Here is a 115343-nt window from a genome sequence, read left to right as displayed (position 1 = left end):
ATGGCCGCATTTTTCTCCGCCATGTCCCTCTCTGCCGGCGGGGCTGCCAGGTTCATCACCGGCAGGACTTTCCGCAGGTGGTCGTGGTGCGTCCGCACGCCGTATTCGAGGTCCGACAGATAGAAGCCGGCGAAGGCGTCAGAGGTCATGGCCTCGTTCGACCAGATGGTCAGTTGCACGTCCTCGGCCTGCGTGTCGCGGTCGATGCGGGCGGCGAGATAGCGGGCGGCGGCCTGTTCGCGGCTTTCGTCGCGGTAGCGGTACACGCCGCCGCGCAGCAGGGTGCGGCCGACGGAGATCGGGAATTCCTGGTAGAACTGCAGGCTTTCCGGCGTGACGGCGATCACGGCGTTGGGGAAGATGCCGAAGTAAATCCAGGCCTTGCGCAGATGGTCCGGCAGGGTCTTGTTCTCGGGTGCGATCTTGACGTAGCGCCCGACGCTCCATCTGCGCCCGGCATGGGGATTGTAGGTGGCGAACGAGCGGCAGAGTCCGTCGACGAAGGGCTCGTCGTAATAGGTCGAGCCGTAGAGATCCTGCAGCGCGGGATGGGCCATCGCCACGTGGTAGCCCTCATTGTCCACGTCGCGCACAGACTTCCAGTTGACCGGCGTTTCCTGCGTGTGGATTTCGCCGGCGGGCACCATCTCGGCGGGGCGGTAGTGCGACAGTTCCGCCTCGAACGGGCGCATGATTTCGGCCACGGACGCTTGCGGGCCGGTGGCGAAGCGAATGAAGACGAAGCCCTGCCAGACCTCGCATTCGATCGTCTTCAGCGCGAATTCGTGCTTGTCCATGGGCGGGAAGGAGCGGGGCCGTGCGGCCCCGCGCAGCGTGCCGTCGAGATTGTAGACCCAGCCGTGAAACGGGCAGACGAGGGCGTTGCGGCAGGTGCCGCTCCTGTCTGCAACGAGACGCGAGCCGCGGTGGCGACAGATATTGTGGAACGCTTTGATCTCTCCGTCCTGATCGCGAAGGATCAGGGCGCGCTCGCCGATCACGTCCAGCGTGATGTAGTTGCCGGGTTCGGCGACGTCGGAGACGTGGCAGGCGATCTGCCAGTGCTCCCGGAAAACATGCTGCTTTTCCAGCTCCAGCAGAGCGGCGCTGTGGTAGCACCATCCCGGCAGGCCGCTGCGTTCCCAGTCGTTCGGAATGGAGATGTCACGGATCACTTCATTCATCTTCTTCCCCATATTTTGCTGAACGTTCATTCAATTATAACATATTTTCATAAAGAAAGGAATAGGTTGCGATAGCTCGTGTTCTGATGGTGGCTCTCGGTCACTGTTGCCGGCAACTGCCGCGGAGTCCCCTCGAGCGGCAAAACAGGCGTTGACGCGGTGCGTCCGTTCGTCGTCGCTAGGCCTGCCGGACGGCCTTTCAACCGCTGGTCATGCCTGAAGAGTGGGCGCCGGAAGCGGGGTGGCCAGGAGTGGGGCAGGCATCGAGCTGAAATTGTTCAGCGTCTCAGCGGTTTAATTCCGGATAGTACTGGTCGAAGCCCGGCCGGAGCTTCTCGCCGATCATACAATCGCTGTCGCCGGCCGCAGCGAAGACGTTGGGCGGGGGCAGGCGGCCGCTGACCTCGAGCACCAGCTTGCGGCGAATGGCGATCGCAAAGTCCTCCGGCTCCTGCACCGAGACGACGAAGGCGCCGGGGCCGCCGATGACGCAGTCGGCATAATAGCGGTCCAGAGGACCGTACCCGGCGGAAGGGCGGATCATGATGGCAAGACCGTTGACCACGATGCCGAGCGCCGTCGCCGCGTCGCGGGCCGGCGCCACGGGCGCGCCGTAATTGTTGGGTCCGTCACCGGAAACGTCGATCACCCGCCGGGCGCCGGCATATCCGTTGCCTTCGAAAAGCGTGGAACCATAGGCGAGCGCGGCCGACAGGGAGGTGCCGCGCATCGATGCGAATGGGCGCTCCTTGATCATCTGGGCAAAGCGCCGTGCGTCCTCGGCCGTTTCGATCAGCGTCCAGGGCATTCGCGAACTCGCGCTGATGGTACCGCCCCATTCGTAGTAGCTGAGCGCGATGCGGCCGTTATAGCCCTCGCGGATCGCGGCAAGGAACTCGGGGTGGGTGAGGGCGGAGACATAGCCGGCGCGCTGGACCTGCGCCTCCTCCAGATCCATCGAGCCGGAAACATCGACGGCAAGAACAAGTTCCAGATCGACGACTGCCCCGCTTTCGGCGGCGACGGTAGACGTCTCGCCATGGGCGGTCACGCTGATGAACATGGCGAGTGCGGCAAGCAGCATCCTGCATTTCCCTCCTGCGGAAACGTCCGCTGCCGTTCGGGACGGAAATGCGGAACAGGGCGGCGATGCGCGGCGCGGTTCAGGCGCCAACCGTGCAAGCGAAGACTGTAGCACAGGCATTTGCCGGGGCCGATCAGCAATTGCGTTCAACTGTCGGTGATCACGCGGACGAGAGCTGGTATAGCTGTCGCCGGGTTGCATGCTTGCGCCCTGCCAGCAGATTCGGAGGATCCCGTGGCCGCCTATACCTTGCTTCTCCTCGTCGCCACGGTCGGTGCGGGCCTGAATGCCGGCCTGTTCTTCATCTTTTCGGTGTGCATCATGGCGGCGCTGGCGCGACTGCCGGCGGGCGAAGGCATCGCGGCGATGAACGCGATCAACGTGGTGATCCAGAACCCGCTGTTTTTTGCCGCCTTCATGGGTACGGCCTTGCTCGCGGTGGCAATCGTCGTCCTTGCCTTGCTGAACGGAACTGCCGGCAGCGCTCTTGCGATCGGTGCTGCTGTGCTCTTCCTGGTCGGCACGCTCGGCGTCACCATCGTCTTCAATGTGCCGATGAACGACGCGCTCGCCGCGGTGAACCCGGCGAGCCCGGAAGGCGAGGCCCTGTGGAAAACCTATCTGGGCAGCTGGACGGCGTGGAACCACGTCCGCACGGTCACCTCGATCGGGTCGCTTGTCCTCTTCGTCCTCGCCTACGCCAGGGCGACGTGAGCGAGGGACGTTCTCAGAGCTTCAAGGCCCAAACCGTTGCCTGCACCACGCTTTGCGCGCCTGCACTGAAGCGGGCGGCGCGGATCGGCTCGAAGCCGTCGATGCGCTTCGTCCCGACCCAACGGCCGCGGTCGGCGAAGACCTCGATCGAGCCGTAGTCGAGGAAGACGCGCACCCGCCGCGGATTGGCGCCGTGGGCGACGTAGAGCGGCGACGCCGGCCCGCCGTCGCGCTCATAGCGGATGCCGAGGCCGTGCTGGTCGCGAAAGACGGCGATCGCCGCCCCGGGGTGATCGAGCTCCAGCTCGAAAGTCGCCCCGGCCTCGTCCAGATCGAACAGGATCTCGACGGAGCCGTTGTCGAACGAAACCGTCTCGCCGGCCGAAAGCCGCGTGCGGTCGAGAATGCGGCTGCGCAGGCTTTCGGCCGCGCCGATCGGCGGCGTCAGCAGCATGCCGTCGGAGAGATGCATCGCGCGTGGCAACGTCATGGCCGTGGGGAAGTCGATATCCGGATGTGCGTCGGCCCAGTTGGCCAGCCAGCCAATCCCCACCACGCGGTCGCCGTCGAGGAAGGCCTGGAAGGCGTAGTTGTCGGTGCCGAAATCGAGCTCCTGCCCGAATTCCTTGGAGAAGCTGCGGCCGTCGAACCAGCCGACATCGGCCATCGTCAGGTTCTGCCGGCCGGTCTCCTCGTCCTTGCTGTTCATCAGCCCGTAGACGAGCACCCAGCGGGTCGAACGGCTGGTCGCCGGGCCGTCGAGCGGCAACAGGCAGGGGCATTCGATCGCGGTGGTGCGGTAGCGCTCCTCGACCAGAAGCTTGCCGACATAGGTCCAGCCGGTCGCCGCCGCCCGGTCCTCGGTTTCGTAGAGCAGGATGACGCCGCCATCGTCGCTCTGGCTGCCGAGCAGCATTTTCCATAGCCCGTCCGGTCCACGGAACACGTACGGATCGCGAAAGTCCGGCGTCAGGCCCTCACCGGTCGGGCGACCGGCAAGGACCACCTCGGCCTGTCCGGCGGTGATCAGGTCGGAGGAGGTGGCAGTGAGCTGGATCTGCTGCTCGGGTTGTCGGTCGGCGACCTGCTCGGTGAAGAAGACGCGGATGCCGGGGCCGTCGACCAGCGGGATGGTGGTGCCGGAGAAGGCGCCGCCGCGCTTGTCGGGGCGCACCGTCAGGTCCTCGGAGGGAAAGAGGAAGATCGGCAGGTGGCGCCAGCGCAGGTAGTCGGAGGAGACCGCGTGGCCCCAGTGCATCGTGTTCCAGCGAAGGCCATGCGAATAGTGCTGGTAGAAGAGGTGGGGGCGGCCGTCGAAGCGGCCGAAGCCGTTCGGATCGTTCATCCAGCCGAAAGGCGGGCGGAAGTGGTAGCCGCCTGGAAGCTCCGGCGGCGCGTTGCCGCGGTTGGTGTGGACGACCGTGATGCCGGTCTCCAGCACGTCAGCCGCGGTGAACCAGTAGATCACCGACACCGACGTCGTCGCCGTGTCGAAGCTCAGTTCGACGTGACCACCGCCGAAGACCTGATAGATGCGCAGGCCGTATTCCTCGGCATTGGCGATCGACACTTCGGCGAACTTGCCGCGGGCGTTGGCGAAGGAGACGGAGCCCAAGCTGTTGTGCCCCGTCGCCTTCAGCCAGATGTGGAAGGTGGCATTGACCGGCAGGTCGACCGCAAGGGTGCGGATGGTGTCGGCCGCCACCGTCAGTCGTTCGTTCATTCCATTCCCTTTCGTCCTTTATACAGGGACAGACATAGAAGCGATGGGCGAAAGGAAAAGCCCGGACCCTTGGCAAAGCCAGAATCGGGGCAGGGCAGGGCGAAGCGGCTATGGCACTATGCCGGGACGAAGCGATAGGCGGCGCCCTTGCGCTCGGCGAAGCCAACGCCGGGATAGGCCCAGTGATAGCCGAGAAGCTTGGTCTTCTTGTTCGCCGCCTCGTCGATCAGCGCCTTGCGGGTCGCAAGCGCTGTCTCGGCCTGGGTGTCGAAGCCGAAATGCCAGTCGGGGTGCTCGAAGAAGATGACGTTGCTGGTGGCGGCGTCGCCCGTCACGATCAGGCCGTCGCCGCCGTCGAGATGCAGCGAGATGTGGCCCGGCGTGTGGCCGGGGGTATCGAGGACCGTCATGCCGGGCACGACCTCGTCGCCGGGTTTCACCAGCCGCAGCCGGTCCCGGACGGCGAGGAGGTCGCGCCTTGCGCCGCGGGCGAAGCCGTGCAGCGCCTCCGGCTGGCTCTTCTCGAAGTCCCGGTCGGTCCAGAATTCCCATTCGGCAGCGCTGACCACATAGTCGGCGTTCGGATAGAGCAGCCTGCCGTCCGGGCCGAGTGTCGCACCGGAATGGTCGGGATGGGCATGGGTGAACACGACCTTGGTGATCGCGTCGGGATCGACGCCTGCGGCCCTCAGGTTTCCGGCGAACTTACCGGCGCTGTCCTGGAAGCTGGTGCCGGAGCCGATGTCGACGAGGATGAGTTCATCGCCCGCGCGGATCAGCGGGATGTTGACCTGCACCGGGGCGCCGGCGGCGTCGCCGCCGAGACGCTTCAGGATCGGCAGGCGTTCCTCGGTGGTGGCGTCGGGAAGCAGGACCTCTGCCGGCAGGGTGAGAAAGCCGTCGCTGAAGACGGTGACGTCGAAGTGGCCGTGGTCGAAGCGATGGGCCTCGGCGGCAAATGCCCCCTTCGGAAGCAGGCCGTTTGCGGCGAGTGCGGCGCCGCCGGCCATAAGCTGGCGGCGGGTGAAGGCGGATGCGGAGCGGTCGAGGGTGTGGTTCATCGGCGTCGTCCTTCGTCTGGGGGTAAGCCCGGCACCGCCCCCATGGGAGCGATACCGGTTTGTGAGAGCGATGCGCTTGGCGCCCGTGCCGGTCAGGACTTCGCGAACTCCAGCAGGTCGGCGTTCAACTGGTCCTTGTGGGTATCGGTGATCCCGTGCGGGGCGCCCGGATAGACCTTCAGGATGGCATGGGGCACGAGCTTCTTGGAGGCCCGGGCGGCTGCGTCGATCGGGACGATCTGGTCGTCGTCACCATGGATGATGATCGTCGGCACGTCGAACTTCTTCAGGTCCTCGGTGAAGTCGGTCTGCGAGAAGGCGACGATGCTGTCGTAGGTGTTCTTGTGGCCGCCCATCATACCCTGCAGCCAGAAGCTGTCGATCATGCCCTGCGAGGCGGTTGCACCCGGCCGGTTGAAGCCGAAGAATGGACCCGAAGCGATGTCCTTGTAGAGCTGCGAGCGGTCCTTCAGGCTCGCCGCCTGGATGCCGTCGAAGACCTCCTTCGGCAGGCCGCCGGGGTTCTTGTCGGTCTTTACCATCAGCGGCGGCACGGCGGAGATAAGACCGGCCTTCTTGACGCGGCCGGTGCCGTGGCGGCCGATATAGCGGGTGATCTCGCCGCCGCCGGTGGAAAAGCCGGCGATGAATATGTCGTTCAGATCCAGCTGCTCGATCAGGTCGGCGAGGTCGTCGGCATAGTGGTCCATGTCGTTGCCGTCCCAGGGCTGGCTGGAGCGGCCATGGCCGCGGCGGTCATGGGTGATGACGCGGAAACCGTTGTTGGCGAGGTGGAAAGCCTGGGCCTCCCAGCTGTCGGACGACAGCGGCCAGCCATGCGAAAGGACGACGACGGGGCCGTCCTTCGGACCCCAGTCCTTGTAGTAGATTTCGACGCCGTCGCGGGTGATGATCCTGCTTGCCATGGTCGTTGCTCCTTCTGACTTCGTTTGGGGGGCGGCAGCGTCAGCTGCCTTTGCGGGGGATTGGACTGCGCCGACTGCGGCGGCGGTTGCGGCTGCGCCGAATGCCCCTGCCAGGATGTTGCGGCGGGAGAGCGTTGCGGTCGCGGTGGTTGCTATTGCCTTTGCCATGACTGTGTTCCTTTCCGAGCAGGTGGTTGTTTTGTTTCAACTCTTGGCTTCCGTTCCGAAGCTGTGATTGAATAGATACAGCCGCCTGCCGGATCTCTCGACCGGCAAAGCTGACAACGATGGAGGCAGAATTGACAAAGGGGACGGCCGTGGAGCCTGTCGAGATCGGGATCGTCGTTCACGAGGAGGCGCTGATGTCGGCCGTCTACGGACTGACCGACATGTTCAACGTCGCCAATCTGCAAAGCCGCGAGCAGCACGGCATGAACGCGCCGCAGATCCGCACCAGCCACTGGAAGCTGGGTTCCGACGGGTCGGTGCGGCGCGGCTTCGACAGCCATTCCGAACTGGAAATCCGGTCGCTGTCGGCTCTTATCCTGCCGCCGACCCTGTCTGTCGAGCTGCAGCTGAAGCGCGATCTTTCGGAAATTTCACAATGGCTCCGGCAGAGGCATTCCGAGGGAACCGTGGTCAGTTCCGTTTGCGGTGGCGCCTATCTTCTGGCCGAATCCGGCCTGGTCGAGGGCAGGGCGCTGACGACGCACTGGTCGCATGCCGAGCAGATCGCCCGCCGCTTCCCGCAGGTCAATGTCGACACCGACAAGCTGATGATCGACGAGGGCGACATCATCACGACCGGCGGCATGATGGCCTGGATCAATCTGGGGCTGAAGCTTGTCGATCGCTTCATGGGATCGACGGTGATGCTGGAGACGGCCCGGTTCATGGTCGTCGATCCCGGCGCGCGCGAACAGAGCTACTACAGCGTCTTCGCACCGCGCATGGACCATGGAGACCAGGTCATCCTGAAAATCCAGCACTGGCTGCACGGGGCAAACACCAAGGGCATCACCCTGCAGATGATGGCCGATCGCGCCGGGCTCGGGGAGCGCACCTTCCTGCGCCGCTTCCAGAAAGCCACCGGAATCAATCCGACCGAATACTGCCAGCGCCTCAGGATCGCCAAGTCGCGGGAACTCCTCGAGCGCTCCTATCTCTCAATCGAGCAGGTGGCCTGGCAGAGCGGTTACGACGACAGCAATGCCTATCGGAAGATCTTCCGCAAGATCCTCGGGATTTCGCCAAGCGAGTACCGGATGCGGTTTTCGATCGCCGGCGGGCAGCGGCAACCGTCGCTTGCGGATGCGGCCCCGGCCTGAACGCGCTGGAACGGCGCCGCGTATCGCGTGGAAAAAGGCTTCACGCGATACGCTTTACGACATTGTTTTTGCACATGTCGCTGTCACGAAACCGCTGAACACTTTTGCGCGGCGTGCTTCAATGCGGCAGTTGCGAGGCCGCCGACATCAGTTCCTCGGCTCGCGGGATCGCGAACATGTTCGATCCGTCGCCATCGACCTCGGTGAACGACCAGCGCACGATTCCGTTGCGGTCGAGCAGGAATTCTCCGACCAACTGGCCGCCAGTGCGCTCCTCCGTCTTCTCGTCGGCCGGCGTTTTCTCGTAGCCGTCCAGCGTATTGAGGTAGGTCGAGGCGTCGAACGGGTTCATCGGCTCGGGCAACTCGCCCGGCATCTCCATCCGCATCGACATCACGGTCGGGATCGAGACCTTGTAGGGCCAGGCATCCTCATGTTCGGTGAACTGCAGGTTCGGCAGGCCGAAGGCGCGGTGGGCGATGCTGTCGGGATCCGAGGCGGCAATCACGCCCGGCAGCGGATGGTAGCGGAAATAGAGCCGCGCCCGCTCGATCGGCGTGTTGACGACCGTGAGGCTGTCGATGCCCTTTTCGTGCAGCGACGAGGCCAGTTCGGCGGAGGCTGCGATATGGCGGCGGCAGAAGGGGCATTGCAGCCCACGGAAAAGGCCGATCAGCACACCTGACTGGCCGCGAAAATCGTCGATCGAAACCTTGCCGCCGTGGTTGATCGCATCCAGCACCACGTTCGGTGCGCGATCGCCGGGGCGAAGGGGGCGTTCCATTGCATGCTCTGCCATTGGTTGCTCCTCCGACTGAAGCGCCTTACGTCGGGGCCGGACGCGCGGCGCTTCTCGTTTGCTTTTCGCTTGCCGCGTCCGCGGACCGAAGACCGCAGACGCGGCTAGTCGAGAAACGGCAGGACGATGAGGGCATCAGGGTCGAGGCCGTGTCTGGCACAGACCTGCTGCGCCAGTTCAAAATACTCCTCCGCCTTCTCCAGTTCATTCAGTTCGAGGCAGAGCGTCGCCAGACCATCATAGCACGGAAACAGCAGCTGCGCCTCCGCGCTGTCACGAACGAGGTCGAGTGCTTCCAGGAAATTCTCGCGCGCGGCGTCGATTGCGCCATGGCATTGGCGGATCTGGCCGAGCACAAGCAGGGGGACCGGCAGGTGGTCGCGCTGGCCGAGCGCGCGGTCGATCGCGATCGCTTCCTCCACGGCCGGAAGCCCTTCGGCCATGCAACGGTCGGTAAAGGTGCAGAATGCGACGGCGAGGTTGGTGAGCAGGCGTGCCTGGTGCCCGAGATCGCCGATCTGCCTGGCCATGTCGTAGCCGCGCCGGCAGACCTCGATCGCCCGGGCCGGATCGATCATCGTGTAGAGGGCGCCGAGATTGGTGTATCCGCGGCAGGCGGTATTGAGGTGGTTTGCGCCAAGCGCGATCTCGACGCTGCGCTCGACCATCTGCAGCGCTTCCCGGGGCTGGCCGAGACGGGCCAACGATACGCCTTTTGTGTTGAAGGCGCGGGCGATCGCGAGCGCGATATCGGCCTTCTCCGCCTCGTTCGGCCGTGGTGGGAGGTGATTGGCACATTCCAGCGCCCTGTCTGCCCAAAGGGCGGCCCGCCGGTAGTCGCCGGCGCGGAAGGCGAGGTGTCCCTGGCGCTGCATCAGGTGGGCGAGCTCGATCGGTGCATCGACGCCTTCCAGCAGGTTCTGGGCCTCGTCGAAACAGGTAGTTGCCCGCTCGCGGTCACCGGCTTCGAAGGCAAGCTGGCCGAGCTTGCGCAGGATGCGCGCGGCCGCGGTCACGTCGCCGCCTTCGCGCGCGGCTGCAAGCAAGTCCTCGTAGAGATGACGGGCCTCCTCGCCGCGGCCCACCGGCTGGCAGAGGTCGGCGTAGCGCTCCCCCGGAACCTGCCAGGCATCGCCGCCAGCCGCCTCGGCGGCCGAGAGCGCGCGCACATAGAGGCGCATGGCGTCGGCATTCGCATAGGCCTTGCGTGCGAGGTCGCCGGCGGCCGTGAAGTATTGCGCGCCCTTATCCTTTTCCGCCGAAGCGGCAAAATGGTAGCCGAGCTCGATCAGTTGCTCCGGATGTTCGGGCACGCCGCCCTGGCGGCGCTCCAGCAGGGTGCCGATGGCGCCATGCAGTTCGGTTCGTCGCCGCAGCAGCAGATTGTCATAGAAGACCTCGTGCAGCAGCATCTGGCGGAAGGCGTAACGCGGGGCCGCCTGCGAAGGGATATCCGCCAGTTCCTCGATGATGTCGGCCTCGCCGAGGCATTGGAGGTTCGCCTCGATGTCGTCGACACCCGTGGGAAGCGCCTTCAGCAGAGCCACGTCGAAGCGGTGGCCGATGACGGAGGCGACCTGCGCCAGGCGCCGCGCATCGGCCGGCAGCCGGTCGAGGCGGGCGAGCATCATGGCCTGGATGCCGAGCGGCATCTCGGTCTCCGCGGCTGCGGTCCTCGCCTCCCAGCCCGCCGCTGCACGATGCAGAACCCCGGTCTCGATCAGCGTGCGCAGGATTTCCTCGATGAAGAATGGATTGCCCTCGGCCCTCTCGACGATGCGGCGGCGCAGTGCTTCCGGTAGGACGCAGCCGTCCAGCGCGCCGTCGAGGAGGGCGGCGGTCTCGGTGACCGACAGCGGGCTCAGCCGCAGCGTCGTCTGGCTGGCGCGGGCGGAACTCAGCACCTCGGTCTCGAAGCCGGGACGATGGGTGACGAGCAGCATCAGCCGGCGGCTCTCGATCCGGTCCATGATGAACCGCAGGGCATCGATGGAGACGCTGTCGGCCCAATGCAGGTCTTCGATCACCACCAGCAGCGGCGATTGCTCCATGCGGCGATCAAACAGGGTGCGCATGGCATGGAAGATCTGTCGCCGGAGCTGGTCCGGCTCCAGGAAACGCAGCGCGCCGTCGGGATCGCCGAAGCCCAGCACGAAGAGGAAGAGGGGCTGCAGCCTGTCGATCTCGTTCTCGGCAAGGCCGAGATCGGTCAATCCGGCAACGAGCAACTCGCGGGACCGCTCGAGATTGTCCCCGGGCGCTATCCGGTAGGCCTGCCTTAGGCTTGCCGCCAGCGTGCCGTAGGAGGGTTCTCCGAGCGACGAGCAGGCGATCTGGCGGATGGTGATGTCCGGCTGCGCGGCCCGGATACGGTCGAGGAAGGCTTCCACCAGTCGGGTCTTCCCGATGCCGGCATCGCCGATCACGCGCACCAGTTGCGTGGCGCCGCCGCGGACCTGCTCCAGGCATCGCAAGAGGGTCGCAAGGTCTCCATCGCGGCCGATCATGGCGGTGTCGATGCCGAAGCTCGCAAGGCCGCGGGCGGGCGGCGGCGCGTCGAGCGAGGCTTCAAGCCGGAAGACCGGCGTCTCTCCGGCCTTGCCGCGCAGCGGCAGGGTGCCGAGAGCGGTGAAATCGAAGGCGTGCTGGGTCAGCCGGCGCGTGACCGCGCCCACCAGTATCTCGCCTGACCCGGCCATGGCCTGCAGGCGCTGGGCGGTGTTCACGGTGTCGCCGGTCACCGAGTAGGACTTGCTGCCGCCGACGCCGACGCCACCGGCAACGACGGGTCCGGTATTGACGCCGATATGCAGTGCCAGCGGCTGGCCGAGACGCGCCTCCCAGCGCTCCTCGATGCGGGCCATCCGCACGCGCATGTCCAGTGCCGCCCGCAATGCGCGCTCCGGATCCCGCTCATGCGCGACGGGGGCGCCGAACAGGGCCAGCAGCGCATCGCCGACGAACTTGTCGACATAGCCACCCTCGGCGGCGACGGCGGCGCTCAATTCCTCGAAAACCTCGTTCTGCAGGGCCTGCAGCATTTCAGGATCGATCCGTTCCCCCAGCGTCGTGTAGCCGCAGAGATCCGCAAAGAGTGCAGTGACGATGCGGCGGTCGGATTCGGTCTCCCGAGCCGCCGCCGGCGACCTTGATTGCGGATGCGAAGCCGAAGATGCGCCGGCCGACTGCGGCTTGGCCGTACTCGCCACGCCGGCCGGAGGCACAAGGCTCGTTCCGCATTTGGGACAGAACGCGAAGTCGGGTGGCGAAACCTGGCCGCAGGAAGGGCACGTCTTCTGCTGCGGTGTTCCGCATCTGGGGCAGAAGGCAAAACCGTCCTCGACCTGGAAGCCGCATGCCGCGCAGTTCATGGCGTACGCCTCGTCGCAATCGGAACCCGCGATTTGACGCACGTGATCCGAAGGCTGCGAATCATGCGCCTGCGGGCACGCAGTTGCAACGGCGGGGACGTGCGCTGCGGCGAAGCGTGCGTCGGGACGCTGTCAGGCTGCCAGCAACGCCTGCAGAAGGGTGATAATGCGGCGATGCTGGTGCGCATGGCGGGTGCGGACGTTGACGGCGGCGTAGACGGTCTGCGGGATCGGGTCGACATCCTGCACGCGGCTGACCGCCCCGCTGCGGGCAAGGCGGAGCGCATCGGGCGCCAGCACATAGGCCGAACCGCCGAGCTTCGCCATCAGTGCCATGATCGCCGTCGTTTCGCCGCTTGCGATCGGCGCGGTCGACAGGTGGGGAAGAGCCTGGCGATGCAGGCGATCGAAGGCGGGAGAATAGACGGCCTGGATATAGTCTTCCGGCTTCACGTCTCCGATCCGCGTCACCTTGTTGCTTACCATTTCGTAGCGCACGTCGCCGATGGGCTCGTAGTGCAGCTCCGGTAGATGGTGCGGCGTGTAGAGGATCGCGAGATCCAGGTCGCCCGCCGCGAGATCGCGGTTCATCTGTTTGGAATAGTCCACTTCCAGATAGATCGATGTGCCGGGAAGGTCCTTTCGGACCGCCGCCAGCCAGTCGCCGGCATAGTGGGCGGCGAGGTCGTGTTGCAGGCCAATGCGCATCGAGCGCTCGTAGGCGCCAGCGGACTCCACCGCGCGTGCGGCCTCGTGCCACTGGTGCTGGATTGCCTTGGCGTGGTCGTGGAAGCGCAGGCCCGCCGCCGTCGGCTGGGTGCCGCCCTTGTTGCGGGCAAACAGCGGCCGCCCCAGCACCGCCTCCAGCGCCTTCATCCGGTGGGAGACGGTGGATTGCGTCAGGTTCAGCCGCTCGGCGGTGCGATTGAAGCTGCGGGTCTCCATCAGGTCCAGATAGGTCTCGATGAGCTCGATCTGCATGGGCGGGCTCTGGTTACCGGCGTTGCCCCTCATCCCGCTGCCGCGACCTTCTCCCCGCAGGCGGGGACAAGGGGAGCGCCGCACCCGCTCTGGCTCAACCGTCAGATGGGGCAAGGCGTTACGTCGCGTGTCGTTCTCCCCGCTCACGGGGAGAAGGTGCCGGCAGGCGGATGAGGGGCAACCTCCACGGATAGGAATGAATTCGACACGCCGACACTAATCGAAATCCTCGATCAATAAAGCGGATTTTCGCAGCTTGCCGGGAGTCGAATTGGTTGCCACAAATCGCTGGCAATCAAGGGGAAGAGAATGTCGAACTTGCCGTCACATGCACGCGTCGTGATCATCGGGGGAGGGGCGGTCGGAGCGTCTGCGCTCTATCATCTGGCGAAGGCCGGATGGACCGACTGCGTGCTTCTGGAGAAGAACGAGCTGACGGCCGGCTCGACCTGGCATGCGGCCGGCAACGTGCCGACATTCTCTTCCTCCTGGTCGATCATGAACATGCAGCGCTATTCGGCCTCGCTCTACCGCGAGCTCGGCGATCTGGTCGATTATCCGATGAACTACCACGTGACCGGCTCGATCCGGCTCGGCCATTCCAGGGAGCGGCTGCAGGAGTTCAAGCGCGTCGTCGGCATGGGCCGTTACCAGGGCATGGACCTCGACATTCTAACCCCCGACCAGATCAAGAGCCGTTATCCGTTCGTGGAAACTCACGAGCTGACCGGCGCGCTCTACGACCCCTATGACGGCGACATAGACCCGGCGCAGCTGACCCAGGCGCTGGCGAAGGGCGCGCGCGACCTGGGCGCCAAGATCTTCCGCTTCTGTCCGGCGACTGGCGCCCGGCGCGAGAACGACGAATGGGTGATCACGACGGCGCAGGGCGAGATCCGCTGCGAATACGTCGTCAACGCCGCCGGCTATTATGCCCGCGAGGTCGGCAAATGGTTCGGCCGCGACGTGCCGATGATGGTGATGAGCCACCAGTACATCCTATTCGAGGAGATCCCGGAGCTTGCCGCCTGGTCAAAGGAAGTCGGCCACAAGCTACCGCTGCTCCGCGACGTCGACAGCTCCTATTATCTCCGCCAGGAAAAGACCGGGATGAACCTCGGTCCCTACGAGAAGAACTGCAAGGCGCACTGGACGACGCCGGGCGATCCGATGCCGGACGACTTCTCGTTCCAGCTGTTCCCGGACGACCTCGACCGGCTCGAATGGTACCTGAACGACGCCTGCGAGCGCGTGCCGATCCTCGGCACTGCCGGCCTGTCGCGGATGATCAACGGGCCGATCCCCTATGCGCCGGACGGCAACCCGCTGATCGGGCCGATGCCGGGCGTGCCGAACGCTTTCGAGGCCTGCGTCTTCACCTTCGGCATCTGCCAGGCGGGCGGGGCCGGCAAGGTGCTGGCCGAATGGATCACCGAAGGCGAGACGGAGTGGGACATGTGGTCCTGCGATCCGCGCCGCTTCACAAGCTTCGCCTCGGAGCAGGACTACTGCATCGACAAGGGTATGGAAATCTACGGCCACGAATATGCGATGCATTTTCCGAAGCACGCATGGCCGGCAGGACGCAACCGCAAGCTCTCGCCGATCCACGACCGGATCGCGGCGCTGGGCGCCCAGTTCAAGCCGTTCAACGGCTGGGAGCGGGCCAACTGGTATGCGAAACCCGGCGACGACACCTCCGAGGAGGCGACCCAGACCTGGAACCGGGAGGGGCCGTGGCGGCCGCGGATCGAGGCGGAATGCCGCGCCGTCACCGAAGCTGCCGGCATCCTCGACCTGCCCGGCTTCTCGCGCTACCGGGTGAAGGGCGAGGGGGCGACGGCGTGGCTTTCCTCGCTGATCACCGGGCGGGTACCAAAACCAGGCCGCATCGGCCTTGCCTACTTTGCCGACGATAAGGGCCGCATTGTCACGGAAATGTCAGTGATGATGCTGGACGAGGACTTCTTCTTCCTGATCACCGCCGCAACCGCCCAGTGGCACGATCTTGAATGGCTGCAGAAGCATTTGCCGAAGGACGCGGCATTCACGATCGATGACGTCACGGAGAATTTCTCCTGCCAGATCCTCTCCGGCCCGAATTCGCGGGCGATCCTGGCCGAGGTTTCCGATGCCGACCTTGCCAAGGGCTGGCTGACGCATCTGAGCTGCCAGATCGCCGGGCGCTGGTGCCAGCTGGTGCGCGTCTCGTTTGCCGGTGAACTCGGCTGGGAGATCCATACCAAGGTCGAGGACACCGCCGCCATCTTCGATGTCATCTGGCAAGCCGGCCAGAAGCACGGGCTCAAGCCCTTCGGCATGGAGGCGCTCGACAGCCTGCGCATCGAGAAGGGTTACCGCGCCTGGAAGGGCGATCTTTCCACCGACTATACCGTCCTGCAGGGCGGGCTTGAGCGCTTCGTCGACTGGTCCAAGCCCGATTTCAAGGGCAAGGCGGCGCTGGAGCGGGAGAAGCAGCAGGGCGTTTCCAAGCGCTTCGTGTTGCTGACCGTCGACGCCGGCGACTGCGACGCACCGTACATGTCGACGCTCTGGCACGACGGCAAGGTGGTAGGAGAGACGACCTCCGGCAACTGGGGCTATCGCACCGGCAAGTCGATTGCACTCGGCATGCTGCACGCCGATCTGGCAGAGCCCGGCACCGAGGTCGAGGTCGAGATCTACGGCGACCGCTTCAAGGCCATCGTCCAGCCGGACGGGCCGCTCTTCGATCCCAACAATGAAAGACTGCGCGCATGAGCAAGCCCATTCCCAACAAAGCCCGCGCGGTCATCATCGGCGGCGGCGTCTCCGGCTGCTCGGTCGCCTATCACCTGGCAAAGCTCGGCTGGACCGATGTGGTGCTTTTGGAGCGCAAGCAGCTCACCTGCGGCACGACTTGGCATGCGGCGGGCCTGATCGGCCAGTTGCGCGCCTCGCAGAACATGACGCGGCTGGCGAAATATTCCGCCGACCTCTACGTAAAGTTGGAAGCTGAAACCGGTATCGGCACCGGCATGCGCCAGTGCGGCTCGATGACCGTGGCGCTGACGGAGGAGCGCAAGGAGGAGATCTACCGCCAGGCGTCGCTCGCCCGCGCCTTCGATATCGACGTGCGCGAGATCTCGGTCGACGAGGTCAAGGCGCTGTACCCGCACCTCAATACGGCGGATGTGAAAGCCGCAGTACACCTGCCGCTCGACGGCCAGTGCGACCCGGCCAACATCGCGATGGCGCTCGCCAAGGGCGCGCGGCAGAACGGTGCCACGGTCATCGAGGGCGTGAAGGTCACCTCCGTGCTCACCAAGGATGGCCGGGTGACGGGCGTCACCTGCGAGCAGAACGGCGAGAGCTTCACGATCGAGACAGACAACGTCGTCAACGCCGCCGGCATGTGGGGGCGGACGCTCGCCGACATGTCAGGCGTGACGCTGCCGCTGCACGCCTGCGAGCACTTCTACATCGTCACCGAGCCGATCCCGAACCTTGAGCGGCTTCCGGTGCTGCGCGTGCCGGACGAATGCACCTACTACAAGGAGGATGCCGGCAAGATGCTGATCGGCGCCTTCGAGCTGAAGGCCAAGCCCTGGGGCATGGACGGCATCTCGGAAGATTTCTGCTTCGACCAGCTGCCGGAAGATTTCGACCACTTCCAGCCTATCCTCGAAAACGCGATCAACCGCATGCCGATGCTGGAAACCGCCGGCATCCACACCTTCTTCAACGGCCCGGAGAGCTTTACGCCAGACGACCGCTACTATCTCGGCGAGGCGCCGCAACTGAAGGGCTACTGGGTCGCGGCCGGCTACAATTCGATCGGCATCGTCTCCTCAGGCGGCGCCGGCATGGCGCTGGCGCAGTGGATGAACGACGGCGAGCCGCCGTTCGATCTCTGGGAAGTCGATATTCGCCGGGCGCAGCCGTTCCAGAAGAACCGCGCCTACCTGAAGGATCGCGTTTCGGAGACCCTCGGCCTCCTTTATGCCGATCACTTCCCCTATCGCCAGATGGCGACCGCGCGCGGCGTGCGCCGCTCGCCGATCCACGAACACCTGAAGGCCCGTGGCGCCGTGTTCGGCGAGGTCGCAGGCTGGGAGCGTGCCAACTGGTTCGCCAAGGAAGGCCAGGAGCGGGAATACAAATATAGCTGGAAGCGGCAGAACTGGTTTGAGAACCAGAAGGAAGAGCACATGGCCGTGCGCGAGGGCGTCGGCCTGTTCGACATGACCTCGTTCGGCAAGATCCGCGTGGAGGGGCGCGATGCACTCGCCTTCCTGCAAAAGCTCTGCGCCAACCAGATGGACGTGGCTCCCGGCAAGATCGTCTATACCCAGATGCTGAACGCGCGCGGCGGCATCGAGAGCGACCTGACGGTGACGCGGCTTTCGGAAACGGCGTTCCTGCTGGTCGTGCCCGGCGCGACGCTGCAGCGCGACCTCGCCTGGCTGCGCAAGCATCTGCAGGACGAGTTCGTCGTCGTCACCGACGTGACGGCATCGGAAAGCGTGCTCTGCGTGATGGGGCCGAAGGCGCGCGAGTTGATGGTCAAGGTCAGCCCGAACGACTTCTCCAACAGCGCCCATCCGTTTGCCACCGCGCGCGAGATCGAGATCGGCATGGGCATCGCCCGCGCCCACCGCGTCACCTATGTCGGCGAGCTCGGCTGGGAGCTCTACGTCTCGACCGACCAAACGGCGCATGTGTTCGAGGCGCTGGAAGAGGCAGGTGCGGATGTCGGGCTGAAGCTTTGCGGCCTGCATACGCTCGACAGCTGCCGCATAGAGAAGGCGTTCCGCCATTTCGGCCACGACATCACCGACGAGGACCACGTGCTGGAGGCCGGACTCGGCTTTGCGGTCAGGGTCAACAAGGGCGACTTCATCGGCCGCGAGGCGGTGCTGCGCCGGCAGGACAAAGGGCTGGGGCGGCGGATGGTGCAGTTCAAGCTCGCCGATCCCGAGCCGCTCCTGTTCCACAACGAGGCGCTGGTGCGCGACGGAAAGATCGTCTCGACGATCACCTCGGGCAACTACGGCCACTTCCTCGGCGGCGCGATCGGCATGGGGTACGTGCCCTGTGAGGGCGAGAGCGAAGAGCAGGTGCTGGCGTCGCGCTACGAGATCGAGGTTGCCGGGGTCCGCGTAAAGGCGGAGGCCTCGCTCGCGCCGATGTATGACCCGAAGGCGTCGCGGGTGCGCATGTAGGCGGCCAGAAGCACACAGGCAGACGCAGACGGCAGCAGCATACAGGCGTTCACGACAGTAGACTGGCATTCAAGACGGCAGACGGAAGTTTCGGATTGTGGTTGCCGCCCGCACGCGGCCTGGCTGGAGGGTTCAGATGAGCTTGCAGGATCTCGCCTGGCTGGCGATGGCGGCCTATGCCGTCCACATCATGGAGGAACATACGTTCGACTGGCGGAACTGGGCGCGGGGCGTCATCGGGCTACCGGTCGAATGGGCCGACTTCTACGTCACGAACGCGGTAGTGATCGCGATCGGCATCGCGCAGGCGCAACTGGCGCCGACCGTGCCGCTGATCCCACTGACCTTCGCAGCACTGATGCTGATCAATGCGGTGTTCTTCCACATCCTGCCGGTGATCCGCACGAAAGGGCGTTTCTCGCCCGGACTTGTCACCGCGGTGGTGCTGTTCCTGCCGCTCGGGACGGCGATCTTCATGAAGGCGGCGGAAGAGGGACACCTCGATTTTGCAACGGGCCTCTGCGCGTTCATCGGCGGGGCGCTGCTGATGGCCTATCCGGTGGTGATGCTGCACCTGAAGGCAAAACCCTATTTCCAGCAGGCCGAAAAATGACTGTGCCTTTTCTTCCTCCGTTTCATCTCTCTTTCCATGGAGCTTTCAGGTGATCGTTTCCGATCTCAAGGACCTCAATACGCCCTCCGGCGACCGGATCGACCGCCTTGTGGCGGAGCACCGGCCGGGCCATGGCCTGGCGCGCGCCTTCTACCATGACCAGGACATCTACGAGCGCGATCTCGAGCGGGTGTTTCGTCGGCACTGGCACTGTGTCGCCCATGAGAGCGTGATTGCGAACGCCAACGACTTCGAGGTGTTCCGCATGGCCAACGAGCAGGTGATCCTGACGCGGCACGCCGATGGCTCGATCCATGCCCTGCTCAACGTCTGCCGCCATCGCGGCGCCGAGGTCTGTTCCAAAGACAAGGGCAATGCCCGTGTGTTCGTCTGTCCCTATCATGCCTGGACTTATGCCAATGACGGGTCGTTGCGCGCTGCGCGGCTGATGCCGAAGGAGTTCAAACGCGAAGATCATGGCTTGAGGAAGCTCCATGTCCGTGTGGTCGAGGGGCTCGTCTTCATCTCGTTTGCACCGGTACCTCTCGACTTCACCGAGGTCGAGCACCTGCTGCATGCAACCTGCGGCCAGTACGGCTGGGCGAGCGCCAAGATCGCCCACCGGGAGAGTTATGCGATCAACGCCAACTGGAAACTCGCGGTCGAGAACTACGTCGAATGCTACCACTGCGGCCCGGCGCATCCCGAATATTCGCAGACGCATGCTCTGGAGCAGCCGCTGCACATGATCGAGGCGATGAACCAGGCGATGGAGCAGCGCACCTGTGCGCTCGGTATCGAGGTGGGTTCGGGCAACCACTGGCAGACGTCCGGGGACGGCAAGGAGGCGATCCACGCCTTCCGCTATGCGCTCTATGAAGGCGTCAAGAGCGGCAGCGAGGACGGCGCGGCGGTGGCGCCACTGATGGGCCGCTTCACCGATTTCGACGGCGGGGTCACCTCGATCCATCTCGGCGGCACGACCTTCCTCGTCTGCTACCCTGATCACGGCATGATCTACCGCTTCATCCCGAAGACGGCCGAGTCCTGCGAGATGGAACTGATCTGGCTCGTCGACGGCAAGGCCGAGGAGGGGACAGACTACAATCTCGATCGTCTCACCTGGCTGTGGAAGGTCACCACCGACGAAGACAAGGCGATCATCGAGCACACCGCACGCGGCGTTCGCTCGCACTACTTCGAGTCCGGACCGATCGCGCCGATGGAACACAACGAGCTTCGCTATATCGACTGGTACCTGGACGAGATCAGCCGGGCGTGAGGGGGCGGTCCGAGTGGCCGTTCCCATTGCAGATGCGGATTCCGCGAGGGCGTTCGTCGCGGGCGCAGCGGTAGGTTGCGATGAATACGGGGCCGCTGCCCCACCTCCGTCACCCCGGACTAGATCCGAGGGCCAGCCACGCTGCGTCGACGGCGTGAGAAGGTGCACTTCCCGCGCGCAAGGACTTGCGCGCTGGATGCCGGGTCGAGCCCGGCATGACGGGGTGGAGAGGTGTGGCGCCAAGGTGCTGGGCGATGGGACATGGGGATGCGGGCCGTGTCGGTCGTGCCGGCATCCGTCCATCTCCGTCACCCCGGACGAGATCCGGGGTCCAGCCACGCCGCGTCGGCGGCGTGAGAGAGTGCACTTCCCGCGCGCAAGGACTTGCGCGCGCTGGATGCCGGATCGGGTTCGGCATGACGGTGCTTGTGGGCTCGGTCGCGGCAAGCAGCGCTGCAGGTGCGAGCGAGAACATGCCGCCTTGCCGGCGTTTCTGGAGGACGTCGGATTGATGGGAATGGAGTCGATTCAAGGGACTAGGCAGCCGAGTTGAAGTTCTGGATCTGCTTTCGCGTGCAATGCCCGCGCAAAGCTGCAGCAGGTGGAGGGCGCAATGAGCATAGCTGACGCAACCCAGACGTCCCGACGCGCCGGCGGCCGCGCCGCGCGCGTCGCCATGCGGGCGGCACCGCTGGCGGAGAACGTCCGCCCCGTTCGCCCGGGCCTGCCGGGCGGACAATACAAGCCGTTGACGGAGGCGGCTGTGCGCCGCATCCACGAAGCGGCACTCGACGCGCTGGAGAACATCGGCCTTGCCAATGCGCCGAAGTCCGGCATCGAGATCATGACCGGCGCCGGCGCGATCCTCGGCGAAGACGGTCGCATCCGCTTTCCCCGCGCGCTGGTTGAGGACATGCTGGCGCTCGCCGCCCGTGACATCACGCTCTACGGCCGGGACCCGAAATACGACCTCGAACTGACCGGCACGCGCGTCTATTACGGCACGGCGGGGGCGGCGGTGCACATCGTCGACGTCGAGAAGCGGGAATATCGCGAATCGACTGCGAAGGATCTCTACAACGCGGCCCAGCTCGTTCATCATCTCGACAACGTCCACTTCTTCCAGCGGGCGATGGTTTGCCGCGACGTGGCCGACAATTTCCTGATGGACATCAACACGCTCTACGGATGCTGCGCGGGTACCTCCAAACATGTCGGCACGAGCTTCTCGGATCCGTCGCATGTCGCCGGCTGCTTCGACCTGATCCACATGATGGCCGGCGGCGAGGAAAAGTGGCGGGCGCGGCCGTTCGTGTCGAACTCCAACTGCTTCGTCGTACCGCCGATGAAGTTCGCCGAGGAGAGCTGCATCACCATGGAAGCCTGCATCCGCGCGGGCATGCCGATCCTGCTGCTCTCGGCGGGGCAGGCGGGCGCGACGGCGCCGGCGCCGCTGGCGACCGCGATCGTGCAGGCGATGGCCGAATGCCTGGCGGGAGTGGTCTATGTCAACGCCATGGCGCCCGGCCATCCCGCGATCTTCGGCACCTGGCCGTTCGTCTCCGACCTTCGCACCGGGGCGATGTCGGGCGGCTCCGGCGAGCAGGCGTTGCTCACGGCCGGCTGCGCGCAGATGCACCAGTTCTATGGCCTGCCCGGCGGGGCCGCCGCCGGCATTGCCGATTCCAAGCTGCCGGACATGCAGGCCGGCTGGGAACAGGCGATCTCGAACGTCATGGCGGGGCTTTCCGGGCTCAACATGGTCTACGAGGCGGTCGGCATGCATGCCTCGCTGCTGGGTTTCTGCCTGGAAAGCCTGGTGCTCGGCGACGACCTGCTCGGCCAGGTGCAGCGCTGCATCCGCGGCATCGACGTTACCGAGGACACCGTGTCGCTGGAGACGATGCGCTCCGTCTGCCTCGGCGGACCGGGGCACTATCTGGGCGATCCGCAGACGCTTTCCTTGATGCAGACCGAATACATCTACCCGGCCGTCGCGGACCGGACAAGCCCCAAGGAGTGGGCGGAAATCGGCAGGCCTGACCTCGTGGCCAAGGCGATCGAGCGGAAGAACCGGATCCTTGCCGAAGCGGGAGGGCCGCTGTTCGACCGCGAGATCGACCGGGCGATACGGGAGAAGTTTCGCATCTACTTCTGAGCAGGGCAGGTGGGCCGGGACGTTGGAGCCCGGTCGCGGCGCCTTATTGGGCCGGGATCGAACGCGGCAGCGCGCGCACGTCGCTGACGGCCCATGTCCACTTTGGCTCGGTGATCTGCAGCAGGTCGCTGCCGGTGAAGACGGCGAAGGTGGTGAAGGGCTGGCTCTCACCCGGGAGCACGCGTGCCACGACGAGGCCGGCGTCCGTCCCGACCGGCGTGCAGGCGCCACCGGGGCAATTCTCAAGCGTAATGCTCAGGCGCAGCGACTGCAGCGTGGCGGTGCTGTTGTTGGTGATCACGCCGGTGACACGATAGCTCGTGACCGGCTGGCCGACGGCGAATTTCATATCGGAGAGCATGATATCCTCAGGCGCGACCGCATTGCGCGGGACGACCGGTTCGGGCGTAACGCTGCGGCTGTCCGTCAGCCATATAAGCGCTGCACTCGCCAGCCCGATCGCGACCGTGATGGTGAGGACAGGCTCGACCCAGCTCTGGAAACGCTTGAAGCGCAAGGCAAGATAGAGAACGGCGACGGCGACGACTGCGAATGCCCAGATCATCAAGATCCTCCCGACCCTTCATATAGCCTGCTGCGACCAAAGCCAAAAGACCGTTGCAACCACGCAATTGGGGATGGCAAGGGTCGGCGGAACGGAAATCGCAGGCGAAGCGGGGCTTTCGGGGATGGGCTCTCGCATTCGTGATGGGGCTGTGTTCGGGTTTCGATGCATTCCGACGAGATTGCTTCGCGGAGGCAGACGGCGGGGGTTGAGGAGACCGTCGGCTCTCGGAAGGATGTGCTGCCAGGCAGGGCGGTTGCCCCTCACCCTAGCTCTCCCCGCGGGCGGGGAGAGGGGACGAGGTCGCAGATGCGGCAATGGTTTCGCTCTCGCGGAGTGCAGTGACGATGCCACGTGTGCCCGGGCGACCCCGTCGCCCACGCCCTCACTCCTTCAGGCTGATCCAGTAGGCGCCCTCAAAGGGCACGGCGGCAAAGCGGGCGTTGATCTCTTCGAGGCTCTTTTGCGGATCGATGTCGGCAAAGAGATCGGGGCGCAGCCAGTGGGCGAAGGCCTCGGCGGCGAGGATGTTCAGGGGGACGGCGTTGAAGAAGTTCCAGAGCCCGTAGACGCGGCCGTTCCGTATAGCCGAAAGGTCGGCCAGCACCGGTCGTTCGGTCGCCCTTTTCAGCGTCTGTCGCGCTTCGTCTGCGGGAACGCCCGGACCGACGGAGAAGGCGCTGTACGTGCCGCCTGGCGAGGCGGTGGCGATATAGGCCTGCGGATCGGCGGCGATGATGTATTCGATGCTGACCATGCCGCCCTGGCGGGGGAGGTCGGCTGCGATGTTCCTGCTGCCGGTAATGCCGATGAACTCCCCCAGGCCTCCGGTACCATAGGCATAGCAGCAGGTCTGGTCGTTGGGGAAGGCATCCATCAAGACGGTCGGGCCGGGTTCGGGATGGGCGGCGACACGGTCGCGGATCAGCTTCACCCTGTCCTCGTAGAAGCGGGCAAAAGCTTCCGCCTGCTCGTCGCGCTCCAAAATCCGCCCGAGGAGACGCATGTTGTCGGGGGTGTTCTTCAGGGCATCGCTGTTGAAATCGACGACGACGACGGGGACGTCGATCTGTTCGAGATACTGGATCGCCTGCTTCCCCAGCTCGGTATTGGCCTGCCAGTTGGCGAGGATCGCCAGATCCGCGTTCAGCGACAGTATGGCCTCGAAGGAAAAATTGCCGGTGCCGTCGCCGATCAGGGGCACATCGTCGATCTCAGGGAACTTCCGGCGGAAGCTCTCGTAGATGGCGGGATTGTCGCCCTTCATGTCGCCGGCCCAGCCGGCAAGCAGGCTGACCGGATCGGGATGGATCAGGGAAAGCGCGATCAGGTTGAAGCCGCTGCCGAGCAGAACCGCCTTCGGCTTCTCGGGGATCGTCACCTCGCGTCCCAGCGCGTCGGTCACCGTCAGCGGCCAGCGCTCGTCCGCCAGGCAGGCATGCAACGGCAGCAGCACGAGGAAGAGGAAGAGGGTGGCAGTTCGCAGCACGTCAATGCTTCCTTTGGGCAGGCAGGGCACACAGTTCGCCGCAGCTTGGAATACCGGGCAGCATGTAGCGCAGACAGCATACCTTGCGACGGCAATGGATCTGCTCACCGTCCATCTCGTGGCGCAGGCAACCCTTGAAGGGGTTGGGCGAGCCATCCGGCAGGCAGGCCTCTTCGAACAATTCACGAGCGGGCCAGGGATCCGGGCCGGCGGCGGGATCGGTGGAGGTGCTGTTCAGTGCGTAGTCGAGGTAGACGGCCGCATTGTTCCAGCCAAGCTTGGGCGCGATGCCGGCGTGCTGCTTCAAACGGGCGATGACTTCGCCCAGATGCCCGGTCACCAGAGGCATGGCGATCTCCGTCGGCGCGCCGCTCTCGCACCAGTCGCCGACACGCGGCAGACCAAACGCCCTGGGCAGGCCGTCGTCCCCAAGCGCGATCGTCATCTCGTCGATGCCGATCGGAAGCGCGAGTTCGGCGCGGCGGGCGACGATGTATGGGATCGACAGCGCCGAAAAGTAATAGAGTGACCAGAACGACGCGGCGGCTCGACGGTCCACACCGTGCGCCTTCGAATAGGTCTCGAGCCCGTCCGCAAACGCGCCGCCCTCGAAGAACTGGCGGACGGGGATGCCGTCTGCCAGCTCGGAAGACAGCATCATCTTCTCGCCGCACCAGGCATGCTCACCGGCAAAGACCGCCCTCAGGCCTTGCGGCCCGAAGACGGTCTCGTCAGTCCTGGGAGGGACAGCGCTCAATGGATCACCACGTGTACTTGAGAGAGCCGATCACCGTGCGGCCCTGGTCCTTGTAGCAGAAGCCTGCCGAGCAGACCGGATCGCGGCGGTCGAAGATGTTGGTGGCGTTGACCTGCAGTGCCAGGCCTTCCATCTTCTTGTCCAGGGCGCCGAAGTCATAGCGCAGGGCTGCGTCGAACAGGACGCGGGAGCCATTCTCCATCGTGTTCTCGTCGTTTCCGTAGCTGGAGCCGATGAAGCGGGCGCCACCGCCGACGCCGAGGCCGTCGAGCGCGGTGTCTTCCGGCATGGTGTAGAAGGCCCACAGGGCTGCCTGGTGGCGCGGAACGGAGGAGACGTCGTTGTCGATCGTCGCTTCCGGGCCTTCGATGATCTTCATTGCCGTGTAGGTGTAGGAGGCGGTCAGCGACAGGCCGTTGTCCAGGCTGGTATTGGCCTCGAGCTCGAGGCCGCGCGAGCGAAGCTTGCCGCGCTGGACCTGGACGTTGGCCGGGCCGGTCGGCAGGTCGACGACCGTGTAGTAGAGACCGTTTTCCTGGTCGATGTTGAACAGGGCTGCTGAAAGCATGGTGTTGCTGTTCGGCAGCAGATACTTGACGCCGACTTCTTCCTGTTCGCTTTCGGTCGGCTTGAACGGCGCGTCGGTTTCCTGGTTGAAGCCTGCGTTCGGCGCAAAGGCGGTCGAATAGCTGGCGTAGGGTGCCAGGCCGAAGTCGAATTCGTAGGTCAGGCCCACGCGCTTGGAGAAGGCACGGTCGCTCTGGTCGAGCGTGGTGACGGTGCCGCCCAGAAGATCGGTCGAGTCCGTGTCGGTCGAAACCCAGTCATAGCGACCGCCGAGCGTCAGGGTCCAGGCGTTGTAGCGGATCTGGTCTTGAAAGTAAGTGCCGACCTGCCACTGGTCCTGATCGACGCGCTCGCTGAACGGGATCGGATCGACGGGGTCGCCGCGGTCCGGATCGTTGGTGTCGAGCGGCGGCGAAACGCCGTAGCCGCCCAGCGACCGGTAGCGCAGCTTCATCAGGTCGACACCTGTCAGCAGCGTATGGCTGAAGGCTCCGGTCTCGAACTCGGAGACGAGCTGGTTGTCGATGACGATGGCCGACAGGCGCTCGTCGAAGGTGCCGGCGCTGCGATCGATCAGCGTCGGATCGACGGCATTCGGGGCATAGGCGAAGGCCCAGTCGGCGTCGATGTTCAGCGTCGAGGCGCGGACGTTCTGGCGGAAGGTGAAGGTCTCGTTGAAGCGATGCTCGAATTCATAGCCGATGCGGCCCTGGTTCTGTACCGAATCGTTGAAGGCGGGGTTGCCGGAGAAGAAGTCCGTGACCTTGCCGGCCGTGGAGTCGTAGTAGTAGGCCGCCGTGCCGCCGGTCTTGGTGCGGGAGTATTCGCCCAGAACCGTCAGGCGGGTGTCGTCGTCGGGCTGCCAGGTAAAGGCCGGGGCGATGTAGATCCGGTCGTCGGGGACGCCGACCTGCTCCGTATCGGAATTGCGCGCCAGCCCGGTGAGGCGATAGTAGAACGGATCGGTGTCGTTCACGGCACCCGAAAAGTCGAACTGGCCCTGGAAACGATCGTGGCTGCCGTACTGAAGCTGTACCTCGCGCAGGGTTTCTTCCGTCGGACGCTTGGTGACAAGATTGAAAAGGCCGCCGGCACCGGTCGCGCCGTAGAGGGCGGACGAGGGACCGCGCAGGATCGAGACACCCTCAAGGCCGTATGGCTCGGTCTTGAAGACCGAGGAACTGGCGCCGGGCTGGCGCAGGTTGTCGCGGAAGACGCCCGTGTAGAGGACATCGAAGCCGCGGACGGAAAAAGAATCAAAGCGCGGATCGAAGCCGTAGGCATTGACGCGTACACCCGGGGTGTAGGCGACCGTGTCGATGAGGTTCTGCGGGTTGCGGTCCTCCAACTGGGCCTTGGTCACCGACGACACCGACTGTGGGGTCTGGAGGAAGGGTGTATCGACCTTCGCGCCGGTCGCGCTGCTCTTGCCGACGTAGCCATCCGCCGTGATCACGCCGCCGCTGCCGCCGTCGATAACGATCTCCTCCAGCGTGGTGGTGCCCTCGGTTGATGCCGCGGCAGCCTGATCCTGCGCACGCGCCGAAAGGGACAGGGTCAGGAGGGAGGTTCCGGCAAGCGCAAGGACAAGCGTGCGGCGCATCGGCGAGGAGGTCAGTGGCATCGGCAAAATCTCATGATGTTACTAAGTCGATAAGATGACTGTTCTGATCATGTTATGGCGATGTGCAAGGTTTATATGACTGAAAATGTCATGTTTGTGGCGATGTTGCCGATGCGCAACAAAAAAGCGACCGCCAAGGTAGTGGCGGTCTTTCTTTTTTCAGCTTTAAGGAGAGATACGGGGAATCGCTAAAGTGCAGCGCTGCCTGCCATGAAGGCGAGCACGACGAAAATCAGGAACAGAATCAGCGCGATCGCAAACAGCACCTTGGCGACGGTGGCCGCCGCCGAGGAAACGCCGCGAAAGCCGAGGAAACCGGCAACCAGCGAAATCACGAGAAAGATCAGGGCCCATTTCAGCATTGCAGTGTCCTCTCTTGAACCGCAGAGGGATACGCTTGAGAGTGGAAATTGTTCCGCGAGCCATGGAAACGGAGTACCCGGCGAGCCTTGCCCGCCGGGTGAGCGGGCCTTTTCAACCGTGGTTGATCATCACGTGACGGACCGCGGTGTAGTCTTCCAGTGCATAGACGGACATGTCCTTGCCGTAGCCGGACTGCTTGACGCCGCCATGCGGCATCTCGTTGCACAGCATGAAGTGGGTGTTGATCCAAGTGCAGCCGTACTGCAGGCGGGCGGCAGCGCGCATTGCCTTGGAGATGTCCTTCGTCCAGACAGACGAGGCGAGGCCGTAGTCGCTGTCGTTGGCCCAGCCGATCGCCTGCTCCTCACCCTCGAAGCGGGTGACGGAGACGACCGGGCCGAAGACCTCGCGGCGGACGATCTCATCCTCCTGGGTTGCGCCGGCGACGACGGTCGGCTGGAAGAAGAAACCCCTGTCGCTGCCGGGCGCGCCACCGGTGGTGATCTCGATGTGCTTCACGTCGGCTGCGCGCTCTACGAAACTCGCGACGCGATCGCGCTGGCGCTTGGAGATCAGCGGGCCGATCTCGTTTTCGGTGTCGTCGGGCTGATTGTAGCGGATGGTCGCGACGGCGGCGGATAGCTCGGCGACGAACTTGTCGTAGATGCCCTTCTCTGCGTAGATCCGGCAGGCGGCGGTGCAGTCCTGGCCGGCATTGTAATAGCCGAATGCGCGGATGCCGTTTACCACCGCTTCGAGATCGGCGTCGCCATAGACGATGACCGGTGCCTTGCCGCCGAGCTCCAGATGGGTGCGCTTGACGGTCTTCGAGGCTGCGGCCAGCACCTTCTTGCCGGTTGCGACGTCGCCGGTGATCGAGACCATGTTGATCTTCGGGTGATTGATCAGGGCGTTGCCCACGGTCTCGCCGCGGCCGAGCACGATGTTGACGACGCCCGCGGGCAGGATGTCGGCCAGAAGCTTCGCCATTTTCAGCGCCGTCAGCGGCGTCTGCTCCGACGGCTTGAAGACGACGGTATTGCCGCCTGCGATCGCCGGCGCCAGCTTCCACGCCATCATCATCATCGGATAGTTCCATGGCGCGATCGAGCCGACGATGCCGATGGGGTCGCGCCGGATCATCGAAGTGTGGCCGGGCAGGTATTCGCCCGCAACCGTCGCCGTCATCGAGCGAACGGCGCCGGCGAAGAAGCGCCAGCAGTCGATGATCGCCGGGATCTCGTCGTTGCGGACGGCGTTGATAGGCTTGCCGCAGTTCAGCGCTTCAAGCGCCGCGAAGCCGTCGGCATCGCGTTCGATCGCGTCGGCGATCTTCAGAAGGTAGGCGGAGCGCTCGCCGGGCGTCGTCATCGACCAGCCGCGGAAGGCCTTCTCGGCGGCATCGACAGCGGCGTCGATCTGGGCGTGCGAGGCTTCGGGCAGCTCGGCGACCGTCTCGCCCGTCTTGGGGTTGAGAATGTGCTCCTCGCTCTCCGTGCCGGCTTCGAAGCGTGCGCCGATCAGCATCTCAGTGTCCATCAGGAATCTCCCTTAGTCCAATTCGTTGTTCTATTTGCCGCCGCCGGCGACCTGGTCGCCTTCGCGGGTGAGGTAGTAGGCTGCGAGAATGGGCAGCAGGGTGACGAGCACCACGAACATGGCGACGACGTTGGTCACCGGGCGCTGGCGCGGCCGCACCAGTTCCTCCAGCATCCAGATCGGCAGCGTCTGCTGCTGGCCGGCGGTAAAGGTGGTGACGATCACTTCGTCGAATGACAGCGCGAAGGCCAGCATGCCGCCGGCGAGAAGTGCCGTGCCGATATTGGGCAGGATGACATGGCGGAAGGTCTGGAAACCATCGGCGCCGAGGTCCATCGAGGCCTCGATCAGCGAGCCGGAGACGCGGCGGAAGCGCGCCACCGCATTGTTGTAGACAACCACGACGCAGAAGGTGGCGTGGCCGAGTATGATCGTCCAGAACGAGAACGGGATCTCGGCAACGGAGAAGGCGGAGCGTAACGCGATGCCGGTGATGATGCCCGGCAGCGCGATCGGCAGGATGACCAGCAGCGAAATCGTCTCCCGGCCGAAGAAGCGCGTCTGGCTGACGGCCGCCGCACACAGCGTACCGAGCACCAGCGCGATCGCGGTGGCGATCGAGGCGACGCGGACGGAGAGGCCCAGCGCCTGCCAGACGTCGGGCCGGTTCCAGGCGACCGAGAGCCATTGCAGCGTGTAGCCGGGCGGCGGAAACTGGTAGCTCTTCTCTTCCGTGGTGAACGCGTAGAGGAAGATCAAAAGGATCGGCAGGTGCAGGAAGAGCAGGCCGGCGCCGGCTGCGATCTTCAGGCCGAGGGGGGCGGAGGTGGAGCGGTCAGAGCGCATCGAAGGCCCCCTGTTTCTTGGCCATCCAGAGATAGAGGCCCATGATGACGATCGGCACCACGGTGAAGGCGGCGGCGAGCGGGATGTTGCCGGCGGTGCCCTGCTGGGCATAGACCGCCTGGCCGATAAAGAGACGCGACGAACCGATGATCTGCGGGATGATGTAGTCGCCGAGCGTCAGCGAGAAGGTGAAGATGGAGCCGGCGATGATGCCGGGCAGCGCCAGGGGAAACAGCACGTAGCGGAAGGTCTGCGCGGGATGGCCGCCGAGATCGGCGGAAGCCTCGATCAGGTTGCCCGGCACGCGTTCGAGGGCTGCCTGGATCGGCAGGATCATGAAGGGCATCCAGACATAGACGAAGACGATGAAGGTGCCGGTGTAGCTGATCGACAACGAGTTTCCGCCGACGATCGGAAGCGACAGCCATCCATCGAGCAGCCATGTCAGATGCAGCTTGGCGAAGATCCAGGTGAGGATGCCTTCCTTGGCGAGGATCAGCTTCCAGGCGTAGATCTTGACGAGGTAGCTCGACCACAGCGGCAGCATGACGCCGAGGTAGAACAGCGCCTTCCATTTGCCGCGGGCGTAGCGGGCGGCGTAGTAGGCGATCGGGAAGGCGATCAGGGCGGATGCAAGCGTCACCAGCGCCGCCATGACGACGGTGCGCAGGATGATGTCAAAGTTCGACGGGATCAGCAACTGGCGGTAGGTGTCCAGCGTGAACTCGTAGTTGATCAGCCCCGAATACTCGTCGATCGAGAAAAAGCTCTGCAGCAGCAGCGCGAACAGCGAGCCGAGATAGACGATGCCGAGCCAAAGAAGCGGGGGGGCAAGCATCAGAAAAAGCAGGATCTTCGGATTTCGCCAGAAGAAATCCGACAAGCGGCTGAGCGTGCCGGGGCGGCTTTCAAGGATGCTGTTGTCCGTGATCGCGCTCATGCCGCATCATCCATCAGGTGCAGGTCTTCGGCAGCAAAGGAGAGGGTGACGCCGCTGCCCTGCTCGGGCACGGCAATCGAGGCCGGGACCATGGCGGCGATCCGCGTGCCTTCGTCGGCTTCGATCGTCAGCCTGTTCGAGGCGCCGAGGAAATTCGTGGCCACGAGCCTGCCGGTCACATTCTTGCGCCCGCCCGTGCCTTCGCCGAGCGACAGCGCCTCGGGGCGCAGGCTGGCGTAGCGGGCGGGGTAGCCGAGCCTCTTGACGAAGATCGGCGAGAGAACGTTGGAGGAACCGACGAAATCGGCGACGAAGCGGGTCTGCGGCCGCTTGTAGACCTCCTCGGGAGTGCCGAGCTGCTGGATCTTTCCGTCGTTGAACACGGCGATGCGGTCGGCCATCGACAGCGCCTCGCCCTGGTCGTGGGTGACGAAGACGAAGGTGATGCCGAGCGACTTCTGCAGCGTCTTCAGTTCCTCCTGCATCTGCTCGCGCAGCTTCAGGTCGAGCGCGCCGAGCGGTTCGTCGAGAAGGAGGACGCGCGGACGGTTGACGAGGGCGCGGGCGAGCGCGACGCGCTGGCGCTGGCCGCCGGAGAGCTGGCCGGGCCGACGCGTGCCGTAGCCCGGCAGCTTGACCATGGCGAGTGCCGCCTCGGCCGCCTTCAATCTTTCCTCCCTCGCCACGCCCTTGACCATCAGGCCGTAGGCGACGTTTTCAAGGATCGAGAGATGCGGAAAAAGAGCGTAGTCCTGGAATACGGTGTTGACGTTGCGCCGGTAGGGCGGCACGCCTTCGGCCGTCTCGCCGAAGATCTCGATGTGCCCGTCCGTCGGCTGCTCGAAGCCGGCCATCAGCCTCAGACAGGTCGTCTTGCCGGAACCCGACGGCCCCAGCATGGCGAAGAACTCGCCCTCGGTGATGGCAAGGTCGACGCCGTCGACGGCGCGCACGGCGCCGAAATGGCGGGATACCTTGTCGAACAGGACGGCGGTGGTCATGGGCGTCGAACTCCGGGTAGCAACAGTTTGTGCGGCACGATGCGGCAGTCCTCGGTGAATGACCGGGATCGGAGCGGCACATGGAAACGGTCTCCCTCCCCCTCGTGGGGAGGGTTGGGGAGGGGACTTGGTCTTTGCGGACCCCTCCCGGCCCTGTCGGGCCACCCTCCCCACAAGGGGGAGGGATAAAACGGCCTCAACGCCCGCCGATCACGCCGATGTAGTCGGAGACCCAGCGGTGATAGGGCACACATTCGCCCTGGCTCTCGCACTTGGACACCGGCGTCTTCCAGAACCTGATCTTTTCGAAGTTGTCGAAGCCGTTGGTGGTGCAGCCCTCGTCGGTCAGCAACGCGTTGCCCTTGCAGGCGGTGGGAACGGAGGGGACGGCGCCGAACCAGGCGGCGGCATCGCCTTGCACCTTAGGCGAGAGCGAATGTTCCATCCACATGTAGGCGCAGTTCGGGTGCTCGCTTTCGGCATGCAGCATGGTCGTGTCCGACCAGCCGGTGACACCTTCCTCGGGGAAGGTCGAGGCGATCGGCTGCTTCTCCGCCTTCAGGAGGTTGACCTGGAAGGGCCAGGAGCCGGAGGCGACGACGCCCTCGTTCTTGAAGTCGTCGATCTGGATCATGGCGTCGTGCCAGTAGCGGCCGACCAGGGTGCGCTGGACGCGCAGAAGGTCGAGGGCCGCCTTGTACTGCTCTTCGTTGAGCTCGTAGGGATCCTTGATGCCGAGTTCGGGCTTGTGGTGCATGAGGTAGTTGGCGGCGTCGGCGACATGGATCGGGCCATCATAGGCCTGCACGCGGCCCTTGTTCGACTTGCCGTCCGGCAGCGTCGTCTCCTCGAAGACGACGTTCCAGCTCTTCGGCGCTTCGCCCTTGAAGGCCTCGGTGTTGTACATCAGGACGTTGGGACCCCAGAGGTAGGGGGTGCCGTAGTGGACGCCGTTCACCGTGTTCCACGGCGCACTCTGCAGCCGCTCGTCCACCGTCTTCCAGCTCGGGATCAGGTCGGTGTTGATCGGCTGGACGCGCTTGCCGGCAATCAGGCGCCGCGAGGCGTCGCCGGAAGCGGTGACGAGGTCGAAGCCGCCCTCGTTCATCAGCGCCACCATTTCGTCGGAGGTCGCCGCTGTCTTCACCGAAACCTTGCAGCCGGTCTTCTTCTCGAAGTCGGTGACCCAGTCGTAGTTCTTGTCTGTCTCGCCGCGCTCGATATAGCCGGCCCAGGCGACGATCGAAACCTCGCCTTCGCCCGCGCCGAGTTCCTTCAGCGGCTCCTGTGCCACGGCGGCGGTGGCGAATGAGAGCGACAGGGTCAGCGCGGTGCAGGAATGCAAAAATCGCTTCATGATAATCTCCCGGTTTGTCCGCTTGATGCGCGGTCTTGTTCCCGGAAAGAAGCGTGCCCCGTTTCTGCCGCTTTCGCAAATTCATTAATCAGAATGGCGATATCGGAAATTCCGAAATCGAGTGGAAGCGCTACGAAACGCATGTGGATACAGGACCGCTCAGCGCGGTCGAGCACTCTCGCCCGGCCCCAGCCTGGCATTCCAGCCAACCGGGAACTGCAGCACCCGAGGCGACGTACACGACCAGGCGGGTGTTTCAGCGTCCGCGGCCGCTGCGAAGCGCCTCGGCGATCCCCACGAAATCGCGGGCCGACTGCGGCAGGCTGGAGCCCTTGCGCCAGACCATGCCGACCTGCACCACCGGCAGCGCCCCGGAGACGTCGCGGCTTTCGATGCGGTCGCCTTCCAGCGACCAGGGGCGGTAGACGAGGTCGGGCAACAGCGCAATGCCGGCTCCGGTCGCCACCAGGCTGCGCACCGCTTCGACCGAGCGGGTGCGGAAGGCCACATGCGGGCGGGCGCCGAGGGCGGAGAGCAACTTGCCGGTGTTTTCCTCGATTTCGTCCACCGTGAGCATGATCAGCGGTTCCTTGGTGATGTCCCCGACCGAGATGATCTCGGCGGAGACCAACGGATGGCCAAGCGGCAGCCAGAGACGATAGGGTGAGGTCTCGATGATCTCCGCCTGAAGCGCCATGCGGTCGCGGAGGTTGGAGATGACCATGACGGCGACGTCGAGTTCGCCGCCGATCAAAAGGTGTTCGAGATATGAGCCGTTGTCCTCGATGGCGCTGACCTCGACACCGGGAAAGGCGCGGCGATAGCGGGCCAGAAGATCGGAGAGCACGTAGCCCGCGACAAGTGAGGTGACGCCGAGATTGAGCTGCCGCTTTTCGGTCGAGGGATTGTCGGAAAAGGAACGGCGCGCATCGGAGACGCTGGCGAGGATCTTGGTCGCATGCCGGAGGAACTGGTGGCCGTTGTGGGTGGTCGTCAGGCCGCGCGGGTGGCGCTCGAACAATTCGACGCCGAGGTCGCTTTCCAGCTCCTTCACCGCCTCGGTGATCGAGGACTGCGAGATCGACAGGATCTGGGCGGCGCGGGTCACCGATCCCTGTTCTGCGACGGCGACGAAATATTGCAACTGACGAAGGGTAAAGGCCATGGCCGGCAGTTAATATGGGGCCTTGACGACAGGCAAGGGGCCGCCGCATTCCTGCTGTCGCGATCGGGGCCGCCGCGTGTCCTATCCTGCGATCGCCGCGATCCGCCATCCGGCGTGCATGAAAGAAGAGAGAAGATGACTGTACCCGCAAAACCTGTCCCCACCGAGGCCGGCATTCTCGCCTTCCACAAGCGCTGCGAGGATTTCTATCCCGCCGATGCCGTCGATGCGTCGATCGCCCAGCAGCGGCAATGGTACGATGCGCTTTGCGCCGAGTTCGACCAGCCGTCGCCGGCCGGCATGATCCGCGAGGAGGCGCTGGTGCTCGGCCGCATCCCCACACGGCGCTACCGTCCGGCGCGGGTGACGACCGAGACGCGGCTCTGTTACGTCCACGGCGGCGGTTTCGTCGTCGGATCGCTACAGAGCCACGACGCGATCTGCGCGGAGATTGCCGAAGCGGCCGGTGCCGAGCTGATCTCGGTCGACTACCGGCTGGCGCCGGAGCATGTGTGGCCCGCCGCGTTCGAGGACTGCTTCGAGGTGCTGAAATATCTGCTGCGCGGCAAGGGGCCGGTCGTGCTGATCGGCGACAGCGCCGGGGGCAATCTCGTCGCCGGCCTCGTGCTGAAGGCGCGCGACGAACAGCTTTCGGGCATCGCCGGCCAGGCGCTGGTCTATCCGGGACTCGGCGGCGATACGTCGGCCGGCTCCTATGTGGAGATGGCCGAGGCACCGGGGCTTTCGACCGCTGACGTGCTCTACTATCGCGACATCTATCAGGCGCCGCAGGCCAATCCCTACGCATTTCCGCTCGCCCATGTGGATCTCTCAGGCCTGCCGCCGACCTTCATCACCGGGGCGTTCTTCGATCCGCTGCGCGACGATGCGCGCCAGTATGCGGCCCGGCTTGCGCTGGCCGGCGTGGAGGTCCGCTTCCGCGAGGAGCCGCAGATGATCCATGCCTGGCTGAGGGCGCGCCACATGAGCGAAGGTGCGGCGACAGGTTTTGCGGCGCTGTGCAGCGCCGTTGCCGACTTCGCCGGGCGGGAGGGGACGTGAGCGGCCTTACCGATCTGGACAGACTCGTCTGCGAGATGCGGCCGACGCTGAAAGACGGACTGTTCGTCTTTTGCAGCCTGCCGTTCGCAGAGGCGGAACGGTTGCGCCATCTCGACGCGCTCGGGACGTTTAGGGAGGAAGAGGGGATGACGCTGATCCTGCCTGTCGCGGTGGCGGCAGGCGAGGGGATTGCGTGCAGCGCGCCGATGCGGCTGATCACGCTCAGCGTGCACTCCTCGCTCGAGGCCGTCGGCCTGACAGCCGCCATCGCCACCGCCCTTTCGCGCCAGGGTATCAGCGCAAACGTTGTTGCCGCCTTCCACCATGACCACGTGTTCGTGCCTGCGGCGGACGGCGAGCGGGCGCTTCAGGTCCTCACAGCGCTCTCCGGGAGTGGCGCATAGCGGTAGCTTGCCGCGCGCCCGCGACCGGCGTTTTCAGCGCTCGCCCCAGTGACGGCGGAGCAGATAGGATTCGAGCCTGTCCAGGTACTCCTTCCAGCCGTCCCGGAAGGCTTCCGCTTCTGCAGGGTGCGCCATCGGCGACTGGCGGACCGTCAGTCGCGTCGTTCCATTGACGGCCTGAAAGGCCACGGCGACTTCGCTCTCCTCGCCTTCATCGTTCTGTAGCGCGAACGAAATGGAGCTGTTCTCGACGATGTCGCGGTAGAGCGCCGACATCACCGTGTCTTCCCCGAACGGCGAGCGGATCACGGCCGACCACGTTCCGCCGGGGCGGAAATCCATGACGATCGAGTGCGTGGTGAAGTCGTGCGGTCCCCACCAGAGCGCCAACAGTTCCGGCGCCGTCCACAAGCGGTAGACGACCGGAACGGGGGCGTCGAAGCGGCGCTCGACGGAAAGGGCGGTATCCGCGGACGCGATGGCGCGCTGCAGGATCGTCATCGTTTGCTCCTCGCGCAGCATCGCAGGCCGGGACGTCCGATCCCCGCGTCATGCTGCGCAGATAAAAATGTCGCTATACGTCCGCCGCGGTCAGGCGCGGCGCCCGGAAAATTCCAGGCCGTGGCGCGGTGTCCTTTCGGCGATCTGCTCGCCGAAGGCAAGGCCCGGCCTGCGAAGGCTTCAGATAATCATTCCCTAGTCTGTTTCCAGCCCGTCTTGCGGAATAGTTTTAGCCGTCCTTGCGGGTCTCGCGCCACCGGCAACACTTCCAGGTTTATCTCGCCTCCTCCAAAGACGCATCGATCCCATCTGGCATGCGAATCGCTGCCGAGGCGAAGCTGATCTCGAAAAGTGGCGAGCCGGCGGCGGCAGGCCCGTATTCATGTACGCTGCCGAACACGAATTCGTGCGCGTTGCATGCCTGCCCGTGATCGAGATAGCCGTATCAGTAGGCCTGCTCGGCCTGCATGCGCAACAGGTCGCGCCGCGGCGGACGGCTGTAGATGCGCGCATGGTCGCGGCTGAATTGCGAAGGGCTGTCGTAGCCGACGCGGAACCCGGCCTCGGCGGCGCTCAGTCCTTCTGCGACCATCAGCCGTCGCGCCTCGTGCATGCGCAGGCGGGTGCGGAACTGCAGCGGGCTCATCGCGGTCGCGGTGCGGAAGTGCTCGTGGAATGAGGAGGGGCTCATGCCGGCGATGCGGGCGAGGTCCTCGATCCGGGTCGGCGCGGCATAGTTGTCGCAGAGATAGGCCACCGCCCGGCCGATCTGGCCGAGATGGCTCTCGCCGCTTGCGATCTGGCGCAGGATCGTCCCCTGCGGGCCGGTCATCAGCCGATAGTGGATCTCACGGACGACCAGCGGCGCCAGGACGGCGATATCCTGCGGCGCATCGAGCAGCCGGACGAGTCGCGCGGCGGCATCGATCAGTTCCGGCGTGGCGGCCAGGATGCCGGCGGCCCCAGGGCGTTCGGGGGGCGGGGGAGCATCGCCGGATCGGGAATCCTGCAAAAGCAGATCGGCCATCGTCCCGCGATCGAGGCTGAGCTTCAGGCAGAGATAGGGTTCGTCGGCGCTCGCCTCGATCACGGCACCGATGATCGGCAGGTCGATGCCGACAACCAGACATCCGCCGGTCTCATAGACCATCTCGCGGCTGCCGATGCGCGCCCGCTTGCGGCCGGAGGCGACGAGGCAGAACGATGGGTCGTAGAGCGTATGCACCGGATCGGACACGGCCTGCGAGCGGATCAGCGTCAGGGCGGGCACGGCCGTGTCGAAGAAGCCTTCGTCAGGCGCGTGCCGCGCGATCAGCTGTTTCAATTCCGTCAAGTTCGTCAAGTTCGTCATGGACGCAGCTTCGCGCAATCAGGGACGTATGCCAATGGGACCTGCAGGCCTTTCGGAGGATCGTGCAAGAACTGCGGAACTCCATGCTACCGCGCGGACATGCGTTGACGCCATCCTTGCCTTGCCCGGCTGAAACGGCCGCGGCTCGCGATGAAAGGATGAAACGATGACCAGCATATCCGAGAAGGTGATCCTGATCACCGGCGCCAGCAGCGGCATCGGCGCTGCGCTTGCACGGGAGCTCGGCAAGGCCGGCGCGAAACTGATGATCGGCGCCCGCCGCACCGAGCGCCTGTCCGACCTGAAGGAAGAGGTCGAGGCCGCCGGCGGCACGATCGCCATGCGGGCGCTCGACGTGACGGTCCGGCAGGACGTGGAACGTTTCGCACGCGCCGCGCTCGACGCCTACGGCCGCATCGACGTGATCGTCAACAATGCGGGCGTGATGCCGCTGTCGCCGATGAGCTCGCTGAAGGTCGAGGAATGGGACCGGATGATCGACGTCAACATCCGCGGCGTGCTGCACGGGATCGCGGCGGTGCTGCCGACGATGAACGCGCAGGGCCACGGCCAGATCATCAACGTCTCCTCGATCGGCGGCCTGTACGTCGTTCCCACGGCAGCCGTCTACTGCGCCACGAAATATGCGGTGCGGTCGATTTCGGATGGTCTCCGGCAGGAGAATGACAAGATCCGTGTCACCTGCGTCTATCCGGGCGTGGTCGAATCCGAGCTGGCCGACACGATCACCGACCCTGCCGCCGCCGAGGCGATGGTCGCTTATCGCAGCATTGCGCTGAAGCCGGAGGCGATCGCAGCCGCAATCCGTCACGTGATCGAACAGCCGGCCGACGTCGATACCAGCGAGATCGTCGTCCGTCCGACCGCAAGCACCTGAGGAGGCCTGTCATGCGTTTCGATACCGGAATTTTCGCCGCTCTGCTTCTCTGCGCCATGCCGCTCGCCGCTGCCGCCGATACCACCGAGGAGCGCCTCATTCGTGGCGACGCCGTCGTTCGCAGCCTGAACAACGGCGTTCCGCAGCAAACGCTGGAGCGGATGCGGGAAGAGTTTCCATTCCTCGCGGAGGCGACCGAGGCCTATGCGCTCGGCGACGTCTGGTCGCGGCCCGGCCTCGACAACCGCACGCGCCAGCTGGCTGCGGTCGCCGCCTTTGCGGCGCTCGGCGAGCGGGTGTTCATGAAGGTCCATGCCGGCTACGCGCTGAACATCGGCGTGAGCGAGGAGGAACTGAAGGAGGTCGTCTACATGGTGACGGTGCCGGCCGGATTCCCGAAGGCGATCGCCGCGTCGCAGACGCTTTCCGAGCTCTTTTCCCAACGCCGCGAGGCGCAGCAGTGAGGAGGCAGGGATGAACGGCCTACAGATTTTCACGGCGGGCGTGATCGCCGTTTCTGCAACGCTTGCATCAGTCCAGAAAGGTCATGCCCAGATGAATACCGCTTCCGATGCCCACCACAGCCATCCCTATGCAGGGATGTGGATCACCGAGGACGGCCACGTCCGCCACGAGTTGCTGCCGAATGGCCGCTACGTCGAGGCGCGCGGCAGCCGCGAGGGCGCCTACAAGGGGCGCTATGAGGTGACCGGCGACCATATCGAATACTGGGACGACACCGGTTTCACCGCCGACGGCGACTTCATCGACGATGTGCTCCACCACGGCGGCATGATCCTCTACCGTGACGGGCAGAAGCCGCTGCGATAGGGCCGGCAGGCCGCACGGGCGCCGCAAGCTGGTGCCGCCCCGGCAGGGGCGGCGACCATGTCACATGAAATCGCGAGCGATCTTCTTTTCGAAGGTCTTCTGGAAGACTTCGTCCTCGCCTTCGAAGGCGCGGATGCTGGCGGAGATCAGCCAGTCGGTCTGCGTGCACGCGATCGTTGCCGTCGAGATGGTGCGGACGAACCAGCCGGGGCGCTGCATGTCGCAGGTCCAGGTGGAAGTGCCCGTCGCCGAGAGCGGGTCGCCATCGGCAATCGACCAGAGCTCGTCGCGCACCTGCCGCGTTGCAAGCCCCGTGCCGGGGTGTTCCGACAGGCCGGTGTCCTCGTAGATCGTGTACTCGCACAGGCCGTTGGTGAGATCGCGCTCGACGCTGCGGGCGGTCTCGCCCGGTTCCAGTTCGTTGTACTTCGGCAGCGGGTCCTTGTTGGCCGGTTCCGGCAGCGAAATGGCCTCGTGGCGCCCAAGCTTCGGCAGCGCCAGACCGAGGCTGGCGAGATCGATCGTCAGGCCGGGGTCGGTCGGCGGCGGCAGGATCGTCGGCCAGTAGGAGGTGGACAGCGACAGGCGGATGCGGTGGCCGGCCGGGAAACGGTAGCCCATCGCGTCGAGCACGAGACGGACCTCGGTCTTCTCGCCCTTCTTCATCGGCTTCGGCTCGGCATTGCCGTCGCGATGGGCGAGGTTGAGCACGCCGAAGGAGACGCGAGTGGCGGTGCCGTCCGGATGGATATCGACGATGCGCGCGCAAAGGTTTGCGATGTCAGCCTCGCAGGAGAGCTGGAGGTCCAGCACCGGCTGGCCGAGATAGTCGCGGGCCTCGGTCAGCGGCGCCGTCTCCAGCACCAGCGAACCGGCATCGTCGAGGCGCTGGTCGAGCGCCATCTCGGCATCCGGCTTCAGCGTGAACCATTCGCCGGACATGGTGCCGGTGTCGAGCGGCGAGCGCAGGTAGTGGTCGTGGTTCGAGGCACCGGCGATCGGCATGCCGGGCGCAAGCGTGCCGTATTGCTCGACATAGAAGCACTCCATGTCCGGTGCGCTCCATTCCTTCTTGGCGATCCAGGTGCCGGGATCGAACTCGCGCCGCAAAGACGGCTTCGGCCCGTCCTGGATATAGGCGCGCACCTGCGGCCAGTTCTCCGCGCCGTTTTCCTCGCCGCGCAGCCAGCGGTTCCACCAGGCGATGGCTTCGGCGTGGAAATCCATGCGCGGCTTCGGCCAGGCGAAGTGCGGATATTTGTGGACCCACGGGCCGATCAGCGCCTTGGCCTTGGAGCCGAGACCCTCGACGGCCTTCAGCGGTGTATTGCGGTAGCCGTCGGCCCAGCCGGCGATGACGAGCGCCGGGACGTCGAAGCCGTTGAAGTCCTCGCAGATCGAGCCGTGCTTCCAGAATTCGTCGCGGCGCTGGTGCTGCAGCCACTCCTCCATGAAAAAGGGCTCGTTTTCCAGCCGCTCCAGCCACATCTCCTTCCAGCGGTCGCCGACGATCTCCGGATCGGGCGAGCGGGACTGGTAGGCGAGCATGGTCGCCGCCCAGGAGAGCTGGGCGGAGAGATGCGTGCCGTTCTTGTAGTGGATGTCGTCGTTATAGCGGTCGACGGTGGAGGCGATCGAGATCACCGCCTTCAGCGCCGGCGGCTTGAGGGCGGCCACCTGCAGGCAGTTGAAACCGCCCCAGGAGATGCCCATCATACCGACCGCGCCGTTCGACCAGGCTTGCGCGGCGATCCAGGCGATCAGCTCGCAGGCGTTGGCAAGCTCCAGCGGCGTGTATTCGCCGTCGATGACGCCGTCGGACTCGCCCGAGCCGCGGATATCGACGCGCACGCCGGCGATGCCAGCGCTAGCGAACACCGGATAGGTGGATTCGTCGCGCGCACAGGTCCCGTCGCGTTTCCTGTAGGGCAGGAATTCGAGCACGGCGGGCACCGGGTCACGCTCGGCGCCATCAGGCATCCAGATGCGCGCGGCGAGCCGCGTGCCGTCCGCAAGCGTGATCCACTCGTTCTCGATCACGGTAAAATTTCGTTCGGTCATTGTCATTTTCCGATCCGTCTTTCGCCTTATGCCGCGATCCAGGCGCGGCTGCCGATGTAGCCGTTCGACATGTCGTTGCCGATGTCGTCGATGATGCCCTTCACGGACGTCGAGGCGGCCATGACGTAGTCGTTGAACACCGGCAGGATCAGGCCGCCCTCGTCGCGGACCATCAGCGCCATGGTGCGGTAGAGGTCCTTGCGCTTGGCTTCATCCAGTTCCGAGCGGGCCTGCAGCAGGAGCTTGTCGAAGTCCTCGCGCTTGAATCGGGTGTCGTTCCACTCCGCCGTCGAGAGGTAGGAGGTGGAGTAGCGCGAATCCTGCGTCGGACGACCGCCCCAGTAGGAGGCGCAGAAGGGCTGGACGTTCCAGACGTTGGTCCAGTAACCGTCCTCCGGCTCGCGGCGGACCTCGATCTCGATGCCGGCCTTCTTGGCACTTTCCTGGAAGATGACGGCGGCATCGACTGCGCCGGCGAAGGCGGCGTCGGACGTGCGCAGCAGGACCGGACGGTCATGGCCGGACTTCTTGAAGTGGAAGGCTGCCTTGTCGGGATCGTAGGCGCGCTGCTCGATGTCGTCGGGGGCGAGTGCATAGTTGGCGTTGACCGGGTAGTCGTTGCCGAGCGTGCCGTAGCCGCCGAGAACGCGGTCGAGGATCGCCTGGCGGTCGATCGCGTACTTCAGCGCCAGCCGCAGGTCGTTGTTGTCGAAGGGGGCGGTGTCGCAGTGCATCAGGAACGAGTAGAACCCCTTGCCGGCGCTGCGGATGATCTCGACGCGCGGCGCGCGCTTCAGGAGCGGCACGGTCTTCGGATCGATGTTGTTGATGAAGTGGACCTGTCCGGACGAAAGCGCGGCGATGCGTGCCGTCGCGTCGTTCATCACGATGATCTCGACGGAATCGACGAAGCCTCGATCGGAGCGCCAGTCGGCGGCATTCTTTTCGAAGGTGGCGCGTACGCCTGCCTCGTAGCTTGAAAGCTTGTAGGGGCCGGTGCCGACGGCGGCCGCCGGATTGTCGACGCCGCCGTTCGGCTGGATGATCAGGTGATAGTCGGTCAGAAGCAGCGGCAGGTCGGCATTGCCTTCGCTGAGCGTGATGACAAGGTCGCCAGCCTTTTCCTCGATCGTCTTGATCGACTTCATCAGGCCGAGTGCGCCGGACTTGGCGCCTTCGTCGGAATGGCGCTTCAGGGTGGCGACCACGTCGGCGACCGTCATTTTCTTGCCGTCGTGGAAGGAGACGTCGTCACGGATCTTGAAGGTCCATACCGAGGCGTCCGCGGACGGCTCCCAGGACGCCGCGATCGACGGCAGGGCGCCGCCGGTCTTGGGATCGGTCTCCACCAGCGTGTCGCCCCAAAGACGGCCGATGACGAAGAGCACGGAGGCGCTGTAGGTCGCCGGGTCGAGCACATCGGTGGCGGCGCCACCCTTGAGGCCGAGCTTCAGATGGCCCCCCCGCGTCGGCTCCTGCGCATGCGCGCCCGTGGCCACCAGCGTGCCGCCAAGGCCGGCGGCGATGCCGAGCGCGGCGGTGCCGGCAAGGAAGCTGCGGCGATTGATCTCGGTCGGGACGATCAGTCCGTCGGGGCGCCTGGTGAAGTCGGTCATGCTGAAGTTCCCTTAACTGGATGTTTCAACGGGGGAACCTATCGCTTCATATGCGCTACACAATTTCGCGACTTGATGCTAGATTACGCTAGTTTACGCTGTTGCGGCCATACTCTCGGAGGTGCGTCTTGCCAGATCCCGACCCGTTCCCGCAAAACCTGCGCTTCGCCTGCTCGACACGGCGGTCGATCTCGCAGATCTGCCGCGAAATCGGGCTGAACCGGCAGCAATTCAACCGCTATATCAGCGGCGAGGCGCGGCCTTCGCCGCACAATACCGGACGCATCGCCGCCTTCTTCGGCATAACCCCGCAGGACCTTGACCTCGCGCCCAAACTGTTTGCGGCGCGGCTGACGCGCCCTGATCGCGACCGATCGTCGGCACGCGGGCTGCTCGACGGCTTTCCCGGGGACCTCGCAGCACTCCGCCGGCATGTCGGATACTACCAGACCTATCATATTTCGCCTTCCTGGCCGGGGCTGGTTGTCTGCTCCTGCGCGCGCATTTATGAGGATGACGGGGCGATCCGGGTGAAGTCGATCGAGCGCATCCACGACGCGGTAAACGAGATCCACCAGTTTTCGAAATATGTCGGGCTGGTCACCTTCTGGCGCAACCGCATCTTCATCGCCGAGCGCAGCGTCGGCCAGCAGCCGATGCTGTCCCAGACGATCCTGATGCCATTCGAGGTGCACCAGCGCGTGTACTTGCGCGGTACGACCATGGGGGTCTCCTGGCGCAAGGAAAACCTGCCCTATGCCTCACGGATGATCTGGCGTCATATCGGCCAGGAGCCGGACCTCCGCCAGATGCTGTCACGCTGCGGCGTGCTGCCCTTCACGTCCAGGCAGTTGCCCGCCACCGTCAGGAGCTTCCTCGACACCCCCGATGCCGAAGTGCTGACGGTGCCGACGGATTATTGAGGCCATGCCCGCCTGAGCGGCCATCCGGCGACTGACCATGACGATGGCGAGGGAGCAAGCGGACGCTGCTTGAGGATCCGGCGCTATTCTGCAGCAAGGAGGCGTGCGAAAGTTGCGACATCCACATTGCCGCCGCTGAGGATGACGCCGACCCGCTTGCCGCTGCAGGGGACAATGCCGTTGAGCACCGCTGCCGCGGCCAGGCAGCCGGTCGGCTCCACGACGATCTTCATCCGCTCGGCGAAGAAGCGCATCGTCTCGACCAGTTGCGCATCGGAGACGGTGAATATGCCTTCCACCTTGTCCTGCAGGATCGGGAAGTTGTGATAGCCGACATGGGTGGACAGGGCGCCGTCGGCGATCGATTTCGGCACCGGGATATGCAGGACCTCGCCCTTTGCGAGCGACTGCCGGCCGTCGTCGCCAGCTTCCGGCTCGACGCCGTAGACGGCGCAATCGGGGGAAAGCGCGCAGGCTGCAAGTGCAGAGCCTCCGAGCAGACCGCCGCCGCCGAGCGGAACCACCAGCACATCGAGCGGGCCGACGTCCTCGATCAGTTCGAGTGCCGCCGTGCCCTGGCCGGCGATGACGTCTGGATGATCATAGGGCGGGATCAGGCTGGCACCGGTTTCAGCCGCGATCCGGCGGCCGATCGCCTCGCGATCTTCCGTGTAGCGGTCGTAGAAGACGATCGTCGCACCGTAGCCGCGGGTTGCCTGCGCCTTGATGGCGGGCGCGTCGTGCGGCATCACGATGGTGGCGGGCACGCCCAGCAGGTGTGCGGCATGCGCGATCGCCTGTGCATGGTTACCGGACGAATAGGCGACGACGCCATTCCTTCTGATGTCCGGGGCAATCGCCGAGATCGCGTTGTAGGCGCCGCGAAACTTGAAGGCGCCGACGCGTTGCAGGTTCTCCGCCTTGAAGAACAGGGTCGCGCCGGCTTGCTCGTCGGCGGTTCTCGAGGTGAGGACCGGGGTGCGGTGCGCCTTGCCGGCGATACGCGCTTGCGCGGCGAGCACGTCATCGAAGGTGGGGATGCGCAAGGACCGCTGGCCGGTGGCGTCGTTCATGGGATTCTCCGCAACGTGACAGGATGCGGAGTGTGCCGGGACGCCGGCGTGGCGGCAAGTGGCGGGGGCGAAAACCCGCGGCACGCGCCTGCCCGACTGCGGCCGAGGTCGGAAGTGGAACCGCGCAAGAGCAGCACGGTCTGGCAGGTCTGCTGGATCGCCGGCATCCCTCGCAAGTGGAGGCAGCCGCGGCGACCCTCTTCCTCCGTCATCCCGGCCGCCGAGCCGGAATCCAGCCGCGCAGCGTCTGCGGCTCAAAGGAAACTTTTTGCGCGCAAGGACTTGCGCGCTGGATGCCGGATCAAGTCCGGCATGACGGATGGTAGAGCGTTGGCGCCTGGAGCCCTCACCCTTGTGTGAGGGGGCCTCCCATGGGCGCCCGCCTTGCCGCCGGTGGCCACCACCTTCTCCAGATCGGGGATGACCTGCATGCGGGCGATGTTCTCGTCAGTGATCCGGAAGCTCAGTTCCCCGCGCTCTCCATCCGCCGTGTCTTCAGCACCTTTTCCAGCCAGCCGATCTCCATTTCGGGGACGGACTTCAGCAGCAGGTCGGTATAGTCGTCGAAGGGCGGCGAGAGCACCATCGACTTCGGTCCGAACCGCACCAGCCGGCCGCGGTGCATCACCGCTACCGAGTCGGCGATCGCGCGGACGATGGCGATGTCGTGGGTGATGAACATGTAGGAGACCTGTGTCTCATCCTGCAACTTCAGAAGAAGCTTGAGGATACCCTCGGCCACCAGCGGGTCGAGGGCCGAGGTCGGCTCGTCGCAGAGGATCAGATCGGGCCGGGCGGCGAGCGCACGCGCAATCGCCACGCGCTGCTTCTGCCCGCCGGAGAGCTCCGCCGGGAAGCGGTCGAGGAAGCCTTCGCCCATCTCGATCTGGTCGAGAAGCTCGCGCACGCGCTCCGTCTTCTGCTTGCCGTGCAGGCCGAAGTAGAAGGTCAGCGGCCGGCCGATGATGTTGCGCACCGTCTGGCGCGGGTTCATCGCGGTATCGGCCATCTGGTAGATCATCTGGATGCGGCGGAGTTCTTCGTTCTTCCGGCCCTTCAGCGCGCGCGGCAGTGGCTTGCCGTCGAAACTGACGGTGCCTTCCTGCGGGGGCAGCAGGCCGGTGATCACACGCGCCAGCGTCGACTTGCCGGAGCCGCTCTCGCCGACGACGGCCAGCGTCTGGCCCTTCGGCAGGTGCAGCGAGACATTCTGCAGCACCTTGAAGCCGTTGGAATAACCGGCGGTGACGTTGTCGACCTTGAGCAGCGTGTCCGACTGGTCTTGTGCCTCTTCACGGGCGGTGCCGCGCACGTTGACAAGCGCGCGGGTATAGTCCTGCTTCGGCGCCTCGATGATCTGTTTGACCGAGCCGTATTCCACCATCTTGCCGTGGCGCAGCACCAGGATGTCGTCGGTGATCTGGGCCACGACGGCGAGGTCATGGGTAATGTAGATCGCCGCCGTATGTGTCTCCTCGATCGCGTGCTTGATCGCGGCAAGCACGTCGATCTGGGTGGTGACGTCGAGCGCCGTCGTCGGCTCGTCGAAGACGATCAGCTCCGGATTGGGGCAGAGCGCCATCGCGGTCATCGCCCGCTGCAACTGGCCGCCGGAGACCTGGTGCGGGTAGCGTTCGCCGAAGGTCTCGGGATTGGGCAAGCCGAGCACCCGGAAGAGATAGAGCGCACGCTTTTCGGCCTCCGCGCGGCTCATGATGCCGTGCTTCAGCGTCGCCTCGATCACCTGCTCGCCGAGCCGATGGGCGGGGTTGAAGGCGGCCGCGGCAGATTGCGCGACATAGCAGACCTTGGCGCCGCGCACCTTGCGGATGCCGGCATGGTCGAGTTGCAAGAGGTCCTGGCCGTTCAGCCTGACCTCGCCGCCGGTGATGCGCACGCCGCCGCGGCCATAGGCGAGCGCGGTGAGGCCGATGGTGGACTTGCCGGCGCCGGATTCGCCGATCAGGCCCAGCACCTTGCCCTTCTGCACGTCGAAGTTCACGCCTTCGACGAGGGTGACCGTCTTCGGCGGTTCGCCCGGCGGGTAGCTGGTCGCCTCGATCTTGAGATTGCGGACGGAGAGCAGGCCAGTCTTTGACGGTTCAGTCCTTGTCAGCTCAGGCATCGCCGCGTCCTCCCTTCAGGCTCGAGGTGCGTTTCATCAGCCAGTCGACGACGAGGTTGACGCAGATGGTGAGGATGGCGATCGCCGCACCCGGAACGAGCGCTGCGGAGATGCCGAAGATGATGCCGTCCTTGTTGTCCTTGACCATGCCGCCCCAGTCGGCGGCGGGCGGCTGGATGCCGAGGCCGAGGAAGGAGAGGGTGGAGAGGAACAGGATCGAGAAGGCGAAGCGCAGGCCGAATTCGGCGAGCAGCGGGGACAGCGTATTCGGCAGGATCTCGCGGAAGATGATCCAGCCCGTGCCTTCGCCGCGCAGGCGTGCCGCCTCGACGAACTCCATCACCGCCACATCGAGCGCCACGGCGCGGCCGATGCGGTAGACGCGGGTACTGTCGAGCACCGCCATGACCAGGATCAGGATCCAGAGCTGCTGCGGCAGGACGGCGAGGACGACGAGCGCGAAGATCAGCGTCGGGATCGCCATCATCAGGTCGTTGAACCGCGAGAACAACTGGTCGATGAGCCCGCCGGTGACGGCGGCGATGAAGGAAAGCAGCATGCCGAGGCTGAAGGACAGGATGGTCGCGGCGAGCGCCACGAAGATCGTGGTGCGGGCGCCGTAAATCAGCCGTGACAGGAGATCGCGGCCGAGATTGTCGGTGCCGAGCAGGAACTCGCCGCCCATCGGCGACCAGATGTCGCCGACGATCTCGCTCTCGCCATGTGGCGCGAGCCAGGGTGCGAAGATGGCGCAGATCAGCGCGATCGCGATACCCGCGATGCCGACCCATGCGCTGAGCGGAATGGAGCGCAGTCTCATCGCGGATGCCTCAGTCTCGGGTTGGCGACAATGGCGAGGATGTCGGCCACCATGTTCAGGAAGATGTAGAAGGCGGCGAAGATCAGGCCGCAGGCCTGCACCACCGGCATGTCACGCACCGTCACCGCATCGACCATGTACTGGCCCATGCCGGGATAGACGAACACGACCTCGACCACGACGACGCCGACGACGAGATAGGCGAGGTTCAGGGCGACCACGTTGATGACCGGGGCGACGGCGTTGGGGGCCGCGTGCCTCGCGATGATGCGAAGGCCGCTGAGCCCCTTGAGCTCGGCCGTCTCGACATAGGCCGACGACATGACATTGAGGATCGCGGCACGCGTCATGCGCATCATGTGGGCCAGCACCACCAGGACGAGGGTGGCGGTCGGAAGCGCGATCGCCGAGAGGCGCTCGGTCAGGCCCATGCTGTCGTAGACGGTGGCGGGGAAGGTGGCGACACCCATCTGAACGGCGAAGAACAGGATCAGCAGGTAGCCGACGAAGAATTCCGGCAGCGAGATCGCCGCCAGCGAAATGACGTTGATGACCTTGTCGACCATCCTGTCGCGGAATTGCACGGCGAGCATGCCAAGGCCGATCGCAAGCGGGATCGAGATGATCGCTGCAAAGAAGGCGAGGAATAGAGAGTTGCCGAGGCGCCTGCCGATCTGTTCGCCGACCGAGTTGCGGGACGCCCACGAATTTCCGAAGTCGCCCTGCAATGCGCCGCCGAGCCACTGGAAGTAGCGCGTCGTGGCGGGCTGGTCGAGACCGAGATCCTTGCGGATGTTGGCGACGGCCTGAGGGGTGGCCGACTGGCCGAGATAGGTGGTGGCGAAGTCGCCCGGCAGGGCCTCGACGCCGCCGAAGATCATGATCGAGACGGCAAAGAGAAGGCCCACGCTGAGCGCCAGCCGCTGGAGGATGAGTGCCGCAAGCGGGCTTTTTCTAACGAATTTGCCCCAGGGCGAAAGCGCGCCCTGGTCATTTGATGTCGCTGTATTCAAAGATTGATTTCCCGTGGACGCATCCGTTCCCGCGGCGAGGGAGAGTTGCGGGTCGGAACCCGCAACTCCTGCCATCGTCGCAGCCGGATCGCGCGTCGATCCGCCGCCCGTCATCAGCCTTCAAGCCAGACGCGGGTTGCGACATAGCCGTTGGACATGTCGTTGCCGATGTCGTGCACGTAGCCCTTGACCTGCTTGGTGGACGCGTTGACGAAGTCGTTGAACATCGGAAGGATCACGCCGCCTTCGTCACGCACCATCATGGCCATGGTGCGGTACATATCCTTGCGCTTGGCCTCGTCCAGTTCGGAGCGGGCTTCCAGCAGGATCTTGTCGAAGTCCTCGCGCTTGAAGCGCGTGTCGTTCCAGTCGGCGGTCGACAGGTAGGCCGTCGAATACATCTGGTCCTGGGTCGGGCGGCCGCCCCAGTAGGAGGTGGAGAAGGGCTGCACGTTCCAGACGTTGGACCAGTAGCCGTCGCCCGGTTCGCGCTTGACCTCGATTTCGATGCCGGCCTTCTTGGCGCTTTCCTGATAGAGGACCGCAGCATCCACCGCGCCCGGGAAGGCGACGTCGGAGGTGCGCAGCAGCACCGGGCCGCTGTGGCCGGACTTCTTGTAGTGGAAGGCGGCCTTGTCGGGGTCGTAGGCGCGTTGCTCGATGCCTTCGGGGAAGAGGGCATAGGTCTCGTTGATCGGGAAGTCGTTGCCGACCTTGCCATAGCCGCCGAGGATCTTCTGGACCATCGTCTCGCGGTCCATGGAATATTTCAGTGCCATGCGCAGGTCGTTGTTGTCGAAGGGCGCGGTGTCGCAGTGCATGATGAACACGTAGTGGCCGCGGCCCGAGGTGTTCAGGATCTCGACGGTCGGCGCGCGTTTCAGCAGGTCCACGGTCTTCGGATCGACACGGTTGATGTAGTGGACCTGGCCGGACGAGAGCGCGGCGATACGCGCGGTCGCGTCGTTCATCGCGATCATCTCGATCGTGTCGACATAGCCGCGGTCGGTGCGCCAGTCGTCAGCATTCTTCTCGAAGGTGGCGCGCACGCCAGGCTCGAAGCTCGTGACCTTGTAGGGGCCGGTGCCGATCATCGCGTTCGGATCGTCGAGGCCGCCATTCGGCTGGATGACGAGATGGTAGTCGGTCAGGAGCAGCGGCAGGTCGGCATTGCCTTCGGTGAGCACGAGGACGAGGTTGCCGCCGTCGGCCTTAATCTCCTTGATCGATTTCATCACGCCAAGCGCGCCGGACTCAGACTTCTCGTCGGTGTGGCGCTGCAGGGTCTTGACGACGTCGTCGACCGTCAGTTCCTTGCCGTCGTGAAACTTGACGCCCTGGCGGATCTTGAAGGTCCAGGTGGCGGCGTCGGCAGACGGTTCCCACGATTCAGCGAGTGCCGGAACCGGCTGACCGGTCAGAGGCTCGGATTCGACGAGCATGTCGCCCCAGTTGCGGCCCATGACGAAGGTGAACTGCGAGAGCGACTTTGCGGGGTCCTTGCTGTCGGTGGCGGCAGCGCCTTCGAGGCCGAGTTTGAGATGGCCGCCGCGCTTGGGTTCCTGGGCCTTCGCTGCGGTGTCGAACATCGTTCCGGCGGCGGCGAGCGTCACGCCGAAGGCGGCGGCGCGGCCCATGAATTCGCGGCGGTTCATCTTGCCCAGCATGACCTGGCGAGCGAGATAGTTCGTAAAGTCCGTCATTCCCCTGTTCCCTTCGTTCGGCCGGTTCCGGCCTTCTTCTGCTTGGTAGAATTTCTGGTCTGCCGCCGAAGATTTTTCGCGTGGCGGCTGTGCGGGGGGCGCTGATCCGGCGCCTTGTCGGTATTCAACTCTCCTTTGGTTTCCTTTGCGGCTCCCACCGCTTGCTGATTGATAAGATTACTGAATTTGTCGCGAATGTAACGTCCTAAATTTCCTTCGCTGTGCATAAATGCACCTTATGCAAATGCCCGCGGCGGGCGCGAGCATGGTATTTCAGGGCATAGCGATGTGGAAAAAAAACCGCTCAGCGGCCCTTCCACACCGGATCTCGCTTCTCGGCGAACGCGCGCGCGCCCTCAAGCTGGTCCTCGCTCGAATAGAGGACGTCCACCGTCGGAAACTGGCGGCGAGTGATCCTGTTCATCGTCGTCTGGAACGTCTCGCCCTCGGCGGCGCGCACCACTTCCTTGATCGCAGCATAAACCAGTGGCGGCCCGCTCTCCAGAAGTCTCGCCAGTTCCCAGGCCCGGTCGAGCAGCTTGTCGGCCGGCAGGATCTCGTTGACGAAGCCCCAGCGGTGCGCTTCTGCGGCGTCCAGCCAGCGGCCGGTCAAAAGCATGTCCATGGCGATGTGATAGGGGATGCGCTTCGGCAGCTTGATCGAGGCGGCGTCGGCAACGGTGCCGGAGCGGATCTCGGGAAGGGCGAAGGTGGCGTGCTCGGCGGCGAGGATCAGGTCGGTGGAGAGCGCGATCTCGAGACCCCCACCGCAACAGATGCCGTTGACCGCGGCGATGATCGGCTTGTTGAGGTCACGCAGTTCCTGCATGCCGCCGAAGCCGCCGATGCCGTAGTCGCCGTCGACCGCGTCGCCCGCGGCCGCCGCCTTCAGGTCCCAGCCCGGGCAGAAGAATTTTTCGCCCGCACCCGTGACGATCGCGACGCGCAAGGTGTCGTCATCGCGGAAGTCGCGGAAGATCTCTCCCATGATGCGGCTCGTCACCAGATCGATCGCGTTGGCTTTCGGGCGATCGATCGTGACTTCCAGGATGCCGCCTTCGCGGCGCTTTCGGATTGGTCCGGTCATGGGCTTACTTCCTCAGACGGATCAGGGCGTCTGCCGCGACGACACCGTCGCCCTTGGCAAGCACCATGATAGGATTGATATCGAGTTCATCGACAATTGAAGCGTTTGAAACGACATAGGATGCCGCCGATGCGACGGCTGCGACGAGTGCGTCGACGTCGCCGGGCGGGCCGCCGCGATAGCCTTGGAGCAGTTTTGCGACCTTGAGGCCGCAAATCGCCGCGCGGATCGCCGTTTCATCGGTCGGCAGCGTCAGAATCGCCGAATCTTCCAGCAATTCCACGAGGATTCCGCCTGCTCCGACCGTCAGCACCGGACCGGCGACCGGATCGCGCATCGCTCCGACGATGACCTCGGCGACAGGGCGGCCGACCATCTTTTCGACGAGGTAGCCGGAGGCTACGCCGGCCATGGCCGAGGCCGCTTCCAGCACCGCTTCGCGGGTCTGCAGGTTGAGCTTCACCGCGCCGGCCTCGGTCTTGTGGGCGACGCCGAGCCCCTTGAGGACAACCGGGTAGCCGAGAGCGTCCGCGGCGTCGGCCGCCTGTCCGGCGGTCTCGGCGACGCGGCCCTCCGGCACGGGCAGGCCGAACGCGGCGAGCGCCTCTTTAGCTTCGTGCTCGGTCAGCGTTATCGGCTCGCCGTCTGCCGCAGCCACGTTCAGGAGCGGCGCGGGGAGGGGTTTTTCCCAGATCGCGCCGATGGTCGCTGCGGCTTCCGCCGCGGCCAGTGCCTCCTCGATGCCATAGAAGGGCGCGACGCCGTTTTCCATCAGCATCAGGGCCGTCTCTTCGGGCAGGTTCTCGCCCATGCTGGCGACGATGCCGGCGCGGGCGCCTGCGGCCCGCGAAGCGTCGATGACGGCATGGCAGGTCGTCACCCAGTCGCTCGCATCGCAGCGGTCGAGGCGCGGAAAATCCAGTACGATCAGGTTGAGAGCATAGCCGCCGCGCATCATCGCGGTGAAGGCCTCGGTCTGCTTCTCGCGGTTGCCCCAGACGAAGGTGTGGTAGTCGAGCGGGTTTGCGATCGTCACCATCTGGCCGAGACTTTCGCGCAAGGGCAGGCGCTGCTCCTCGCGGAGCGCCCGGTAGACGACCTTGCGCTTCACCCCCGCGTCGGCCATCAGCGAGGCCTCGCCGCCGGAGCAGCTCATCGACGAGATGTCGAAGCTGTCAAGCGGGCCGTGCAGGTGCAGGAGCTTGAGCGTCTCGAGGAGTTCCGGCAGCGTCTCGACCCGGCCGATGCCGAGGCGGGAAAGGAGGGCGGATGAGACCGCGTCGTTGCCGGCGAGCGAGGCGGTGTGGGAGACGGTGGCGAGTTGCGCCTGTTCCGACTTGCCGACCTTCAGCGTCACCACCGGCTTCTTCAGTTCGCGGGCGCGGCTTGCAAGCCGCTCCAGCGCCTCGATGCTGTCGAAGCCCTCGATGTGCAGGCCGACGGCGGTGACCCGCGGGTCCTCGAGGACGGCGCAGGCGAGGTCGCAAAGGCCCGTCTGCGCCTGGTTGCCCGCCGTCAGGATATAGGCGAGCGGCAGCCCGCGCTGCTGCATGGAGATGTTGCAGGCGATGTTGGAAGACTGGGTCAGCACGGCGACGCCACGCTCGATCCTGACCATGCCGTGCTGGTCGGGCCACATCAGCGCGCCGTCCAGCATGTTGATGAAGCCGTAGCAGTTTGGCCCCAGGATCGGCATGTCGCCGGCGGCGGCGACGAGTGCGTTCTGCAGGTCGTCGCCGTCGGCAAGCTCGGTCACCGCCTCGCGGAAGCCCGAGGCGTAGCAGACCGCGCCACCGGCGCCGCGAGCGGCAAGGTCGCGGATGATCTCGATCGTCAGGTTGCGGTTGACGCCGACGAAGGAGGCATCTGGGGCTTGCGGGAGCTCGGCGACGGAGCGGTAGCAGCGGCGGCCGTGGATCTCGGCCTTCGTCGGATGGACCGGCCAGATTTCGCCGGCAAAGCCCATCTTGTCGCACTGTTCGATGACGCGACCCGCCTCCTTGCCGCCGAAGACGGCGATGGAGCGGGGCCGGATGAGGCGGTCGAGGGAGCGGGTCATGATCAGGTCACGCTCCCAGCGGTCGCAGGAGGTCGCGGCTGATGATGTGGCGCTGGATCTCCGAGGTGCCGTCCCAGATGCGCTCGACGCGGGCGTCGCGCCAGAAGCGGGCGAGCGGCAGGTCGTCCATCAGGCCCATGCCGCCGTAGATCTGGATCGCCTCGTCGGTGACGCGGGCGAGCATTTCCGTAGCATAGACCTTGGCAGAGGCGATCTCGCGGTTCGACGGCAGGCCCTGATCGAGGCGCCAGGCGCCCGAAAGGGTCAGAAGATCGGCGGCATCGATTTCGGTGATCATGTCGGCGAGCTTGAAGGAAACGCCCTGGTTGGCGCCGATCGGCTTGCCGAACTGCTTGCGCTCGGCGGCATAGGAGAGCGCATAGTCGAAGACGCGGCGGGCCCGGCCGACCGAAGTGGCGGCGACCGTCAGGCGCGTCGCATAGAGCCAGTCGTTGGCCAGCTCGAAGCCGCGATGGACCTCGCCCAGGATCTGCGAGGATGGCAGGCGGCAGTCGTCGAAGGTGAGGATGCAGTTCTTGTAGCCGCGATGCGAGACCGAGTTGTAGCCGTCGCGGATCTCGAAGCCGGGCGTGCCGCGGTCGACGAGGAAGCTCGTGATCAGCTTCTTCGGGCCGCGCGGCGTCTGTTCCTCGCCGGTGGCGATGAAGACGATGACGAAGTCCGCAATATTGGCGTGGCTGATGAAGTGCTTGGTGCCATTGACGATCCAGTCGTCGCCGTCCTTCTTCGCAAAGCATTTCATGCCGCGGACGTCGGAACCGGCGTCCGGCTCGGTCATGGCCAGCGCATCGAACTTGTCGCCGCGCACGGCGGGCAGCAGATACTTCTCGCGCTGCTCGTCGTTGCAGCCCATCAGGATGCCGGAGGGGCGGCCGAAAAACACCGTCAGCGCCATCGAGCCGCGGCCGAGCTCGCGCTCGACCAGGGTGAAGGACGTGTGGTCGAGCCCGGCGCCGCCGACTTCTTCCGGGAAATTGCAGCCGAAGAAGCCGATCTCCTTGCACTTTCGGGCGATTTCCTGGCCCAGTTCGGGCGGAACGAAGCCGGTCCGCTCGACTTCGTTTTCATGCGGGTAGATCTCGGTCTCGACGAAGCTGCGGACCGTGTCGACGATCATCTGCTGTTCGTCCGTCAGTGCGAAGTTCATTGTGTTCTCCCTCGTGTTTTAAGGGCGGCGCGTGTTGGCCTGCCCCTCATCCGCCTGCCGGCACCTTCTCCCCGCAGGCGGGGAGAAGGCAATTGCGGCGGCGCCTCGTTCTCTGCTGCCCGGTCCACTGCTTGCTATGTTGCCCGGTCCAATGCTCGGCGCGAATGATTGTCGCGGCGGCCGTCCGCGGGCAGTCTGCCAGTTCCTTCTCCAACTTTTGCACCGGTCGCCTCGTTCTCCCGCGAAGCGACGGGTCGTTTGCGGCTTGTCCCTTCTCCCCGTTCACGGGGAGAAGGTGCCGGCAGGCGGATGAGGGGCAGCGGCCCGTCGAGCCCGTCCCTGCCGTTGCGCTGCTAGCGCTTCTGCCCCACGTGCCGTCCCGCACCCTCAGGCACCGGCAGGCGGGCATGCGCTTCGGTCAGCGCCTTCACCTTGTCCAGCACCTGCGCCGGGGCGGCGACGGCCTTGCCGGCCTTGCTGTCCACGTGCAGCATCATCTGCTCGGCGGTGGCGACGGGCTCGTTGGTCTGCGCATTGTAGATCGTCGAGAAGAACTGCAGGCGCTTATCGTCCGAGGACAGGATCTGGCAGGTGGTGTAGAGCGCGTCGCCGAGCTTGGCCTCACCGAGATGGCGGATGTGGGTCTCGACGGTGTAGTAGCTGTGGCCGTCGCGGACATACTCCAGATCGACGCCAATCAGGCGCAGCACGCCGTCGGAGGTGTCGCCGAACACCTGCAGGTAGCGGTGCTCGGTCATGTGGCCGTTGTAGTCGACCCAGGCGGCGCTGACCTTGGTGTCCAGGATCTTCAGCGGCTTGACCTCGCCGAGGTCGACTTCCGGCTTCTTGGCGTTCGCCCAGAGATAGTCCTCGAACTCGGTCAGAAGCTTGCCGGCACCCCAGCCGCGGCCATCGTCGCCGGCCTTCAGCGCATGCATGATGCCGACGAGGTTCTGGTCGCGGATGCGCTCCAGCTCGCGGATGCCGCGGGCGCCGGACTGCGCGTCGGACTGGTTGGCGATCTTGTCGACCAGTTCGTCGGTCAGGTCGACGACGTCGGTGAGCTTGGTCCAGGGCCAGGACAGGCAGGGGCCGAACTGGGCGATGAAGTGGCGCATGCCGGCCTCCCCGCCGGCGATGCGGTAGGTCTCGAACATGCCCATCTGCGCCCAGCGCATGCCGAACGAATAGCGGATCACGTCGTCGAGGGTCTCGGTGTCGCAGATGTCGTCCTTGATCAGCCACAGGCCTTCGCGCCAGACGGCTTCCAGCAGCCGGTCGCCGACGAAGGCCTCGATCTCCTTGTTGATGATCACGCCCTTCATGCCGATCGTCGCAAGCTTGGCCTTCGCGTCCTCCAGCGTCGCGCGCGCCGTCTTCTCGCCGCCGACGAGTTCGGCAAGCGGCAGCAGGTAGACGGGGTTGTAGGGATGGGCGACGAACATGCGCTCGGGATGCTTCATGTCGCGCTGCAGGTCGGTCGGCATGATGCCTGACGTCGATGAGCCGATCAGCGCCGTGGGGTCGGCGGCCGCATCGATCTGGGTGATCACGCCGCGTTTGAGGTCGACGCGCTCGGGAACGCTTTCCTGAATCCAGTCAGCGCCTTGGACGGCTTCTTCAACGCTCTTCACGAAGGTTATCTTGCCCTTCGGAGGAAGCGGCGCCATGGTCAGCATGCCATAGGCGCGCTCGGCGTTGGCCATCACTTCGCCGATGATGCGCTCGGCCTCGGGGTGCGGGTCGAAAATGGCGACGTCGATGCCGGCGAGCACGAAGCGGGCCGCCCAGGCCCCGCCGATGACGCCGCCGCCGATGCAGGCTGCCTTGTTGATCTTGGTCATATGGTCGTTCCCGTCAAATTGGTTGGTGTCCTGCGGCCCCCTCATCCGGGCCCTTCGGGCCACCTTCTCCCCGAGGGGAGAAGAGGGAGGTAGCCGCAGCCTTCGAGGCTATTTCAACTGCCTGTGTGGATGCTGCGTAGGACGCGCCGGGCACCGTCTTCTCCCCAGCGGGGAGAAGGTGGCCCGAAGGGCCCGGATGAGGGGGACTTACGCCACCCTCCGTCCGTATCCTCACCGCTTCGTCAGCTTCAGCTTTTCGCGCACCTCGGCCGGGCCGATGATGCGGGCGCCCATGCTTTCGACGACGTTGACCGCCTTCTCCACGAGCTGTGCATTGGTCGCAAGCTGGCCCTTGCCGATGTACAGGTTGTCTTCCAGCCCGACGCGGACGTTGCCGCCGGCGAGAACGGCCGCGGCCGGATAGGCCATCGCGTTGCGGCCGATCGAAAAGGCCGAGAAGGTCCAGTTGGACGGCACGTTGTTGACCATAGCCATGTAGGTGTTGAGGTCGTCGGGCGCGCCCCACGGGATTCCCATGCAGAGCTGGATCAGCACCGGATCCTCGATCAGGCCTTCCTCGACCAACTGCTTGGCGAACCAGAGATGGCCGGTGTCGAAGGCCTCGATCTCGGGGCGGACGCCGAGGTCGGTCATCTGCTTTGCCATCGCGCGCAGCATCGACGGCGTGTTGGTCATCACGTAGTCGCCGAGCGAGAAGTTCATCGTGCCGCAATCGAGCGTGCAGATTTCCGGGAGGCATTCGGCAACGTGCGAGACGCGCTCGGTGGCTCCGGCCATGTCCGTGCCCTGTTCCTTCAGCGGCAGCGGCTTTTCGACGTCGCCGAAGATCATGTCGCCGCCCATGCCGGCGGTGAGGTTCAGGACCACGTCGACCTCCGCCTGGCGGATGCGGTCGGTGACTTCCTTGTAGAGGTCGTTGCGGCGCGAGGGCGCGCCGGTCTCCGGGTCGCGTACGTGACAGTGGACGATCGCGGCACCCGCCTTGGCTGCCTCGATCGCCGATTCGGCGATCTGCTTGGGCGTGATCGGCACGTGCTTCGATTTTGCGACCGTGTCGCCCGAGCCGGTGACGGCGCAGGTGATGAAGACGTCGCGGTTCATGGTCAGGGGCATTTTGTCTCTCCCGGATTGTTCGTTGACGCCATTACGGGCCAAGCGGAAGACACATGCTTTTCAATTTCGGCACCATTCTTTACACTTCGGGAACAATCTTGCGGAGGTGATGCCACATGCTCGATCCGTCGTCAGCGACGCTCGACCTGGATATTCTGGTGCTGCCGGAGACGAACCTGATCCTCGTCGCCTCCGTCATCGAACCGCTTCGCGCCGCCAACCGCATCTCCGGGCAGGACCTCTATCGCTGGCGCATCTTCTCCCCAGACGGGGCCTCGATCGAGACGCGCAGCCGTATCCCGGTCCCCGTCGACGGGACATTTCAGCCCGAGCAGGAGACGGTGCCGCTGTTCATCCTCTCCAGCTACCAGTGGGAGAAGAGCGCTACCCCGGCGCTCAGGCGGCAATTGTCGCGCACCGCGCGCCACCGGGTCATGATGGCGGGGATCGAATCGGGCAGCTGGCTGCTGGCGCAGGCGAGCCTGCTCGACGGCCATTCGGTGACGATCCACTGGGAGGACCGCGAGGACTTCGCCGCCGCCTATCCGCAGGTGACGGTGCTAACCGAACGCTACGTGATCGACGGCAAGCGCATGACGAGCGGCGGCTCGCTGCCGACGCTCGACCTGATGCTGGAGATCATCCGCAGGCGGCAGGGCTACTCGCTCGCGCTCGAGGTCTCGCGACTGTTCATCTACGAGCACGAGCGAACCGGCGGCCTCCTGCAGGTGCCCGCACTCGGCAACATGCGCGTCGCCGACCAGCGCGTCAGCCAGGCGGTGCGGCTGATGGAGGAGACGGTCGAGGCACCGGTGACGCTGACGCGCCTTGCGCGCCGCATCGGCATCTCCGCCCGCCATCTGCAGGACCTGTTCCAGGAGACGATGGCGGTTGCGCCGCACCAGCACTATCTTGCGCTGCGGTTGAACGCGGCGCGGCGCAAGGTGATCGAGACGAAGCTGGAATTCGCCGACATCGCCGCCGCCACCGGCTTCAACTCCTCGTCCGCCTTCTCCCGCAGCTACCGCGCACATTACCACGAGAGCCCGACGGAGACGCGAAGGCGGCTGAGGGCGGCGGGGAAGGGGTGAGGGCGGAGGCGTTGAGGCCTGCCCTTGGCCAGCGACCATCATTCCAACATCAATCAACTACGCCGAATACGATATAAATTCTGTCCAAGAACTTGATCTTCGCAAGCGCGGCAACCTCGCCACTTGTGCAACTTTGAGGGGTGAAACCCTCTGGAAGCATCTGCGCGGCTGGCGGAGAAATCATGTGCATGGGCAACGTATCAATCCGCCGGCGAGATAGAGTTGCGACCTCGATTGACCGGTTCCCTATGAACACCAGAGCGAAATGTCCCTCGTCCGCGCGAAAGCCTTTCGCGGCCAGATGGTCATTTACTCTGGCGGCGAACGCATCTTCGGAATGCAGACGATCCTGGTAAGGGACGAGTATGCAAACAGCCTCGGCGTTGAAGGACGATATATCCGCAAGTCTCACAGCCGTTCCGATCGGCACATTTGTGACCGCATCCAAAGTCAGCGCATCGCTTCCGGTCGATACCCCGTATCCGAGCAACGCCAGGGTGAGTAAAAGGTACGATGCAATTCCGGACACGTGCCTACTCGCGACGGTTTCAACCCTGAGTGTAAGGCAACCCTATTCTCGCGTCGGTGTCAATATGTGACTGCTATCGGGGCCGCGCATGGCTTCCGGGCGGGTGGCCGGTGATGCGCTTGAAGGCGCGGCTGAAGGCGGCCTGCGAGCCGTAGCCGAGCTTCAGGGCCACGGCCTCGATCGGCATCCGTTCCTTGGCGATCCATTGCGCTGCCAGCCGCATGCGCAGTTCGGTCAGGTAGCGTACCGGCGTCATGCCTGTGACCTCCTGGAAGCGTTCCGCGAAGACCGAGCGCGAGGCGCCCATGATCTCGGCCAGCTCGGCGACGGTCCAGTCGTGGCCGGGCCGGTTGTGGAGGGCGACGATGACGCGGCCCAGACGCGGATCCCGGAGGGCGGCGATCCAGCCGGTGGCGTCGCCGCAGCCGCATTCGACCCATGCGCGCACGATGAAGGCCGCGACGACGTCGGCGAGCCTGGCGAGAATGCCGGCGAAGCCGGCGCGCGCACCCTTTGCCTCGCGCTCCATCGCCTCCAGCATCGGCAGGATTTCCGGATAGCGCTCGATGAGTGTTCCGACCAGCATGGTCTCGGGCATCAGCGCCACCAGTGGATGCAGCCCGCCGAGATCGAATTCCATGCAGCCGCTGAAGACGATCGCGCGCTCATCCTCGCATTCGCCCCCGCCGTCGCAGGCGCTGATGGCGCTGACGGTGCTGCAAAGCGGGGCGGATGAGAGGGCGCGCACGTCCTGGCACTTCGTGTCGGGGCGCGAGAGCAGGGCGTGGCTTCCGCCGCGCGGCAGCAGCACGGCGTCTCCGGCGTTCATCGTGTGGAGAATTCCGGCCGGCGTGCGCAGATGGACCGGGCCGCGCGCGACGAAATGAAACTGGGCGCGGCCATCGACCTCCCCGAACGCAAGGCCGAAGGGCGGCGTCACCTCGATACGGCGATAGTCGAGGCCGACGAGCCGCATGCCGAGCAGCAGCTCGCTCACAAGGTCGGGCTCGATGGTGCGCGGTGATGTGCCGCTGGAAGTCGAGGCACGCACGTTTTCGGACGAATGATCAAGCATGACGGCGTTTGTGCCATAGATCGTCCGGAACGTCCAGCCTAGGTTTGTTGCACTGCATCATTCACGATTCAAGGACTAGTTTCATGCAAGCCATCTTCGATCCCTCCGAAAGCGGGGCAACCGCCGACGCGCCCGCCTGGGGCGCCGTCGTCTCCATGGCGCTCGGCGTGTTCGGCCTGGTGACGGCGGAATTCCTTCCCGCCAGCCTGCTGACGCCGATCGCAGCCGAACTGAACATTACCGAGGGGGCCGCCGGCCAGGCCGTGACGGCAACGGCGGTGGTCGGCATGGCGGCAAGCCTGCTCATCACCTCGTTCGCCCGCCGCGTCGACCGCCGACACCTGATGCTCTTCTTCTCGCTCCTGCTGGTCGTCTCCAACCTGATGGTGGCCTTCGCTCCGGGCATGGTCCTGCTCCTGACGGGCAGGGTGCTGCTGGGCGTGGCGCTCGGCGGCTTCTGGGCGATGGCGACGGCAATCACCATGCGCCTCGTGCCGGCGGCATCGGTGCCGCGGGCGCTGTCGATGATCTTCAGCGGCGTGTCCGCAGCGACCATCGTGGCAGCACCTGTCGGAAGCTATCTCGGCGAAGTCGCCGGCTGGCGGACGGTGTTCGTGCTGGCCGCCGGGCTCGGCGCGGTCACGCTCGTCATGCAGCTCCTGACGCTGCCCAGCCTCGCGCCCACCGGATCGTCGAGCCTCAAGGCATCGCTCAAGGTTCTCGCCCGGCCGAGCGTGGGGCTCGGCATCCTGGCGGCAACGCTGGTGTTCGGCGGCCACTTCGCCTTCTTCACCTACCTGCGTCCGTTCCTGGAGACGGATGTCGGTGCGGGTATCGAGACCGTCTCGGCCGTGCTGCTCGGCTTCGGCGTCGCCAATTTCGTCGGCACGTTGCTCGCGGGTCTGCTGATCGGTCGCAGCCTGCGTCTGACGCTGACGCTGATGCCGCTGATGATGGCGGCGATCGCATCGGTGCTGGTCACGACCGGCGCCTCCCTGGTCATTGACGCGGCCGTCATCACGCTCTGGGGCCTGCTGTTCGGCGCGGTTCCGGTCGCCTGGTCGACCTGGCTTGCCCGCACCGTTCCCGACGAGGCAGAGAGCGCCGGCGGCCTGCTCGTCGCCGCGATCCAGTTCGCCATCGCCATGGGGGCTGCCGTCGGGGGCCTCATCTTCGACGCCAGCGGTGCTGCGGGCGTGTTCACGGCAAGCGGGGTCGTGCTGGCCGTAGCTGCCATCGGCATCATGCTCGGCATCAGGCCGCGTCCGGCCGCCGCCGTCGCCTGACGGAGCGCAAGCGCGTCGCAGGCATTCGCGGCAGCCTATGCGCAATTTCTCGCCGCATCCTTCTTGATCGAGGGGTGCGGCGAAGCCGTTCTAGATCCGCGCCAGAATCTGCATCACGGCGTCGGCCGCCTCACGCGCCAGCACATTCCTCGGCCAGACGAGGCTCAGCGACTGCTGGAAGGGCGCCTCGAGGCGGAAGAGGGTGGGGGGATCTGGGATGCGGGCAACGGACTGTTCCGGCAGGACCGACAGGTACCCGTGCTCGCGCACGAGGTTGATGATAACGGGGATGGAATCGACCTCGATCAGCGTCAACCTTGCCCGTTCGGCCGGCGAGAGCGTGCTCGCCAGATAGAGGTCGGTCATCTGTCGCAGGCCGCTTCTGACGCTCGGCACGGCGATCGGATAACGCCGCAGGAGGTCGCCGGCCTGCTCATGCCCTGCGGCCAGCGAACGGGCGACGGCGAGCGCCAGCGGCGAGCGGCCGACGAGTGCGCCGTCGAATTCGGCCGGATAGTGCTCGACGTCCAGCAGCGCCAGGTCGAAGCGGCGGGCCTGCAGGCCGGAAATGAGCTCGTCGGCGGTGGTGGAGGCGATGAACAGCGGCTGGCGCGGACGCAACCGCTGCCAGCCGGCGGCGAGCCGTGCGAGCATGTGCGCGATATCGCTTTCGTGTCCGAAGGGGATCACCGAACCGAGCCGCCAGGTTCGTGCGCTCTTGCGGAAGCGTTCGTCGGAGGCCTGCGACAGGCTCGCCCAGATCTCGAAGATCCGCTCGGCGATCGGCAGCACTGCGAGACCTTCGGGCGTGCAGGCGATGCCGTTGCGGGATCGGGCGAGCAAGGGCGCGCCGATCTCCTTGTCCAGCCGCGCCAGTTGCCGGGTCAGCTGCGGCTGGCCGAGCTTGAGCATGCGCGCTGCGCTGCGAATGCTTCCGGCGCGCACAGTGGCGCTGAGGCGGGCGAGCGCTTCAAGCGGGATCTGCGGCATCGGCAGGCGTGGGGAGGCTTCGCTGTCGCGGTTGACGACATGCAACAGATCCCTGGCGGCGACGGCAATTTTCGTCAGCCGGTCCATACGCACCTGTGCATCGAGCGTCGGCACCAGTGTCGTCCCCTCCCGCCGGACGAGCGGCAGGGAAATCGCCGCTTCCATCCGCTTGAGCGCAGCACTGGCGCTGGAGGCCGGGCGGCCTTCGAGCCTTGCAGCCGCACGGACGCTGCGCGTGCGCAGGACCGCCTCGACGAGGCAGAGTGTGGCAAGGTCCATCGGCGAGTTCCAGGTTCCGGCTTGTCCGGATATTGGCATATATCGTACGGATATTGGGATATATCCGAATTCTACGTCTTGCATAGAGTTGATCGCCACAGGAGATCTTCCATGCTGGCGAGTGCCGAGACCTTCTATCTGACGGGCGAACCGCTGGACTTCGCGGTGCTGGAGGCGATCGGGCGTGCGGCCGGCCGGCCGATGGCCTGCGAGATCGGCATGAGCCGCATCGGCGCCTCGCGCAAGATCATCGCCGACCGGCTCGCGGCCGGCCTGCCGATCTATGGTTCCAACACCGGCGTCGGCTCGATGAAGGACAAGCTCTGGACGGTCGACGACCTGATGGAGTTCAATCACAACCTGGTCAGGGCGCATCATTTCGGCACCGGCGAGCCGTTCTCGCTGCCGATCGTGCGCAAGGCGATGGCGATCCGCATCAACACCGCGCTGTCCGGCTATTCCGGCTGCAGCCCCGAACTGGTGGATGCATTCCTTGGCCTGCTCGAACGCGACGTCGTCCCCGTGGTACGCCGGCACGGCTCGATGGGCTGCGCCGACATCGGACTGATGGGACAGGTCGCGGCCGTACTCACCGGCGAGGGTGAGGCCTACTTCGAGGGCGAGCGGCTGCCGGCGGCGGTCGCGCTGGCCCGTGCCGGGCTGGAACCGTTCTGCATGCAGCCGCGCGATGCGCTGGCGGCCCTCAGTGTCAATGCGATAGCGCACGCGGCCGCCGCCGACGTGACCCGCGAGGCGGCCAAGGCGATCCGAAACCTGATGGTCACCGGGCTCTTGTCGTCGCTGGCGCTCGGTGCCTCCTCCGATCCCTGGCGGGTGGCGGCAAGGCTTGCGGGCCATGGCGAGGCGCTGGCCGGGGGCTGGTTTTCGGCGCAGGCCGCCTCCTGTGCCTGGCCGAAGCCTTCGGCGATCCACGATCCGCTCAGTTTGCGGATGACCGCGCAGGTGTTCGGCGCCTGCCTCGACACGCTGATGAACGCCGCCGAGCGCCTCGTCGAGGCGACCGCGCAGACCGACGACAACCCCGTCGTGCTCGACGACCACGTGATGGCATCCGGCGGCTCGCTGCCGCTGTCGACCGCGCTCTATGTCGAGGCGGCGCAGACTGGCTTCGCCCATCTCGCCCGCAACGTCCTGAACCGCTGCGTGCTGCTTTCCAACGGCGTGCGCCGCAACCTGCCGGTCAACCTCGTCGCCCCCGGCGAGGCGGCCACCGGCTTCGGGCCGCTGGTCAAGCTCGCCGTCGAGCTCTACATGCGCATCCAGTCGCTCGCGGTGCCGATCTCGGCGCAGTCGATCGTCGTCGCCGGCGGACTTGAGGAGGAGGCGACCTTCCTGCCACTGATCGTCGAGCGAATGGAGAGCCAGGTGCGCGACCTGCGCCAGCTGGCGGCGCTGGAGGGGATGCTGTCGGCGCAGGCGATCGATCTTGCGAGCGACAGTCCCGAAGGCGTCGCCGCGGTCGTCTATGAACGCGTGCGGAAGGTGACGGCGTTCTACCGCAAGGACCGGCTGATGTCGGCCGAGATCGAGGCGCTGGACCGCGACCTTGCATGCCCGGACGCGCTCGCCTCCTTCGTGGCCGCAGCGCCGATGGACGATTTCGACGTGTTCTTCGCGCTGAGCTAGACGGAGGGAAAGCCGATGGCCGATTTCGATCTGGTGGTGAAGGGGACGGTGGTGCTGCCCGACCGCATCGTCGAGGGCGGGCATGTCGCCGTCCGCGACGGCAAGGTCGTCCATGTCGGGCAGGGCGCGATGCCGGACGCTCGCGAGCGCCACGACCTCAAGGGCGCGATGATCCTGTCCGGCGCCATCGACGCGCAGGTGCACTCCCTGTCGCAGAAGGACCAGGAAGATTTCGTCTGGTCGACCCGGTCGGCTGCGGCCGGCGGCGTCACAAGCATCGTCGACATGCCCTATGACGAGGGCGATCTCGTCTGCTCGGCCGAAGCGGTCGCCCGCAAGGTGGCGCATGCCGGCAAGCAGGCGCGGGTCGATTTCGCCCTATACGGCACGATCGATCCCGATGAGGGGCCGGCGCGCATTGCCGAGATGGTCGAGGCTGGTGTCGCAGCCTTCAAGTTCTCCACATTCGGCACCGATCCGAAGCGCTTTCCGCGTATCCCGGCCGCATTGCTGGAGGACTGCTTCCGGGCGATCGCCCCGACGGGGCTGACCGCCGGCGTGCATAACGAGGACGACGAGGCGGTGCGGGCGGCGATCGAGAAGGTCAGGGCGCTCGACATTTCCGACTGGCGGGCGCATGGCCTGTCGCGGCCGCCGCTGACAGAACTGCTTGCGACCTGCCAGGTTTATGAGACGGGGGCGGTGACCGGCTGCCCGGCGCATGTGGTCCACTGCTCGCTCGGCCGCGGCTACGAGATCGCGGCCGCCTACCGGGCGCAGGGGCACCGCGCCACGATCGAGTGCTGCATCCACTATCTCACGCTCGACGAGGAAAACGACGTGCGCCGCCTCGGCGGCAAGGCGAAGATCAATCCGCCGATCCGCCCGCGGGCGGAGGTGGAGAAACTCTGGCGGCACGTGGCGGACGGTAACGTTACGCTGGTCTCGACGGACCATGTCAGCTGGTCGGAGGATCGCAAGACGAACGCCGACATGCTCTCCAATGCGTCCGGCGTGCCCGGGCTGGAGGTCATGGTGCCGCTGTTCGTCAAGGGCGCCCTGGAGCGCGGCATCCCGCTGACGCGAGCGGCCGAACTGATGAGCCTCAACCCGGCCCGGCATTTCCGTCTCGACCATGTCAAGGGTGCGTTGGAGCCCGGCAAGGACGCCGATATCACCGTTCTGACGCCCGAACCCTACACCTACGACGCCGCCGAGAGCGGCCACAACGTCGTCGGCTGGTCGCCGTACAACGGCATGAAGCTGCCGTGGCGGGTGGCAGGCACATTCCTGCGTGGCCGGCTCGCCTTCGATGGCAAAAAAGTGCTGGCCGAGCCCGGCACAGGCGCCTTCGTGCGGCCGTTGGCGACGCTGACGCCAGGGGAGCACGGCCGATGAGCGCGCCGCGGACAAACCTGCCGGTCGATCCGGCGCGGATCGCCGCGGTGATCGACGGACTTGCCGACATCACCGAGCCGGGCCGGCCCTATACGCGGCGGGCGTTTTCGGCGCTGTTTCCGGATGGCCGCGCCTTTCTGGCCGAGCGCTTCCGCGCGGCGGGGCTGGAGACCCGCATCGATGCCGCCGGCAACCTTATCGGCCGGCGGCCGGGAAGGGTGCCGGGGCTCGGCACGATCATGCTCGGCTCGCATTCGGACACGGTGCCGGATGGCGGCCGCTTCGACGGCATCGCCGGGGTGGCCGCGGCGCTGGAGGTGGCGCGCGCGCTCGCCGACCGTGGCACTGAACTGGAGCACGATCTGGAAGTGGTCGACTTCCTCGCCGAGGAAGTCTCCATCTTCGGTGTCTCCTGCATCGGCAGCCGCGGCATGGCCGGCGTGCTGCCTGAGGAATGGCTTGCGCGGGAGAGCGGCGGGCTGACGCTTGGCGAAGGGATCCGCCAGGCGGGCGGCGACCCGGCGCGGATCGCGAGCGAGCCGAGGAGCGATATTGCTGCCTTCCTCGAACTCCACATCGAGCAGGGGCCGGTGCTGGAGGAGGAGAAGTTCGACATCGGCGTCGTCACCGCAATTGCCGGCATCACGCGCATCGAGATCGTGGTGGACGGAAGGGCGGACCATGCGGGGACGACGCCGATGGCCGGACGCGCCGATGCGCTCGCCGCCGCCGCACGGCTGGTGACGGGGGTGGAGGCGCTGGCGAAATCGTTTTCCGGCGGAAAGTTCCATTTCACCGCGACCGTCGGCGAATTTTCGATCGAGCCGAACGCCGCCAACGTCGTGCCCTCCCGCGCGCGGCTTCTGATCGACGCGCGGGCCGAGGAGCGGGCGATGATGGAATTGTTCGCCAATTCGCTCGACCAGATGGCGGAGCAGATCGCCCGCGAGACGGGGACTGCGATCGCCACGCCGCGCCGCATCTCCGACAATCCGCCGACGCCGGCCGATCCGATGCTCCTCGCCGTGTTGGAGCGGGCCTGTGACACCGCCGGCGCCAGCAACCGGAGAATGGCATCCGGGGCCGGGCACGACACCGCCTGGATGGCGCGGGCGACGCGCGCGGCGATGATCTTCGTGCCCTGCCGGGAGGGGCGCAGCCACGCGCCGGAGGAATTCGCCGAGAACGACGACATCGCGCTGGGTGCGGCCGTTTTGCTCCAGGCGGTTGTCCAGCTGGACGGCGAACTTCAGGAAGTGAATCAGGAGGCCGGCTGATGGGGCGGATTCTAAAGGAAAAAGACGTGGAGGCGGCGGTGCGCGGCGGCTCGGTCTATGCGGCCGGCGGCGGCGGCTGGGCCGACCACGGGCGCATGCTCGGTCATGCCGCGGTCTCGATCGGCCGGCCGGAGCTGGTGTCGATCGAAGAGCTTGCCGACGACGACTGGGTGGCGACGGCGGCAGCCATCGGCGCGCCGGCCTCGACCACCCCCTGGGAAATGCGCGGCGTCGACTATGTCCGCGCGGTGCAACTGCTGCAGGAGGCGCTGGGCCAGAAGGTGGCGGCGCTGATGGTCGGCCAGAACGGCAAGTCCTCGACGCTGAACGGCTGGCTGCCGTCGGCGATCCTCGGCACCAAGGTGCTGGATGCGGTCGGCGACATGCGCGCGCACCCGACCGGCGACATGGGCTCGATCGGCATGGCCGGCTCGCCCGAACCGATGATCCAGACGGCTGCCGGCGGCAACCGCGCCGAGGACCGTTACATCGAGCTCGTCGTGCGCGGGGCGACGGCGAAGGTCTCGCCGGTGCTGCGCACCGCCGCTGACCAGTCCGGCGGCTTCATCGCCTCCTGCCGCAATCCGCTCCGGGCATCCTACGTGCGGGCCAACGCAGCACTGGGCGGCATCTCGCTGGCTCTGGAACTCGGCGAGGCGATCCTTGCGGCCGAGGCGCGGGGCGGGGCGGCGATCATCGATGCGATCGTGCGGACCACCGGCGGGGCGATCCTTTCCGAAGGCGTCATCACCGACAAGTCGGTCGTCTACACAAAGGAAGCGTTCGACATCGGCACGGTGACGCTCGGCAACGGCGATGACGCCGTCACCCTGCATGTGATGAACGAGTACATGGCAGTGGAGCGGGCGTTCGGCGTTCGGCTTGCGACCTTCCCCGACGTGATCACCACGCTGTCGCCTGAAGGCGAGCCCTTGAGCGTCGGGCAGCTCCAGGTGGGGATGCGGGTGTTCGTGCTGCACGTGCCCAAGACGGTCATTCCGCTGGCATCGAGCGTGCTCGACCCGAGCGTATATCCGCCGGTGGAGAAGGCGATGGGGATCGAGATCGCGCGGTATGCGCTGGCTCCTTCATCCTCTCCTTGAGGGGGAGGTCGGCGCGGCAATCGTCCATCTCCCCGCTCGCGGGGAGAAGGTGCCGGCAGGCGGATGAGGGGCATGCCGCCCAAAAGTCCTAGAAGGCCGAGACCATATCGAGGAGATCACCATGCCCAGACCCAATCCCCGCCACCCGAATTTCCCCATCCCCGGCGGCCCGGTGCTGCGTGCAAAGGGTTGGCGGCAGGAGGCGCTTCTGCGGCTTCTGGAGAACGTGCTCTGCGTTGGCGAGGATCCCGAAAACCTGGTGGTCTACGCCGCGCTCGGCAAGGCGGCGCGCAATTGGGCCTCGCACCGGGCGATTGTCAGGGCGCTCCGCGAGATGGAGGAGGACCAGACGCTGCTGATCCAGTCGGGCAAGCCGGTGGGGCTGCTTACGACCCATACGAAGGCGCCGCTCGTCATCATGGCCAACTGCAACATCGTCGGCCAGTGGGCGAAGGCGGAGGTGTTCTACGAGTTGCAGCGCAAGGGGCTGATCTGCTGGGGCGGGCTGACGGCGGGCGCCTGGCAGTACATCGGCAGCCAGGGGGTGATCCAGGGCACCTACGAGATCTTCATGCGCATCGCCGAGAAGCGCTTTTCCGGCTCGCTCGCCGGCCGCTTCATCCTGACGGCCGGCCTCGGCGGCATGGGTGGGGCGCAGCCGCTCGCCGGCCGGATGGCGGGGGCTGCGATCCTCTGCGTCGACATCGACCCGGAGCGGGCGGAAAAGCGGAAAGGCATCGGCTATCTCGAGCATGTGGCGCCCGACCTCGATACGGCGCTCGCCATGATCGAGGCGGCGGTGAAGGAAAAGCGCGCCACCTCGATCGGCCTCGTCGGCAATGCGGCGGAGATCTACCCCGAGATCGCCCGGCGCGGCATCGTTCCCGACATCGTCACCGACCAGACGTCGGCGCACGACCTCGTCTACGGTTACGTGCCGAAGGGCATGGGGCTCGCGGAGGTGAAATCTCTGCGCGAGGACGGGCAGGGGCAGTTGATGGCTGCCAGCCGCGCATCGATCGTCGAGCATGTCGGCGCCATGCTCGACTTCCAGAAACGCGGCGCGGAGGTATTCGACAACGGCAACCTGATCCGCACCCAGGCGCGCGAAGGCGGGGTCAAGAACGCCTTCGATATCCCGATCTTCACAGAGGCCTATCTCAGGCCGTTGTTTGCGCGTGCGATCGGGCCGTTCCGATGGATGGCGCTGTCGGGCGAGGAGAGCGACATCGCCCGCATCGACGAGCTGGTGCTCGAAATGTATCCCGACAACCGCATCGTCACCAACTGGATCCGGCTGGCGCGCGAGAACGTTCCCTTCGAAGGCCTGCCGGCGCGGATTGCCTGGCTCGGCCACGGCGAGCGGACGGCGCTGGCGCTGGCGGTCAACCGGCTGGTGGCGGACGGCGAACTGCAAGGGCCTGTCGCCTTTTCCCGCGACCATCTCGACGCCGGCGCCATGGCCCATCCCAACATCATGACGGAGCGGATGAAGGACGGATCGGACGCGATCGCCGACTGGCCGCTGCTCGACGCGATGCTGCTGTCGTCATCGATGGCCGACCTCGTCGTCGTCCATTCCGGCGGCGGCGGCTATGCCGGCTACATGACGAGCTGCGGGGTTACCTTGGTGGCCGATGGAACGGACGCGGCGGCGGAGAGACTGGGCCACGCGCTTACGAACGACACGGCGCTGGGGGTGATCCGGTATGCGGATGCGGGGTACGAGGAGTCATTCGACGAGATTGCGGCCAAGGGGATCGGGCATGTGACGGTCGGGTGAGGGCGACGCCCGGCGATCGACCTGACACCGGCGGATTGGCTTGAGTTGCCTTGCTAAAGCCGCTTTCGGTGTTTCTCGGCCTGCAGCGTCCGATCGGCCCCGATGCGGCTTCTTTGGCGTGATCTGGGCAGGGCGGAGAGCGTCCGCCCCGCTTGTCGGGGGAGACTGTTCCTACTTGCCTGCCGCCTGAGCACGCGCCTTGCGGGCTATGCTTTCCGCAAAAAGCGGCGTTTCGCGGCTGTTGTGATCGCCACCGGCGGCCTGACGGGCGGCAGCGGCCTGCTCGAATGTCTGGCCGTGCTGTTCGATGAAGGTCATGAAGGCGTCTGTCGGATGGCAGGTGACACGGTTGGTGTAGCGCGTACGGTTGGCGCTGACCGATTCGGCGATCAGTTCCCAGATGACGTTGACCTGCGTGCGGTCGCCTGTCGGCGTGAAGACGTCGGAGATCGAGTTCATCCTGCAGTAGGACGCCGTCGCCTGTTCTGTGACATAGTGCTGGATGACCAGGCCCGTGCCGATCTTCTCAACATTGATCGACATCCGGCGGCCGTTATCGGTGAATGTGGCGCCGCAAGCTATATGATCGGGTGGGCAGCAGCGTTGATATTCCGCTTCCGGCAGGTTGAAGAGCCAATCGGCGATATCGACCTTTTCAAGGGCGATGTCGATCTCGTGCGAGTAGGCGGATTGGGAGAGAATTTTGTCGGTCAGAACTTTCATTGCCGTTTCCTTCGATCTGTCGTTATCCGCCGGTCCATGCGTCCGTCCTGGTATAGGCAGGGGAGGAAGACCTGGGGCGTGCGCTTTTCATTTACCGTGCAAGCAGAGGTGTTCTGCTCGGAGTATTAGGGTGTCGCCGGCCAAGTCGGATCGCAATTATACGTGCGGTCCGTGGTGGTATCTCGAGGTATAGATAGCAGATTCCCAGGTATCGCTATTTGCTCCTCGTGGGTCGGTATTGCCCCTGCTGCCATCCCGCAAACCCTGTGCTAGTCTTTGCGGCTGCCGCCCGTGCGGTGCGCGGCGTGCGAGGGGGACGGGAGCATGATCCGGAAAAAATCGCATCTGGCGGTGGGCAGCATTACGGTGCTTCTGGGCCTCTACCTGTTCGTCGCCTATTTCGTGTTGCCGGAGATCTGGATCTTCCGGGATGCGAAAAAGATCGGCAGCCTCGACAGCATGGTCACCGTCACCCCCGACGACATTCCCGGCGATCCGATCAATGTCGGGCTGGTCGGGACAAAGGAAGAGGTGATCCGCGCCTTTGCCGCGGCCCATTGGGACCCGGCCGACAGGATCACGCTGCGCTCCTCGATCGACATCGGCCTTTCCGTCGTGCTCGACCGGCCGGATCTCGACGCGCCGGTGAGCACGCTACTGTTCGAGGGCCGCAAGCAGGATCTCGCCTTCGAGAAGCCGGTGGGCAAGAGCGCCGACCAGCGCAACCATGTCCGTTTCTGGCAGACCGAGCAAACGGGCGAGGACGGGCGGCCGCTTTGGCTCGGTTCCGCAAGCTTCGACCGTGGCGTGGGCCTCAGCCACGACACCGGCCAGATCACCCACCATATCGGCCCGGATGTCGACGCCGAGCGCAACCTCGTGATCGGCGACCTGCAGACCGCCGGCCAGCTGACCTCCACCTACGAGATCGATGGCGTCGGTCCGACGCAGGACGGCCGCAACGGCGGCGGCGACCGCTATTTCACTGACGGCAAGGCAACCGTGGGCGTGCTGGTGGGGCCGGCGACGCAATAGGACTTCGCGATCGGCGAACGCGTCAGGCAAGGCCGGCGGATGGCTCGGCGGGACATGACTCGGCGGAGACATGCCTTGGATGCGACCAGACTGGGAGGCGACCGAACTGGGAGGCGGGAAGGAAGTACGCGCGCATGGCGTCGATATCCGTCGCCCGCCATCGGATGGATCGTTGCGCCTGCGTCGCACTTCGCCTCGCTTTTTCATGCCGCGAATGCGCGGCCTTGCGCATCCGGTTGCCGCGCGCTGCCTGGTGGTTGTCCCTCCGTATGGGCGTGCAACAGAAACGGCTGCACATTTGCTGCATTCTCTGGCAGGATACGGGGATGGGGACGAAGATCCGGCAGGTCCGTATGCGGCGCCGGCGTCCCGGCCGATCCTTCGCCGGCCATGGCGGACATCGCCCCCTCTCAGCCAATGCGCCGGCCAACGGCGCGGCACGCATATGAAGTCGTCCAGCAACGCAGGAGCACTTCACATGGCAAATCCATTGGGAACCTGGAAACCCGATCCGAGCTTCTATCCGTCACCGCGCATGGCGATGAAAGCGGAGCCCGAAACGCTCGCCTATGTCGCAGCCTTCGATCCGACGCGGCAGGTACCGGACGAACTCGCCGTCGTCGACGTCGATCCCAAGTCTGCGACCTATGGCAAGATCGTGCATTCGCTGGCTATGCCGAATGTCGGCGACGAACTGCACCATTTCGGCTGGAACGCCTGTTCGTCCTGCCTGTGCCCGAACGCGCCGCATCCGCATGCCGAGCGGCGCTATCTCGTCGTGCCGGGGCTGAAATCCTCGCGCATCCATATCGTCGACACCAAGCCGGACGCCCGGCGGCCGACGATCGCCAAGGTGGTGGAGCCGCCGGAAGTCGCCGAGCGGGCCGGCTATACGCGGCCGCACACGGTCCATTGCGGGCCGGAAGGGATCTATGTCGCAGCCCTCGGCAATGCCGAAGGCAAGGCGCCCGGCGGTGTGTTCCTGATGGACCACGAGACCTTCGAGGTGCGGGGCCGCTGGGAAATGGACCGCGGGCCGCAACAACTCTCCTACGACGTCTGGTGGCACCTCGGCCACGATACGCTGGTGACCAGCGAATGGGGCACACCGGACACGTTCGAGAACGGACTCGTGCCGGAAATCCTGCTCGGTGCGAAATACGGAAAGCGCCTGCATTTCTGGGACCTGCACAAGCGCAAGCACTTGCAGACGATCGATTTCGGCGACAAGTACCAGCTCGTCTTCGAGCTCCGCCCCGCCCATGACCCGACCAAGGCCTACGGTTTCGTCAACGCGGTCGTGTGCCTGGAGGATCTTTCCTCCTCCATCTGGGTCTGGCATCGCGACGGCGACAAATGGGCGGTGACGAAGGTGATCGACATCCCGGCGGAGCCAGCCGATCCGGACGTGCTGCCGCCGATGCTTAAAGGTTTTGGCGCGGTGCCGCCGCTCGTCACCGACATCGACCTCTCCATGGACGACCGCTTCCTCTACGTCTCCTGCTGGGGCACGGGAGACCTCCTCCAGTTCGATGTCTCCGATCCGTTCAGGCCGAAGCAGACGGGCAAGGTGCGGATCGGCGGGATCGTTTCGCGCGCCAGCCACCCGGGGGCGAAGAACGGTGCGCTCAACGGCGGGCCGCAGATGGTGGAGGTCAGCCGCGACGGCAGGCGCGTCTATTTCACCAACTCGCTGTATGGCGCGATCGACGAGCAGTTCTATCCGGAAGGCATCGACGGCTGGATGGTGAAGCTCGATGCCAAGCCGGAGGGCGGCATCGCCTTCGATGAAAAGTTCTTCGTTGAATGGCCGAAGTCGCACCGGCCGCACCAGGTCCGCCTGCAGGGCGGCGACTGCTCGTCGGATTCCTACTGCTATCCGTGAGCGTGGGAATGCCGGGTGGCGACCGCTCCAGTCCCTGTTGCCGTCGGCAGAAGTCTCGAGGGTTCGAAGGCAACGCGGAGGAGACCTGACGGACCGCATGATCCTGCAGGAAGCGACGCCTGCACGGATGAGGCGCCGGGACGGGACGAAACGAGATGAGGCGATCATGGACACGCTCTGGCCATGGCTGATGCTTGCGGGGCTCGGGGCCTTCCATGGCCTCAACCCGGCGATGGGCTGGCTGTTCGCCGTGGCGCTGGGCGTGCATCGCGGCAGTGCGGTCGCGGTTGCGCGTGCGGTACCGGCGATCGCGATCGGGCATGCGGCCTCGATTGCCGTGGTGGCGGGCGTGCTGATCATGGCGGGGCTGGTGGTCGACCCGGCGATATTGCGCACTGTCACCGGGGCGATGCTGATCGGCTGGGCGGCCATTCATCTGCTCTACGGACACCGGCGCCGTGTTCGGATCGGCATGACGACCGGCCTTGCCGGGCTCGCGGTCTGGTCGTTCCTGATGGCGACGGCGCATGGCGCGGGCCTGATGGCGCTGCCGGCGCTGATGCCGCTCTGCGTCACGGATGGGCCGCTTGCCGGCATCGATGCTAGCGCGTCTGCGGCAACGGCGCTCGCCGCGGTCGGCGTGCACACGGCCGCCATGCTGGCCGCCACCGCGGCCGCCGCCTTCGCCGTCTACCGCTTCGTCGGGCTCGGCATCCTGCGCAGCGGCTGGATCAACGTCGATCTGGTCTGGACGGCGGTGCTCGTAGGGACGGGGCTGATGCTGATTGTGGCTTAGGATCCAGTGCGCAGGCAAGGGAAGGGAATTGCGGAAGGCCCGGCCCTGCGCCTGTCGGACGGATGACTGTTGGATACCGCTGTCTATTTTCTCCGTCACCCCGGACTTGATCCGGGGTCCAGCAGCGTCGCGTCCGCGACGCAAAAAGTGCTTTATCGCGCAAGGACTTGCGCGGCTGGATGCCGGATCAAGTCCGGCATGACGGGAGGAGGGGCGTTCCGGCGACATATGTCGGAACGCAGACAGCACTCTGCCACGGCGTGGCGTGCCACCTACCGGAGTACCGCCCTCACACCACCGTCTCCCCGCCATCGACCACCAGCGCCTGGCCGGTCATGTAGCTGGAGCGGTCGGAGACGAGGAAGAGGATCGGCTCGGCGATCTCGGCAACATCCGCCCAGCGGCCCATCGGGACCTTGTCGCGGACATAGGCCTCGATCGCGTCGCGACCGCCCATCTGCGCGATGAAGGGGGCGTTGAAGGGGGTGTCGACCCATCCCGGGCAGAGCGCATTGACGCGGATGCCGAAGCGGGCGTAGTCGCCGGCCATCTGCTTCGTCATGGCGATCACGGCGTGCTTGGTCGTCGTGTAGGCGATCATCTCGCGGTCGTAGAGGATGCCGGAGGACGAGGACGTGTTGAGGATGACGCCCTTGCCTTGCCGCTTCATCGCTGGCGCGACCAGCCGGGCGGCGATGAAATGGGCGCGCACGTTCAGGTTCCAGGACCGGTCGAAGCCGTCGATCGCCACCTGCTCCAGGTCGCCCTCCACCTGCGCGCCGGCGTGGTTGTGGAGGATGTCGATGCGGCGGAAGCGTCCGAGGATGCCTTCGACCATTGCCGCGACGGCGTCGTCGTCGGTAACGTCGAGGATCGCGGCCTCGGCGCGGCCACCGGCGGACGTGATGCGACCAACGGTTTCCGCGGCACCCGCCGCGTCACGGTCGGTCACGACGACGATGGCGCCCTCGCGCGCCATGATCTCGGCACCTGCGCGGCCGATGCCGGAGCCGCCACCGGTGACGATGGCGACCTGTTCCTTCAGGATCATCTTTCTCACTCCCCAGTGACTGTCTATTCGGTGCTCTTTGTCTTCCTCTCGCGCATCAGCACCCGTGCGGCGAGAATGAGTATGAGCGAGGCGACCAGCACCATGGTCGCCACCGCGTTGATCTCCGGCGTCACGCCGCGGCGGATCGAGGCGAAGACGTAGATCGGCAACGTCGTCTTCGAGCCTGCGACGAAGAAGGCGACGATGAAATCGTCGAAGGAGAAGGTGAAGGCGAGCAGGAAGCCGGCCAGCACCGAGGGCAGGATCTGCGGCAGCACGATCTGGTGGAAGGTCGTCCAGGGCGTGGCGTAGAGATCGGCCGAGGCCTCGACGATGTCGCGACCGAGGCTTGCGATCCGGGCCTTCACGATCATGGCCACCAGCGCCATGGTGAAGAGGCCGTGGGCTGCGATGATCGAGCCGTAGCCGAGGCCGAACTGCGGCGGGCGTTCGCCTGGCCAGAGGCTTGCGATTGCCGGGTTGATCGCGCCGAAGACGGCGACGAGGGCGACGAGCGTGGCAATCCCGATGACGACGCCGGGCACGACGATCGCCGCCGCCATCAGCCCCTCGAAGACGGCGCGCATTCGCGGACCGAGCCGCTGCATGCCGAGTGCGGCCATCGTGCCGAAGACGGCGGCGAGGATGGCGCTGGTAAACGCGATGATCAGGCTGTTCTGCAGGGCGGTGATCAGGAAGGTGTTTCCCAGCGCCTTGCCATACCATTGCAGCGAGAAGCCGGTGAACTCGCTGGCGCTACGGCCGGCATTGAAGGAAAACAGCACCACCAGCGCGATCGGCGCATAGAGGAAGACGTAGACTGCGGTCATCAGGGCGCGCATCAGACGAGATCCACCTGTCTGGAGCCGGAGATCCGCCAGGCGATCCGCATCGCCACCATCAGGATGACGACGACGACGAGCACAAGCGTGACGGCGATCGCCGAGCCGAACGGCCAGTTGCGTGATTGCAGGAACAGATCGACCAGCGCGTTGCCGATGAAGAACACCTTGCCGCCGCCCAGCAACTGCGGGATCAGGTATTCGCCAAGAAGCAGGATGGTGACGAGCGCCACGCCGGTCATCACGCCCGGCAGCGACAGCGGCAGGGTGACGGAGAAGAAGGTCGAGACCGGCTTGGCGCCGAGGTCAGCGGAGGCCTCCAGCAGGCGGCGGTCCAGCTTTTCCAGGCTGACATAGATCGGCATGATCATCAGCGGCAGGTAGCCGTAGACGATGCCGAGCAGCACGGCGCCCGGCGTGTTCAGCATCCGCACGTCCTCGATGCCGATCATCGACAGCAGGTTCGGGATGCCGCGCGAGCCGAGGATGTACATCCAGGCATAGGTGCGCACGAGCAGGCTGGTCCAGAACGGCACGACCACGAGCGAGACCAGCATCAGCCGGTAGCGCGGGTCGGCCTTCACGGCGAGAAAATAGGCGGCCGGATAGGCGACGAGCAGGCAGACGAAGGCGCCGACGGGGGCGAGGATCAGCGTGTTCCAGAAGGCAGCGGCGCGGGCGGGAAGGTTCGCATACTGGGCCAGCGTAAAGGCAGGCTGGTAGCCGCCGGCCGGCGCCCGCTCGCCGAAGGAAAAGATCACCATGGCTGCGAAGGGCAGCACGAGGAAGACGAACAGCCACAGGCCCGACGGCGCCAGCAGCGCGGTCGTGACGAGGTTGCGTTTCGTTTTCGGGGCCAGGGGCATGAATGCTTTCCGGGTTCGGCGTGATGCGTGGTTGCCTGTACGGCGGCTTCAGGGATGGCACGGGCGGAGGTGTCCGCCGGTGTCGTTATCGTCGTGGTCGCCGCGCCGCGTTGCAGGGCCGGGTTGCAGGGCCGGTTTGCAGGGCCTGTGCCCGCATGGCGCAGGCCGCTAGCGTATATTTCGCGTTCGGCGGCGCTGAAGGGCGACATCGGCGCTGCCCCTCATCCGGCTGCCGCCACCTTCTCCCCGCAGGCGGGGAGAAGGAGTTCACCGCGGCGGGCTGCCCCGATCGAGGAGGCGTCAGGCCCTCTCGCTTGAAGGTCCGCCGGAAAGATGCCCTGAGGCCGTTCCGATGCCTGTGCCCACGAGCGGTGTGGGAGCATTCGGGTCAGCTCCTACGCTGCGATATGGACAGGGCGGCGCTTCGATCGTCCTTCTCCCCGCTCGCGGGGAGAAGGTGCCGGCAGGCGGATGAGGGGCTGCGCAGGTTGTGACCGCGGACGCCGCTGCTCATCGCATCACGCAGACTTGAACCGCGCCATCAGTTCCGCGCGCGCCGGGTCGGTCAGCGTCACGGCGGCGCCGAATTCGAGCGGGGTCAGCGAGGCCTCGTCCGGATAGACGATCTTGTTGGAGGTGATCTCCGGCGGCAGCAGGGCCATGACGCGGCTGTCGGTGGTCGGCGCGCCATTGGCGATGTGCTCCTTCACCGCGACGGCCGGATCCATCAGGAAGTTCAGCAGCGCATAGCCGGCCGGCTTGTTGGCCGCACTCTTCGGGATCGCATAGAAGTCCGACCAGATCTCGCCGCCGTCCTTGCCGAGCACGAACCGGATCTCGGGCATGTCGCGATTGAGCTGGGCGCCGTCATTGGTCCAGCACATGGTCATCCAGGCGTCGGTGGCGCGCATCGAGGGCTGGTAGTCGCTGTTGATGGCATAGAGATGCGGCTTGACCCTGATCAGCAGTTCCTCGGCCTTGGCCAATTCCTCCGGCTTTATCGAGTTGAAGGAATAGCCGAGCGCCACCAGTGCGTTGCCGATGGTGGTCAGCTGGTAGTCGTGCACCATGGCGCGGCCGTCGCCTTCGGCCATGGCGACGTCGAAGAACTCCTTCCAGCTGGTGATCGGCGTCTTGATCTTGCCGGAGTTGAAGGCGATGCCGGTCGTGCCCCAGTTCTTGGGCAGCGCATAGACCTTGCCGTCGACCGTGCCCTCGGCGGTGAAGCGGGTGTTCTGGGTCTTCGGGTCGAAGTTCGGCACCTGGGCAAGGTCGAGCGGGTCGATCAGGCCGAGGCCGGCATAGGTGGAGATCGTGTAGTTGGTGGGCACGAACAGGTCCCAGCCGGTGCCGCCGGCCTGGAGCTTGGCCAGCATCTCCTCATTGGAGCCGAACACGTTGACCTCGACGGCGACGCCGGTCTTTTCGGTGAAGGCCTCGAAGGTTGCCGGGTCGTGATAGTTCGGCCAGGTGGCGAGCGACATGGTCGAGCCGAGGTCCTGGGCGTAGGCGGGCGAACCGAAGACGCCCGGCTGGCGGCCGCCGATGACGGCTGCGGCGAGGCCGAGACCGGTGACGCCGAGGAAGTGCCGGCGGCTGACCGAGCCGCGCTTGACGCGCATCAGCTCGTCCATCAGGCGTTCGGCGCTGATCGGAGCATTCTCTCTGTACCATTTCGTCATGACACTGTTCCCTTCTTTTAATTGGGCGGCCCGTTCCCCTCAGGCCGGAAAGATATGCGCTTGCCCGGGATCGAAATTCATCGCGACCGTCTCGCCGGGCTCGACGAGGTCGCTGTCTTCGGTGCCGTGCCGTTCGGCGGTGACGAGCAGGTCGCCCAGTCCCGGCACGGAGATGGAGTATTCGGCCGAAGAGCCGAGGAAGATGCGGTGCGTCACCGTCCCTTCCAGCAGCGCGCCGTTGGACTTGCCCGACGGCCGCGTCAGCCGGACGACCTCCGGCCGCAGCGCCACCACCGCGGCGCCGGCCTTGAGGTCGCGCGCCTTTGCGGTCGCGAGCGTCCTGCCGTTCGCAAGCGTCACGCTGGCATTGGCCGGATCGACGGTCGCTGTGAGCCGGTTCGTCTTGCCGACGAAATCGGCGACGAAGAGATCGGCGGGACGGTCGTAGATTTCCTTCGGCGAGGCGAGCTGGCGCACGCGGCCGGCATTCATCACGCAGACGAGATCGCTCATCGACAGCGCCTCTTCCTGGTCGTGGGTGACGAGGACGAAGGTGATGCCGAGGTCGCGCTGCAGGCTTTGCAGTTCGAACTGCATGGCGGTGCGCAGCTTCTTGTCGAGGGCTGCTAGGGCTCGTCGAGCAGCAGCACGGAGGGCTTGTTGACGAGCGCACGCGCCAGCGCCACGCGTTGCTGCTGGCCGCCGGACAGTTCGTGGATGCGGCGTGCGGCATAGCCGCCGAGGCGCACCATCTCCAGCGCCTCGCCGACGCGGCGGGCGATCTCCGCCTTGGAAAGCCGCGGGCGCAGCTGTTTCAGGCCGTAGGCGACGTTGTTCTCCACATCGAAATGCGGAAAGAGCGCGTATTGCTGGAAAACCATGTTCACCGGCCGGCGGTAGGCGGGCACACCGTTCATCGCAGCGCCGCCGACGAAGACCTCGCCCTCGCTGGGGTGCTCAAAGCCGCCGATCATGCGCAGGCATGTCGTCTTGCCGCAGCCGGAAGGGCCGAGAAGGGCGACGAAAGCGCCCTTCGGTACGGCGAGATTGATGTCCGAGACGGCGGTGACGGCGCCATAGCGCTTGCTCACCGAACGGAACTCGATGTCGTTTGCAACCGATGTCACGTCTGTTCCCTGCGGTCTGTTGGTTATGCCGGCGGTCTTGGGCCGCCTTTGCCGCTGTGTTGGTTCCGATGCTAGTCAGGAACAGGGGCTCAGGTATATACCCCGTGGGAGGTATTTTCTCGCTTTTGCTGCTGTGGAAGGAGTATATCCGTCCCGTCGAGATTGGCGGGGCCCGACGCGGGACAGGGAGTAGCCGGGCAATCATGCGGGTCGATTTTGCATCGCTCTTCCAGGCTCTCGCCGATTGCCTCGGCCAAAGCGGCATGACGGATTCCGACGCCGGCATGCTGTTCATGAAGACGATGCGTGCGCTGGTGCGTTTTGACGATGTCGTGATCTTCGCCTATCGGGGCAAGGAGCGGCCGATCGATCTCTTCAGCACCTTCGGGCCGCAGGACCACGAGGTCTTCGTCAGCCTGTACCAGGCGGGACCCTTTCTGCTGGATCCGTTCTACCATGCGGCGCGATCGGGCAAGACCGGCGTGTTTCGGATGCGCGAACTGGCCCCGGACCGGTTCTTTTCCTCCGAATACTATCGCACCTACTATTCGCAGACGAAGCTTGCCGAGGAGACAGGTTTCTTCGTCGCGCGTCCGGACGGCGTGACGGTGGTGCTGTCCCTGATGCGGCGCGAGCGAAGTGGCACCTTTCCGGCAGGCGAGTTCTCGCTTCTTGCCGACGCCGCGCCGTTCGTGGAGGCTTTCGTGGGGATGGCGTGGCCCCAGCTGTCCCGCCGCTTCGATACGCTTGCGAAGGGGAGCAGCAGACGCCGTCGCGAGCCTGCCAACGCGGCTGACCGGATCTGGCGGAAGCTCAATCTGACGGATCGGGAAGCGGCGATCGTCGAGCTGGTGCTGCAGGGCTTCTCGTCGGAATCGATCGGCCTGACGCTGGCGATTTCCACCGGCACGGTGAAGGTCCATCGTCGGAACGTCTACCGCAAGCTCGGGATTTCCTCGCAGATGCAACTGCTGTCGGTCTATCTGAAGAGCCTGGAGGCTTAAAGCAGTCGCGCGAGCGTGCGCAGGGCTTGCGACAACGCATGCTTCAGGCGTCCGCCCGTTTAATGCGGTCCGGCTTGTCTCCAAATTGTCGAGTCATTCCAGGCTGTTGCCTGTGAAGGCTGGCAGTTTGATTCCAGACCTTCAGGCGCTTGAGGAGCGGCGCCGGAAACGCCCGCGGGAGGAAGGTTTCGCGCGGGCGTCCTGCATCATGCGTTGACGAGGGCGGCCTTGGCTCTCGCATCGATGATCTGGGCTGCGGCGTGTGCCGCTTCCTTGCCCTTGATGACGAAATGGTCGCGGAAGAAGGCGATGTGCGCTTCGCTTTCCTGGAAATTGTGCGGCGTCAGCACGGCGGAAAGCACCGGCACGTCGGTGTCGAGGCCGACGCGGACGATCGCGTCGACGACGGAGCCGGCGACGAAATCGTGGCGATAGATGCCGCCGTCGACGACGAGGGCCACGCCGAGGATCGCGGCATAGCGGCCGGTGCGTGCCAGCGTCTGCGCATGCAGCGGGATCTCGAGCGCGCCGGGGACGTCGACGATCTCGACGTCATCGGCCCGGCCGCCGAGGGCCGCCCATTCGGATACGAAGCTGTCGACGCAACGATCGACGATGCCGGCGTGCCAGCGCGCGCGGATGACGGCGATCTTCGTCGAGGGGTTTGCAGAGATGTTCATGCCTTGGCCTTTCAAGGGTTGAGCCATTTTTCAATGATCCCCTTGGGCGAACACGCAGGACGGACACGCCAAAGCCTGGCCGATGGCCCGCCTGCTTGCTCTCTTTCATCCGGACTATTGACCGTCGGCTCCGGCGTCTCACCGGATCTGCTGACCCTTCGACGGAGGTCGAAGGCGCTCGCGGGCTCCGGAGCATCGAAGTGATATTCGCCTCGACCGTCCGATACCGCCGGTGGGGAATTCCACCCCGCCCTGAGAACATCCCGACACTACATGGCCGGCTTCGGCGGATCAAATGCACAAGCGACGAAATCCACACGAGGTGCGACAGATTTTTTCCAACCTGGCAGCGATTGGAAAAATGCCGTTTCGCTCACGCCGTATCGTCAGTCGCGAATGATCAGCAGGTCGCTTGCGGTGAAGCGCAGCGTCACCGTCTCGCCGACGGCGGGCGGCCTGAGGCCGGGGCTGTTGAACATGTCGAAGGATATGACGCTGGCGCCGACGCGCATGCGCGTGCGCACGACCGAGCCCAGGAAGTTGCTGCTGACGACTTCGCCGGCAAGCGCCGTATCGCCCTTCGCGCCTTCTGCAATGGAGCCGGCCTCCGGACGCAGGGCCAACGATACCGTGTCGCCGGCCTTGACCGGGCCGAGCGGCTCGCGCAGCGTGACGCCCTGGTCGCCGATCGAAATGCGGTTTGCCACCGGATCGATCACCTTGGCCTCGATCAGGTTGAGCGTGCCGACGAAGGAGGCGACGAAACGGGTGGCGGGGCGATTGTAGATTTCGGCCGGCGCGCCGATCTGGTCGGCGGCGCCCGCATTCATCACCACGATCCGGTCCGAGATCGACAGCGCTTCCTCCTGGTCGTGGGTGACGAAGACGGTGGTGATGCCGAGTTGCTGCTGGATCATGCGGATTTCCTCACGCAGCGAAACGCGGATCTTGGCGTCGAGCGCCGAGAGCGGCTCGTCCAGCAGGAGGACCTGAGGCTTGGGCGCCAGCGCGCGCGCAAGCGCCACGCGCTGCTGCTGGCCGCCGGAGAGCTGGTAGGGAAAGCGTTCTGCAAGATGCTCGAGTTTGATCAGTCCAAGCATCTCCTTCACCCGTGCCTCGATCTCGGGCTTCGAACGGCCGGCGACCTTGAGGCCGAACGCGACGTTGTCGAACACGTTCATGTTGGGGAAGAGCGCATAGGCCTGGAACACCATGCCGATGTTGCGCTGGTTCGGCTTCAGGCCGGACTGGTCCTTGCCCGCCACCGTGATCGTGCCGCCGCTCGGCGTTTCGAAGCCTGCGATCATGCGCAGCACCGTCGTCTTGCCGCAGCCGGACGGGCCAAGGAAGGAGACGAACTCCCCTTTCTCGATCTCCATGTTGAAATCACTAACGACCTGCACCTGCCCGAAGGACTTCTGGATATGGCTGAGTGAGAGAAACGTCATATGGATAGTGTCCTCAGGCCTTTGCGGGCGCGGTTTTCTGGAAGCGGGATACGAGCTGGATCAGCGCAAGGCAGCCCCAGGTTATGGCGAATGCGATCACAGAGAGCGCAAAGGGCTCATAGGCCTTGTTGGCGCCGATGCGCTGCAAATAGGGTCCGAAAGCCGGCCGGTCGAGAAGAGCGGCCAGGGTGAATTCGCCGATGACGATCGCGAAGGTCAGGAAGGCGCCCGAGAGGACGGCGGCGATGACGTTCGGCAGGATGATGCGGCCGAGAATGGTCGCCCAGCCAGCGCCGAGGCTTTGTGCGGCTTCGGTCAGCGTGGCGACGTCGATTGTGCGCAGGCCCGTGTCGACGGCGCGATACATGTAGGGCAGGGCAAGAATGGTATAGCCGAAGGCCAGCAGAATGTTGGTGCCAAGTGTCGAGCCGGTCAGCGGCAACCAACTGGAGGTGTTGTACAGGCGGATGTAGCCGAAGACGATGACGATGGCCGGAATGACCAGCGGCAGCAGCGTCAGGAATTCGACATAGGGTCTTGCCCACGGCATCTTCAGCCGCACCCAGAAAGCGGTCGGTACGACGATCAGGATCCCGATGGCGATCGTCACCAGAGCCATGACGACGGAGTATGTGAACGTTGCCTGGAACTGCGGATCGGCGAGAACGCGAGCATAGGCGTCGAAGCTGTAGACGCCACGCCGGGCCCTCAGCGAAAACTCGAACAGTCCGCCGAGCGGGACGAAGAAGTATAGCAGGCCGAAGATCAGTGCCGCCCAGCCGGCGATGCGTGCCCAGACACTCATTTCAGCCACCTCTCAGCGCGCATGCGGAGCCAGATGTAGAGGACATTGGCAACAGCCGTGATGACGATCATGCCGAAGGCCATGGCGTAGCCGAGGTTCGGGTTTCCGAGAACGTCGCCCCTGATCTGTGCGAAGAGCTGAATGGGCACGATGTTGAGGCTCGAGCCCGTAAGCGCGATGGCGGTGGCGACGGCGCCGAAGGCATTGGCGAACAAGAGGGCAAACGTGCCGAGCAGCGAGGGAAACAGGATCGGCAGTGCGACCATGCGCCAGTATTGCAGGCCCGTCGCGCCCAGGATCGATGCCGCCTCGCGCCACTCGCGGCGAAGGCCCTCGAGAGCGGGTGCGATGATCAGGATCATCAGCGGAATCTGGAAGAACAGATAGGTGACCGTCAGCCCCCAGAAGCTCAGGATATTGAAGCCGAAGTCGCGCTGCAGCACGATGCCGAAATTGTTGCGGAGGAACAGGGTCACGAGGCCGACTGGCCCAAACGTGGCGAGAAAGGCGAAAGCAAGCGGCACGCCGGCAAAGTTCGATGCGACGCCGGAAAATGTCAGAAGCGGAGACTTGATCCAGCGGGGGACCGCTTCGAAGACGACCGCAGCCGCCATCGCAAAGCCTATCAGGCTGCCGAGGGCTGCCGAAGCCACGGAGATCTTGACGGAGATCCAGTAGCTCGACGGGATTGTCCCGGTGTTCAGGTCTATGATGTTCTGGAGCGTGAAGGTGCCGTCACGCGTCTGGAAGGCGCCGATGACGATATGCATCGTCGGCAGCACCAGGAACATCAGGACGAAGATCACGAAGGGCATCAGGCCCAACCATGTAAGCGGAAGTCGCTGGCGTAGCGTATGGAGGGCTCGGTTCATCGTCCTGGATCGCTTGGGAGGGCCGATTTCAATTCCGGCCAAATTAAGGCGGCGGCAATGGGAATGACAAGCCCCGGCCCGAAGGTTCGGGCCGGGGCTTGTGATCACGGGTTCACTTTACTGGACGTTTGCGCCGACGACGCCGTCCCAGCCGCCGGTGACCGAAGCCTTGTTGGCGTTCTGCTCTTCTACGGTCGGGAAGACGGCCGCTTCATAGCTTTCTGCCGGGGGCAGGGCGTCGATCAGTTCCTGCGGGACCTTGCCGGCCTTGACCATGGCGTTGAAGCGAGCCGGGTGGCAGTAGCCCTTCAGCCACAGGTTCTGGCCTTCGTCCGAATAGAGGTGCTCCATCCACAGCTTGGCGGCGTTCGGATGCGGGGCGTAGGCGGAAATGCCCTGGACATAAACGCCGGCAAGGACGCCGGACTTCGGAACGACGACCTCGACCGGCGGGTTGTCCTTCAGTTCGTCGCGCCAGGCGAGAGCGTTGTAGTCCCAGGCGATCGCGATCGGGGTTGCGCCCTGGGCAATCGTGCCGGCCTTGGCGATGACCGGAACGAAGTTGCCAGCCTTGTTCAGCTCGGCGAAGTATTCCAGACCGGCCTTACCGGATTCCTCGCCCGGCTTGGCGCCCTTCGACAGGCCGGCGGCGAGAACGCCGAGAATTGCCTGGTTCGAAGCGCGGGGATCACCGGCAAGCGCGACCTGCGCGGCATATTCCGGCTTGAGCAGGTCGGCCCAGTCGGCCGGCGTGTTCTTGACGAGGTCCTTGTTCACGATGAACGACAGAACGCCGTAGTAGTCGCCGTACCAGTAGCCCTCGGCGTCCTTGATCGTGTCCGGAATCTCGTCCCAGGTGGAGACCTTGTAGGGCTGCAGCAGGCCTTCGGCCTTCATCTGCGGACCGAAGGCGAGGCCGACGTCAACAACGTCGGGCGCCTGCGGGCCCTTGTTGTCCTTGTTGGCCTTGATGGCTTCGACTTCGTCCGCCGAGCCGGCGTCGGGGTTCAGTTCGTTGACCTGGATTTCCGGATACTTTGCCTTGAAGCTGGCGATGACGTCGCCATAGCCGCACCAGCTGTGGGGCAGCGCGATCGTGGTGAGCATACCTTCCTTCTTGGCGGCTTCGACCAGTTCGGCGCTCGGCTCGGCAGCGGCTATAGCGGTGGTAGCGACCAGGATCGCGGTGGAGAGCGATAGCAGGCGGCGGGTGCGTGACATCACGGGTGTTCTCCTTTGTGTGTGTCAGTCAGCTTCGGCGAAGCTGATACTGGTGCGGCATGAAGCTTATGTGACAGTATTTAAATGCTTTTCCCGATCACTGATGATTCTGGTTAACGCGGCGGCAGGATCATCCCGGTTTGCGAAAGAGACGGCTTGCGGCAACCAGTTCCTCCAGCGTTCTCATTCTTTCCTTGGTCTCGCTCCAGTTGGCGCTTTGTGCTGCTTCGATCAGCGCCTCGACGACGAACAGCGTGACCACGGAGGAGTCCCAGGCGGAAGGCGCCTCGATATGGATGCGGAAGACGTGCGCGGCGAGCTTTGCGATCGGCGAAGCCCACTGGTCCGTGAACAGGACGATCTCCACGCCCCGTTCGCGCGCGATCCGGGCGAAGGTCTCCATCTCGTGCTCGTAGCGGCGGATATCGAATATGACGACAACGTCGCCGGGCTTCATGTTCAGGACATATTGCGGCCAGGCGCTCGGGATGGGCGAAAGCTGGGTGACGTTTGGCCGGACGACCTGGAGGTGGGTGAAGAGGTAGTCCGCCAGAGCCTTGGTGATGCGGCCGCCGACGATATAGATGTTGCGCTTGCGATTGGCGATCAGCGCCGTGGCGCCGTCGAAATCGGCCAGATCGAGCTGCGACAAGGTCTGGCGCAGGTTGCCCATGATCGCATCGGCAAACCGGTTGAGAATGTGGGTGCCCGGGGCGTTCGCTGCCCAGCGGTCGTGCTTGGCGATGGGGTTGGAAAGCGTCGCCTCCAGTTCATGGTGCAGGTGCGACTGGAAATCGGGGAAGCCGCGATAGCCGAGCTTCTGCACCATGCGTGCGACGGTCGGCGTCGAGACGCGGGCGTTCTCAGCCACGGTGGTGATGCTACCGAGGCCGGACACCGGATAGTTGTCCAGAAGCGATGTCGCCAGCTGCTTTTCGGCGCGCGTGAGCGTGTCGAAATGGGCGTTGATCACGTCGGACACCGTCATGGATGCCTGATTCAACGTCACGATTTTCCCCTGCCTGCCGCTCTCTGTCGGCTTCCGGTGAAATTAAACATCGCTGTCACAATTGGTGTCAAACGTTTTTTTGAAGAGATAGTTTCTGTCCCCGTTGACAACTGGAGCGACGTGAAGAATTCTCTTCACAAATATGATTGGCCGATCGAGGGGACCGGCTGCATGGGAATGTTATCAGCTCGGGAAGGCGACCCTGTCATCGTCGAAAACGCCGAGGGCCGCAGCCGGTTCGTGCTGGTCTGCGAGCACGCCTCCAGGCTCATGCCGGAGCGGCTCGGCACGCTTGGCCTGTCAGTGGAAGCGCTGGAAAGCCACATTGCCTGGGATCCGGGTGCGCTCGCGGTCGCCCGCATCATGTCCCGCAGCCTCGACGCCACGTTGATCCACCAGCGTTTTTCGCGCCTGGCCTATGATTGCAACAGACCGCCGGAAGCACCGGGCGCGATGCCGGAGACGAGTGAGATCTATCCCGTACCGGGCAATCAGGCCCTTAGCGACGCCGCTCGATTGGAGCGCGCCGAATCGCTATACTTTCCTTTCCGCGACCGCATCGCCGCCCTTGTCCGCGAGCGCATCGCGGCAGGCAGGGCGCCGGTCCTCGTCACCGTTCACAGCTTCACGCCGATCTATTTCGGCAAGCCGCGTCAGGTCGAGGTCGGCATTCTGCACGACGAGGACGCAAGGCTGGCCGATCTGATGCTTGAAGCCGCCGGGCGCTCCGGGCTGTTTGCCACGCGCCGCAACGAACCCTACGGTCCGCAGGACGGCGTCACGCATACGCTGAAGGTGCACGGGCTGGCCAACGGCCTGCTCAACGTGATGATCGAGGTCCGCAACGACCTCATTCAGGACGACACCAGCCAGGGGGTCATGGCTGACTATCTGACGGGACTGCTGCTGGAAAGCATGGCACCGGCATCAGCAAAATAACGAGGCCTCGGGGAGTGGCATGCCGCGGAGTACCGCCCATGACGGTCATGGGGCGCAGGCCTTGGGTTCCCGGCATCCCGCAGAAAGGGTGGACGGTGAGGTCTGAGGGGCATTTTCGAGCGGGGGCCGCGCGTTCGGCCTCCTTCTTACCGGTCGCCGGAGGGGCGGCTGCAATCCGTTAACAGGGCTTAAATCATGAGCGCAGGCTATTCGCTGGAAGAACTGAAGAAGGATGTCGCCGAGGGCCGCATCGATACCGTGCTGGCATGCCAGGTCGATATGCAGGGACGGCTGATGGGCAAGCGCTTCCATGCCCAGTTCTTCGTCGACGGCGCCTATGAGGAAACGCACAGCTGCAACTACCTGCTTGCGACCGACATGGAGATGGAGACGGTGTCGGGCTATCGCTCGACGAGCTGGGCTTCCGGCTACGGCGACTACACGATGAAGCCGGACCTTTCGACGCTGAGGCGCATTCCGTGGCTTGAGGGGACGGCGCTGGTGCTCTGCGACGTGCTCGACCACCACACGCACAAGGAGGTTCCGCATTCGCCGCGGGCGATCCTGAAGCGGCAGGTCAAGCGGCTGGAGGCGATGGGGCTGAAGGCCTACATGGCGAGCGAGCTGGAATTCTTCCTCTTCGACCAGACCTATGACGACGCCCGCGAGAGCGGCTACCGCGACCTGCGGCTCGTCAGCGGCTACAACGAGGATTACCACATCTTCCAGACGACCAAGGAAGAGGACGTGATGCGGGCCATTCGCAATGGCCTGCAGGGGGCGGGCATTCCGGTCGAGAACTCCAAGGGTGAGGCCTCGGCCGGCCAGGAGGAGATCAACGTGCGCTATGCCGACGCGCTGACCATGGCCGACCGGCATGTCATCATCAAGAACGGCTGCAAGGAGATCGCCTGGCAGCGGGGCAAGGCGATCACCTTCCTCGCCAAATGGCATTACAACGCGGCCGGATCGTCGTCGCACTTGCACCAGTCGCTCTGGAGCCTGGACGGCAAGACCTCCAAATTCCACGATCCCGAGGCCAAGTACGGCATGTCGGAGATGATGCGCAGCTATGTCGCCGGTCTGCTCAACCATGCCAGCGAGATCACCTATTTCCTCGCCCCCTACATCAATTCCTACAAGCGCTTCATGGCCGGCACGTTCGCGCCGACCAAGGCTGTCTGGAGCAAGGACAACCGCACGGCCGGCTACCGGCTCTGCGGCGAGAACACGAAGGCGATCCGCATCGAATGCCGCGTCGGCGGCTCCGACCTCAACCCCTATCTTGCCATGGCGGCGCTGCTTGCGGCGGGCATTGCCGGGATCGAGGGCAATCTGGAGCTCGAGGCGCCCTTCGTCGGCGATGCCTATGGCGGCCAGGGCATTCGCGAGATCCCCAAGACCCTGCGCGAGGCGACCGAATTCATGACGACGTCGAAAATGCTGCGCGAGGCTTTCGGCGAGGAGGTTATCGACCACTATACGCGCGCTGCGGAGTGGGAGCAGGAGGAATACGACCGCCGTGTGACGGATTGGGAAGTGGCGCGCGGCTTCGAGAGGGCGTAATAACGGCGCGGGATTTGCCCCTCACCCTAACCCTCTCCCTGCAAAGGGGAGAGAGGACCTGGCCTGCGAACGGGTGCTGGTCCAGGAAAGCGGTGCGGCATATTTCCTTCTCCACGCTTGCGGGGAGAAGGTGGCCGACAGGCCGGATGAGGGGCAGCCGGAGCGTCAAAACCAGAATTCCGATAGAACCAACAGGAAACCGATCATGACCGTGATCAAATGCATATCTCCCATCGACGGCTCGGTTTACGCCGAGCGCGAGGCGCTGCCGCTGGACAAGGCGAAGGACGTCGTCGCCCGCGCCCGCAAGGCGCAGAAGGCCTGGGCACGCCGGCCGCTGGAAGACCGCGTGCAACTGGTGCTCAAGGGCGTCGCCCGGTTGAACGAGATGGCCGACGAGATCGTGCCGGAACTTGCCTGGCAGATGGGCCGTCCGGTGCGCTACGGCGGCGAATTCAAGGGCTTCAACGAGCGCTCCAACTATGTCGCCGAAATCGCCCATTCCTCGCTGGCGCCGATCATCATCGAAAATAGCGACCGCTTCGAGCGTCGCATCGAGCGCGAAGCGCATGGCGTCGTCTTCGTCATCGCGCCGTGGAACTATCCCTATATGACCGCGATCAACACGATCGCGCCGGCGCTGATGGCCGGCAACACGGTGATCATCAAGCATGCCGCGCAGACGCTGCTCGTCGGCGAGCGGCTGGTGCGGGCCTTCGTCGAGGCCGGCGTACCGGAGGACGTATTCCAGAACATCTTCCTCGACCATGACACCACCTCGGCGCTGATTGCGGCGAACAGCTTCGATTTCATCAACTTCACCGGCTCGGTGGAGGGCGGACGTGCGATCGAGCGCGCCGCTGCCGGCACGTTTACGCCCGTCGGGCTCGAATTGGGCGGCAAGGACCCGGGCTACGTGATGGAAGACGCGGATCTGGACGCCGCCGTCGACACGCTGATGGACGGCGCCACCTACAATTCCGGCCAGTGCTGCTGCGGTATCGAGCGGGTCTACGTCAACGAGAAGCTCTATGACGCGTTCGTCGAGAAGTCGGTCGCGTGGGTCTCCAACTACAAGCTCGGCAATCCGCTGGACACGGAAACCACACTTGGGCCGATGGCGAACAAGCGCTTTGCGGCGACGGTTCGGGCGCAGATCGCCGACGCGGTCTCGCGCGGCGCGAAGGCTCTGGTCGATCCCAAGCTGTTTCCGGCCGATGATGGCGGCGCCTATATCGCTCCGCAGGTCCTTGTCGATGTGGACCATTCCATGGAGTTCATGACGGAAGAGACCTTCGGGCCCGCCGTCGGCATCATGAAGGTGAAGAGCGACGAGGAAGCGCTCAAGCTGATGAACGACTGCAAGTACGGCCTGACCGTCTCGCTCTGGACGCAGGACGCCGAGCGTGCCGCGCGCCTCGGCGGTGAGCTTGAGACCGGCACCGTGTTCATGAATCGCGCCGATTATCTCGATCCGGCGCTGTGCTGGACCGGTGTCAAGGAGACCGGCCGCGGCGGCTCGCTCTCCGTCATCGGCTTCCACAATCTCACCCGTCCGAAGTCCTATCACCTCAGGAAAGCACTCGCATGACGATCACTGCTAACTGGAGCTATCCGACCGCCATAAAGTTTGGCGCGGGGCGCATCAAGGAACTTGCCGACCACTGCAAGGCGGTCGGCATGAAGAAGCCGTTGCTGATCACCGACCGCGGCCTGGCGCCGATGGCGATCACGCAAAACGCGCTCGACATTCTCGACGCTGCCGGTCTCGGCCGGGCGATCTTTGCCGACGTCGATCCGAACCCGAACGACAAGAACCTCGAGGCCGGCGTCAAGGCGTTCCGCGACGGCGGCCATGACGGCGTCGTCGCCTTCGGGGGCGGCTCGGGCCTCGATCTCGGCAAGGCGGTCGCCTTCATGGCAGGGCAGACGCGGCCGGTCTGGGATTTCGAGGATATCGGCGACTGGTGGACACGCGCCTCCGTCGAGGGCATCGCTCCGATCGTCGCCGTGCCGACGACGGCCGGCACCGGTTCGGAAGTCGGGCGCGCCTCGGTGATCACCAATTCCGAGACCCACACGAAGAAGGTGATCTTCCACCCGAAGTTTTTGCCGGCCGTGACGATCTGCGATCCGGAGCTGACGGTCGGAATGCCCAAGGTGATCACGGCGGGCACCGGCATGGACGCCTTCGCCCATTGCCTGGAGGCCTACTCCTCGCCGTTCTATCACCCGATGAGCCAGGGCATCGCACTGGAAGGCTTGCGGCTGGTGAAGGAATATCTTCCGCGGGCCTATGCGGACGGCAGCGACATCGAGGCGCGCGCCAACATGATGTCGGCGGCCGCAATGGGCGCGGTCGCCTTCCAGAAGGGGCTCGGCGCAATCCACTCGCTGTCGCATCCGGTGGGCGCCATCTACAACACCCATCACGGCATGACCAATGCGGTCGTGATGCCGCCGGTGCTGCGCTTCAACCGGCCGGCCATCGAAGGCAAGATCGCGGCAGCCGCCGCCTATCTCGGTATTTCGGGCGGGTTCGACGGGTTCTACGACTACGTCCTGCAGTTGCGTACCGAACTCGGCGTTCCCGACAAGCTGTCTGCGCTTGGCGTAGGCACCGACCGGATCGATGAAATGGCTGCCATGGCGATCGTCGATCCGACTGCAGGCGGAAACCCGGTCGAACTGACCCTCGATGCCGCGAAGAAGCTCTTCGCAGAGTGCATCTGAGACCGAACGGCGAGCGACAAGACGAAGACCCGGTGCGCGTGCGCCGGGTCTTCGCGTTCTCGGATCTGCAACTGGCCGGTGACTACGGCCTGCGCGATGTGCGGCCGCCGTGTGGCACGCCGCGTCTCGCCGGCACAAAACTTCGCCTTCTTTACCACTCGTTAGGAACGTTGGCGCAGCCTTCTACGGGGTAGGGCATGCGGCCCGGGCAGGGCATGCCGGTGTTGGAAGGCCGATGGCGGTCATAGCTGTAGCAAATGCAAAGGGCGGTTCGGGCAAGACGACGGCAGCGGTGTTGCTGGCAACGGAACTCGCGCGTTCCGGTTCGGAAGTCGTCATCATAGACTGCGATCCGCTGCGGCTTGCGGCCGGCTGGGCGGACAGATGCGGTGACGGGCGCATATTCGCGATCACGGACGCCACGCCCGCCACCCTGCCGGAATATCTCAGGCGGCTGCACAGGCCGGGCTGCGACGTGATCGTGGACCTTTCGGGCGCGCGCGACGTGCTGCTGGCCTTGACGCTCGGCCTTTGCGACCTCGTTCTCGTACCGGTGCAGGGCAGCGCGATGGATGCTGCGGGCGCCATGCAGGTGATCGAACTGATCCAGTACATCGAGGCCAATGCGCGCGGCAGGATCAACCGTGCCGTCGTGCTCTCGCGCGTCAACCCGCTGGTCACGACGCGGTCGCTGCGCAAGGTGCGCGACCTTCTGCTGCTCCGGGGCATGGCGATGATCGAAACGCCGATCACGGAGCGAGGGGCCTATCGTGAGATGTTCGAGCATTCCGGCACGCTCTACACGCTGAATGAAGCGCGGCGGAGCAGTCTCGAAAAGGCCCGGGGCAACATGCAGGCCTTCGTCCGCGACGTCATGGCGCGCGTGGAAATCGGCGGGCGTAAAGCTGCAGGGCCCTTCGCCCGGATGTGCTACCAGCACGCTGCCGGCGGCCGCGGCTGAGGTGACTGATCTCGATCTCCCGAATGCGGCTTTCCCGGACCGTCAACGCAGGCGTATCCTCCGTTTGCAAATCGTTAACCATGTTCTGAAAGATTGGTTAACAGGGCGCCATCCCGCTTCGCGCCTTTTGCAGAGCGATGAGGGGCTCGTGCCGCTTACATGAGGAATTCGAAATGCCGGTAATCACATTCGCCAACGCAAAGGGTGGAGCGGGCAAGACAACAGCAGCATTGATACTCGCCACCGAACTGGCGGCCCAAGGCTACCGCGTCACCATTCTGGACGCCGATCCGCAACGCTGGATCACCAGCTGGTATGAAGTCTCTGGCGTGCAGCGCAACCTGAGCGTCATCTCCGAGGTTTCGATGGGATCGCTGCAGTCGCACATCCGCGAGAACCGCGATACCACCGACTATTTCATCGTCGACCTGGCGGGTACCCGCGATGCGCTGGTTGCGACTGCGATCGGCCTTTCCGACCACGTGATGATCCCCATCCAGGGTTGTGCGATGGATGCGCGCGGCGGTGCGCAGATCCTCGAACTGCTGCAGCAGATGGATCAGCGCGCGGGTGTACGGATCGACCATTCCGTCGTGCTGACCAGAATGAGCACCGTCGTCACCACGCGTGCCATGGCCGCCATCAAGCAACTGCTTGCCGAGCGCGGCGTGGCCGTCCTCGACACGCCGATCTCCGAGCGGGTCGCGTTTCGTGAGATCTTCGACTGTGGAGGCACGCTGCGATCGATGGATCCGCAGCGCATATCCAACCTCGACAAGGCGCGCGAGAATGCACGGCTCTTCGCCGAGGAAGTCCTGCGCCGCGTTCCCGTCCGGCGCTCCACCGGGACGCGCAGTTCCGTCCGGCACAACGCACGCGCCGCCTGAGGGCGGCACAGCGTCCATCCGCGCTTTAAACGCCTTCGTCACCACGGGTGACGGAGGCGTTTGGGCTTGCATGCGTGCGGAAGCGGAGGCTGCGACCAAACGCGCATGCCGGAGCGCGGCATGAATGGATTTGCTAAAGGAAGAATTTACCATCGCGGGAGTACTAAGATTGACGACTGCCACTTTTCAGACAGGCACGTTTCCCCTGTCGAAGCGCCATGAATCGCGCGAATGACACCGTGCCCGGAAGGGGCGGGGTTTCCGGAAAAATGGGCAATCTATCGCCAAGCCCCTAAGCACGGAAAGATCCATGAGCGCAGCCGCTTCCTCCACCGGCAACAATGCCGACCTCGCGCGTCGTCTCGAATACCTCGCGCTCGATGCGAAGGCCCTGAAGGACCTGCGCTCGCTCAAACCCTTCCTCGAGCGTGAGCTCGCGCCCGCGCTCGACCGGTTCTACACCGTGGTCCGCAAGAGCCCGGAGGTCAGCCACCTGTTCTCCAACGATGCGCACATAAACCATGCGAAGAACGCGCAGCTCGGTCATTGGGGCAGCATCTGGAACGCGGACTTCAACGCGGGATACGCCGCCAAGGTCCTTTCGATCGGAAAGATCCATGCCCGTATCGGGCTGGAGCCGCGCTGGTACATCGGCGGCTATGCATTGATCGTCGAGCATCTTCTGACGGTTGCCCTGAGGGAGATGTGGCCGAAGGCCGGCCTCTTCTCGCGCTCGGAGACCAGCGCTGCGGAAGCCGCGGCGCGCCTGTCCGCGCTGATCAAGGCCGTATTCCTCGACATGGATCTTTCCATCTCGGTCTACATGGATGCCTCGGATGTGTCCAAGCAGCAGGCGGTGCAGGAAAAGACGGTTGGCGAGGAGCGGCGGATCGTCAGCGACAGCTTCGGTGCCGCGTTGAAGCGCATTGCAGACGGTGATCTGACGGCGCGCATCGAGGGCGGCCTGCCGGAAGCCTACGAATCGCTTCGCAGCGACTTCAACCATGCCATCTCCGCGCTCTCTGCCGCCATCAGCGGCATCAATGCCGGCGCAGGTTCGATCAACGTCAGCGTCCGCGAAATCGCGGCCGCGTCCGACGATCTTGCCAAGCGCACCGAGCGGCAGGCGGCCAATCTCGAGGAAACGGCCGCCGCGGTCGAGGAAGTCACGACGACGGTGCGCCAGACGGCACAGAGCGCCAACGAGGCCAACACGCTCGTCGTCGCCGCACGCGGCAATGCCGAACGCAGCGGCGAGGTCGTCGAGCAGGCGATCTCCGCCATGCAGGAGATCCAGCAGTCGTCGGCCAGCATCGCCAACATCATCGAAGTCATCGACGAGATCGCCTTCCAGACCAACCTTTTGGCGCTGAATGCCGGTATCGAGGCGGCGCGTGCCGGCGAGGCGGGCCGCGGCTTTGCGGTCGTCGCATCCGAGGTGCGGGCGCTGGCTCAGCGTTGCGCCGATGCCGCAAAGGACATTCAGGACCTGATCGCCAAGTCGCACGGCCAGGTCGAAGACGGCGTGCGCTCGGTCAACGAAGTCGCCCAGTCGCTCCGCCAGATCGTCACCCAGGTGGTGGAAGTCAGCTCGGTCTTCTCGGCGATCCGCGCCAGCACGGCCGAGCAGGCCACCGGCCTGCAGGCCGTCAACCAGGCGATCAACGCCATGGACCAGATCACCCAGCAGAATGCTTCGATGGTGGAGCAGGCCAATGCAGCCAGCCAGGCGCTGACGCAGGAGGCGGCCTCGATCGCGACCCAGCTCAGCGCCTTCCGCACCAGCGGCCAGGCGGTCGCAGCACCCTCCAACGGCTACGTCCGCGCCGCGTGACGGGGTTCGGAAGACGGCGCCAGCCGCGCCGTCTTCCTCCCTCGATGCTTCAGACTACGGAGGCGAAAAGCACGGCTCCTATGGCCAGCTCCCAACTGAAATGAAGAATCCGACGGATATGGATGTCGAATTCCATTCCGGCATGGGCGGTTAGCTTGCCGAGAATATCGTCGTGACGCATTCTGCTTGCCTGTCACGGAACTGCCTATTTCGCGACGTTGCAAGCTTCAGTCGTAAAACCGCCGCTTTAGCGGGAAGTATTCCGGCTTTGATGGAGGGATAGTCGCTTGGATGCGGGAGCGGGCGCAGTCGAGGAATTGTCGGCCGGTGTCGCCGCTGGCTGGATCAGTCTTGCCTCCGGCATGGACGGGTGCGAACGCATCGAAGCGTTTTTCTCCGGCCAAGCCTATGAGCCGCACCGTCATGATACCTACGCCATCGGGCGCACGATTTCCGGCGTCCAGCGGTTCCATTACAGGGGACAGGTCAGTGACGGCTTTCCCGGCAACGCGATCGTTCTGCATCCTGACGAACTGCACGACGGACAAGCAGGGACCGAGGACGGTTTTCACTACAGGATGATCTATCTGGATCCGGCGCTCGTGCAAAAAGCTCTCGGGGGGTGCAGGTCGCTTCCGTTCATTGCTGGAGGCGTGTCGGACGACCCACGACTGCTGAAGGCGATCGACGGCATTGTCGCTCATATGTCCGAGCCGATGGAAGCGCTTCAATACGATGATGCCGTTTTCGATCTTGCTCACGCCTTGCAAGCGGCCGCATCACCCTCTGGCGCGCGAAACTTCGCGCCGCTTGACTATCGGGCTGCGGATACGGCCCGCGAGTTTATCCGAGACGTCGCAGGAGAGGCGGTTTCCCTGGCGCAACTGGAGCGGGTTACGGGGCGGGACAGATGGAAGCTATCGCGCGATTTCAGGGCACTGTTCGGCACCAGTCCCTACCGTTACCTGATCCTGCGCCGGCTTGATCGGGCCAAGGTCGCAATCATCGAGGGGCAGCCGCTGGTCCAGGCGGCCCTGGATGCCGGATTTGCCGATCAGGCGCACTTTACGAGGCATTTCCGTAATGCCTTCGGCATGACGCCCGCCCGCTGGAGAAAGCTGGTCCACGCCTGAGAGCTGCACGATCGTTCAAGATGGGAGTGGCGGAAATCTCTAGTTTTGCTCATTCGACAATGGAGCAAGACAAAATGAAGAAAACACACCAAGCCATCAATTTTTCGGAAAAGTTCGCAAAGATTACGGATCTCTGGCAGCCGCGTGTCATTGCGGAAATGAATGACTACCAGTTCAAGGTCGTGCGTATCGAGGGAGATTTCATCTGGCATGACCATACCGATACGGACGAAACATTCATCGTTCTGCGCGGTCAGCTACGGATTGATTTTCGCGATGGTGCCGTTTCAATAGGTCCCGGCGAAATGTTCGTTGTTCCCAAAGGCGTCGAACACAAGCCTTTCGCAGAGAAAGAAGTTCACCTCCTGCTCATCGAGCCGCGCGGCGTTCTCAACACTGGTCATGCTGGCGGTGACCGCACAGCGCAAAACGACATCTGGATTTGAGACCGTCTTTCTCGTCTTCAGCGATCTCCGTGATCGTCAGTCGACGAACTCGACGGTCACGCCCTTCGATGTCATCTTGGCAAGTTCGGTCGCATCCCAGTTGGTCAGGCGGATGCAGCCGTGGCTCTGCGTCTTGCCGATCTTGGAAGGTTCCGGCGTGCCGTGGATGCCGTAGGTCGGCTTCGACAGTGCGATCCAGACCGTGCCGACCGGGCCGTTGGGGCCGGGCTGCAGGGTCAGCACCTTGTCGTTGGCACCCTGCTGGAAATTGATCTTCGGATTGTAGGTGTAGTTCGGATTGAGGGCGATGCGCTCCACCGTCACCGTGCCGGATGGCGAGGGCGTGTCGGCCGAACCGATGCTGGCGGGATAGGCGGCAATGAGCGTGCCGGCCTCGTCATAGGCGAGCACCTGCTTTCGGCCCTTGTCGGCCAGGATCTTTGCAACCTTGCCCTTCTTCGGCTCGCCGACATTGATCACCTTGACGATGGTGCCGGGGATGGAGAAGTCCACGCCGGGGTTCATCTCCTTCAGATATGCCTCGTCCATGTGGAAGCGCTCGGCGAGCATTTCCGTGGTGGAGGTGAAGGAGAGGGCGGGGAGTGCGGCCTTGTGCGCGTAGTCTTCCGGAATGGAGGCGACATAGGGGCCGGCGGCGTCCGCGGGCGTGATTTCATAGGTGATAAAGGGCAAGCCACCGTTCATGCGCAGCCGTTCGACGATTGCCTCGGTGTCGTTGGGATCGAGCGTTTCGCCGGTCGCGACCTGCCAGGCTTCGATGGCCTTGGTGACGTTCGAGCCCTTCTTGCCGTCGATGACGCCGGGGGAGAAGCCTTCGCGATCCAGAAACACCTGGAGTGCCGTCACCTCGGCCGACGACTTCTTGCCGATCGGGGTTGCGGACGGAAAGCGTGGGCCGGGCACGAAGTCCGACTGCCCGCCGAAGGGCGCTTCCGGCAGGGACGCCATGTCGTTGCCGCCGTCCGGCGGGTACTCGGCTTGCGGATAGGCTTCACCGGGCATGGGTTCGGACAACGTCGAGCGATCGACGGCGCCCGGAGTGCGATCCCGATAGTCGGGCACGGATCCGGTCGTCAGATCGTCGCCGAAATCGCCGCTGCCCGGAGCCGGCGGAAAATAGTCCGGGGAGGTCTCCGGAAAGCCTTCAACCTGGCGGTAGCGGTCGCGGCGGAAGTCGCGCCGTTCGCCGCGCGCGAAATAGCGCTCGGCCGGCATCGCGGTCGCGACGATGTTGCCCCAGGCATCGATATAGACGCGCCGTCCCTGGCCGTCGCGGGCGGCGCGGACGCTGCCGTCTGCAGGGATGTAGTCCAGAAGATCGCCTTCCGGCGTGACGAGGACCATCCGTTCGCGGCGTTCCCCGTAGACGCTCTGGGCGCTGGCGGGGGCGGCAGCGAGGACCGCTGCGAGCGTAAGCAGAGAAATGCTTGTTTTCAAAACGGAATTCACGGAATCAACCTGTCGTCAGCGCTAATTTTGGGGACGTCGCACTCAATTTCGACCTTAATATGGAAAAAGTGAAATGACGGTTAACGGACTACTAACATTTGCATCGCCCGTCCCGCCAGACCATCCTTGTCGCCGACATCACCCTGCATGGGAGCCACAACGCGTCGCCGCTGCGACGTGTTCCCGATGAGGGGCGCAACAGGGCGAAAGCGGTATCGGATTTGCCCGGGGTGGGCTAGCATCGCCGCAAAAGACGATTCCGGGAGAAGACATGACCCTCGCCCTGACCGCCGAAAACGGCGTGCACAGTTTCGATATCGCGCTTGATCCCAGGTCGGCCCTTGATCTCAGGGAGGCGGTCTTCCGCGGCGTCAATCTGGCGCCCGGTTCGGCCATCCCCTCGGACGGCGATCCGCGGATAGACAGGGCGCTGCCGGGCTTCATGTTCACCTGTGGCCCGGATCACATCCGTCATCCGGAGCCGGTGGAGGGCGCGGCCGACGGGCGGCGCTATCCGTTGCACGGCTCGCTGTCGTCGCATCCGGCCAAGGACATCCTGTTCGAGGAGGACGAGGGCGAGGTCGTGTGTTCGGCGCGTATTCCGGTAGCGCTCGCAAATGGCGAGACGGCGGAGATGACGCGGCTGTGGCGGGCCGATCGCAAGACCGGCCATATCACGCTCGACGACAAGGTGGCGAATACGGGCAACCGCGGCTGGCCGCCGGTCGCGATGTACCACATCAATTTCAATACCCGGCTGTTCGATGACGGAACCCGGCTGACCGGAGCGATGCTGGAGGGCGGCAGCCTGCCGTGGCGGTTTGGCGAGGGCGACATGCGGATCTTCTGCGTTTCCGCATCGGAGAGCGCAAAGCATGGATGGGCGGAGGTTGCAATCGGCCCGATCGCGGCACTCGGCGGGCGCAGCCTGCATCTGCGCTTCCGCGTCGATACGCTGCCCTACCTGCAGGTCTGGCGCAACCAGTCGCCCGGCTGCCACGTGATGGGGCTGGAGCCGGTGTCGCACCGGCTGGCGGGTCGCGAAGAACTGATCGCATCCGGCGAGATGAAGGATTTCGCACCCGGAGAGACGGTCGACTACGGTCTTTCCTTCGAACTGCGCTGAACCGGGCGCAATTGACGTCCGGCGCGGGCGAGCCTACATCGGACGCCAGCAGAACTCAGGAAGGGCACGCATCATGGACATTCGCGCGGTCAACGACGAATACTCGGTCTCCGGGCAGATCAGCGTCGAGGATCTGGACGAGATCAAGGCGATGGGCTTCAAGTCGATCGTGTGCCACCGGCCCGACCATGAAAGCCCCGACCAGCCGGAATTCGCAGCGATTGCGGCGCGGGCTGGCGAGCTGGGCCTCGATATCCGCCACATTCCGGTCGGCACCATGGGCGTGACGGCGGACGCCGTTCGCGACATGGTCGACGCGCTGGACGAGTTGCCGCGGCCGATGCTGGGCTACTGCCGCTCCGGCGCACGTTCCACCAACATCTACGGCCAGACGCAGCACCTGCGCGGCTGACGTGGTCCCGGGACGGCAGTCTGGGCCCATAGTACACGACATTCAGAGGTCACTTTAAGAGGTCGCTTTGCTAGACGGTCTCGATCTTGGTCGTGATTAAAGATGCTACCCGCTTCCGTCTTCCCGGCCTTGAGCCGGGAACCAGTGCGATCAAGTCTTTGATCGCACTAATCTTTTCGCCTTGCGGGCGCAAGGCGGCTGGATTCCGGCACCGTGGCCGGAATGACGGAAGCGGGGGATATCATACTCATGCAACACTTCCGCCTCTGCTGGAAATGCTCTAGCGGCCGTCCCTGATCTGCGAGAGCGTGCGCGCGGGCGTGATCGCTTCGGGATCGAGCTTCACCTCGATGATGGCAGGCTTGCCGCTCTCGCGCGCGCGCAGGAATGCGGGCGCGAACTCCTCCGTCTTCGCCACCACCTCGCCATGGCCGCCATAGGAGACGGCCAGGGCTGCGAAATCGGGATTGGTGAGGCCGGTGGCGCTGACGCGTCCGGGGTATTCACGCTCCTGATGCATCCGGATTGTGCCGTACATGCCGTTGTTGATCACGATCGCGATGATCGGGAGGTTGTAGCGGACGGCGGTGGCGAATTCCTGCCCGTGCATCAGGAAGCAGCCGTCGCCGGCAAAGCAGACGACCTCGCGTTGCGGATGAAGCGTCTTGGCCGCAACGGCCGCCGGCAGGCCGTAACCCATCGAGCCGGACGTTGGCGCCGCCTCCGTGCCGAAGCGGCGATAGCGGTGAAAGCGGTGCACCCAGACGGCATAGTTGCCGGCGCCGTTGGTGAAGATCGCATCGTCAGGCACATTTTCTTCGAGCCAGGCCATGATCGGCCCCATGTGGACGTCGCCGGGTCCGGTGACGGGAGGCGTCGACCAGGTGCGGTAGGTCGCGTGCATCGCCTTAGTCCGCTCCGTCCAGCGCGGCGGTGCAGCGGGCGAGAGGCCGGCAAGGGCCGCCACGAAATCCGCCGGGCTTGCGCAAATCGCAAGCTCGGGCCGATAGACGCGGCCCAACTCGGAAGGATCGGGGTGCACGTGCACCAGCGTCTGCTGCGGGTAGGGCACGCTCAGCAGCGTATATCTGGAAGAGGGCATTTCCGAGTAGCGGTCACCCAGCAGGAGGACGAAATCGGCCTCGCGAATCTCGTCTGCCAGCGCCGGATTGATGGCGACGCCGGAATCGCCGGCATAGTTCGGATGCAGGTGGTCGAACAGCATCTGCCGGCGGAAGGAACAGGCGACAGGCAGGGCGAAGCGCTCGGCGAAGGCGGTGAAGGCTGCGACGCTCTCTTCCGTCCAACGCGTCCCGCCGAGGATGGCGATCGGTCGCTCCGCCTTTCCCAGCAGGTCCCTGAACGTTTCGAGCTGCGCTGGGCCGGGATGGGCCTCGACGGGAACGTAGGGCCTTGCTGCCACCGCCTCCACCGTGTCGGTCAACATGTCCTCCGGCAGCACCACGACGACCGGACCGGGCCTTCCAGAGGTCGCGACCGCAAAGGCGCGGGTGACGAATTCCGGGATTCGGCGCGCATCGTCGATCTCGGCCACCCATTTGGCGACCTCGGTAAAGGCGCGGCGGTATTCGATCTCCTGGAACGCCTCGCGCTCGCGGGCTTCGCGCTGGACCTGGCCGATGAACAGGATCATCGGCACCGAATCCTGCCGGGCGATGTGCAGGCCGGCGGAAGCATTGGTGGCGCCGGGGCCGCGGGTGACCATGCAGATACCCGGCTCGCCGGTCAGCCGGCCCCAGCAGTCCGCCATCATTGCCGCGCCGCCTTCCTGGCGGCAGACGACGACGTCGATATCGGTGTCGTGCAGCGCGTCGAGCACGGCGAGGAAGCTCTCTCCGGGCACGCAGGAGAGGCGCTTCACGCCGTTTGCGACGAGCGCATCGACGATGAGTTGACCGCCCGTCCTGGGGGCGATGCCGCCGGAAGCCTCAGGCGAACCATGCGTCACGGGCGCGTTCATGCAGACTTCCTTTTTTCTTCGATGGCTTCGAGTTCGGCGAGGATCTCGGCCGAATGTTCGCCGAGACGCGGGCTCGGACGGTTGTAGAACAGCGGCGTTTCGGAGAAGACGATCGGGGTGCGCACGCCGGGTATGGTGTTGCCTTCGCTGTCGGCAAGATCCAGCCGCATGCCCCGCGCCTTGATCTGGGGGTCGTCGAAGGTTTCGGCGATCGAGTTGATCGGGCCGGCCGGCACGCCGTTGCGTTCGCAGGCGGAAAGCAGGTCGGCCTTGGTCCAGTTGCGGCTCTGCTCCAGGATCAGCGGGCGCAGGTCAGCCCGATGTTTGACGCGGGACTTGTTGGTGGAGAAGCGCTCGTCTGCCGGCAGGTCTTCGCGGCCGAGGATCGCGCAAAAACGCTGGAATTGCCCGTCGTTTCCGACCGCAAGGATGATGTGGCCGTCGGCCGTCTCGATCACCTCGTAGGGGGTGATGTTCGGGTGGGCGTTCCCGAGCCGGGTGGGGGCGACGCCCGACACGAGGTAGTTCATGTTCTGGTTCGCCATGACGGCGGACTGCACGTCGAGCAGGGCCATGTCGATCTGCTGGCCCTTGCCGGTCCGCATGGCGTAGATCAGGGCGGCCTGAATGGCGGCCACTGAATAGATGCCGGTAAAGATGTCGGCAATGGCGACGCCGGCCTTCATCGGCTCGCCATCCGGCGCACCGGTCACCGACATAAAACCGGACATGCCCTGGACGATATAGTCGTACCCCGCCCGGGCGGCATATGGCCCGTCCTGCCCGAAGCCGGTGATGGCGCAATAGACGAGCCTGGGATTTTCGGCTGCAAGGCTCTTGTAGTCGAGCCCGTATTTCTCAAGCCCGCCGACCTTGAAGTTCTCGATGACCACGTCGGCGGTGCGAACGAGCCGGCGGGCGACCTCGAGGTCCTCCGCCGAGCGGAAATCCAGCGTGATCGCGCGCTTGTTGCGGTTGGTCGAATGGTAGTAGGCAGAGGAGAGGTTCTCGCCGTCTCTGCCGGTGACGAAGGGCGGGCCCCAGGCACGGGTGTCGTCGCCGCCGTCGGGGTTTTCGACCTTGATCACGTCGGCGCCGAGATCGGCCAGCATCTGGCCCGCCCAGGGGCCAGCAAGCACGCGCGCAAGTTCGATGACACGGATGCCGGAGAGCGGCAGGGTCTTCACGTCCATGGGTATCCTCCTCGCCGGCGCCGGAGGGACCTTTTCGGCTTCTTGCTGCCGGCACGGGCGTTCTGGATACCAAAGTTGGCCGGCCGGCGATAGCGCCATGGCGGCATGAGTTGATGAGCGTCCGGACTAACCGCCTGGCATTTCTCAATTCTCGCCGGACAACTGCTGCTCCTCAGACAATCGGCAGCGGTGGCGGCTGCATCGCCCGCCTGCGCAGCCTGTGCTCCCGCCAGATCACATAGAGGCCGGAGCCGATGATGATGCCGATGCCGAACCATTTGAGCGCATCGGGCAGGTCGCCGAAGACCCACCAGCCGAGCACTGTTGCCGAAACAATTTCCAGATATTGCAGCGGAGCCAGCACCGAGGCCGGCGCATGGCGGTAGGCATAGGCGCCGAAGATGCCGGAGATCGTTGCTGCGATGCCGGCACCGACGATGTAGATCACGGTATCGCCCTGCGGCATCACGGCGGTGAACATCGGCCAGCCGAAATGGACGCCTGCCGCGAGCGCGATCACAGTGAAGCCTGCGCCCCACAGGCCGGTGTGCAGTTGCATCGACCACGGGTCCTCGCTCTGTGCGGCCATGCGGGTGATCAGGAAGAATATGGCCAGACAGAAGGCCGAGACGATCGGCAGAAGCGCCACCGGGCCGACCTCCTGAAGGCTCGGCTGGATGACGAGCAGGGCGCCCATGAAGCCGACCGCGCAGGCCGTGTAGCGACGCCAGCCGATGGTCTCCTTGAGGAAGATCGCGCCGAGGATCGTCAGGATGATCGGCTCGACGAAGAAGATCGCCAGCGCATCGGCGAGCTCCATCACCGAAAGCGCCGTGACGAAGCTGATCATGACGATCGCCGTCATCAGGCCGCGCACGGCATGCAGCGCCACCTTCTTGCGCGTCAGGTCGAGCAGCGACCCGCGCCAGAGCACGATCGGCAGCAGCGTCAGCGTCTGGAACACGAAGCGGCACAGCGTGATGACCGTTGCCGGCACGTCGGCCACCGCGAGTTTGGAAAAGATGTCGATAACCGGGGCCAGCAGCACCGAAACCACCATCAGGGCAAGGCCGAGGCCGACCTCGTTGCGGACGGCTCCTCTGGGGGAGGCGGCGTGCGTGCTCATGTCAGTCACCGGAAGTTTCTCGGGTTGCAACCACCTTCAGGCACCAGCGGACGAAATCCTCAAGGGGCTTTTCGCGCAGATCCCGCCGCTCGTTCAGCGTTTCGTGGCGAAGACCCCGATAGACCACTGCCATCACCTCGGCAAGGCCCGAATTCTTCATGCGCCGGGCAAGCCAGGTTGTCGCCCGGCCGAAATCCGTGGCCGGGTCCTCGTCGCCGCCGGCGATATGGATGGGCAGGGAGCGCGGCAGCCGGGCAAGGCGCGCGCGGTCGGCGCCGGAATAGGCGAGGCGGAAGATGTCGAGCCACAGCGACACGCTGGCATCGAAGCCGCAGAGCGGATCGGCCAGATAGAGCTCGACCTGCTTTGGATCGTGCGAGAGCCAGTCGAACTCCGTACGGCGATCCGGCACGGCCTTGCCCCACGCCGCGAAGGTGAGACGCGGCAGCAGGTCGCTCGGCACATCGGAACCCTTGAACATACGTTCGGCGAGCAGTAGCGCCTGGGCGGCGCGGCCCGAAACGCCCGGCCGGTGATTGGCGTTCCAGACGGCGAGGGCGTCGATCTTTTCGGGATAGGCCTCGGCAAAGGCGAGCGCGAGCAGGCCGCCCATCGAGTGGCCGAACTGGATGATCGGCAGGCCGGGGTGCAGGGCCACCGCCATCTCCCGCACGGCGAGCATGTCCCGCAGCGCCATGTCGTGCCCATCCCGCGCGGCGAAACGGCCGAGCGGCGCGTCCGGAGCGGTCGTGGCGCCGTGGCCGCGATGGTCGTGGGCGTAGACTTGAAAGCCGCTGGCGGCGAGGTGTTCGGCGAACGGTCCATAGCGGCCGGCATGCTCCGCCAGGCCGTGGCTGATGAGGACGATACCCTTTGACCCGGCGCTGCTTCCGGCATGGCGCAGCGCAAGCGTGGCGCCGGTGGGGCTCTCCAGAGCGCGCGTTTGCGAAAACATGTGCGAAGGGCCTTTGACGGTTGGGATGACGGGGACGGTTGGGATGACGCGAGCATCAAATTGATTTCCTCCGCAATTGCAATCGCGCCCTTCAGGCGACCAGTCGATGTGGTAAAATTTATGGTTGCATGGTTCGCGCTTTTGTTGATTAATGTTTATGTTTTGTTCTATTTCTGGAGCGTGTCATGGCGATACCCGGATTTGCATGGCTCAGAACTGTTGTGTGCGGCTCTTGGGGCCGCGCGCTTTTTTCTTTCTTTTTCTCTCTTGCGATCGCAGTGTCGGGGCCGGCGCTTTCCGCGCCATTACCGGCGGAAGTGCCGGACGGCGCCGACGGCTCCGCAACTCGCCACGTGCTGGCCCTCGGCTGGCAGCCGGGCTATTGCCTGGTCCGGCCAAAGATTGCGGAATGCGAGAAGGCTGCTGGGCAGGGGCTGGCGCCGCGCCTCGGCCTGCATGGCCTCTGGCAGGTGAAGAAGAGCTACTGCGGCATCGACGCGGAACTGAAAAAACGCGACCGGTCGCGAAACTGGGATGATCTGCCGAAGCTCGTTCTTTCGGATGGCACACAGGCGCGGCTTGCGGCGGCGATGCCCGGTGTCGCTTCCGGTCTCGACCGGCACCAATGGCTGATGCACGGAACCTGCCATGCGGCGACGGCCGAAGACTATTTTTCCCGCTCCCTCGACATGCTGGACGCCGTCAACCGCTCGGCAGTCGGAGCGTTCTTCACGAGCAGGGCAGGAACGGCCGTGACGATTTCGGAGGTGGGCGCAGCCTTCGATGAGGCTTTCGGTGCAAGCGCCGGTGAGCGGGTGCGGCTGCGGTGCCGCAGCGTGGACGGCAAGGAGATCGTCACCGGCGTAACGATCGGGCTGGCGGCTGCGGAAGGCGAGCTTTCGGCGCTGGTCCTGAAGGCAGCCCCGACGAAGCAGGATTGCAAGGCCGGGCTTCTTGCCGCCGCAGGTGGCCAGTAGGGAGCCGTGGCCAATGGCGGGCGATTGCGTGGCGCCCCGGGGAGGGAAGGTCGGGGAAGCTGTGGAGTGGTAGACGGCAGTCGGTGAAGGGTGGACGCATCAGGCTTCGGGGGGGGAAATGGAGCGGAGGCTCCGCGACGCTTACCGGCAACGCGGGCTGCCGGATGCCCGGATCGCTGCGCTGCCTGCGCCGAAGATGTTCTTGCGACAATTCACTGGCGCGGGCTGCGGCCGCATTGCCGCTGCGGACGAATTCGCCTACATAGCGGGCAAAATCCCTTTCGATGCGGAGCACACGCGTTATGGCACGTCAGTTCATCTATCACATGGCCGGGCTCAACAAGGCCTACGGCAACAAGAAGATCCTGGAAAACATCCACCTTTCCTTCTACCCGGACGCCAAGATCGGCATTCTCGGCCCGAACGGCGCCGGTAAGTCGACGGTGCTGAAGATCATGGCGGGTCTCGACAAGGAGTGGACGGGCGAGGCTTGGCTCGCCGACGGCGCGACGCTCGGCTACCTGCCGCAGGAGCCGCAGCTCGATGCGTCCAAGACCGTGATGGAGAACGTCATGGAAGGGGTCGCCGACAAGAAGGCGATCCTCGACCGCTACAACGAGCTGATGATGAACTATTCGGACGAGACGGCCGAAGAGGGCTCCAAGCTGCAGGACATCATCGACAGCCAGAACCTCTGGGACCTCGAAAGCCAGGTCGAGATGGCAATGGACGCGCTGCGCTGCCCGCCCGGCGATTCGTCGGTGGAGAAGCTGTCCGGCGGCGAAAAGCGCCGCGTGGCGCTCTGCCAGCTCCTGCTGCGCCAGCCCGACCTGCTGCTGCTCGACGAACCGACCAACCACCTCGACGCCGAAACGATCGCCTGGCTGGAAAAGCACCTGCGCGAATATCCGGGCGCGATCCTGATGGTCACCCACGACCGCTACTTCCTCGACAACGTCACCGGCTGGATTCTCGAACTCGACCGCGGCCGTGGCATCCCCTACGAGGGCAACTACTCGGCCTACCTCAATGCCAAGGCCAAGCGCATGGCACAGGAGGATCGCGAGGAGGGCGCCCGCCAGAAGGCCCTGTCGCGCGAACAGGAGTGGATCGCATCCTCGCCAAAGGCCCGCCAGGCCAAGTCGAAGGCCCGTATCCGTGCCTATGACGAACTGGTGGCAGCCGCCGAAAACCGTCGCCCCGGCGAGGCGCAGATCATCATTCCCGTCGGCGAGCGCCTCGGCCAGGTGGTCATCGAAGCCGAAAACCTCACCAAGTCCTACGGCGACCGGGTGCTCTTCGAAAACCTCACCTTCAAGCTGCCGCCCGGCGGCATCGTCGGCGTCATCGGACCGAACGGCGCGGGCAAGTCTACCCTGTTCAAGCTGATCACCGGTCAGGAAAAGCCGGATTCCGGCGAGATCCGCATCGGCGAAACCGTTGATCTCGGCTATGTCGACCAGAGCCGCGACCATCTCGACGGCGGCAAGACCGTCTGGGAAGAAATCTCCGGCGGCAATGACGTCCTGAAGCTCGGCAAGTTCGAGATGAACTCCCGCGCCTATTGCGGCGCCTTCAACTTCAAGGGCGGCGACCAGCAGCAGAAAGTCGGCAATCTCTCGGGCGGTCAGCGCAACCGCGTGCATCTCGCCAAGATGCTGAAGAGCGGCGGCAACGTCATCCTGCTCGACGAACCGACCAACGACCTCGACACCGAGACGCTCGGTGCGCTCGAGGATGCTCTCGAAAACTTCGCCGGCTGCGCCGTCATCATCAGCCACGACCGCATGTTCCTCGACCGCCTCGCCACCCATATCCTCTCTTTCGAAGGCGATAGCCATGTCGAATGGTTCGAAGGCAACTTCGAGGACTACGAGCAGGACAAGATCCGCCGCCTCGGCCCCGACTCCGTCAATCCGAAGCGCGTGACCTACAAGCGCCTGACGCGCTAAGGACAGTTTGCTTCTCGACATTCCGGGCGCAGTCGCGATGCGGCTGCGCCCGGTGCGTTTGTGATCCTTGCGGCGGCAAAGGCTTTGCGCGCCTTCAGGCCGAAACAGATGTTTCAAGGCTTTGATTTTGCGCAGTCATCACGCAAGACCGCAGCACATTTTCGCGCGATACCTTAAATTCCCTGCTGCCGGCGCAGGTCATCGGAAATGCCAGGCGATTGGCTGGCGCGTTGCCACAAGCTTTGCCGGGATCACTAATTGCGGGTCATCGCTTGCTGTGGTGGCAGGTCGCAGAGTTGCTTCGCTCCATTGCAATACGCGCCGGCAGGACGGACGCGGTTGCCCGCCGCGATCGACAGCACCCGGTTCGGGACACGCGAAATGCGGGCGCTGTCATCGGTCCAGTCCCCATCCGCGTCAAAACGCCGATCCGGTGGAGGGTACGAGCTATCTTTACGTTCCGGCAGATTACGGCTTGCACTCACGAATTTCATGACATAAAGATATCTTTATGTCTTGATGGTGCGCAGGTGGTCGCGTGGCGAAGCTCGGATTGGACGACATTGTAGAAGTTTTGAAGACGGCTGGCGAATCGACGCGCCTGCGGCTTCTGGCACTGCTCTCACGCGGCGACCTGACGGTAACCGACCTGACCGACATCCTCGGCCAGTCCCAGCCGCGTATTTCGCGCCATCTGAAGCTTTTGGCCGAGGCGGTCCTGATCGAACGGTACCAGGAAGGCGCCTGGGCCTATTTCAGGCTGGCGCACGAGGGTGAGGCGGTCGCTTTGGCGCGGCTTCTTCTCGAGCGCATCGATGTGGCCGATCCCGTCTTTGCCCGCGACGCCGAGCGTCTGGCGGTGCTGAAGAAGGCGCGGGCGGAAAAGGCGCAGGCCTATTTCAGCCGCAACGCGTCGGAGTGGGACGAATTGCGCCGCCTGCATGTCAGCGAGGCCGAGGTCGAGGCCGCACTCCTGAAGCTCATCGGCGACGGCCCGGTCGACGCTTTCCTCGATCTCGGAACCGGCACCGGCCGTATCCTTCAACTGTTCGAGGGGCTCTATCGCCGCGGCGTCGGCGTCGATGCCAGCCGCGACATGCTGGCCGTCGCCCGTGCCAATCTCGATCGCGCCGGCATCACCAAGGCGTCCATCCGTCACGGCGACATTTTCAACCTGCCGCTTGAGCGTGACGAGTTCGACGTGGTGACCATTCACCAGGTGCTGCATTTCCTCGACGATCCGGCAGCCGCCATCGCCGAGGCTGCGCGCATGCTGCGCCCGTCCGGTCGCCTGGTGATCATCGATCTGGCGCCGCATGCGCTGGAGCATCTTCGCGACGACCACGCCCATCTGCGCCTCGGCTTTTCGCATCAGGCGATGGGTGAGTGGCTGGAGCAGGCCGGCCTTGCCGTCGAACAGACAGTCGACCTGACGCCCGCCGGCGGCGGAGACGATGCGCTGACGGTTACGATCTGGCTGGCGCGCGACCAGAGATCCGCAGACGCCGCCGAGGACGCCCAACCCCTTATCGCCATCGGCCGGAGGAATTGACATGACGATCGCACACAGCCCAGCCAGGCGCCGCGCCCCGAGGCTGTCCTTCGAGTTCTTTCCGCCCCGCAGCGAGGAGGCCGACGCCCAGCTCTGGCAGACCATCGATGCGCTTTCGGCCTATGCGCCGGATTTCGTTTCGGTCACGTATGGTGCAGGAGGCTCCACGCGCGGGCCGACGCAGTCGACGATCGAGCGGATCATTCGGGACACGCCGCTGTCGGCGGCATCGCACCTGACCTGCGTCGGCGCGACCAGGCAGGAGGTTGATGCGGTGGTCGAGGAGTTCCGGCAGGTCGGCGTAAAGCATTTCGTGGCGCTGCGCGGCGATCCGGCCGGCGGTATCGGTGAGGCCTACCAGCCGCATCCGGGCGGCTATGCCAATGCCGCCGAGCTCGTCGCTGGCCTGCGCTCCATCGCCCCGTTCGAGATTTCGGTGTCGGCCTATCCGGAAAAGCATCCCGAAAGCCATGATGTGCCCGCCGATATCGACATGCTGAAGCGCAAGGTGGATGCCGGTGCCACGCGGGCGCTGACGCAGTTCTTCTTCGACAACGAACTTTATGCCCGCTATCTGGAGCGCGTACGCGCCGCCGGGATCGACATCCCGATCGTCCCGGGCATCCTGCCGGTGCACAATCTTTCCCAGGTGCAGAAGTTTGCCGGTCTGTGCGGCGCGAGCGTGCCGCAATGGCTGGCCGATCGCCTGGATCCGCTGGCCGAACGGCCGGAGGAGCGGGCAGCCGTTGCAGCCGAGCTTGCCGCCCGCCAGATCGAGGGGCTGATTACTCTCGGTGTCGACGAATTCCACTTCTACACGATGAACCGGGCCGTGCTTGTCGCGGCGGTCCTCGATCGCCTCGGCTTCGAGCGGCGCGATGCGGACAGTGCCGATGCTGCAACCGGTGCTGCCGCCTGATAGGGAAAAACGCATGACCCGGCGGGGCCATGCGTTTTCATGAACGATTAGTCTCTGCGTTGTTGTCCTTCAGGACGACGCTGTCGTCAGATGAAAATCATGCTGGCGACGAAGAGGAACGCTGCACTGATCATCAGAACATTCAAGGAATGTGTGATACCCATCGGCTGACCTCCCTTGCGTTGCGGGTGAATAATAGGTTGGAAATTTCGCCTTTGAAAAGTTCTTTATGTGTTGCATTGCGGCATCATAGGCTTCGCCACAGTTTTTCCACATGTCTAAATGTCTGATCTTCAAAGGTATTTATCGACTGATTTGCGTTCACGAAATTTTCACGCTGGTTAACGCCGGTGATCGCCGGTCCCGGTAAGCGACACGACGAATCACTCGGTCCGGGCAGAACGAGCGCCTGCGCCATTCGTTCCGGCGTCATTGCGCCGTCAGGCGCCCTTCACCATGCGGAAGACCCGCCCGTCGAGAATGACGAGGCCCGAGAGCACAAGGACCATGCCAAGGGCGCCCGCAGGCGAGATCTGCTCGCCGAGGAAGAGCATGCCCGCGACGATCGCGCTCGGCGGCACCAGGAGCGTGACGAGAGACGTATTCGTCGCGCCTGCGACGGACATGATGCGGAAGAACAGGATGTAGGCATAGGCCGTGGAGACGAGCGCCAGCGCCAGGACCGCGAGTACGGTGCCGGCGGGCGGAAGGGGAAGCAGCCAGGGCTGGTCGACGACGGCGGCGAGCGGCAGCAGCACGATGCTCGATGCGGTCAACTGCCCCGTGGCGGTCACAGCCGGAGCGATATCGCGGAAGCGCTTTCCATAAATGCCGGCAAAGCCGTAGGACATGGCGGCTGCGAGCGGCAGCAGCAGCGCCCAAAGGGGCGGCCCGCCGATGTCGCCGGTGAAGGGGGCCAGCGCGCGCGGGCCGACGAGCACGGCGGTGCCGACAAGACCAACGAGGCAGCCGGCGATCCTTGCGGCCGTCATCTTCTCGTCCTCGGTCAGCCGGTTGGCGATGAGGATGGTGAAGATGGGCGTGGTGGCATTCAGGATCGCGGCCAGTCCGGCGCCGATCTGCGTCTGGCCCGTGAAGATCAGGATGTGCGGAACGACATTGTTGAGCAGCCCCATCACGAGAAAGGCGCGCCAGCGCTTCCGAAGGATCGAATAGAGGCCGTGCCGGCCGGCGAGATAGATGTGAAGTGCGGCCGCCGCCAGCCCGATCCGCAACAGCACCAGCGTGACGGGCGGAATATGCTGGACGGCGACGCGGGCAAAGAAGAACGAACCGCCCCAGATCATGCCCAGCAGAACCAGCATGCCCCAGGTCGCGGGCGTCATCACATAGTTGGGCTTAACAGCTTCGGCCAAGACGTTTCCTCCCCAAGGCGCGGACATGCGGTCCTGCCGGAGAGCGCAATGCCGGATGCAATCGGTGCTCCGATCGTTGCCGCAGGCCTAACGGCCCGCGCGATCTCCCGCCACCCGATTCGGTATCCTTTCCGCTGCCGGCGGCCGATGCAACGCTGCTGCAGGCGTCGCACCCGAGTAGGCGGCGGGTGCGACGCGTTTCCTGTGGGCACGCGCGACAATGCATCGGGCTGGGGGCACCGGGATAAATGTCTTCCGCGTGGAATGCCCTCCCAATCTGCAGCGCCGTGCGCGGCACAAGGCCGCGGATGACGGAGGCGGGGAGAGGGTTGCGGCGGCTCAGCCGGCGTGTATGGGGCGGAGCGTGGCTGGCGTATAACGCAGGCCGAGCAACCGACTGTCTCCCGCGCTCCCCTCTTTTCCAGCGTCATGCCGGATGTGATCCGGCATCCAGCGCGCGCAAGTCTTCGCGCGATAAACATTTCTCGCACCGCGACTCGGTGCCGCTGGACCCCGGATCAAGTCCGGGGCGACGGAGATGAACTGTGACCGCAAGCTACCGGCGTGTGCTGTTTTGCGCCGACCGGCGAACATGCCCGTCAGAGCGCGCCCAGCAGACCCGGCGTGGCCCAGCCGTCGGCGGGCATGCCGAGGCGAAGCTGTTCCTTCTGGATAGCAGCGCGCGTGCCCGAGCCGAGAATGCCATCGATCTTGCCGACGTCGTGGCCGAGTTCGGCCAGGCGCGTCTGCAGCGCCTTCATGCCACTGTCGTCCAGTCCCTGTTCGGGCTCGCCCTTCTGGTAGGGCGGGGCGCCAGCCAGTCGCGTGGCGAAATAGGCGGCCGACGTCGTGTAGATGAAGGACTGGTTCCACTCGAGATAGATGTTGAAGTTCGGGTAGGTGATGAAGGCGGGGCCCTTTCGTCCCTGTGGCAGCACAAGGGAGGCGGCGAGGTCGGGGAAACTGGTGTTGCCGTCGCGCGGGGTGACGCCGAGCGCGAACCAGTCGCCCGCCGTCATGCCGGACTGAAGGCCGGTCTTCTCCCAAGGCAGTTCATCGGGAACAGAGACTTCCTGGATCCAGGGCTGGCCCCTGGTGAAGCCGAGGTGCTGGATGAAGCGCGCGGCCGTGAGGATGGCGTCGGCAGCGCTCTGCTTGACGTTAACATGGCCATCGCCGTCACCATCGACGCCAAACGCGATGATGTCTCTCGGCAGCATCTGGACCTGGCCGATCTCACCGGCCCAGGCGCCCGTCGTCGTCGCCGGATCGAGATCGCCGTGCTGCACCATCTCGATGGCTGCGATCAGTTGCGGGCGGAACAGTTCCGGCCGGCGACAGTCGTGCGAAAGGGTGACGAGCGCATTGCGCGTGTTGAAATCACCCTGCACCGCACCGAAATCCGTCTCCATCGCCCAGAAGGCGGTGATGACCGGTCCGGGAACGCCGTATTCCTGCTCTGCCCGCTGGAAGACGTCAGAAAGGTCCTGCAGCTTCTTGCGGCCGATGTCGAGGCGGGACTGGCTGACCGTGCGCTTGGAGAATTCGAGGAACGTCTGGCGGAAGACGCCCTGGGCGCGGTCGCGCGACAGGACCTTCTGGTCGATCGCCGCACCCGCGAGCGCCCTGTCGACCGCATCGGCGGGAATGCCCTTTGCCAACGCTTCATCCTTCACGCCCTGAAGAAAGGCGGAGAGTTCGCCGCCGCAAGCGGCGGCCGGTGCGGCCTGCTGGGCGAACGCGGTGCCCGAGAGAAAAAGCCCAAGAAGGGCGCCCAGCGGCAGGAAACGCGGTTGCATGGCGGGTAGATCCTTTCATTCGGTTGCCCCGGCTTCTCAGAATAATGAGACGGAAGCAAGAAGGAAAAAGCCGGCATTTCAGCGCCGGCCGATCAAATTCGTCGTGACCCCGCCAATCTGTCGCCCGTTTTGCGCAATCGGGGATGGCCGAGGGCAAAATGCAGCCGTCACCGGACCGCCATGAGGGG

At 64.9% G+C, this 115343-nt stretch carries 95 protein-coding genes, 2 pseudogenes and 1 riboswitch (1 of these 98 cut by a window edge); of the genes and pseudogenes, 40 read left to right on the top strand and 57 right to left on the bottom strand.

Going from position 1 to position 115343, the window contains the following annotated elements; all coding sequences use genetic code 11:
• Both HV823_RS15060 and HV823_RS15055 read right to left on the bottom strand, forming a co-directional pair.
• Nucleotides 1-1184, bottom strand: the 5' portion of a protein-coding gene (locus HV823_RS15060) for an aromatic ring-hydroxylating oxygenase subunit alpha (protein WP_176950539.1). It extends 7 nt beyond the left edge of the window; the window shows 1184 of its 1191 coding nt (coding positions 1-1184); the start codon lies at nucleotides 1182-1184; the stop codon falls past the left edge of the window.
• Between the two features lie 286 nt (nucleotides 1185-1470).
• Nucleotides 1471-2265 (bottom strand): DUF1194 domain-containing protein, encoded by a 795-nt coding sequence (locus tag HV823_RS15055; RefSeq protein WP_176950593.1) that lies wholly within the window; start codon nucleotides 2263-2265, stop codon nucleotides 1471-1473.
• A gap of 237 nt (nucleotides 2266-2502) precedes the next feature.
• Between HV823_RS15055 and HV823_RS15050 the strand changes: the two genes are divergently transcribed.
• Complete coding sequence (locus tag HV823_RS15050; RefSeq protein ID WP_343051867.1) at nucleotides 2503-2982, top strand: anthrone oxygenase family protein; 480 nt, start codon at nucleotides 2503-2505, stop codon at nucleotides 2980-2982.
• 13 nt (nucleotides 2983-2995) lie between these two features.
• Here the strand turns inward: HV823_RS15050 and HV823_RS15045 are convergent, their stop codons facing one another.
• The 3 genes from HV823_RS15045 to HV823_RS15035 form a co-directional block, all read right to left on the bottom strand.
• Nucleotides 2996-4705 carry a GH32 C-terminal domain-containing protein gene (locus tag HV823_RS15045; RefSeq protein ID WP_176950538.1) on the bottom strand — a complete coding sequence of 570 codons (1710 nt, stop codon included), beginning with the start codon at nucleotides 4703-4705 and terminating at the stop codon, nucleotides 2996-2998.
• 116 nt (nucleotides 4706-4821) lie between these two features.
• Complete coding sequence (locus tag HV823_RS15040) at nucleotides 4822-5766, bottom strand: MBL fold metallo-hydrolase (protein WP_176950537.1); 945 nt, start codon at nucleotides 5764-5766, stop codon at nucleotides 4822-4824.
• A 92-nt stretch (nucleotides 5767-5858) separates the two neighbouring features.
• Entirely contained in the window at nucleotides 5859-6692 is an 834-nt protein-coding gene (locus tag HV823_RS15035; protein ID WP_246301472.1) for an alpha/beta fold hydrolase, read from the bottom strand.
• On the opposite strand from HV823_RS15035, the gene HV823_RS26720 reads away from it, so the two are divergent.
• Nucleotides 6676-6927 (top strand): hypothetical protein, encoded by a 252-nt coding sequence (locus HV823_RS26720; RefSeq protein ID WP_246301471.1) that lies wholly within the window; start codon nucleotides 6676-6678, stop codon nucleotides 6925-6927. The two genes, HV823_RS15035 and HV823_RS26720, sit on opposite strands and share 17 nt — an antisense overlap.
• A gap of 64 nt (nucleotides 6928-6991) precedes the next feature.
• Nucleotides 6992-8020: a GlxA family transcriptional regulator gene (locus tag HV823_RS15030; RefSeq protein ID WP_246301470.1), complete on the top strand. Its 1029-nt coding sequence runs from the start codon at nucleotides 6992-6994 to the stop codon at nucleotides 8018-8020.
• Between the two features lie 118 nt (nucleotides 8021-8138).
• Here the strand turns inward: HV823_RS15030 and HV823_RS15025 are convergent, their stop codons facing one another.
• The 3 genes from HV823_RS15025 to HV823_RS15015 all read right to left on the bottom strand — a co-directional run bounded on the left by HV823_RS15025 (nucleotide 8139) and on the right by HV823_RS15015 (nucleotide 13171).
• Complete coding sequence (locus tag HV823_RS15025; protein ID WP_176950534.1) at nucleotides 8139-8819, bottom strand: redoxin family protein; 681 nt, start codon at nucleotides 8817-8819, stop codon at nucleotides 8139-8141.
• A gap of 104 nt (nucleotides 8820-8923) precedes the next feature.
• Nucleotides 8924-12190, bottom strand: a complete 3267-nt coding sequence (locus HV823_RS15020; RefSeq protein ID WP_176950533.1) for an adenylate/guanylate cyclase domain-containing protein — start codon at nucleotides 12188-12190, stop codon at nucleotides 8924-8926.
• 132 nt (nucleotides 12191-12322) lie between these two features.
• Nucleotides 12323-13171, bottom strand: a complete 849-nt coding sequence (locus HV823_RS15015) for a LysR family transcriptional regulator (protein ID WP_176950532.1) — start codon at nucleotides 13169-13171, stop codon at nucleotides 12323-12325.
• A gap of 309 nt (nucleotides 13172-13480) precedes the next feature.
• Between HV823_RS15015 and HV823_RS15010 the strand changes: the two genes are divergently transcribed.
• The 5 genes from HV823_RS15010 to HV823_RS14990 all read left to right on the top strand — a co-directional run bounded on the left by HV823_RS15010 (nucleotide 13481) and on the right by HV823_RS14990 (nucleotide 22428).
• Nucleotides 13481-15931, top strand: coding sequence for a GcvT family protein (locus HV823_RS15010; protein WP_176950531.1), 2451 nt, complete (start codon nucleotides 13481-13483; stop codon nucleotides 15929-15931).
• A complete protein-coding gene (locus tag HV823_RS15005; protein ID WP_176950530.1) occupies nucleotides 15928-18375 on the top strand; it encodes a GcvT family protein in 2448 nt (815 codons plus the stop codon). The genes HV823_RS15010 and HV823_RS15005 overlap by 4 nt, the downstream gene beginning before the upstream one ends.
• Before the next feature lie 136 nt (nucleotides 18376-18511).
• The gene (locus HV823_RS15000; protein WP_176950529.1) at nucleotides 18512-18988 is read left to right on the top strand and encodes an HXXEE domain-containing protein; all 477 of its coding nucleotides are present in this window, start codon (nucleotides 18512-18514) and stop codon (nucleotides 18986-18988) included.
• 52 nt (nucleotides 18989-19040) lie between these two features.
• Nucleotides 19041-20270 carry an SRPBCC family protein gene (locus tag HV823_RS14995; protein ID WP_176950591.1) on the top strand — a complete coding sequence of 410 codons (1230 nt, stop codon included), beginning with the start codon at nucleotides 19041-19043 and terminating at the stop codon, nucleotides 20268-20270.
• 613 nt (nucleotides 20271-20883) lie between these two features.
• Nucleotides 20884-22428, top strand: a complete 1545-nt coding sequence (locus tag HV823_RS14990) for a trimethylamine methyltransferase family protein (protein WP_176950528.1) — start codon at nucleotides 20884-20886, stop codon at nucleotides 22426-22428.
• A 43-nt stretch (nucleotides 22429-22471) separates the two neighbouring features.
• Here HV823_RS14990 and HV823_RS14985 read toward each other — a convergent pair whose 3' ends face one another.
• From HV823_RS14985 to HV823_RS14940, 11 genes are all read right to left on the bottom strand, one after another.
• Nucleotides 22472-22993: a hypothetical protein gene (locus HV823_RS14985; protein WP_176950527.1), complete on the bottom strand. Its 522-nt coding sequence runs from the start codon at nucleotides 22991-22993 to the stop codon at nucleotides 22472-22474.
• A gap of 385 nt (nucleotides 22994-23378) precedes the next feature.
• Nucleotides 23379-24482: an ABC transporter substrate-binding protein gene (locus tag HV823_RS14980; protein WP_343051866.1), complete on the bottom strand. Its 1104-nt coding sequence runs from the start codon at nucleotides 24480-24482 to the stop codon at nucleotides 23379-23381.
• A 1-nt stretch (nucleotide 24483) separates the two neighbouring features.
• Nucleotides 24484-25143 (bottom strand): siderophore-iron reductase FhuF, encoded by a 660-nt coding sequence (gene fhuF / locus HV823_RS26715; RefSeq protein ID WP_246301478.1) that lies wholly within the window; start codon nucleotides 25141-25143, stop codon nucleotides 24484-24486.
• A 100-nt stretch (nucleotides 25144-25243) separates the two neighbouring features.
• Nucleotides 25244-27430, bottom strand: a complete 2187-nt coding sequence (locus HV823_RS14975) for a TonB-dependent siderophore receptor (protein ID WP_176950525.1) — start codon at nucleotides 27428-27430, stop codon at nucleotides 25244-25246.
• A 188-nt stretch (nucleotides 27431-27618) separates the two neighbouring features.
• Nucleotides 27619-27792: a DUF1328 domain-containing protein gene (locus HV823_RS14970; protein ID WP_176950524.1), complete on the bottom strand. Its 174-nt coding sequence runs from the start codon at nucleotides 27790-27792 to the stop codon at nucleotides 27619-27621.
• 112 nt (nucleotides 27793-27904) lie between these two features.
• Nucleotides 27905-29332, bottom strand: a complete 1428-nt coding sequence (locus HV823_RS14965) for a gamma-aminobutyraldehyde dehydrogenase (RefSeq protein WP_176950523.1) — start codon at nucleotides 29330-29332, stop codon at nucleotides 27905-27907.
• A gap of 30 nt (nucleotides 29333-29362) precedes the next feature.
• On the bottom strand, nucleotides 29363-30178 hold the full coding sequence (locus HV823_RS14960; RefSeq protein WP_176950522.1) for an ABC transporter permease: 816 nt from the start codon (nucleotides 30176-30178) through the stop codon (nucleotides 29363-29365).
• A complete protein-coding gene (locus HV823_RS14955; protein WP_176950521.1) occupies nucleotides 30168-31118 on the bottom strand; it encodes an ABC transporter permease in 951 nt (316 codons plus the stop codon). Before HV823_RS14955 ends, HV823_RS14960 begins: the two co-directional genes overlap by 11 nt.
• Nucleotides 31115-32119, bottom strand: a complete 1005-nt coding sequence (locus tag HV823_RS14950; protein WP_176950520.1) for an ABC transporter ATP-binding protein — start codon at nucleotides 32117-32119, stop codon at nucleotides 31115-31117. The genes HV823_RS14955 and HV823_RS14950 overlap by 4 nt, the downstream gene beginning before the upstream one ends.
• Nucleotides 32120-32315: 196 nt before the next feature.
• A complete protein-coding gene (locus HV823_RS14945) occupies nucleotides 32316-33476 on the bottom strand; it encodes an ABC transporter substrate-binding protein (protein WP_176950519.1) in 1161 nt (386 codons plus the stop codon).
• A gap of 256 nt (nucleotides 33477-33732) precedes the next feature.
• The gene (locus HV823_RS14940; RefSeq protein WP_097139822.1) at nucleotides 33733-34641 is read right to left on the bottom strand and encodes a LysR family transcriptional regulator; all 909 of its coding nucleotides are present in this window, start codon (nucleotides 34639-34641) and stop codon (nucleotides 33733-33735) included.
• A 135-nt stretch (nucleotides 34642-34776) separates the two neighbouring features.
• On the opposite strand from HV823_RS14940, the gene HV823_RS14935 reads away from it, so the two are divergent.
• Together HV823_RS14935 and HV823_RS14930 are read left to right on the top strand one after the other, a co-directional pair.
• Nucleotides 34777-35703, top strand: a complete 927-nt coding sequence (locus HV823_RS14935) for an alpha/beta hydrolase (RefSeq protein WP_176950518.1) — start codon at nucleotides 34777-34779, stop codon at nucleotides 35701-35703.
• Nucleotides 35700-36107, top strand: a complete 408-nt coding sequence (locus HV823_RS14930) for an ACT domain-containing protein (RefSeq protein WP_176950517.1) — start codon at nucleotides 35700-35702, stop codon at nucleotides 36105-36107. Before HV823_RS14935 ends, HV823_RS14930 begins: the two co-directional genes overlap by 4 nt.
• A gap of 33 nt (nucleotides 36108-36140) precedes the next feature.
• On the opposite strand, the gene HV823_RS14925 is transcribed toward HV823_RS14930, so the two are convergent.
• Both HV823_RS14925 and HV823_RS14920 read right to left on the bottom strand, forming a co-directional pair.
• Entirely contained in the window at nucleotides 36141-36608 is a 468-nt protein-coding gene (locus HV823_RS14925; RefSeq protein WP_176950516.1) for an SRPBCC family protein, read from the bottom strand.
• 445 nt (nucleotides 36609-37053) lie between these two features.
• Nucleotides 37054-37959 (bottom strand): AraC family transcriptional regulator, encoded by a 906-nt coding sequence (locus HV823_RS14920; RefSeq protein WP_176950515.1) that lies wholly within the window; start codon nucleotides 37957-37959, stop codon nucleotides 37054-37056.
• Between the two features lie 166 nt (nucleotides 37960-38125).
• Here HV823_RS14920 and HV823_RS14915 point away from each other — a divergent pair, with 166 nt between their 5' ends.
• The 3 genes from HV823_RS14915 (at nucleotide 38126) to HV823_RS14905 (ending at nucleotide 39688) form a co-directional block, all read left to right on the top strand.
• The gene (locus HV823_RS14915; protein WP_176950514.1) at nucleotides 38126-38857 is read left to right on the top strand and encodes an SDR family oxidoreductase; all 732 of its coding nucleotides are present in this window, start codon (nucleotides 38126-38128) and stop codon (nucleotides 38855-38857) included.
• A 56-nt stretch (nucleotides 38858-38913) separates the two neighbouring features.
• Nucleotides 38914-39321: a carboxymuconolactone decarboxylase family protein gene (locus HV823_RS14910; RefSeq protein ID WP_210270809.1), complete on the top strand. Its 408-nt coding sequence runs from the start codon at nucleotides 38914-38916 to the stop codon at nucleotides 39319-39321.
• A 91-nt stretch (nucleotides 39322-39412) separates the two neighbouring features.
• Nucleotides 39413-39688, top strand: a complete 276-nt coding sequence (locus HV823_RS14905) for an Atu4866 domain-containing protein (RefSeq protein WP_425487669.1) — start codon at nucleotides 39413-39415, stop codon at nucleotides 39686-39688.
• 60 nt (nucleotides 39689-39748) lie between these two features.
• Here the strand turns inward: HV823_RS14905 and HV823_RS14900 are convergent, their stop codons facing one another.
• Both HV823_RS14900 and HV823_RS14895 read right to left on the bottom strand, forming a co-directional pair.
• On the bottom strand, nucleotides 39749-41749 hold the full coding sequence (locus tag HV823_RS14900) for a CocE/NonD family hydrolase (protein WP_176950511.1): 2001 nt from the start codon (nucleotides 41747-41749) through the stop codon (nucleotides 39749-39751).
• A gap of 26 nt (nucleotides 41750-41775) precedes the next feature.
• On the bottom strand, nucleotides 41776-43365 hold the full coding sequence (locus tag HV823_RS14895) for an ABC transporter substrate-binding protein (protein WP_176950510.1): 1590 nt from the start codon (nucleotides 43363-43365) through the stop codon (nucleotides 41776-41778).
• A gap of 128 nt (nucleotides 43366-43493) precedes the next feature.
• Here HV823_RS14895 and HV823_RS14890 point away from each other — a divergent pair, with 128 nt between their 5' ends.
• Nucleotides 43494-44288 carry a helix-turn-helix domain-containing protein gene (locus tag HV823_RS14890; protein ID WP_176950509.1) on the top strand — a complete coding sequence of 265 codons (795 nt, stop codon included), beginning with the start codon at nucleotides 43494-43496 and terminating at the stop codon, nucleotides 44286-44288.
• An 83-nt stretch (nucleotides 44289-44371) separates the two neighbouring features.
• On the opposite strand, the gene HV823_RS14885 is transcribed toward HV823_RS14890, so the two are convergent.
• From HV823_RS14885 to bcoG, 11 genes are all read right to left on the bottom strand, one after another.
• Nucleotides 44372-45361 carry a threo-3-hydroxy-L-aspartate ammonia-lyase gene (locus HV823_RS14885; protein WP_176950508.1) on the bottom strand — a complete coding sequence of 330 codons (990 nt, stop codon included), beginning with the start codon at nucleotides 45359-45361 and terminating at the stop codon, nucleotides 44372-44374.
• A 463-nt stretch (nucleotides 45362-45824) separates the two neighbouring features.
• The gene (locus HV823_RS14880) at nucleotides 45825-47486 is read right to left on the bottom strand and encodes an ABC transporter ATP-binding protein (protein ID WP_176950507.1); all 1662 of its coding nucleotides are present in this window, start codon (nucleotides 47484-47486) and stop codon (nucleotides 45825-45827) included.
• Complete coding sequence (locus HV823_RS14875; protein WP_176950506.1) at nucleotides 47479-48306, bottom strand: ABC transporter permease; 828 nt, start codon at nucleotides 48304-48306, stop codon at nucleotides 47479-47481. Before HV823_RS14875 ends, HV823_RS14880 begins: the two co-directional genes overlap by 8 nt.
• Complete coding sequence (locus HV823_RS14870) at nucleotides 48303-49433, bottom strand: ABC transporter permease (protein ID WP_246301466.1); 1131 nt, start codon at nucleotides 49431-49433, stop codon at nucleotides 48303-48305. The genes HV823_RS14875 and HV823_RS14870 overlap by 4 nt, the downstream gene beginning before the upstream one ends.
• Complete coding sequence (locus HV823_RS14865) at nucleotides 49433-51022, bottom strand: ABC transporter substrate-binding protein (protein ID WP_176950505.1); 1590 nt, start codon at nucleotides 51020-51022, stop codon at nucleotides 49433-49435. Before HV823_RS14865 ends, HV823_RS14870 begins: the two co-directional genes overlap by 1 nt.
• Nucleotides 51019-51249 carry a hypothetical protein gene (locus HV823_RS14860; protein WP_176950504.1) on the bottom strand — a complete coding sequence of 77 codons (231 nt, stop codon included), beginning with the start codon at nucleotides 51247-51249 and terminating at the stop codon, nucleotides 51019-51021. The genes HV823_RS14865 and HV823_RS14860 overlap by 4 nt, the downstream gene beginning before the upstream one ends.
• A 77-nt stretch (nucleotides 51250-51326) precedes the next feature.
• Nucleotides 51327-52109, bottom strand: coding sequence for a carnitinyl-CoA dehydratase (locus HV823_RS14855; RefSeq protein WP_176950503.1), 783 nt, complete (start codon nucleotides 52107-52109; stop codon nucleotides 51327-51329).
• Between the two features lie 4 nt (nucleotides 52110-52113).
• On the bottom strand, nucleotides 52114-54168 hold the full coding sequence (locus HV823_RS14850; protein ID WP_176950502.1) for an acetate--CoA ligase family protein: 2055 nt from the start codon (nucleotides 54166-54168) through the stop codon (nucleotides 52114-52116).
• A 7-nt stretch (nucleotides 54169-54175) separates the two neighbouring features.
• Complete coding sequence (locus tag HV823_RS14845) at nucleotides 54176-55336, bottom strand: acyl-CoA dehydrogenase family protein (protein WP_176950501.1); 1161 nt, start codon at nucleotides 55334-55336, stop codon at nucleotides 54176-54178.
• A gap of 353 nt (nucleotides 55337-55689) precedes the next feature.
• The gene (locus HV823_RS14840; RefSeq protein ID WP_176950500.1) at nucleotides 55690-57180 is read right to left on the bottom strand and encodes a carnitine 3-dehydrogenase; all 1491 of its coding nucleotides are present in this window, start codon (nucleotides 57178-57180) and stop codon (nucleotides 55690-55692) included.
• A gap of 231 nt (nucleotides 57181-57411) precedes the next feature.
• On the bottom strand, nucleotides 57412-58314 hold the full coding sequence (gene bcoG / locus HV823_RS14835) for a 3-dehydrocarnitine:acetyl-CoA trimethylamine transferase BcoG (protein WP_176950499.1): 903 nt from the start codon (nucleotides 58312-58314) through the stop codon (nucleotides 57412-57414).
• A 116-nt stretch (nucleotides 58315-58430) separates the two neighbouring features.
• Here bcoG and HV823_RS14830 point away from each other — a divergent pair, with 116 nt between their 5' ends.
• Nucleotides 58431-59405: a GlxA family transcriptional regulator gene (locus tag HV823_RS14830; protein ID WP_176950498.1), complete on the top strand. Its 975-nt coding sequence runs from the start codon at nucleotides 58431-58433 to the stop codon at nucleotides 59403-59405.
• A 49-nt stretch (nucleotides 59406-59454) separates the two neighbouring features.
• On the opposite strand, the gene HV823_RS14825 is transcribed toward HV823_RS14830, so the two are convergent.
• Both HV823_RS14825 and HV823_RS14820 read right to left on the bottom strand, forming a co-directional pair.
• A complete protein-coding gene (locus HV823_RS14825) occupies nucleotides 59455-59934 on the bottom strand; it encodes a hypothetical protein (RefSeq protein WP_176950497.1) in 480 nt (159 codons plus the stop codon).
• Nucleotides 59935-60007: 73 nt separating this feature from the next.
• On the bottom strand, nucleotides 60008-61009 hold the full coding sequence (locus HV823_RS14820; RefSeq protein ID WP_176950496.1) for an AraC family transcriptional regulator: 1002 nt from the start codon (nucleotides 61007-61009) through the stop codon (nucleotides 60008-60010).
• An 83-nt stretch (nucleotides 61010-61092) separates the two neighbouring features.
• Here HV823_RS14820 and HV823_RS14815 point away from each other — a divergent pair, with 83 nt between their 5' ends.
• A complete protein-coding gene (locus tag HV823_RS14815) occupies nucleotides 61093-62295 on the top strand; it encodes an MFS transporter (protein ID WP_176950495.1) in 1203 nt (400 codons plus the stop codon).
• A gap of 90 nt (nucleotides 62296-62385) precedes the next feature.
• On the opposite strand, the gene HV823_RS14810 is transcribed toward HV823_RS14815, so the two are convergent.
• Complete coding sequence (locus HV823_RS14810; RefSeq protein ID WP_176950494.1) at nucleotides 62386-63564, bottom strand: LysR family transcriptional regulator; 1179 nt, start codon at nucleotides 63562-63564, stop codon at nucleotides 62386-62388.
• 111 nt (nucleotides 63565-63675) lie between these two features.
• On the opposite strand from HV823_RS14810, the gene HV823_RS14805 reads away from it, so the two are divergent.
• The 5 genes from HV823_RS14805 (at nucleotide 63676) to HV823_RS14785 (ending at nucleotide 70772) form a co-directional block, all read left to right on the top strand.
• Entirely contained in the window at nucleotides 63676-65211 is a 1536-nt protein-coding gene (locus tag HV823_RS14805) for an aromatic amino acid lyase (RefSeq protein WP_176950493.1), read from the top strand.
• Nucleotides 65212-65226: 15 nt separating this feature from the next.
• Entirely contained in the window at nucleotides 65227-66609 is a 1383-nt protein-coding gene (locus HV823_RS14800; protein WP_176950492.1) for a dihydroorotase, read from the top strand.
• Nucleotides 66606-67886, top strand: a complete 1281-nt coding sequence (locus tag HV823_RS14795; RefSeq protein WP_176950491.1) for a Zn-dependent hydrolase — start codon at nucleotides 66606-66608, stop codon at nucleotides 67884-67886. The genes HV823_RS14800 and HV823_RS14795 overlap by 4 nt, the downstream gene beginning before the upstream one ends.
• On the top strand, nucleotides 67886-68989 hold the full coding sequence (locus HV823_RS14790; protein ID WP_176950490.1) for a thiohydantoin desulfurase: 1104 nt from the start codon (nucleotides 67886-67888) through the stop codon (nucleotides 68987-68989). Before HV823_RS14795 ends, HV823_RS14790 begins: the two co-directional genes overlap by 1 nt.
• 121 nt (nucleotides 68990-69110) lie before the next feature.
• Entirely contained in the window at nucleotides 69111-70772 is a 1662-nt protein-coding gene (locus tag HV823_RS14785; RefSeq protein ID WP_176950489.1) for a thiourocanate hydratase, read from the top strand.
• Nucleotides 70773-70943: 171 nt separating this feature from the next.
• Here the strand turns inward: HV823_RS14785 and HV823_RS14780 are convergent, their stop codons facing one another.
• Nucleotides 70944-71495 (bottom strand): hypothetical protein, encoded by a 552-nt coding sequence (locus tag HV823_RS14780; RefSeq protein ID WP_176950488.1) that lies wholly within the window; start codon nucleotides 71493-71495, stop codon nucleotides 70944-70946.
• Between the two features lie 324 nt (nucleotides 71496-71819).
• Between HV823_RS14780 and HV823_RS14775 the strand changes: the two genes are divergently transcribed.
• From HV823_RS14775 to HV823_RS14765, 3 genes are all read left to right on the top strand, one after another.
• Nucleotides 71820-72530: an LssY C-terminal domain-containing protein gene (locus tag HV823_RS14775; RefSeq protein ID WP_176950487.1), complete on the top strand. Its 711-nt coding sequence runs from the start codon at nucleotides 71820-71822 to the stop codon at nucleotides 72528-72530.
• 490 nt (nucleotides 72531-73020) lie between these two features.
• Nucleotides 73021-74415: a selenium-binding family protein gene (locus HV823_RS14770; protein WP_176950589.1), complete on the top strand. Its 1395-nt coding sequence runs from the start codon at nucleotides 73021-73023 to the stop codon at nucleotides 74413-74415.
• Between the two features lie 166 nt (nucleotides 74416-74581).
• A complete protein-coding gene (locus HV823_RS14765) occupies nucleotides 74582-75211 on the top strand; it encodes a hypothetical protein (protein WP_176950486.1) in 630 nt (209 codons plus the stop codon).
• Between the two features lie 289 nt (nucleotides 75212-75500).
• On the opposite strand, the gene HV823_RS14760 is transcribed toward HV823_RS14765, so the two are convergent.
• The 6 genes and pseudogenes from HV823_RS14760 to HV823_RS14740 all read right to left on the bottom strand — a co-directional run bounded on the left by HV823_RS14760 (nucleotide 75501) and on the right by HV823_RS14740 (nucleotide 80779).
• The gene (locus HV823_RS14760) at nucleotides 75501-76262 is read right to left on the bottom strand and encodes an SDR family NAD(P)-dependent oxidoreductase (RefSeq protein WP_176950485.1); all 762 of its coding nucleotides are present in this window, start codon (nucleotides 76260-76262) and stop codon (nucleotides 75501-75503) included.
• A 23-nt stretch (nucleotides 76263-76285) separates the two neighbouring features.
• Nucleotides 76286-77104, bottom strand: a complete 819-nt coding sequence (locus HV823_RS14755; protein ID WP_176950484.1) for an ABC transporter permease — start codon at nucleotides 77102-77104, stop codon at nucleotides 76286-76288.
• Entirely contained in the window at nucleotides 77104-77970 is an 867-nt protein-coding gene (locus HV823_RS14750; protein WP_176950483.1) for an ABC transporter permease, read from the bottom strand. Before HV823_RS14750 ends, HV823_RS14755 begins: the two co-directional genes overlap by 1 nt.
• An 85-nt stretch (nucleotides 77971-78055) precedes the next feature.
• Nucleotides 78056-78304: pseudogene (locus HV823_RS27365) on the bottom strand (hypothetical protein); the annotation flags it as partial.
• 184 nt (nucleotides 78305-78488) lie between these two features.
• On the bottom strand, nucleotides 78489-79652 hold the full coding sequence (locus tag HV823_RS14745) for a polyamine ABC transporter substrate-binding protein (protein ID WP_176950482.1): 1164 nt from the start codon (nucleotides 79650-79652) through the stop codon (nucleotides 78489-78491).
• Between the two features lie 39 nt (nucleotides 79653-79691).
• A pseudogene (locus tag HV823_RS14740) lies at nucleotides 79692-80779 on the bottom strand (ABC transporter ATP-binding protein).
• Between the two features lie 263 nt (nucleotides 80780-81042).
• Here HV823_RS14740 and HV823_RS14735 point away from each other — a divergent pair.
• A complete protein-coding gene (locus tag HV823_RS14735; protein WP_425487668.1) occupies nucleotides 81043-81783 on the top strand; it encodes a helix-turn-helix transcriptional regulator in 741 nt (246 codons plus the stop codon).
• A gap of 206 nt (nucleotides 81784-81989) precedes the next feature.
• On the opposite strand, the gene HV823_RS14730 is transcribed toward HV823_RS14735, so the two are convergent.
• From HV823_RS14730 to HV823_RS14705, 6 genes are all read right to left on the bottom strand, one after another.
• Nucleotides 81990-82463 (bottom strand): 6,7-dimethyl-8-ribityllumazine synthase, encoded by a 474-nt coding sequence (locus tag HV823_RS14730; RefSeq protein ID WP_176950480.1) that lies wholly within the window; start codon nucleotides 82461-82463, stop codon nucleotides 81990-81992.
• 93 nt (nucleotides 82464-82556) lie between these two features.
• Nucleotides 82557-82727: riboswitch (FMN riboswitch) on the bottom strand.
• Nucleotides 82728-82849: 122 nt separating this feature from the next.
• Nucleotides 82850-83911 carry an ABC transporter ATP-binding protein gene (locus tag HV823_RS14725; RefSeq protein ID WP_176950479.1) on the bottom strand — a complete coding sequence of 354 codons (1062 nt, stop codon included), beginning with the start codon at nucleotides 83909-83911 and terminating at the stop codon, nucleotides 82850-82852.
• 13 nt (nucleotides 83912-83924) lie between these two features.
• Entirely contained in the window at nucleotides 83925-84716 is a 792-nt protein-coding gene (locus HV823_RS14720) for an ABC transporter permease (RefSeq protein ID WP_176950478.1), read from the bottom strand.
• Nucleotides 84713-85588, bottom strand: a complete 876-nt coding sequence (locus HV823_RS14715; protein WP_176950477.1) for an ABC transporter permease — start codon at nucleotides 85586-85588, stop codon at nucleotides 84713-84715. Before HV823_RS14715 ends, HV823_RS14720 begins: the two co-directional genes overlap by 4 nt.
• Nucleotides 85589-85705: 117 nt before the next feature.
• Entirely contained in the window at nucleotides 85706-86812 is a 1107-nt protein-coding gene (locus tag HV823_RS14710) for an extracellular solute-binding protein (protein WP_176950476.1), read from the bottom strand.
• A 127-nt stretch (nucleotides 86813-86939) separates the two neighbouring features.
• On the bottom strand, nucleotides 86940-87797 hold the full coding sequence (locus HV823_RS14705; RefSeq protein ID WP_210270807.1) for a MurR/RpiR family transcriptional regulator: 858 nt from the start codon (nucleotides 87795-87797) through the stop codon (nucleotides 86940-86942).
• Between the two features lie 192 nt (nucleotides 87798-87989).
• Here HV823_RS14705 and HV823_RS14700 point away from each other — a divergent pair, with 192 nt between their 5' ends.
• The 9 genes from HV823_RS14700 (at nucleotide 87990) to HV823_RS14660 (ending at nucleotide 98317) form a co-directional block, all read left to right on the top strand.
• Nucleotides 87990-88757 (top strand): N-formylglutamate amidohydrolase, encoded by a 768-nt coding sequence (locus HV823_RS14700; protein WP_176950588.1) that lies wholly within the window; start codon nucleotides 87990-87992, stop codon nucleotides 88755-88757.
• A gap of 195 nt (nucleotides 88758-88952) precedes the next feature.
• Entirely contained in the window at nucleotides 88953-90323 is a 1371-nt protein-coding gene (locus tag HV823_RS14695) for a glutamine synthetase family protein (protein ID WP_176950474.1), read from the top strand.
• A 205-nt stretch (nucleotides 90324-90528) separates the two neighbouring features.
• Nucleotides 90529-91914, top strand: a complete 1386-nt coding sequence (locus tag HV823_RS14690) for an aldehyde dehydrogenase family protein (protein ID WP_176950473.1) — start codon at nucleotides 90529-90531, stop codon at nucleotides 91912-91914.
• Complete coding sequence (locus HV823_RS14685) at nucleotides 91911-93056, top strand: iron-containing alcohol dehydrogenase (RefSeq protein WP_176950472.1); 1146 nt, start codon at nucleotides 91911-91913, stop codon at nucleotides 93054-93056. The genes HV823_RS14690 and HV823_RS14685 overlap by 4 nt, the downstream gene beginning before the upstream one ends.
• A 235-nt stretch (nucleotides 93057-93291) precedes the next feature.
• Complete coding sequence (locus HV823_RS14680) at nucleotides 93292-94017, top strand: ParA family protein (RefSeq protein ID WP_176950471.1); 726 nt, start codon at nucleotides 93292-93294, stop codon at nucleotides 94015-94017.
• A gap of 173 nt (nucleotides 94018-94190) precedes the next feature.
• Complete coding sequence (locus tag HV823_RS14675) at nucleotides 94191-94904, top strand: ParA family protein (protein WP_176950470.1); 714 nt, start codon at nucleotides 94191-94193, stop codon at nucleotides 94902-94904.
• Between the two features lie 310 nt (nucleotides 94905-95214).
• Nucleotides 95215-96738, top strand: a complete 1524-nt coding sequence (locus HV823_RS14670) for a globin-coupled sensor protein (RefSeq protein ID WP_176950469.1) — start codon at nucleotides 95215-95217, stop codon at nucleotides 96736-96738.
• 287 nt (nucleotides 96739-97025) lie between these two features.
• Nucleotides 97026-97871, top strand: coding sequence for an AraC family transcriptional regulator (locus tag HV823_RS14665; RefSeq protein ID WP_246301463.1), 846 nt, complete (start codon nucleotides 97026-97028; stop codon nucleotides 97869-97871).
• A 74-nt stretch (nucleotides 97872-97945) separates the two neighbouring features.
• The gene (locus HV823_RS14660; protein WP_176950468.1) at nucleotides 97946-98317 is read left to right on the top strand and encodes a cupin domain-containing protein; all 372 of its coding nucleotides are present in this window, start codon (nucleotides 97946-97948) and stop codon (nucleotides 98315-98317) included.
• A 36-nt stretch (nucleotides 98318-98353) separates the two neighbouring features.
• Here the strand turns inward: HV823_RS14660 and HV823_RS14655 are convergent, their stop codons facing one another.
• Complete coding sequence (locus HV823_RS14655; protein ID WP_176950586.1) at nucleotides 98354-99682, bottom strand: L,D-transpeptidase family protein; 1329 nt, start codon at nucleotides 99680-99682, stop codon at nucleotides 98354-98356.
• Between the two features lie 376 nt (nucleotides 99683-100058).
• Between HV823_RS14655 and HV823_RS14650 the strand changes: the two genes are divergently transcribed.
• Both HV823_RS14650 and HV823_RS14645 read left to right on the top strand, forming a co-directional pair.
• Nucleotides 100059-100913 (top strand): DUF4432 family protein, encoded by an 855-nt coding sequence (locus HV823_RS14650; RefSeq protein ID WP_176950467.1) that lies wholly within the window; start codon nucleotides 100059-100061, stop codon nucleotides 100911-100913.
• A gap of 73 nt (nucleotides 100914-100986) precedes the next feature.
• Nucleotides 100987-101325 carry a protein tyrosine phosphatase family protein gene (locus HV823_RS14645; protein ID WP_176950466.1) on the top strand — a complete coding sequence of 113 codons (339 nt, stop codon included), beginning with the start codon at nucleotides 100987-100989 and terminating at the stop codon, nucleotides 101323-101325.
• A 280-nt stretch (nucleotides 101326-101605) separates the two neighbouring features.
• Here the strand turns inward: HV823_RS14645 and HV823_RS14640 are convergent, their stop codons facing one another.
• The 4 genes from HV823_RS14640 to HV823_RS14625 all read right to left on the bottom strand — a co-directional run bounded on the left by HV823_RS14640 (nucleotide 101606) and on the right by HV823_RS14625 (nucleotide 106580).
• A complete protein-coding gene (locus tag HV823_RS14640; RefSeq protein ID WP_176950465.1) occupies nucleotides 101606-103306 on the bottom strand; it encodes a thiamine pyrophosphate-binding protein in 1701 nt (566 codons plus the stop codon).
• Entirely contained in the window at nucleotides 103303-104499 is a 1197-nt protein-coding gene (gene caiB / locus HV823_RS14635) for a succinate--glutarate CoA-transferase (RefSeq protein WP_176950464.1), read from the bottom strand. The genes HV823_RS14640 and caiB overlap by 4 nt, the downstream gene beginning before the upstream one ends.
• Nucleotides 104500-104671: 172 nt before the next feature.
• Nucleotides 104672-105625 (bottom strand): DMT family transporter, encoded by a 954-nt coding sequence (locus HV823_RS14630; RefSeq protein ID WP_176950463.1) that lies wholly within the window; start codon nucleotides 105623-105625, stop codon nucleotides 104672-104674.
• A 1-nt stretch (nucleotide 105626) separates the two neighbouring features.
• On the bottom strand, nucleotides 105627-106580 hold the full coding sequence (locus tag HV823_RS14625) for an alpha/beta fold hydrolase (RefSeq protein WP_176950462.1): 954 nt from the start codon (nucleotides 106578-106580) through the stop codon (nucleotides 105627-105629).
• Nucleotides 106581-106765: 185 nt separating this feature from the next.
• Between HV823_RS14625 and HV823_RS14620 the strand changes: the two genes are divergently transcribed.
• The 4 genes from HV823_RS14620 (at nucleotide 106766) to metF (ending at nucleotide 111980) form a co-directional block, all read left to right on the top strand.
• Entirely contained in the window at nucleotides 106766-107557 is a 792-nt protein-coding gene (locus HV823_RS14620; protein ID WP_176950461.1) for a ribonuclease T2 family protein, read from the top strand.
• A 302-nt stretch (nucleotides 107558-107859) separates the two neighbouring features.
• Nucleotides 107860-109509 (top strand): energy-dependent translational throttle protein EttA, encoded by a 1650-nt coding sequence (ettA, locus tag HV823_RS14615; protein WP_176950460.1) that lies wholly within the window; start codon nucleotides 107860-107862, stop codon nucleotides 109507-109509.
• A gap of 553 nt (nucleotides 109510-110062) precedes the next feature.
• Nucleotides 110063-111061: an ArsR/SmtB family transcription factor gene (locus HV823_RS14610; RefSeq protein ID WP_210270803.1), complete on the top strand. Its 999-nt coding sequence runs from the start codon at nucleotides 110063-110065 to the stop codon at nucleotides 111059-111061.
• A 1-nt stretch (nucleotide 111062) separates the two neighbouring features.
• Complete coding sequence (gene metF, locus HV823_RS14605) at nucleotides 111063-111980, top strand: methylenetetrahydrofolate reductase [NAD(P)H] (protein WP_176950458.1); 918 nt, start codon at nucleotides 111063-111065, stop codon at nucleotides 111978-111980.
• A 440-nt stretch (nucleotides 111981-112420) separates the two neighbouring features.
• Here the strand turns inward: metF and HV823_RS14600 are convergent, their stop codons facing one another.
• Together HV823_RS14600 and HV823_RS14595 are read right to left on the bottom strand one after the other, a co-directional pair.
• The gene (locus HV823_RS14600; protein WP_176950585.1) at nucleotides 112421-113326 is read right to left on the bottom strand and encodes a DMT family transporter; all 906 of its coding nucleotides are present in this window, start codon (nucleotides 113324-113326) and stop codon (nucleotides 112421-112423) included.
• A gap of 629 nt (nucleotides 113327-113955) precedes the next feature.
• The gene (locus HV823_RS14595; protein ID WP_176950457.1) at nucleotides 113956-115155 is read right to left on the bottom strand and encodes a lytic murein transglycosylase; all 1200 of its coding nucleotides are present in this window, start codon (nucleotides 115153-115155) and stop codon (nucleotides 113956-113958) included.
• Nucleotides 115156-115343: the final 188 nt, after the last annotated feature.

Source organism: Mycoplana rhizolycopersici (assembly GCF_013378445.1).
Classification (GTDB): Bacteria; Pseudomonadota; Alphaproteobacteria; order Rhizobiales; family Rhizobiaceae; genus Mycoplana; species Mycoplana rhizolycopersici.
Note: the sequence above shows the minus strand (reverse complement) of the source record. Positions and strands in the feature narration are given on the sequence as shown.

Excerpts from the sequence above, each read along its gene's own strand:
- HV823_RS15045 (WP_176950538.1), bottom strand. The coding sequence starts at position 4,705 with ATGAACGAACGACTGACGGTGGCGGCCGACACCATCCGCACCCTTGCG.
- HV823_RS15040 (WP_176950537.1), bottom strand. The coding sequence starts at position 5,766 with ATGAACCACACCCTCGACCGCTCCGCATCCGCCTTCACCCGCCGCCAG.
- HV823_RS26720 (WP_246301471.1), top strand. The coding sequence starts at position 6,676 with ATGATCCTGCTTGCCATGGTCGTTGCTCCTTCTGACTTCGTTTGGGGG.
- HV823_RS15035 (WP_246301472.1), bottom strand. The coding sequence starts at position 6,692 with ATGGCAAGCAGGATCATCACCCGCGACGGCGTCGAAATCTACTACAAG.
- HV823_RS15025 (WP_176950534.1), bottom strand. The coding sequence starts at position 8,819 with ATGGCAGAGCATGCAATGGAACGCCCCCTTCGCCCCGGCGATCGCGCA.
- HV823_RS15020 (WP_176950533.1), bottom strand. The coding sequence starts at position 12,190 with ATGAACTGCGCGGCATGCGGCTTCCAGGTCGAGGACGGTTTTGCCTTC.
- HV823_RS15015 (WP_176950532.1), bottom strand. The coding sequence starts at position 13,171 with ATGCAGATCGAGCTCATCGAGACCTATCTGGACCTGATGGAGACCCGC.
- HV823_RS15010 (WP_176950531.1), top strand. The coding sequence starts at position 13,481 with ATGTCGAACTTGCCGTCACATGCACGCGTCGTGATCATCGGGGGAGGG.
- HV823_RS15005 (WP_176950530.1), top strand. The coding sequence starts at position 15,928 with ATGAGCAAGCCCATTCCCAACAAAGCCCGCGCGGTCATCATCGGCGGC.
- HV823_RS15000 (WP_176950529.1), top strand. The coding sequence starts at position 18,512 with ATGAGCTTGCAGGATCTCGCCTGGCTGGCGATGGCGGCCTATGCCGTC.
- HV823_RS14990 (WP_176950528.1), top strand. The coding sequence starts at position 20,884 with ATGAGCATAGCTGACGCAACCCAGACGTCCCGACGCGCCGGCGGCCGC.
- HV823_RS14985 (WP_176950527.1), bottom strand. The coding sequence starts at position 22,993 with ATGATCTGGGCATTCGCAGTCGTCGCCGTCGCCGTTCTCTATCTTGCC.
- fhuF (WP_246301478.1), bottom strand. The coding sequence starts at position 25,143 with ATGATGCTGTCTTCCGAGCTGGCAGACGGCATCCCCGTCCGCCAGTTC.
- HV823_RS14975 (WP_176950525.1), bottom strand. The coding sequence starts at position 27,430 with ATGCCACTGACCTCCTCGCCGATGCGCCGCACGCTTGTCCTTGCGCTT.
- HV823_RS14970 (WP_176950524.1), bottom strand. The coding sequence starts at position 27,792 with ATGCTGAAATGGGCCCTGATCTTTCTCGTGATTTCGCTGGTTGCCGGT.
- HV823_RS14965 (WP_176950523.1), bottom strand. The coding sequence starts at position 29,332 with ATGGACACTGAGATGCTGATCGGCGCACGCTTCGAAGCCGGCACGGAG.
- HV823_RS14960 (WP_176950522.1), bottom strand. The coding sequence starts at position 30,178 with ATGCGCTCTGACCGCTCCACCTCCGCCCCCCTCGGCCTGAAGATCGCA.
- HV823_RS14955 (WP_176950521.1), bottom strand. The coding sequence starts at position 31,118 with ATGAGCGCGATCACGGACAACAGCATCCTTGAAAGCCGCCCCGGCACG.
- HV823_RS14950 (WP_176950520.1), bottom strand. The coding sequence starts at position 32,119 with ATGACCACCGCCGTCCTGTTCGACAAGGTATCCCGCCATTTCGGCGCC.
- HV823_RS14945 (WP_176950519.1), bottom strand. The coding sequence starts at position 33,476 with ATGAAGCGATTTTTGCATTCCTGCACCGCGCTGACCCTGTCGCTCTCA.
- HV823_RS14940 (WP_097139822.1), bottom strand. The coding sequence starts at position 34,641 with ATGGCCTTTACCCTTCGTCAGTTGCAATATTTCGTCGCCGTCGCAGAA.
- HV823_RS14935 (WP_176950518.1), top strand. The coding sequence starts at position 34,777 with ATGACTGTACCCGCAAAACCTGTCCCCACCGAGGCCGGCATTCTCGCC.
- HV823_RS14925 (WP_176950516.1), bottom strand. The coding sequence starts at position 36,608 with ATGACGATCCTGCAGCGCGCCATCGCGTCCGCGGATACCGCCCTTTCC.
- HV823_RS14920 (WP_176950515.1), bottom strand. The coding sequence starts at position 37,959 with ATGACGAACTTGACGAACTTGACGGAATTGAAACAGCTGATCGCGCGG.
- HV823_RS14915 (WP_176950514.1), top strand. The coding sequence starts at position 38,126 with ATGACCAGCATATCCGAGAAGGTGATCCTGATCACCGGCGCCAGCAGC.
- HV823_RS14910 (WP_210270809.1), top strand. The coding sequence starts at position 38,914 with ATGCCGCTCGCCGCTGCCGCCGATACCACCGAGGAGCGCCTCATTCGT.
- HV823_RS14905 (WP_425487669.1), top strand. The coding sequence starts at position 39,413 with ATGAATACCGCTTCCGATGCCCACCACAGCCATCCCTATGCAGGGATG.
- HV823_RS14900 (WP_176950511.1), bottom strand. The coding sequence starts at position 41,749 with ATGACCGAACGAAATTTTACCGTGATCGAGAACGAGTGGATCACGCTT.
- HV823_RS14895 (WP_176950510.1), bottom strand. The coding sequence starts at position 43,365 with ATGACCGACTTCACCAGGCGCCCCGACGGACTGATCGTCCCGACCGAG.
- HV823_RS14885 (WP_176950508.1), bottom strand. The coding sequence starts at position 45,361 with ATGAACGACGCCACCGGCCAGCGGTCCTTGCGCATCCCCACCTTCGAT.
- HV823_RS14880 (WP_176950507.1), bottom strand. The coding sequence starts at position 47,486 with ATGCCTGAGCTGACAAGGACTGAACCGTCAAAGACTGGCCTGCTCTCC.
- HV823_RS14875 (WP_176950506.1), bottom strand. The coding sequence starts at position 48,306 with ATGAGACTGCGCTCCATTCCGCTCAGCGCATGGGTCGGCATCGCGGGT.
- HV823_RS14870 (WP_246301466.1), bottom strand. The coding sequence starts at position 49,433 with ATGACGGGCGGCGGATCGACGCGCGATCCGGCTGCGACGATGGCAGGA.
- HV823_RS14865 (WP_176950505.1), bottom strand. The coding sequence starts at position 51,022 with ATGACGGACTTTACGAACTATCTCGCTCGCCAGGTCATGCTGGGCAAG.
- HV823_RS14860 (WP_176950504.1), bottom strand. The coding sequence starts at position 51,249 with ATGCACAGCGAAGGAAATTTAGGACGTTACATTCGCGACAAATTCAGT.
- HV823_RS14855 (WP_176950503.1), bottom strand. The coding sequence starts at position 52,109 with ATGACCGGACCAATCCGAAAGCGCCGCGAAGGCGGCATCCTGGAAGTC.
- HV823_RS14850 (WP_176950502.1), bottom strand. The coding sequence starts at position 54,168 with ATGACCCGCTCCCTCGACCGCCTCATCCGGCCCCGCTCCATCGCCGTC.
- HV823_RS14845 (WP_176950501.1), bottom strand. The coding sequence starts at position 55,336 with ATGAACTTCGCACTGACGGACGAACAGCAGATGATCGTCGACACGGTC.
- HV823_RS14840 (WP_176950500.1), bottom strand. The coding sequence starts at position 57,180 with ATGACCAAGATCAACAAGGCAGCCTGCATCGGCGGCGGCGTCATCGGC.
- bcoG (WP_176950499.1), bottom strand. The coding sequence starts at position 58,314 with ATGCCCCTGACCATGAACCGCGACGTCTTCATCACCTGCGCCGTCACC.
- HV823_RS14830 (WP_176950498.1), top strand. The coding sequence starts at position 58,431 with ATGCTCGATCCGTCGTCAGCGACGCTCGACCTGGATATTCTGGTGCTG.
- HV823_RS14820 (WP_176950496.1), bottom strand. The coding sequence starts at position 61,009 with ATGCTTGATCATTCGTCCGAAAACGTGCGTGCCTCGACTTCCAGCGGC.
- HV823_RS14815 (WP_176950495.1), top strand. The coding sequence starts at position 61,093 with ATGCAAGCCATCTTCGATCCCTCCGAAAGCGGGGCAACCGCCGACGCG.
- HV823_RS14810 (WP_176950494.1), bottom strand. The coding sequence starts at position 63,564 with ATGGACCTTGCCACACTCTGCCTCGTCGAGGCGGTCCTGCGCACGCGC.
- HV823_RS14805 (WP_176950493.1), top strand. The coding sequence starts at position 63,676 with ATGCTGGCGAGTGCCGAGACCTTCTATCTGACGGGCGAACCGCTGGAC.
- HV823_RS14800 (WP_176950492.1), top strand. The coding sequence starts at position 65,227 with ATGGCCGATTTCGATCTGGTGGTGAAGGGGACGGTGGTGCTGCCCGAC.
- HV823_RS14795 (WP_176950491.1), top strand. The coding sequence starts at position 66,606 with ATGAGCGCGCCGCGGACAAACCTGCCGGTCGATCCGGCGCGGATCGCC.
- HV823_RS14790 (WP_176950490.1), top strand. The coding sequence starts at position 67,886 with ATGGGGCGGATTCTAAAGGAAAAAGACGTGGAGGCGGCGGTGCGCGGC.
- HV823_RS14785 (WP_176950489.1), top strand. The coding sequence starts at position 69,111 with ATGCCCAGACCCAATCCCCGCCACCCGAATTTCCCCATCCCCGGCGGC.
- HV823_RS14780 (WP_176950488.1), bottom strand. The coding sequence starts at position 71,495 with ATGAAAGTTCTGACCGACAAAATTCTCTCCCAATCCGCCTACTCGCAC.
- HV823_RS14775 (WP_176950487.1), top strand. The coding sequence starts at position 71,820 with ATGATCCGGAAAAAATCGCATCTGGCGGTGGGCAGCATTACGGTGCTT.
- HV823_RS14765 (WP_176950486.1), top strand. The coding sequence starts at position 74,582 with ATGGACACGCTCTGGCCATGGCTGATGCTTGCGGGGCTCGGGGCCTTC.
- HV823_RS14760 (WP_176950485.1), bottom strand. The coding sequence starts at position 76,262 with ATGATCCTGAAGGAACAGGTCGCCATCGTCACCGGTGGCGGCTCCGGC.
- HV823_RS14755 (WP_176950484.1), bottom strand. The coding sequence starts at position 77,104 with ATGCGCGCCCTGATGACCGCAGTCTACGTCTTCCTCTATGCGCCGATC.
- HV823_RS14750 (WP_176950483.1), bottom strand. The coding sequence starts at position 77,970 with ATGCCCCTGGCCCCGAAAACGAAACGCAACCTCGTCACGACCGCGCTG.
- HV823_RS14745 (WP_176950482.1), bottom strand. The coding sequence starts at position 79,652 with ATGACGAAATGGTACAGAGAGAATGCTCCGATCAGCGCCGAACGCCTG.
- HV823_RS14735 (WP_425487668.1), top strand. The coding sequence starts at position 81,043 with ATGACGGATTCCGACGCCGGCATGCTGTTCATGAAGACGATGCGTGCG.
- HV823_RS14730 (WP_176950480.1), bottom strand. The coding sequence starts at position 82,463 with ATGAACATCTCTGCAAACCCCTCGACGAAGATCGCCGTCATCCGCGCG.
- HV823_RS14725 (WP_176950479.1), bottom strand. The coding sequence starts at position 83,911 with ATGACGTTTCTCTCACTCAGCCATATCCAGAAGTCCTTCGGGCAGGTG.
- HV823_RS14720 (WP_176950478.1), bottom strand. The coding sequence starts at position 84,716 with ATGAGTGTCTGGGCACGCATCGCCGGCTGGGCGGCACTGATCTTCGGC.
- HV823_RS14715 (WP_176950477.1), bottom strand. The coding sequence starts at position 85,588 with ATGAACCGAGCCCTCCATACGCTACGCCAGCGACTTCCGCTTACATGG.
- HV823_RS14705 (WP_210270807.1), bottom strand. The coding sequence starts at position 87,797 with ATGACGGTGTCCGACGTGATCAACGCCCATTTCGACACGCTCACGCGC.
- HV823_RS14700 (WP_176950588.1), top strand. The coding sequence starts at position 87,990 with ATGGGAATGTTATCAGCTCGGGAAGGCGACCCTGTCATCGTCGAAAAC.
- HV823_RS14695 (WP_176950474.1), top strand. The coding sequence starts at position 88,953 with ATGAGCGCAGGCTATTCGCTGGAAGAACTGAAGAAGGATGTCGCCGAG.
- HV823_RS14690 (WP_176950473.1), top strand. The coding sequence starts at position 90,529 with ATGACCGTGATCAAATGCATATCTCCCATCGACGGCTCGGTTTACGCC.
- HV823_RS14685 (WP_176950472.1), top strand. The coding sequence starts at position 91,911 with ATGACGATCACTGCTAACTGGAGCTATCCGACCGCCATAAAGTTTGGC.
- HV823_RS14680 (WP_176950471.1), top strand. The coding sequence starts at position 93,292 with ATGGCGGTCATAGCTGTAGCAAATGCAAAGGGCGGTTCGGGCAAGACG.
- HV823_RS14675 (WP_176950470.1), top strand. The coding sequence starts at position 94,191 with ATGCCGGTAATCACATTCGCCAACGCAAAGGGTGGAGCGGGCAAGACA.
- HV823_RS14670 (WP_176950469.1), top strand. The coding sequence starts at position 95,215 with ATGAGCGCAGCCGCTTCCTCCACCGGCAACAATGCCGACCTCGCGCGT.
- HV823_RS14660 (WP_176950468.1), top strand. The coding sequence starts at position 97,946 with ATGAAGAAAACACACCAAGCCATCAATTTTTCGGAAAAGTTCGCAAAG.
- HV823_RS14655 (WP_176950586.1), bottom strand. The coding sequence starts at position 99,682 with ATGGTCCTCGTCACGCCGGAAGGCGATCTTCTGGACTACATCCCTGCA.
- HV823_RS14650 (WP_176950467.1), top strand. The coding sequence starts at position 100,059 with ATGACCCTCGCCCTGACCGCCGAAAACGGCGTGCACAGTTTCGATATC.
- HV823_RS14645 (WP_176950466.1), top strand. The coding sequence starts at position 100,987 with ATGGACATTCGCGCGGTCAACGACGAATACTCGGTCTCCGGGCAGATC.
- HV823_RS14640 (WP_176950465.1), bottom strand. The coding sequence starts at position 103,306 with ATGAACGCGCCCGTGACGCATGGTTCGCCTGAGGCTTCCGGCGGCATC.
- caiB (WP_176950464.1), bottom strand. The coding sequence starts at position 104,499 with ATGGACGTGAAGACCCTGCCGCTCTCCGGCATCCGTGTCATCGAACTT.
- HV823_RS14630 (WP_176950463.1), bottom strand. The coding sequence starts at position 105,625 with ATGAGCACGCACGCCGCCTCCCCCAGAGGAGCCGTCCGCAACGAGGTC.
- HV823_RS14625 (WP_176950462.1), bottom strand. The coding sequence starts at position 106,580 with ATGTTTTCGCAAACGCGCGCTCTGGAGAGCCCCACCGGCGCCACGCTT.
- HV823_RS14620 (WP_176950461.1), top strand. The coding sequence starts at position 106,766 with ATGGCGATACCCGGATTTGCATGGCTCAGAACTGTTGTGTGCGGCTCT.
- ettA (WP_176950460.1), top strand. The coding sequence starts at position 107,860 with ATGGCACGTCAGTTCATCTATCACATGGCCGGGCTCAACAAGGCCTAC.
- metF (WP_176950458.1), top strand. The coding sequence starts at position 111,063 with ATGACGATCGCACACAGCCCAGCCAGGCGCCGCGCCCCGAGGCTGTCC.
- HV823_RS14600 (WP_176950585.1), bottom strand. The coding sequence starts at position 113,326 with ATGACGCCCGCGACCTGGGGCATGCTGGTTCTGCTGGGCATGATCTGG.
- HV823_RS14595 (WP_176950457.1), bottom strand. The coding sequence starts at position 115,155 with ATGCAACCGCGTTTCCTGCCGCTGGGCGCCCTTCTTGGGCTTTTTCTC.